Annotated in this window: 113 protein-coding genes, 17 tRNA genes, 3 rRNA genes and 1 pseudogene (2 of these 134 only partly in view); 32 read left to right on the top strand and 102 right to left on the bottom strand. The window is 41.7% G+C overall.

The features are described from left to right. The 10 genes from glpK to NST65_RS04565 all read right to left on the bottom strand — a co-directional run. On the bottom strand, positions 1-1,477 hold the 5' portion of the coding sequence (gene glpK / locus NST65_RS04610) for a glycerol kinase GlpK (protein WP_034282273.1). Its footprint begins 20 nt before the window's first position; the window shows 1,477 of its 1,497 coding nt (coding positions 1-1,477); its start codon is at positions 1,475-1,477; the stop codon falls past the left edge of the window. A gap of 15 nt (positions 1,478-1,492) precedes the next feature. Then, a complete protein-coding gene (locus tag NST65_RS04605; protein ID WP_024425303.1) occupies positions 1,493-2,308 on the bottom strand; it encodes an MIP/aquaporin family protein in 816 nt (271 codons plus the stop codon). 215 nt (positions 2,309-2,523) lie between these two features. Next, positions 2,524-3,081, bottom strand: a complete 558-nt coding sequence (locus NST65_RS04600; RefSeq protein ID WP_024425304.1) for a glycerol-3-phosphate responsive antiterminator — start codon at positions 3,079-3,081, stop codon at positions 2,524-2,526. 160 nt (positions 3,082-3,241) lie between these two features. Next, positions 3,242-4,582 carry an aspartate aminotransferase family protein gene (locus NST65_RS04595; RefSeq protein WP_342489328.1) on the bottom strand — a complete coding sequence of 447 codons (1,341 nt, stop codon included), beginning with the start codon at positions 4,580-4,582 and terminating at the stop codon, positions 3,242-3,244. Between the two features lie 259 nt (positions 4,583-4,841). Continuing rightward, the gene (locus NST65_RS04590; protein WP_342489327.1) at positions 4,842-6,434 is read right to left on the bottom strand and encodes a PucR family transcriptional regulator ligand-binding domain-containing protein; all 1,593 of its coding nucleotides are present in this window, start codon (positions 6,432-6,434) and stop codon (positions 4,842-4,844) included. 33 nt (positions 6,435-6,467) lie between these two features. Beyond that, positions 6,468-7,385 carry an AEC family transporter gene (locus NST65_RS04585; protein WP_046310359.1) on the bottom strand — a complete coding sequence of 306 codons (918 nt, stop codon included), beginning with the start codon at positions 7,383-7,385 and terminating at the stop codon, positions 6,468-6,470. An 80-nt stretch (positions 7,386-7,465) separates the two neighbouring features. After that, complete coding sequence (locus tag NST65_RS04580; protein ID WP_041116939.1) at positions 7,466-7,882, bottom strand: VOC family protein; 417 nt, start codon at positions 7,880-7,882, stop codon at positions 7,466-7,468. A gap of 128 nt (positions 7,883-8,010) precedes the next feature. After that, positions 8,011-9,549, bottom strand: coding sequence for a bifunctional GNAT family N-acetyltransferase/carbon-nitrogen hydrolase family protein (locus tag NST65_RS04575; RefSeq protein WP_012009394.1), 1,539 nt, complete (start codon positions 9,547-9,549; stop codon positions 8,011-8,013). Between the two features lie 15 nt (positions 9,550-9,564). Beyond that, complete coding sequence (locus NST65_RS04570) at positions 9,565-10,230, bottom strand: HAD family hydrolase (protein WP_034282284.1); 666 nt, start codon at positions 10,228-10,230, stop codon at positions 9,565-9,567. Positions 10,231-10,540: 310 nt separating this feature from the next. Then, on the bottom strand, positions 10,541-10,888 hold the full coding sequence (locus tag NST65_RS04565) for a DUF5365 family protein (protein WP_342489326.1): 348 nt from the start codon (positions 10,886-10,888) through the stop codon (positions 10,541-10,543). Between the two features lie 109 nt (positions 10,889-10,997). Between NST65_RS04565 and NST65_RS04560 the strand changes: the two genes are divergently transcribed. Continuing rightward, positions 10,998-11,906: an RluA family pseudouridine synthase gene (locus NST65_RS04560; RefSeq protein ID WP_342489325.1), complete on the top strand. Its 909-nt coding sequence runs from the start codon at positions 10,998-11,000 to the stop codon at positions 11,904-11,906. A 37-nt stretch (positions 11,907-11,943) separates the two neighbouring features. Here NST65_RS04560 and NST65_RS04555 read toward each other — a convergent pair whose 3' ends face one another. From NST65_RS04555 to NST65_RS04545, 3 genes are all read right to left on the bottom strand, one after another. After that, complete coding sequence (locus NST65_RS04555) at positions 11,944-12,510, bottom strand: class D sortase (protein ID WP_034282287.1); 567 nt, start codon at positions 12,508-12,510, stop codon at positions 11,944-11,946. 45 nt (positions 12,511-12,555) lie between these two features. Beyond that, on the bottom strand, positions 12,556-15,459 hold the full coding sequence (locus tag NST65_RS04550; protein ID WP_342489324.1) for a 5'-nucleotidase C-terminal domain-containing protein: 2,904 nt from the start codon (positions 15,457-15,459) through the stop codon (positions 12,556-12,558). Between the two features lie 86 nt (positions 15,460-15,545). Then, positions 15,546-18,926 (bottom strand): CheR family methyltransferase, encoded by a 3,381-nt coding sequence (locus tag NST65_RS04545; protein WP_065214166.1) that lies wholly within the window; start codon positions 18,924-18,926, stop codon positions 15,546-15,548. 144 nt (positions 18,927-19,070) lie between these two features. Here NST65_RS04545 and NST65_RS04540 point away from each other — a divergent pair, with 144 nt between their 5' ends. After that, complete coding sequence (locus NST65_RS04540; RefSeq protein WP_034282292.1) at positions 19,071-19,715, top strand: spore coat protein; 645 nt, start codon at positions 19,071-19,073, stop codon at positions 19,713-19,715. 24 nt (positions 19,716-19,739) lie between these two features. On the opposite strand, the gene NST65_RS04535 is transcribed toward NST65_RS04540, so the two are convergent. After that, complete coding sequence (locus NST65_RS04535; protein WP_034282333.1) at positions 19,740-20,612, bottom strand: hypothetical protein; 873 nt, start codon at positions 20,610-20,612, stop codon at positions 19,740-19,742. Positions 20,613-20,768: 156 nt separating this feature from the next. Next, positions 20,769-21,275 carry a YhcN/YlaJ family sporulation lipoprotein gene (locus NST65_RS04530; protein ID WP_034282294.1) on the bottom strand — a complete coding sequence of 169 codons (507 nt, stop codon included), beginning with the start codon at positions 21,273-21,275 and terminating at the stop codon, positions 20,769-20,771. Positions 21,276-21,426: 151 nt separating this feature from the next. Here NST65_RS04530 and NST65_RS04525 point away from each other — a divergent pair, with 151 nt between their 5' ends. Continuing rightward, positions 21,427-21,825, top strand: a complete 399-nt coding sequence (locus NST65_RS04525) for a hypothetical protein (RefSeq protein WP_024426613.1) — start codon at positions 21,427-21,429, stop codon at positions 21,823-21,825. A gap of 34 nt (positions 21,826-21,859) precedes the next feature. On the opposite strand, the gene NST65_RS04520 is transcribed toward NST65_RS04525, so the two are convergent. Beyond that, entirely contained in the window at positions 21,860-22,099 is a 240-nt protein-coding gene (locus NST65_RS04520; protein ID WP_227001710.1) for a hypothetical protein, read from the bottom strand. Between the two features lie 238 nt (positions 22,100-22,337). Here NST65_RS04520 and NST65_RS04515 point away from each other — a divergent pair, with 238 nt between their 5' ends. Both NST65_RS04515 and cspB read left to right on the top strand, forming a co-directional pair. Then, positions 22,338-23,429, top strand: a complete 1,092-nt coding sequence (locus NST65_RS04515) for a diguanylate cyclase (protein WP_065214165.1) — start codon at positions 22,338-22,340, stop codon at positions 23,427-23,429. A 211-nt stretch (positions 23,430-23,640) separates the two neighbouring features. Next, positions 23,641-23,841 carry a cold shock-like protein CspB gene (cspB, locus tag NST65_RS04510; RefSeq protein ID WP_008349061.1) on the top strand — a complete coding sequence of 67 codons (201 nt, stop codon included), beginning with the start codon at positions 23,641-23,643 and terminating at the stop codon, positions 23,839-23,841. 113 nt (positions 23,842-23,954) lie between these two features. On the opposite strand, the gene NST65_RS04505 is transcribed toward cspB, so the two are convergent. From NST65_RS04505 to queG, 10 genes are all read right to left on the bottom strand, one after another. Next, positions 23,955-24,314 (bottom strand): hypothetical protein, encoded by a 360-nt coding sequence (locus NST65_RS04505; protein ID WP_034282297.1) that lies wholly within the window; start codon positions 24,312-24,314, stop codon positions 23,955-23,957. A 13-nt stretch (positions 24,315-24,327) separates the two neighbouring features. Further along, positions 24,328-24,852 carry a flavodoxin family protein gene (locus NST65_RS04500; RefSeq protein WP_024425322.1) on the bottom strand — a complete coding sequence of 175 codons (525 nt, stop codon included), beginning with the start codon at positions 24,850-24,852 and terminating at the stop codon, positions 24,328-24,330. A gap of 17 nt (positions 24,853-24,869) precedes the next feature. Further along, positions 24,870-26,489, bottom strand: a complete 1,620-nt coding sequence (locus tag NST65_RS04495; protein ID WP_034282298.1) for a DHA2 family efflux MFS transporter permease subunit — start codon at positions 26,487-26,489, stop codon at positions 24,870-24,872. Positions 26,490-26,528: 39 nt separating this feature from the next. Beyond that, positions 26,529-27,161, bottom strand: a complete 633-nt coding sequence (locus NST65_RS04490; RefSeq protein ID WP_024425324.1) for an HlyD family efflux transporter periplasmic adaptor subunit — start codon at positions 27,159-27,161, stop codon at positions 26,529-26,531. Positions 27,162-27,525: 364 nt separating this feature from the next. Further along, complete coding sequence (gene yhbH / locus NST65_RS04485; RefSeq protein WP_034282299.1) at positions 27,526-28,689, bottom strand: sporulation protein YhbH; 1,164 nt, start codon at positions 28,687-28,689, stop codon at positions 27,526-27,528. A 139-nt stretch (positions 28,690-28,828) separates the two neighbouring features. Beyond that, positions 28,829-30,724 (bottom strand): PrkA family serine protein kinase, encoded by a 1,896-nt coding sequence (locus NST65_RS04480; RefSeq protein ID WP_024425326.1) that lies wholly within the window; start codon positions 30,722-30,724, stop codon positions 28,829-28,831. 375 nt (positions 30,725-31,099) lie between these two features. Next, positions 31,100-31,807: a YrpD family protein gene (locus tag NST65_RS04475; RefSeq protein ID WP_034282300.1), complete on the bottom strand. Its 708-nt coding sequence runs from the start codon at positions 31,805-31,807 to the stop codon at positions 31,100-31,102. A 173-nt stretch (positions 31,808-31,980) separates the two neighbouring features. Beyond that, positions 31,981-32,454: a tRNA (uridine(34)/cytosine(34)/5-carboxymethylaminomethyluridine(34)-2'-O)-methyltransferase TrmL gene (trmL, locus tag NST65_RS04470; protein ID WP_034282301.1), complete on the bottom strand. Its 474-nt coding sequence runs from the start codon at positions 32,452-32,454 to the stop codon at positions 31,981-31,983. Positions 32,455-32,497: 43 nt separating this feature from the next. Beyond that, positions 32,498-33,400: an amidase domain-containing protein gene (locus tag NST65_RS04465; RefSeq protein WP_111927042.1), complete on the bottom strand. Its 903-nt coding sequence runs from the start codon at positions 33,398-33,400 to the stop codon at positions 32,498-32,500. A gap of 61 nt (positions 33,401-33,461) precedes the next feature. After that, positions 33,462-34,610 (bottom strand): tRNA epoxyqueuosine(34) reductase QueG, encoded by a 1,149-nt coding sequence (gene queG, locus NST65_RS04460; RefSeq protein ID WP_024427417.1) that lies wholly within the window; start codon positions 34,608-34,610, stop codon positions 33,462-33,464. Between the two features lie 83 nt (positions 34,611-34,693). Here queG and NST65_RS04455 point away from each other — a divergent pair, with 83 nt between their 5' ends. After that, positions 34,694-35,290 carry a hypothetical protein gene (locus NST65_RS04455; protein ID WP_227001709.1) on the top strand — a complete coding sequence of 199 codons (597 nt, stop codon included), beginning with the start codon at positions 34,694-34,696 and terminating at the stop codon, positions 35,288-35,290. Between the two features lie 98 nt (positions 35,291-35,388). On the opposite strand, the gene NST65_RS04450 is transcribed toward NST65_RS04455, so the two are convergent. The 12 genes from NST65_RS04450 to NST65_RS04395 all read right to left on the bottom strand — a co-directional run bounded on the left by NST65_RS04450 (position 35,389) and on the right by NST65_RS04395 (position 44,612). After that, a tRNA-Gly gene (locus NST65_RS04450) sits at positions 35,389-35,462 on the bottom strand. A gap of 127 nt (positions 35,463-35,589) precedes the next feature. Next, positions 35,590-36,246, bottom strand: a complete 657-nt coding sequence (locus NST65_RS04445) for a hypothetical protein (protein ID WP_024427415.1) — start codon at positions 36,244-36,246, stop codon at positions 35,590-35,592. Between the two features lie 61 nt (positions 36,247-36,307). Then, positions 36,308-36,589, bottom strand: coding sequence for a hypothetical protein (locus NST65_RS04440; protein ID WP_024425332.1), 282 nt, complete (start codon positions 36,587-36,589; stop codon positions 36,308-36,310). Next, positions 36,586-37,491, bottom strand: a complete 906-nt coding sequence (locus NST65_RS04435; protein ID WP_025093297.1) for a PqqD family protein — start codon at positions 37,489-37,491, stop codon at positions 36,586-36,588. The genes NST65_RS04440 and NST65_RS04435 overlap by 4 nt, the downstream gene beginning before the upstream one ends. Then, complete coding sequence (locus NST65_RS04430; protein ID WP_065214161.1) at positions 37,475-38,941, bottom strand: hypothetical protein; 1,467 nt, start codon at positions 38,939-38,941, stop codon at positions 37,475-37,477. The genes NST65_RS04435 and NST65_RS04430 overlap by 17 nt, the downstream gene beginning before the upstream one ends. After that, entirely contained in the window at positions 38,919-39,665 is a 747-nt protein-coding gene (locus tag NST65_RS04425; protein ID WP_025093295.1) for an ABC transporter ATP-binding protein, read from the bottom strand. Before NST65_RS04425 ends, NST65_RS04430 begins: the two co-directional genes overlap by 23 nt. Positions 39,666-39,779: 114 nt before the next feature. Further along, positions 39,780-39,992 (bottom strand): hypothetical protein, encoded by a 213-nt coding sequence (locus tag NST65_RS04420; protein WP_024425336.1) that lies wholly within the window; start codon positions 39,990-39,992, stop codon positions 39,780-39,782. A 539-nt stretch (positions 39,993-40,531) separates the two neighbouring features. After that, complete coding sequence (gene ssuD, locus NST65_RS04415; RefSeq protein ID WP_046310322.1) at positions 40,532-41,674, bottom strand: FMNH2-dependent alkanesulfonate monooxygenase; 1,143 nt, start codon at positions 41,672-41,674, stop codon at positions 40,532-40,534. Positions 41,675-41,691: 17 nt separating this feature from the next. After that, positions 41,692-42,522: an ABC transporter permease gene (locus tag NST65_RS04410; RefSeq protein ID WP_034282306.1), complete on the bottom strand. Its 831-nt coding sequence runs from the start codon at positions 42,520-42,522 to the stop codon at positions 41,692-41,694. Beyond that, a complete protein-coding gene (locus NST65_RS04405; RefSeq protein ID WP_065214160.1) occupies positions 42,519-43,511 on the bottom strand; it encodes an aliphatic sulfonate ABC transporter substrate-binding protein in 993 nt (330 codons plus the stop codon). Before NST65_RS04405 ends, NST65_RS04410 begins: the two co-directional genes overlap by 4 nt. 14 nt (positions 43,512-43,525) lie before the next feature. Then, positions 43,526-44,293, bottom strand: coding sequence for an ABC transporter ATP-binding protein (locus NST65_RS04400; protein WP_024427408.1), 768 nt, complete (start codon positions 44,291-44,293; stop codon positions 43,526-43,528). 163 nt (positions 44,294-44,456) lie between these two features. After that, complete coding sequence (locus NST65_RS04395; protein WP_065214159.1) at positions 44,457-44,612, bottom strand: FbpB family small basic protein; 156 nt, start codon at positions 44,610-44,612, stop codon at positions 44,457-44,459. 265 nt (positions 44,613-44,877) lie between these two features. Between NST65_RS04395 and NST65_RS04390 the strand changes: the two genes are divergently transcribed. Then, the gene (locus tag NST65_RS04390) at positions 44,878-46,173 is read left to right on the top strand and encodes a homocysteine synthase (protein ID WP_041116902.1); all 1,296 of its coding nucleotides are present in this window, start codon (positions 44,878-44,880) and stop codon (positions 46,171-46,173) included. 41 nt (positions 46,174-46,214) lie between these two features. On the opposite strand, the gene lepB is transcribed toward NST65_RS04390, so the two are convergent. Next, on the bottom strand, positions 46,215-46,781 hold the full coding sequence (gene lepB / locus NST65_RS04385; protein ID WP_041116900.1) for a signal peptidase I: 567 nt from the start codon (positions 46,779-46,781) through the stop codon (positions 46,215-46,217). Between the two features lie 155 nt (positions 46,782-46,936). Continuing rightward, the gene (locus tag NST65_RS04380; RefSeq protein WP_024427404.1) at positions 46,937-48,880 is read right to left on the bottom strand and encodes an LTA synthase family protein; all 1,944 of its coding nucleotides are present in this window, start codon (positions 48,878-48,880) and stop codon (positions 46,937-46,939) included. A 541-nt stretch (positions 48,881-49,421) separates the two neighbouring features. On the opposite strand from NST65_RS04380, the gene NST65_RS04375 reads away from it, so the two are divergent. The 5 genes from NST65_RS04375 (at position 49,422) to NST65_RS04355 (ending at position 52,214) form a co-directional block, all read left to right on the top strand. Next, positions 49,422-50,225 carry a DUF2262 domain-containing protein gene (locus NST65_RS04375; protein WP_111927040.1) on the top strand — a complete coding sequence of 268 codons (804 nt, stop codon included), beginning with the start codon at positions 49,422-49,424 and terminating at the stop codon, positions 50,223-50,225. Between the two features lie 18 nt (positions 50,226-50,243). Next, positions 50,244-50,933: a DUF1963 domain-containing protein gene (locus NST65_RS04370; RefSeq protein WP_342489323.1), complete on the top strand. Its 690-nt coding sequence runs from the start codon at positions 50,244-50,246 to the stop codon at positions 50,931-50,933. A 65-nt stretch (positions 50,934-50,998) separates the two neighbouring features. Beyond that, complete coding sequence (locus NST65_RS04365; RefSeq protein WP_111927036.1) at positions 50,999-51,268, top strand: hypothetical protein; 270 nt, start codon at positions 50,999-51,001, stop codon at positions 51,266-51,268. A 140-nt stretch (positions 51,269-51,408) separates the two neighbouring features. Beyond that, the gene (locus tag NST65_RS04360) at positions 51,409-51,606 is read left to right on the top strand and encodes a hypothetical protein (protein WP_041109825.1); all 198 of its coding nucleotides are present in this window, start codon (positions 51,409-51,411) and stop codon (positions 51,604-51,606) included. Between the two features lie 62 nt (positions 51,607-51,668). After that, on the top strand, positions 51,669-52,214 hold the full coding sequence (locus NST65_RS04355) for a histidine phosphatase family protein (protein WP_111927034.1): 546 nt from the start codon (positions 51,669-51,671) through the stop codon (positions 52,212-52,214). A gap of 30 nt (positions 52,215-52,244) precedes the next feature. Here NST65_RS04355 and NST65_RS04350 read toward each other — a convergent pair whose 3' ends face one another. The 23 genes from NST65_RS04350 to NST65_RS04240 all read right to left on the bottom strand — a co-directional run bounded on the left by NST65_RS04350 (position 52,245) and on the right by NST65_RS04240 (position 62,647). Then, on the bottom strand, positions 52,245-52,949 hold the full coding sequence (locus NST65_RS04350; RefSeq protein ID WP_111927483.1) for a hypothetical protein: 705 nt from the start codon (positions 52,947-52,949) through the stop codon (positions 52,245-52,247). Positions 52,950-52,969: 20 nt separating this feature from the next. Then, the gene (locus NST65_RS04345) at positions 52,970-53,764 is read right to left on the bottom strand and encodes a phosphotransferase (RefSeq protein WP_111927032.1); all 795 of its coding nucleotides are present in this window, start codon (positions 53,762-53,764) and stop codon (positions 52,970-52,972) included. A 406-nt stretch (positions 53,765-54,170) separates the two neighbouring features. Beyond that, positions 54,171-54,596 (bottom strand): hypothetical protein, encoded by a 426-nt coding sequence (locus tag NST65_RS04340; protein ID WP_111927030.1) that lies wholly within the window; start codon positions 54,594-54,596, stop codon positions 54,171-54,173. A gap of 489 nt (positions 54,597-55,085) precedes the next feature. Beyond that, positions 55,086-55,167: transfer RNA gene (locus NST65_RS04335), tRNA-Leu, on the bottom strand. A 37-nt stretch (positions 55,168-55,204) separates the two neighbouring features. Then, positions 55,205-55,293 (bottom strand) — tRNA-Leu (locus tag NST65_RS04330). 14 nt (positions 55,294-55,307) lie between these two features. Further along, positions 55,308-55,378 (bottom strand) — tRNA-Cys (locus NST65_RS04325). A 5-nt stretch (positions 55,379-55,383) separates the two neighbouring features. After that, a tRNA-Gly gene (locus NST65_RS04320) sits at positions 55,384-55,458 on the bottom strand. Between the two features lie 7 nt (positions 55,459-55,465). Then, positions 55,466-55,537 (bottom strand) — tRNA-Gln (locus tag NST65_RS04315). 9 nt (positions 55,538-55,546) lie between these two features. After that, positions 55,547-55,622 (bottom strand) — tRNA-His (locus NST65_RS04310). Positions 55,623-55,651: 29 nt separating this feature from the next. After that, positions 55,652-55,725: transfer RNA gene (locus NST65_RS04305), tRNA-Trp, on the bottom strand. A 14-nt stretch (positions 55,726-55,739) separates the two neighbouring features. Further along, positions 55,740-55,824: transfer RNA gene (locus NST65_RS04300), tRNA-Tyr, on the bottom strand. Between the two features lie 15 nt (positions 55,825-55,839). Further along, positions 55,840-55,912: transfer RNA gene (locus tag NST65_RS04295), tRNA-Thr, on the bottom strand. A gap of 6 nt (positions 55,913-55,918) precedes the next feature. After that, positions 55,919-55,994: transfer RNA gene (locus tag NST65_RS04290), tRNA-Phe, on the bottom strand. 18 nt (positions 55,995-56,012) lie between these two features. After that, positions 56,013-56,089 (bottom strand) — tRNA-Asp (locus tag NST65_RS04285). A 4-nt stretch (positions 56,090-56,093) separates the two neighbouring features. Beyond that, positions 56,094-56,170 (bottom strand) — tRNA-Met (locus NST65_RS04280). Between the two features lie 15 nt (positions 56,171-56,185). Continuing rightward, positions 56,186-56,261, bottom strand: a tRNA-Val gene (locus NST65_RS04275). A 33-nt stretch (positions 56,262-56,294) separates the two neighbouring features. Further along, positions 56,295-56,369 (bottom strand) — tRNA-Glu (locus NST65_RS04270). Positions 56,370-56,386: 17 nt separating this feature from the next. Beyond that, positions 56,387-56,477: transfer RNA gene (locus NST65_RS04265), tRNA-Ser, on the bottom strand. A gap of 4 nt (positions 56,478-56,481) precedes the next feature. After that, positions 56,482-56,556, bottom strand: a tRNA-Asn gene (locus NST65_RS04260). A gap of 9 nt (positions 56,557-56,565) precedes the next feature. Then, positions 56,566-56,681: ribosomal RNA gene (gene rrf, locus NST65_RS04255) — 5S ribosomal RNA — on the bottom strand. A gap of 109 nt (positions 56,682-56,790) precedes the next feature. Continuing rightward, positions 56,791-59,721, bottom strand: a 23S ribosomal RNA gene (locus tag NST65_RS04250). A 182-nt stretch (positions 59,722-59,903) separates the two neighbouring features. Beyond that, positions 59,904-61,452, bottom strand: a 16S ribosomal RNA gene (locus NST65_RS04245). Together the 16S, 23S and 5S rRNA genes with 16 tRNA genes alongside form the textbook arrangement of a ribosomal RNA operon. 316 nt (positions 61,453-61,768) lie before the next feature. After that, the gene (locus NST65_RS04240) at positions 61,769-62,647 is read right to left on the bottom strand and encodes a nucleotidyltransferase-like protein (RefSeq protein WP_065215158.1); all 879 of its coding nucleotides are present in this window, start codon (positions 62,645-62,647) and stop codon (positions 61,769-61,771) included. A gap of 189 nt (positions 62,648-62,836) precedes the next feature. Here NST65_RS04240 and NST65_RS04235 point away from each other — a divergent pair, with 189 nt between their 5' ends. Continuing rightward, positions 62,837-63,184 carry a YgzB family protein gene (locus NST65_RS04235; protein WP_024425201.1) on the top strand — a complete coding sequence of 116 codons (348 nt, stop codon included), beginning with the start codon at positions 62,837-62,839 and terminating at the stop codon, positions 63,182-63,184. Positions 63,185-63,219: 35 nt separating this feature from the next. Here the strand turns inward: NST65_RS04235 and perR are convergent, their stop codons facing one another. Beyond that, positions 63,220-63,657 (bottom strand): peroxide-responsive transcriptional repressor PerR, encoded by a 438-nt coding sequence (perR, locus tag NST65_RS04230; protein ID WP_012009347.1) that lies wholly within the window; start codon positions 63,655-63,657, stop codon positions 63,220-63,222. Between the two features lie 157 nt (positions 63,658-63,814). Beyond that, the gene (gene bcp / locus NST65_RS04225; protein WP_024425791.1) at positions 63,815-64,282 is read right to left on the bottom strand and encodes a thioredoxin-dependent thiol peroxidase; all 468 of its coding nucleotides are present in this window, start codon (positions 64,280-64,282) and stop codon (positions 63,815-63,817) included. A gap of 129 nt (positions 64,283-64,411) precedes the next feature. Between bcp and NST65_RS04220 the strand changes: the two genes are divergently transcribed. Together NST65_RS04220 and NST65_RS04215 are read left to right on the top strand one after the other, a co-directional pair. Further along, a complete protein-coding gene (locus NST65_RS04220) occupies positions 64,412-65,707 on the top strand; it encodes a glutamate-1-semialdehyde 2,1-aminomutase (RefSeq protein WP_034284215.1) in 1,296 nt (431 codons plus the stop codon). Positions 65,708-65,954: 247 nt separating this feature from the next. Continuing rightward, on the top strand, positions 65,955-67,028 hold the full coding sequence (locus tag NST65_RS04215) for an aromatic acid exporter family protein (protein ID WP_034284217.1): 1,074 nt from the start codon (positions 65,955-65,957) through the stop codon (positions 67,026-67,028). A 228-nt stretch (positions 67,029-67,256) separates the two neighbouring features. Here NST65_RS04215 and NST65_RS04210 read toward each other — a convergent pair whose 3' ends face one another. From NST65_RS04210 to fabL, 10 genes and pseudogenes are all read right to left on the bottom strand, one after another. Next, complete coding sequence (locus NST65_RS04210; protein ID WP_025093464.1) at positions 67,257-68,153, bottom strand: ABC transporter permease; 897 nt, start codon at positions 68,151-68,153, stop codon at positions 67,257-67,259. A gap of 17 nt (positions 68,154-68,170) precedes the next feature. Further along, entirely contained in the window at positions 68,171-69,172 is a 1,002-nt protein-coding gene (locus NST65_RS04205; RefSeq protein WP_046314355.1) for an ABC transporter permease, read from the bottom strand. Positions 69,173-69,233: 61 nt separating this feature from the next. Further along, the gene (locus tag NST65_RS04200) at positions 69,234-70,820 is read right to left on the bottom strand and encodes an ABC transporter substrate-binding protein (RefSeq protein ID WP_065215157.1); all 1,587 of its coding nucleotides are present in this window, start codon (positions 70,818-70,820) and stop codon (positions 69,234-69,236) included. Next, positions 70,795-71,772, bottom strand: coding sequence for an ABC transporter ATP-binding protein (locus NST65_RS04195; RefSeq protein ID WP_080708071.1), 978 nt, complete (start codon positions 71,770-71,772; stop codon positions 70,795-70,797). The genes NST65_RS04200 and NST65_RS04195 overlap by 26 nt, the downstream gene beginning before the upstream one ends. Next, positions 71,741-72,763: an ABC transporter ATP-binding protein gene (locus tag NST65_RS04190; RefSeq protein ID WP_111927648.1), complete on the bottom strand. Its 1,023-nt coding sequence runs from the start codon at positions 72,761-72,763 to the stop codon at positions 71,741-71,743. Before NST65_RS04190 ends, NST65_RS04195 begins: the two co-directional genes overlap by 32 nt. A gap of 112 nt (positions 72,764-72,875) precedes the next feature. Continuing rightward, complete coding sequence (locus NST65_RS04185; RefSeq protein WP_065215156.1) at positions 72,876-74,618, bottom strand: ABC transporter ATP-binding protein; 1,743 nt, start codon at positions 74,616-74,618, stop codon at positions 72,876-72,878. Positions 74,619-74,713: 95 nt separating this feature from the next. Beyond that, positions 74,714-75,244 carry a DUF402 domain-containing protein gene (locus tag NST65_RS04180; RefSeq protein ID WP_024425209.1) on the bottom strand — a complete coding sequence of 177 codons (531 nt, stop codon included), beginning with the start codon at positions 75,242-75,244 and terminating at the stop codon, positions 74,714-74,716. Between the two features lie 165 nt (positions 75,245-75,409). Beyond that, a complete protein-coding gene (locus NST65_RS04175) occupies positions 75,410-75,652 on the bottom strand; it encodes a YgaB family protein (protein ID WP_065215155.1) in 243 nt (80 codons plus the stop codon). A gap of 175 nt (positions 75,653-75,827) precedes the next feature. Next, a pseudogene (locus NST65_RS04170) lies at positions 75,828-75,977 on the bottom strand (gamma-type small acid-soluble spore protein); the annotation flags it as partial. Positions 75,978-76,052: 75 nt separating this feature from the next. Further along, a complete protein-coding gene (fabL, locus tag NST65_RS04165) occupies positions 76,053-76,805 on the bottom strand; it encodes an enoyl-[acyl-carrier-protein] reductase FabL (protein ID WP_024425211.1) in 753 nt (250 codons plus the stop codon). An 81-nt stretch (positions 76,806-76,886) separates the two neighbouring features. Between fabL and NST65_RS04160 the strand changes: the two genes are divergently transcribed. Further along, positions 76,887-77,111 carry a hypothetical protein gene (locus tag NST65_RS04160; RefSeq protein WP_003217808.1) on the top strand — a complete coding sequence of 75 codons (225 nt, stop codon included), beginning with the start codon at positions 76,887-76,889 and terminating at the stop codon, positions 77,109-77,111. Here the strand turns inward: NST65_RS04160 and mutY are convergent. Beyond that, positions 77,098-78,198, bottom strand: coding sequence for an A/G-specific adenine glycosylase (gene mutY / locus NST65_RS04155; RefSeq protein ID WP_065215154.1), 1,101 nt, complete (start codon positions 78,196-78,198; stop codon positions 77,098-77,100). The two genes, NST65_RS04160 and mutY, sit on opposite strands and share 14 nt — an antisense overlap. A 191-nt stretch (positions 78,199-78,389) precedes the next feature. Between mutY and NST65_RS04150 the strand changes: the two genes are divergently transcribed. Next, positions 78,390-79,370 carry a metal-dependent hydrolase gene (locus tag NST65_RS04150; RefSeq protein WP_034623275.1) on the top strand — a complete coding sequence of 327 codons (981 nt, stop codon included), beginning with the start codon at positions 78,390-78,392 and terminating at the stop codon, positions 79,368-79,370. 25 nt (positions 79,371-79,395) lie between these two features. On the opposite strand, the gene rsoA is transcribed toward NST65_RS04150, so the two are convergent. Beyond that, positions 79,396-79,617, bottom strand: coding sequence for a sigma-O factor regulator RsoA (gene rsoA, locus NST65_RS04145; RefSeq protein ID WP_041087348.1), 222 nt, complete (start codon positions 79,615-79,617; stop codon positions 79,396-79,398). Further along, complete coding sequence (locus NST65_RS04140; protein WP_065215153.1) at positions 79,565-80,167, bottom strand: sigma-70 family RNA polymerase sigma factor; 603 nt, start codon at positions 80,165-80,167, stop codon at positions 79,565-79,567. Before NST65_RS04140 ends, rsoA begins: the two co-directional genes overlap by 53 nt. Before the next feature lie 166 nt (positions 80,168-80,333). Here NST65_RS04140 and NST65_RS04135 point away from each other — a divergent pair, with 166 nt between their 5' ends. The 3 genes from NST65_RS04135 (at position 80,334) to NST65_RS04125 (ending at position 82,245) form a co-directional block, all read left to right on the top strand. After that, a complete protein-coding gene (locus tag NST65_RS04135) occupies positions 80,334-80,498 on the top strand; it encodes a YvrJ family protein (protein ID WP_073204399.1) in 165 nt (54 codons plus the stop codon). 94 nt (positions 80,499-80,592) lie between these two features. After that, the gene (locus NST65_RS04130) at positions 80,593-81,756 is read left to right on the top strand and encodes an oxalate decarboxylase family bicupin (RefSeq protein WP_065215152.1); all 1,164 of its coding nucleotides are present in this window, start codon (positions 80,593-80,595) and stop codon (positions 81,754-81,756) included. A gap of 69 nt (positions 81,757-81,825) precedes the next feature. Next, positions 81,826-82,245, top strand: coding sequence for a regulatory YrvL family protein (locus NST65_RS04125; protein ID WP_081279494.1), 420 nt, complete (start codon positions 81,826-81,828; stop codon positions 82,243-82,245). On the opposite strand, the gene NST65_RS04120 is transcribed toward NST65_RS04125, so the two are convergent. The 4 genes from NST65_RS04120 to NST65_RS04105 all read right to left on the bottom strand — a co-directional run bounded on the left by NST65_RS04120 (position 82,154) and on the right by NST65_RS04105 (position 86,990). Then, positions 82,154-82,690 carry a DinB family protein gene (locus NST65_RS04120; RefSeq protein ID WP_081279493.1) on the bottom strand — a complete coding sequence of 179 codons (537 nt, stop codon included), beginning with the start codon at positions 82,688-82,690 and terminating at the stop codon, positions 82,154-82,156. The genes NST65_RS04125 and NST65_RS04120 overlap by 92 nt on opposite strands. 61 nt (positions 82,691-82,751) lie before the next feature. Then, complete coding sequence (locus tag NST65_RS04115) at positions 82,752-85,346, bottom strand: YfhO family protein (protein WP_111927647.1); 2,595 nt, start codon at positions 85,344-85,346, stop codon at positions 82,752-82,754. Between the two features lie 87 nt (positions 85,347-85,433). Further along, positions 85,434-86,417: a glycosyltransferase family 2 protein gene (locus NST65_RS04110; protein ID WP_024425218.1), complete on the bottom strand. Its 984-nt coding sequence runs from the start codon at positions 86,415-86,417 to the stop codon at positions 85,434-85,436. Positions 86,418-86,717: 300 nt separating this feature from the next. Next, positions 86,718-86,990: a YfhJ family protein gene (locus NST65_RS04105; RefSeq protein ID WP_024425219.1), complete on the bottom strand. Its 273-nt coding sequence runs from the start codon at positions 86,988-86,990 to the stop codon at positions 86,718-86,720. Between the two features lie 116 nt (positions 86,991-87,106). Here NST65_RS04105 and NST65_RS04100 point away from each other — a divergent pair, with 116 nt between their 5' ends. Both NST65_RS04100 and NST65_RS04095 read left to right on the top strand, forming a co-directional pair. Beyond that, positions 87,107-87,256, top strand: coding sequence for a small, acid-soluble spore protein K (locus NST65_RS04100; RefSeq protein ID WP_003217849.1), 150 nt, complete (start codon positions 87,107-87,109; stop codon positions 87,254-87,256). A 25-nt stretch (positions 87,257-87,281) separates the two neighbouring features. Continuing rightward, the gene (locus NST65_RS04095; protein WP_008360604.1) at positions 87,282-87,455 is read left to right on the top strand and encodes a YpzG family protein; all 174 of its coding nucleotides are present in this window, start codon (positions 87,282-87,284) and stop codon (positions 87,453-87,455) included. Positions 87,456-87,476: 21 nt separating this feature from the next. Here NST65_RS04095 and NST65_RS04090 read toward each other — a convergent pair whose 3' ends face one another. Beyond that, the gene (locus NST65_RS04090) at positions 87,477-87,791 is read right to left on the bottom strand and encodes a YfhH family protein (protein ID WP_047202061.1); all 315 of its coding nucleotides are present in this window, start codon (positions 87,789-87,791) and stop codon (positions 87,477-87,479) included. Between the two features lie 3 nt (positions 87,792-87,794). Then, the gene (gene recX / locus NST65_RS04085) at positions 87,795-88,586 is read right to left on the bottom strand and encodes a recombination regulator RecX (protein ID WP_065215150.1); all 792 of its coding nucleotides are present in this window, start codon (positions 88,584-88,586) and stop codon (positions 87,795-87,797) included. A 94-nt stretch (positions 88,587-88,680) separates the two neighbouring features. Here recX and NST65_RS04080 point away from each other — a divergent pair, with 94 nt between their 5' ends. From NST65_RS04080 to NST65_RS04070, 3 genes are all read left to right on the top strand, one after another. Next, a complete protein-coding gene (locus NST65_RS04080) occupies positions 88,681-89,577 on the top strand; it encodes a TIGR01777 family oxidoreductase (RefSeq protein WP_065215149.1) in 897 nt (298 codons plus the stop codon). Positions 89,578-89,629: 52 nt separating this feature from the next. After that, a complete protein-coding gene (locus NST65_RS04075; RefSeq protein WP_017358836.1) occupies positions 89,630-89,740 on the top strand; it encodes a YfhE family protein in 111 nt (36 codons plus the stop codon). A gap of 61 nt (positions 89,741-89,801) precedes the next feature. After that, positions 89,802-89,957, top strand: coding sequence for a YfhD family protein (locus NST65_RS04070; RefSeq protein ID WP_024425223.1), 156 nt, complete (start codon positions 89,802-89,804; stop codon positions 89,955-89,957). Positions 89,958-89,995: 38 nt separating this feature from the next. Here NST65_RS04070 and NST65_RS04065 read toward each other — a convergent pair whose 3' ends face one another. Further along, complete coding sequence (locus tag NST65_RS04065; protein WP_065215148.1) at positions 89,996-90,583, bottom strand: nitroreductase; 588 nt, start codon at positions 90,581-90,583, stop codon at positions 89,996-89,998. Positions 90,584-90,857: 274 nt separating this feature from the next. Between NST65_RS04065 and NST65_RS04060 the strand changes: the two genes are divergently transcribed. After that, complete coding sequence (locus NST65_RS04060; protein ID WP_034283753.1) at positions 90,858-92,114, top strand: transcriptional regulator; 1,257 nt, start codon at positions 90,858-90,860, stop codon at positions 92,112-92,114. Between the two features lie 36 nt (positions 92,115-92,150). Here the strand turns inward: NST65_RS04060 and NST65_RS04055 are convergent, their stop codons facing one another. From NST65_RS04055 to mprF, 3 genes are all read right to left on the bottom strand, one after another. Next, a complete protein-coding gene (locus tag NST65_RS04055; RefSeq protein WP_034283752.1) occupies positions 92,151-92,618 on the bottom strand; it encodes a DUF393 domain-containing protein in 468 nt (155 codons plus the stop codon). 333 nt (positions 92,619-92,951) lie between these two features. Beyond that, the gene (locus NST65_RS04050; protein WP_034283751.1) at positions 92,952-93,500 is read right to left on the bottom strand and encodes a thioredoxin family protein; all 549 of its coding nucleotides are present in this window, start codon (positions 93,498-93,500) and stop codon (positions 92,952-92,954) included. A gap of 92 nt (positions 93,501-93,592) precedes the next feature. Next, complete coding sequence (gene mprF / locus NST65_RS04045; protein WP_034283750.1) at positions 93,593-96,163, bottom strand: bifunctional lysylphosphatidylglycerol flippase/synthetase MprF; 2,571 nt, start codon at positions 96,161-96,163, stop codon at positions 93,593-93,595. A 168-nt stretch (positions 96,164-96,331) separates the two neighbouring features. Between mprF and NST65_RS04040 the strand changes: the two genes are divergently transcribed. Continuing rightward, positions 96,332-96,811 (top strand): MarR family transcriptional regulator, encoded by a 480-nt coding sequence (locus NST65_RS04040; protein ID WP_024425228.1) that lies wholly within the window; start codon positions 96,332-96,334, stop codon positions 96,809-96,811. A 22-nt stretch (positions 96,812-96,833) separates the two neighbouring features. Here the strand turns inward: NST65_RS04040 and NST65_RS04035 are convergent, their stop codons facing one another. The 6 genes from NST65_RS04035 to NST65_RS04010 form a co-directional block, all read right to left on the bottom strand. Beyond that, positions 96,834-97,115: a hypothetical protein gene (locus NST65_RS04035; protein ID WP_034283749.1), complete on the bottom strand. Its 282-nt coding sequence runs from the start codon at positions 97,113-97,115 to the stop codon at positions 96,834-96,836. A 12-nt stretch (positions 97,116-97,127) separates the two neighbouring features. Further along, positions 97,128-97,655: a YfiT family bacillithiol transferase gene (locus tag NST65_RS04030; protein ID WP_061110586.1), complete on the bottom strand. Its 528-nt coding sequence runs from the start codon at positions 97,653-97,655 to the stop codon at positions 97,128-97,130. Next, the gene (locus NST65_RS04025; protein WP_214755664.1) at positions 97,652-98,677 is read right to left on the bottom strand and encodes a zinc-binding alcohol dehydrogenase family protein; all 1,026 of its coding nucleotides are present in this window, start codon (positions 98,675-98,677) and stop codon (positions 97,652-97,654) included. The genes NST65_RS04030 and NST65_RS04025 overlap by 4 nt, the downstream gene beginning before the upstream one ends. A gap of 90 nt (positions 98,678-98,767) precedes the next feature. Beyond that, the gene (locus NST65_RS04020) at positions 98,768-99,271 is read right to left on the bottom strand and encodes a hypothetical protein (protein ID WP_034283746.1); all 504 of its coding nucleotides are present in this window, start codon (positions 99,269-99,271) and stop codon (positions 98,768-98,770) included. Between the two features lie 100 nt (positions 99,272-99,371). After that, entirely contained in the window at positions 99,372-100,118 is a 747-nt protein-coding gene (locus NST65_RS04015) for an anti-sigma factor (protein ID WP_034283745.1), read from the bottom strand. Continuing rightward, positions 100,115-100,681 (bottom strand): sigma-70 family RNA polymerase sigma factor, encoded by a 567-nt coding sequence (locus NST65_RS04010; protein ID WP_034283744.1) that lies wholly within the window; start codon positions 100,679-100,681, stop codon positions 100,115-100,117. Before NST65_RS04010 ends, NST65_RS04015 begins: the two co-directional genes overlap by 4 nt. Positions 100,682-101,037: 356 nt before the next feature. On the opposite strand from NST65_RS04010, the gene NST65_RS04005 reads away from it, so the two are divergent. Next, complete coding sequence (locus tag NST65_RS04005; RefSeq protein ID WP_034283743.1) at positions 101,038-101,364, top strand: YnfA family protein; 327 nt, start codon at positions 101,038-101,040, stop codon at positions 101,362-101,364. A 67-nt stretch (positions 101,365-101,431) separates the two neighbouring features. Here NST65_RS04005 and NST65_RS04000 read toward each other — a convergent pair whose 3' ends face one another. The 4 genes from NST65_RS04000 to NST65_RS03985 all read right to left on the bottom strand — a co-directional run bounded on the left by NST65_RS04000 (position 101,432) and on the right by NST65_RS03985 (position 104,418). Continuing rightward, positions 101,432-102,472, bottom strand: a complete 1,041-nt coding sequence (locus NST65_RS04000) for an NAD(P)/FAD-dependent oxidoreductase (RefSeq protein WP_034283741.1) — start codon at positions 102,470-102,472, stop codon at positions 101,432-101,434. Between the two features lie 153 nt (positions 102,473-102,625). Then, complete coding sequence (locus NST65_RS03995; RefSeq protein WP_251232608.1) at positions 102,626-103,255, bottom strand: rhamnogalacturonan acetylesterase; 630 nt, start codon at positions 103,253-103,255, stop codon at positions 102,626-102,628. 152 nt (positions 103,256-103,407) lie between these two features. Next, positions 103,408-103,872, bottom strand: coding sequence for a DUF6884 domain-containing protein (locus NST65_RS03990; protein WP_251232610.1), 465 nt, complete (start codon positions 103,870-103,872; stop codon positions 103,408-103,410). Next, positions 103,873-104,418: a VanZ family protein gene (locus tag NST65_RS03985; RefSeq protein WP_034283737.1), complete on the bottom strand. Its 546-nt coding sequence runs from the start codon at positions 104,416-104,418 to the stop codon at positions 103,873-103,875. It abuts the gene before it with no gap. Positions 104,419-104,594: 176 nt separating this feature from the next. Between NST65_RS03985 and NST65_RS03980 the strand changes: the two genes are divergently transcribed. The 3 genes from NST65_RS03980 to NST65_RS03970 all read left to right on the top strand — a co-directional run bounded on the left by NST65_RS03980 (position 104,595) and on the right by NST65_RS03970 (position 105,913). Further along, on the top strand, positions 104,595-105,173 hold the full coding sequence (locus tag NST65_RS03980) for a TetR family transcriptional regulator (protein WP_046314349.1): 579 nt from the start codon (positions 104,595-104,597) through the stop codon (positions 105,171-105,173). A gap of 80 nt (positions 105,174-105,253) precedes the next feature. Then, the gene (locus NST65_RS03975; protein ID WP_034283735.1) at positions 105,254-105,598 is read left to right on the top strand and encodes an SMR family transporter; all 345 of its coding nucleotides are present in this window, start codon (positions 105,254-105,256) and stop codon (positions 105,596-105,598) included. After that, positions 105,599-105,913: a multidrug efflux SMR transporter gene (locus NST65_RS03970; RefSeq protein WP_041116238.1), complete on the top strand. Its 315-nt coding sequence runs from the start codon at positions 105,599-105,601 to the stop codon at positions 105,911-105,913. Positions 105,914-106,006: 93 nt separating this feature from the next. Here the strand turns inward: NST65_RS03970 and NST65_RS03965 are convergent, their stop codons facing one another. From NST65_RS03965 to NST65_RS03950, 4 genes are all read right to left on the bottom strand, one after another. Continuing rightward, on the bottom strand, positions 106,007-106,819 hold the full coding sequence (locus NST65_RS03965; RefSeq protein WP_251232612.1) for a leucine-rich repeat domain-containing protein: 813 nt from the start codon (positions 106,817-106,819) through the stop codon (positions 106,007-106,009). A gap of 418 nt (positions 106,820-107,237) precedes the next feature. Next, positions 107,238-107,564 carry a hypothetical protein gene (locus tag NST65_RS03960; protein ID WP_034283728.1) on the bottom strand — a complete coding sequence of 109 codons (327 nt, stop codon included), beginning with the start codon at positions 107,562-107,564 and terminating at the stop codon, positions 107,238-107,240. After that, the gene (locus NST65_RS03955) at positions 107,557-108,159 is read right to left on the bottom strand and encodes a class D sortase (protein WP_326136686.1); all 603 of its coding nucleotides are present in this window, start codon (positions 108,157-108,159) and stop codon (positions 107,557-107,559) included. Before NST65_RS03955 ends, NST65_RS03960 begins: the two co-directional genes overlap by 8 nt. Positions 108,160-108,176: 17 nt before the next feature. Continuing rightward, positions 108,177-114,329 carry a SpaA isopeptide-forming pilin-related protein gene (locus tag NST65_RS03950; RefSeq protein WP_335363547.1) on the bottom strand — a complete coding sequence of 2,051 codons (6,153 nt, stop codon included), beginning with the start codon at positions 114,327-114,329 and terminating at the stop codon, positions 108,177-108,179. A 699-nt stretch (positions 114,330-115,028) separates the two neighbouring features. Between NST65_RS03950 and NST65_RS03945 the strand changes: the two genes are divergently transcribed. Continuing rightward, positions 115,029-115,343: the start of a helix-turn-helix domain-containing protein gene (locus NST65_RS03945; RefSeq protein ID WP_251232617.1), read on the top strand. The gene runs 1,194 nt beyond the window's last position; 315 of the gene's 1,509 nt are visible here — the first part of the coding sequence; the start codon lies at positions 115,029-115,031; the stop codon falls past the right edge of the window.

Genomic DNA, 115,343 nt, shown 5'->3' with positions numbered 1-115,343 from the left:
CTTTTACAGCCTTTTTCCACCCGCTGTATAACGAGTCGCGGCTGTCCTCTTCCATTTTAGGGTCAAAGCGCTTGTCAAGGTTCCATTGTTTTGCAATGTCTGAACGGTCGTTCCAGAAGCCAACTGCTATTCCCGCAAGATAGGCCGCACCGAGTGCCGTCGTTTCATTAATTTCTGGACGCTCTACTGGTACATCCAGCAAATCACTTTGGAAGCCCATTAAGAAATCATTCTTTACAGCTCCGCCATCCACACGCAACGTTTTTAATGAGATGTTTGAATCCTTTTCCATCGCATCTAAAACATCCTTCGTTTGATAAGCAAGTGATTCTAACGTTGCACGGACAAAGTGCTCTTTAGAAGTACCGCGTGTTAATCCGAATACAGCGCCTCTGACATCACTGTCCCAGTATGGTGTGCCTAGACCAACGAATGCTGGAACGACATATACGCCCTCTGTTGACTCAACGCGCTTTGCATAGGCTTCGCTGTCTTTTGAGTCTTTAAACATTCTCAGTCCGTCGCGCAGCCACTGAATCGCTGAACCAGCTACGAAAATACTTCCCTCTAAAGCATATTCAACTTTACCGTCAATGCCCCATGCAATTGTCGTTAGTAAACCATGATCCGACTTAATTGCTTTTTCCCCTGTATTCATCAACATGAAACATCCTGTACCATACGTGTTCTTCGCCATTCCTTCTTCAAAGCAAGCCTGACCGAATAGTGCAGACTGCTGGTCTCCCGCCGCTCCTGCAATCGGGATATTTCTGCCGAAGAAGTGATAGTCTGTTGTTTCACCATAGATGTGTGAGGATGGTTTCACCTCTGGAAGCATAGAAGCAGGTACGCCAAGAATATCAAGTAATTCTTCATCCCATTTCAGATCGTAAATGTTGAACATTAATGTTCTTGACGCGTTGGAGTAATCTGTGACGTGTGATTGACCGCCTGTCATCTTCCAAATGAGCCATGTATCAATTGTGCCAAACAGCAAGTCGCCATTTTCTGCTTTCTCACGAGCACCTTCTACATTATCTAAAATCCATTTTACTTTTGTCCCTGAGAAATAAGCATCAATGAGAAGACCCGTTTTATTTCTAAACGTTTCATTGTGTCCTTGCGCTTTTAACTCTTCACAAATGCCAGACGTTTGTCTAGACTGCCAAACAATTGCATTATAAACGGGTGCGCCTGTATGTTTATCCCAAACAACTGCTGTCTCACGCTGGTTCGTAATTCCGATACCGGCGATTTGATCTGCTTCAATGCCTGATTCAATTAAAGCAGTTGAAATGACGGATAGAACAGAGCTCCAAATTTCATTTGCATTATGTTCTACCCAGCCTGGGTTCGGAAAATATTGATTAAATTCCTTCTGAGCTGTATGGGCAATTTTGCCTTCTTGATCAAATAAGATCGCTCTTGAGCTTGTTGTCCCTTGATCTAAAGCGAGAATATATTTTTCTTTTGCCATGATGTTTTCCTCCCCTTACATACTTTCATTTACAGCATTTGTTTGATTTTTCGTAGAGACATAGAGTCCTAACAATACCACAACTAAAATAACGCTTACAATCCAAAAGGCTGGAGTGATGTTCGCTTTAAAGGCTGCATTGTAGAAAACACCGCCAAATGCGCCGCCTAAAATTGGACCAACGACTGGCACCCAAGCATACTTCCAATTCGATGGACCTTTACCTGGAATCGGCAGAATCGCATGTGCAATTCTCGGACCTAAATCACGTGCAGGATTGATTGCATAACCAGTTGTTCCACCTAATGAAAGACCAATTGCCACAATTAAGAATCCAACAATCAGCGGATTGATTCCGTCTGCGAATTTATTTGCACCAATCGCTAAGATTCCTAGAACCAATACAAATGTACCGATGACTTCACTAAGTACGTTTGCAAAAGTATGCGGAATCGCAGGACCAGTTGAGAATACACCCAGCTTTGCACCTGGATCGTCTGTTGCTTTCCAGTGCGGTAAGTAATGTAAAAAGACAATAATAGCTCCTATTAATGCGCCAAGCATTTGACCGGCAATATACATTGGTACGTCAGCCCAAGGAAAACTTCCTTCAAGCGCAAGCCCAATTGTTAGTGCTGGATTCAAATGCGCTCCGCTGATTCCACCTGTTGCATAAGCTGCTATGGCTACTGCAAATCCCCATCCGAAAGCGATTACAATCCAGCCGGACTGATATGCGAGCGATTTCTTTAAATTGACTGCCGCACATACACCGCCTCCAAAAATAATGAGAAGCATTGTACCTACGACTTCACCCCAAAATGGTGTCATGAAAATTCCTCCTCTGGTTCAGTTGCCATCCCCTATGAATGTGTAAAAAAAGATAAAGAAAAAAGATCCACAACAAACATACTTTACATCAGGGTCATTTGTCACCTAGTAAAGCGCTGTTGTGGATCTCCGTTTCTCCATCACATGATATTAACTTAGTGCTATAGTATCAGAGGATGAAAACGTTGTCAATCAATTTTCACATTTTATCTTTTTCACTTTTGGAACGCTTTCCAAAGGGCTGTATTCGATGTTGTCACAGCTGTAGCTCCTGCTTCAAGTGCTCTTTCTACATCTTCTTTTGTGCGGATAAACCCGCCTGCAAATATTGGAATACCAGCTCGCTCGCGCACTTCTGTAATTAAATCCGGCACAACCCCTGGCAATACTTCAATAAAATCTGGGCGATGTTTCCCTACGAACTCCATACTTTTTTCCATGGCACTTGTATCAAGTAAAAACATTCGCTGAATGGCATATACCTTCTTTTGCTTGGCTTTTACTATGACAGAAGACCTAGTAGAAATAATTCCTGCCGGCTTCATTTCCTGACAAATAAATTCCGTTCCATACTCATCATGTTTGATCCCATGAATGAGATCGACATGAACAAACATTTTTTTATGATGGGCATTTGCCTCATTCATGATGCCCTTTAGCCGGCCTAAATGGACATCAAGTAACACCCCGTATGTAAATGGACTTTTTAAAAATTCCTCAAATTGCTTCATATTGCGAACAGCAGGTAGAATGGGTTGATCATGAAAACTCATATGCCGTCTCCTTCTAAAGTGTATTGGTTCAGTCTTCTCCTAACAGTAATAGAATCTCTTCTATTTTTCAATACACCTAGTGTATCCAATGCTGATTTCACCTAGCAGATCTTAATGTATGTGCTCTTCCCATAGAAAAAAGCAGAGAAAAATCTCTCTGCTATAACTGTGCCATGCTTTCTTTTAGCGTGTTGATAATAAATGAAGCGTCTTCGGCTGTTATATTTAGCGGAGGTGCAAGCTGGGCAACGTTATTATAGCCGGCAACCGTATCACCATTTTTCCCGATGATCAGTCCGCGTTTTTTACATTCTGCAATTAATTGACCGACAACCTGTGGGTCAGCTGGTTTTTTGGACTGTTGATCCTGGACAAGCTCAATTCCAAACAGCAGGCCTTTCCCTCTGACATCACCGACAAATGGATGCTCTTTTAACTCTTGCAAACGTTCGAGCATGTCTTGCCCAAGCGTGTCAGACCGTTCTACTAATTTCTCGTTTTCCATGATCTCTAGGTTGGCAAGTGCAACCGCACAAGAAGCAGGGTGACCGCCAAATGTATTTACATGGCGCAGCCTGTCATACGTATCTTCCCCTGCGTACGCTTCATAAATTTCTCGTTTCACGCACGTTGCAGAAAGAGGTAAGTAGCCGCTTGTGATCCCTTTTGCCATTGTGATAATGTCCGGCTTTACTTCCTCATGCATAAAACCAAACCGCTTCCCTGTCCGGCCAAATCCGCAGATGACTTCATCCACAATGAGAAGCGCTCCATGAGCCTCACAGATGTCTTTGACCTTCTTCAAATACCCTTTCGGAGGCATTAAGATACCGCCGCCTGTAATAATCGGCTCCATAATGACCCCAGCAATGGTCTCACTTAGTTCCCACGTCATGGCTTGATCGATTGCCGCTGCACTTGCCAATGTATCTTGATCCTCAGGATGACGATACATATCAGGCGGTGCGACATGGATAAAGCCTTGACCTAATGGTTCATATTTATATTTACGCTGCGCCTGCCCCGTTGCGGCAAGGGCTGCTGCTGTATTGCCGTGATACGACCGATACCTGGAGATGAACTTTGTTCTTGTGCTCTCTTCTTTTTGCGCATGATATTGTTTGGCGATCTTAAATGCGGCTTCATTGGCTTCAGAACCGCTGTTAGAAAAGAAGATGACATAGTCCCCGCCAAGCCATTCATTTAGCTTTTCAGCCAGCTGAATCGCAGGCACATGGCTTTGCGTCAGCGGATAGTAAGGCATTGTATTTAGCTGCTTATATGCCGCTTCTGCCAGCTCTTTTCTGCCATAACCGGCATTTACACACCAAAGACCTGACATCCCGTCTAAATAGCGATTCCCATGAATATCAGTCACCCATGCGCCTTCTGCCTCGTGAATGACCATGCTTTCATTTTCCTTGTTTGTCCCTTTCATATGGTGCCAGATCAACTGATCATCTTTCGCCTGAAGATTTTGAGCCTGCTCATGTATTTTCATCTTCCCGCCCCCATGTATCCGTTTTCATCATTAAAGAAGCTTAGACCGGTTCAGCAGCACACTGCCTCTCCATTCATTATATGGATGAAAAGGGAGGCATATGAAACTGAAACTAGGCCGCCCGTAAGAGAGAACCAATCGTTACTTTCATTATAAAAAAGGGGACGGGCTGATTACATTAGACAGATCGTCAACTGATTGAAAAGAACCATAAGACACTCTACTCGGTTGCCTTAGCAAATCTAACATACCTACCTTGTTAACGGCGATTTCCTTGCAGGAATTCATATGCAAGAATCGCAAATTCAAGCGCCTGTCGTTTCGGTGCCTGCATCATATCCTCACCAAGCAATGCATGCAGTTTATCGAGTCTATGATAAAGGGTCTGCCTAACAATATAGAGCCGGCTTGCAGTTTCCTTTTTAGAACCGTTTGTCTGTAAAAAGATATTCAGCGTTTGATAGAGTCTTCCGCTATTTTGCTTATCATATAAAATCACAGGCTCCAAATACTCTTTCACCATACATTCAAGCAGTCCGCTTTCCTGCATGACAGGCATAAGACGGAGCATATGCAAATCTTGATAAAATGGGCTTTCCACCCGCTGGGGCATCACTTTCTTTATATGCAGCACTTCTTTGGCTGCCTGAAAGCTTTTTCTCATATGCTGAAACTGTTCACAATATGGACCGATGCCAAATTTGATCACAGTTCCGCGGGGCTGCTCCCGATCATACAATTGTTTGATGTCAGTTGCCGCCTTCTCTGCACGCTCTTTCCAGTCCTTCTTCTTTCTCGTGTTCAATAAAATAAACAAGGTTTGTCCTTGATGCTCATACGGAATCAAGTGGAAACCTGCTCGCTGAAAGATGGAGCGGCACGATACGAGAAAATAAAGATTTCCTGCAATTTCTTCGATTTGATGATGCTTTTGAAAGAGCATGACCACACAGCCGGTTGGTTTTTTCAATCCTTCTGTTTCTTCAAGATGCTCTAAAATATCTCTTTCTGAATGCTCTTCTTGGAACCATTTTTGCAGCCATTCGTTCTCTTTTGTCTTCTTCAATTCTTCTGTATAAAGCTCTCTTAGCGTTTGCTGGGCAAGAGCATTTGCTCCTTTATCCATAACGAGCAGTTCGAATTCTGAGAGTGTGTTTGTTTGATGAATGAGCACAAGGTCTGCAAATGTCTGCTTGAGTGCAAGCACTTCTTTTTTGGTCACTTCATATCCTTTTGGCAAGGAAGCAAACTGTAAATAATTCATGACCAGCTCTTCGGTTTGTTTAGAGGAATCACATAAAATAATCGGCTCCCCCTGAACAGGAATAAGTAAAAGAATGCCCCTTACGTGCTGATACACTTGATCCAAAATATCCATCTGCGGATGCGGAGTCAGCAAAAGCTCATTCAGCTTTGATGACAGTGCTTCTAAATCAGCCATCATTTGATACTGGCGTTCAATCATCCTCGTATGGAGATGCTGTGTAATGTTGACGAATTTCACTTCTTTTGTAAACAGAATCAGCGGAAAATCTCTTTCTTCTGCATACGCAATCAGTTCTTCCGGCACATCGAATCTGAGCGGAACAAATTCAATACACAAGCCTGCCGCACCAGAATCGATCAGCTGTTTTAAAAATGCTTGAAACACATCCAATTGATCATGAAAGCCTGCGGCTGTTGTTAGTATGAGCTCTCCCCCATTTAACAAATCTTCTACAGCAGGCACTTCTAGCACATGGACCCATTTGACCTGCCGAAACAATCCCTTTTCTCCTGCTAACACTTTTGCATGGGCAAAATACTTTGTTTTCAACACATCACTCACTTGAAAATGAACATCTGCATTCATTGATATGTCCCCCTTTGTTTTGCCGCCTATCCCCTATCCCAGAGGGTGCATAGATAAAATCCATAATAAAACTGGTAATGTCACGATGCTTAAAACGGTACTGAGAAATGTCGTGCTTGAGACAAACTCAGGCTTCGTTCGAAATTGTACAGCCATCAGCGTGGTATTTGCTGCTGTCGGCATGGCTGCAACTAAGATCATAATTTGTTTCACCAAATCATCTACCGGTAAAATGAGCGTAAAACCAAATGCGATGAGAGGTGAGATAAACAGCTTCAGCAATACAGCATAAGAAATATTTCGATAATCCACTTGCTTAAAAGAAATGACGGCGAGCTGCATGCCTAAAATAAGCATAATCGTCGGTATGGCGGCATCCCCCACAAGCTGGACACCCGTCATCACCTCTCTAGGTAATGAAAGATCAAGCAGCTGAAATAATAGACCGAGGAGTGCCCCATATGCAACCGGCATACGCAGCACTTTTTTCAGCACAACCTTTCCATCTCCTGCATCCTCTCCGCCCTTTGCTGCATAATACATACCGATTGTACTCATGACAAGCTGCTGCAGTACCATTAAAACGATGGCAATATCTAAACCAGCAGCTCCGAAGACAAGCAGGACAACGGGTGTGCCGTAATTCCCATTGTTCATAAAGGCTGACGACAGAATCATGGCACAATACATTTCATTCGAATAACCATAAATACGAGATAAAATAAAAACGCATAAAACAAGTGAAAGACAAAGTCCGACGACAAAAATAGATAGGTACACATAGTCCATCGATACTTTGTTTTGATAAAAGGTTTCAAACGCAAGAAATGGTGACATTAAATATAAAGACATTGATGAGAGCGTATGTATGTCAAAACCAATGGCCTTCTGCCCAATATATCCGATAAGAAAGATACCGAACACTGGCAGTAAGACAAGTAAAAACTCCATGCTGCACCTACTTTTCTCTAGATGAATTCCTATTCTTCCTCATTATCATACCACTGTTAAACAATAAAAAAGAAGCACCCTTATGAAAGGCCGCTTCTCTCTTCATCCATATAGAATACTTCCCACAAATGACCATCAAGATCTTGAAAGCTCCAGCCATACATGAACCCATGATCCTGCTTTTCCTTAAACGGTGAACCGCCTGCTGCCATCGCCTGCTCGACAAGCTCATCGACCTCTTTTCGTGAATCAACCCGCATAGAGACAATGACCTCTGATCCCTGCCTTGCATCCACCAATTGTTTCTCTGAGATGGTTTGAAAATGCTTATGGGATAACAGCATGACCGTAATAGTGTCACCAATGACCAAACAAGCTGCCTGATCATTCGTAAGCTGCTCTTGAAACTCAAAACCCAGCTGCTCAAAAAAAGCCTTTGATTCCTTGACATGCTTTACCGGCAAATTGATATACAAATGTTTAGCTTGTCGTCCCATGTTCCTCTCCTTTTTGAACACATGATCTCCTTTCAGTATATTCAGATTTTGCTCCGGCATCCCTTTGTCAATTGAAAAAATCTGATGTCATCAAAAAGAAGCGCCTCAACAATAGGCGCTTCCTTCCATTATTTCTTATATTCAATATGGTACACGTCTCTTCTTCGGTCTTTGAGCTGACGTACCGTTCCATCTTGCCGCTGTCTTCTTAAAATTTCTAAATCGACATCGCCAACGACAACCATTTCTATATTCGGATTACACTCACCTACAATCCCATCTCTTGCAAATTCAAAGTCAGATGGGGCAAAAATCGCTGACTGTGCATATTGGACATCCATATTTTCGGTTTGCGGAAGGTTTCCAACAGTTCCTGAGATCACGGTATAAATCTGGTTTTCAACCGCTCTAGCCTGTGCACAGTAACGCACTCTTAAATAGCCTTGGCGGTCTTCTGTACAGAACGGCGTAAAAATAATTTTCGCTCCTTTATCAGCTGCAATCCGAGCAAGCTCAGGAAATTCAATATCATAGCAAATTTGGATTGCAATTTTACCGCAGTCTGTATCAAATACCCGAACCTGATCACCTGCTGAAATCCCCCACCATTTTCTTTCATTCGGTGTGATATGGAGCTTATATTGCTTTTCAATTGTTCCATCACGTCTAAATAAATAAGCGATATTGTAGATTTTCCCTTCCTCTTCAACGAAATGTGATCCGCCGATGATGTTAATGTTGTACTTCACAGAAAGGTCTGTGAACAAATTAATGTAGTCCTCGGTATATTCCGTGATCCGCTGCACTGCAAGACTTGGGGAGCGTTCCTCCAAGTAAGACATGAGCTGCGTTGTAAAAATTTCTGGGAATACGGCAAAGTCAGCTGACGCATCTGATGCGACATCAACATAATACTCCACCTGATTCATGAATTCCTCGAAGGAATGAATTTGTTTCATCGCATATTGAATGACGCAAATACGAACTGGGAATGCCGATTTATAATATCTCTTCGATTGCGGACGATAATCGACGTTGTTCCATTCCATTAACGTCGCATATGTGCTGGATGCCTTATCATCCGGCAAGTAATTCGGATTGATCCGCATGAGGCTGAATTCATTTAACAGCTGAAAAGATAAAACAGGATCATAAATTTGGTGAAGCATGACCTGCTCCACATATTGACGAGGCGTCATTTCCTCTTGATATTTATGATAATTCGGGATGCGTCCGCCAATGATGATGCTTTTTAAATTTAATCTTCTCGCTAAGTCTTTTCTTGCTTCATATAAACGATGGCCAATTTTCATGCGGCGGTATTCAGGACTAACCATCACTTCAATTCCATACATATTCATCCCATCTGGATTATGGTTAGTGATGTACCCATCATCTGTGATGTCCTGCCAAGTATGACGGTCATCGTATTCATCAAAGTTAATTAATAAACTTGAACAAGAGCCAATGATTTCTCCCTCAAATTCAGCACAAAACTGACCTTCTGGGAAATGCTCAAGATGGCTTTCAAGGTGCTCTCGTTTCCAAGGGTCCATGCCCGGAAAGCATACCTCCTGCAAGGCGATGATTCGGTCAATATCTTCTTCCCGGATATTACGGATCACCATTCTTTTTTCAAACCGCGTTAAATCGAGTTTTTCTGCCATGATGTTTTTGCCCCCTTACTGATCCTCTTTTTCAAGCTGATGGAATAGCTGGAGCAATTCGATTTCAGCCATGGATTCTAATCTGACATCATATTCTTCAAACTGCAGCGTGCTCGTCACTTTGTTTGGGACGATGACGCATTTCATGCCTGCACGTTTGGCAGCAATTGATCCATTCACTGAATCCTCAAATGCCACACAATCCTTTGGCTCTACACCTAAGCAGCTTGCGGTTTGCAAATAAAGCTCTGGATGAGGTTTGACTTCTTCCACATCATCTGACGTACGGATACATTCAAAGTAATCGAAAAGACCAATTTGCTTCAGGTGATCAGACACCCATTTATAGTCTGAGCTGGAAGCAAGTCCAATCTTGATTCCAAGCTCCTTCGCTGCCTGTAAATAAGCTTCTACGCCAGGTCGTGCTGATTCATCCTTCATTCTCTTTTGAAAACGAGAACGCCGGTCCGCTGTGAGTGCCTCATGATCGAGCGTCTTTCCTAGCTGCTTTTCTAAGTATTCAAAAGGCTTAAAGCCCGCCTGCGTCCCGATGACGTTACCCCATACAGAAAGAGGCAGTTCCGACTCATGCTCTGCAAACATTTCTTGTAAAACTTCATATTCATGTGTTTCTGTATCTAAAATTAATCCGTCAAAATCAAATATAATCGCCTTTACCAACGAGGCCACTCCTTTTTTTTACGAAAGTCTTTAATATGATACTCAATGCTATCATATCGTGAATAAAATTGACTTTCAAAGATGAATGTCTGCTAAAATAATTATGTATAAAAGGAGCCTGTACCATTTTGTCAGGCTCCTACCCGTGTTCGGTTTATTCTGCAAGAGGTCCAAGCGCTCCGATTCGTGGAGAAATAGGCAATGTTGAAAAAGAGCGGGTTTGGTATTACAGATCTAAAGGTTTCTCCGTTCCCTTAAAAATAGTATGTGCGGCAGCCTTGTAAGTTAACAAGGAAGTTCACACCAACTTTTACGCATTTTGAAGGCGGCGGCTGGCAAAATCGTCTAAATCAAACGGAAAAGAAAAGCCGCATGCATTGACCTGCTCACGGTTTCGCTCGAATAGCTCACGATCACGCTTTGTAATATGGCGTTTAGGTTTTACAATAATGGTATGTAATAGCTGAAGTCCCGATAAAATACGAAAAGCATCGTCCATCGTTCCGTTATAAACCCCTTCAACAAAGGTCAGCGGGCGTTCTTGTTGACGCGCAACTGGGTTTTCACCGACAGCATGGGATAGAAGATCTTCAACATCCTTTGATATTTCTTCAATTGCCTGCTCTTGCAGGTCTGTAGCAGCTTTCATTATTCTCACGTGGCATCTACCTCTCTGTCGTTAGTTCTCCATTCAGAATAGCACAGAAAAAAAGGCGTTCGCCAAGGTAAGTGTTTCCTATATATACCCAAAGAGAGGAACGGATATTATGAATATTAACGGGCACACGCTCTCACTAAAAGCAGGTGAGCAGCATCATGACACTTCACTTAGTCAGTTTTTAAAAACTGCCGTATCGGCCTCAAAACCGATTATCCATTTTTGGATGGAGCATCAAAAAATACGTTTAAATCAAAAGCCTGCCCATCACGCGGCAAAAGTCAGTACAGGCGATCACATCCTGATCGATTTATTTGAAACGGAAGAAAGTGATGTGACGCCAGAATATGGTGAATTAGAGGTGCTCTTTGAGGACGAGCACTTATTGATTGTGCAAAAGCCCGCTGGACGGCCAACGCACCCGAATGAAAAGGGACAAACGGGCACACTGGCAAACCTTGTGGCCTTTCATTTTCAAGCAAATGGCGAGGAAAAGCGAGTGAGACATATTCACAGACTCGATCAAGACACAAGCGGCACGGTCATTTTTGCTAAACACAGATTAGCTCATGCTGTGCTTGATCAAATGCTTTCTAAAAAAACGATCACCCGAACTTACATCGCTATCGCAGAAGGACTTTTCAAGAAAAAGAAAGGCACGATCGATGCAGCGATCGGACGTGACAAGCATCATGCCGTCAGACGAAGAATCTCTCCTACTGGTCAAAGTGCTGTGACTCATTTTCAGGTTATGGACACCAATAAACGCCTGCAAATGACAGCCGTTAAGCTGCAATTAGAGACCGGAAGAACACATCAAATTCGTGTCCATCTTAGCAGTCTTGGGCATCCTTTAGCCGGGGATTCACTTTATGGCGGTGCTCGCGCTTATATCAACAGATGCGCTCTTCACGCCAAACAAGTAGACATGACACATCCTTTTACAGGTGAGCATCTGAGCATAGAAGCGCCGCTTCCACCAGATATGGCTCAGCTCATGGACGAGATCATTCATTAAAAAAGAGCCTGCTGATTAAATGCAGGCTCTTTCTTCATTAGACAGATGCTCTTTTTGCATAAATAATATATCGCTCTGGTGCATTGCCGACGAAATGAAATGGATAGCATGTCGTTAACACGAGCTCTTCTTTTTCATTCTGCAAAGTAATAATGGATGTATCATGCTGATCCACGATTTTCGTATGTGTGATTTCATAAAGAAACTCACCATACGGCACAGTGATTTTCAGCTGATCCCCAATATCCAGCTCACCTGTTCGGCGAAATACCGTGTCGCGATGGCCAGATAGGACGATTTGTCCCTTTTGATCAGGGTAATAACTGCCTTTGTAATGCCCGACTCCTTTGGCAAGATCATCCGCATCTGTCCCTTCGACAATGGGAAGGTCTGCTTTTAATTTCGGAATCGTCAGGATGCCAGAGGCTTTCCCCACTTCAGGAGAAAACTGCTTCTTTGACATCCTTTGATCGTCCGCTACCGCTTTCTTCGCGGCTTCTAATGATTGTGCTGTTTGAAGGTGTGTAGAGGCGATTTGCCAAATTCCCCAGCCGAGCAAGACAATTCCTGCTGTCATCACAGTAAGTGCAAGCCACTTTTTCATGCTTAAACTCCTTTACCTGTTACATTTCCTTAGATGAAACGCTCTTTAGCTTGCTGCTTTTTCTTCTTGTTTTGCTTTTTGAATGCGTCCCTCTTTTTGATACACAATGGAAGCTCCTTCAAAGCTCTTCACAAAAGCGACAGTGGCTTCTAAATCCTCTGGACCTGTTTCAGGATTTTTCCCCAGCCTTCCTATCGGTGCATACTTACTGCCAGTTGCAGTTGCCATAAAGTTATTCACCGTGAGTGTATACGTTTGATCGAGCGCAACGTCTGATCCATCTGGCAGCTTTAAGTCGACTACTTTATATGTTACCGGATCATAGGAATATGAAAAACCCGAAATGCTATAATCTGGTCCAAATTGAGGAGAAATTTGCGCTTCAATGATCTCAGCCAAGTCTTTCCCCTTAATCTCAAGTTTAACTAAGACGTTGCCAAAAGGCTGAATATTAAACAGATCTCCCCACGTAATCGGCCCTTTTTCAAGGTTTTGCCTGATGCCGCCGCCATTCATCATGGCAAAATCACTTTTCATAGAATACCTCATACCATCAGCAATCAAATTACCGAGCGGCGTGTCTCCATCATTTGAATAGCCGCCCTCCATTTTGACACCAGCTTCTCCAACGACCTCACTAATAATCGGCTCAACTTCTTTCCCGTAATGAGCCAAGATGCCGGCTGCTTCCTTGTCCTTTTCAATACCAGACTGATCTACATACTGGATATTTGCACTCTTTTTGACAATATCCTTCGTTTTGCGGTCAAGTGTTACATTGACTTCGCCAACGGCCTTCCCATATTCAAAGGCTTGAACAATTAATTTCCCATTGACCTCTCCGTTTACCACTTCGTGATTATGCCCTGCAAAGATGACATCAATTTCATCATCGCCTTCTTTGGCCAGCTTCGCACTTTCTCCAGTGATGGTATCTCCATTTTGAGAGGCTGTCATATGAGCTAAGACCGCAATGGCTTTGATCCCTTTTTGTTTTAATTCCTTCGCGGCTTCATTAACGGCCTTGACTTCATCTGTAAACTGAATGTCTTTAATCCCTTCTGGCATCACCATTCCTGCGGCTGACTTTGTCACAACACCGATAAATGCTACAGGAATTCCCTCGACATCTATGATTTCATAAGCAGGTAAAAGTGGTTTACCTGTATCCTTGTATTCACAGTTTGCACAAACGAGTGGAAAATTCTGTCCGTCATATCCCTTTGTGCCTTTAGGATGATCTCCGCCATTTATGATCCGTAATAGCTCGTCCACCCCTTCATCAAATTCATGGTTGCCGACCGTGCCAACATCAAAACCAATGTTCTCCATGAGTTCAACAGTTGGTTCATCCTGCAGAAGAGACGATATTGGAGAGCTGCCGCCAATCATATCTCCGGCGTGAACTGTGATCGTATTTTTGTGTGCTGCTTGTTTTTGTTTCATATAAGCCGCCACATAATCCATCCGTCCGTACGTTCCTTTATTGCCATCACCTTTTAGATCCAGCTCGTATTGTTGATCAATTTTTCCGTGTAAATCATTCATGCTTAAAATGGTTAACGGGACTTCCCCAGCTTCCTCTGCCGGCTGATAGCCAGCCTGTTCTGCTTCTTCTTTTGAAGCAAAAAAGATGCGTTTATCTACAGCGATTTCTTTCCAGCTGTCAGGCGATACGTACGTTTTCGCTGATGAATCACCGGCGTAGCGTGTCAGTCCTTTTTTCTGTTCACGTGCTCTAAATTCAAACGGCTGTTCCAGCAGCGGATCCGCTTCATTCCAAATGCCCAGCCCTTTTTCTTTCGCCTCTTTGACCGCTTTTTGGAACATCTGATAGTCCTTTTCATCTCCAACCGGCCAGATGAAATACGTAGGAGCATATCCTTTTTTCACAAGCTCTAAATTCGTATTGACCCCTTTTTTGGTTTTCACTTGAGCTAAAAGACGTCCATAGTCGTCCTTCGCTTCAGGACCAATCTTTAATGTGACTTTATCTCCGCTTGAGAGCAGCGTATTTAAATAGTCCGCCGCCTTCTGTCCAAAACGCAGCTGGTTTTGATCTAATTCATTTTTTGGCTTATGGTACTTTTCCGGCGTGTCCATATTCACAAAGCGCACCTTTGTTGTACCAAGCACAGGCTTCTTTAAATGAATCGTATCACCATCCACTACCCGGTCAACCGTTGCCTCGTATTCTTTCTTGATTTTTGGCGGCTTTGGCTGACGTTTCAGCAGACTGATATCACCCTTGTGTCTTGGAAGCACCTGCAGCGTATCATATCTGCTTAAAACTCCTGTAAACTCATACCATTTCCCTGTCTTTACTTTATCAATGGCACTTGTATCCACCATCACTCTAAGGATGGTGCTGTGATATTTTTTATCAATGATCACGACATTATATCCACCGCCAGCCGGCTGCTCTGGCTTTGATTCAACATAGCCTTTGACCTTCACAAGTTTTCCTTCATGTTTATGTGCCTGATCCGTTTCTAGTTGTTTCAGTGAGACTCGCTTTGGCTTTGGCAAGGTTTGATTGACAGCATCTACCTTCAGGGCATCTCGATCCGGCACAATTTCAATCAGTCCTTTATAAGACGTGATCTTCCCCGTTACTGTCACCTTCATGCCTGTTTTCAGTTCTGGGAAGTTGTTGGGCTGTGCTGAATAAATATTGATTCCAGCTGATTTGTCTTGAATGTACGTTGACAGTTTCCCATTGCCTATAGCCGATTGGTCTGCTGTCACAATTCCACTTACCGTCACCGTTTCTCCGATCAGCAGACGGGCTTTCTTGATTTTCATTGGCTTCTTTTGGTTCCAAACCGTTTCCTTCTTTTCAGACGCAATGGCTTGTTCTGCTGTAATCATGCCAGGCAGTAAGGATTGCAGACTAAAGATCAGTAAAACCAGACAGCAGATCATTCGAATGGATCGAACACGTTTCATTAGACCCTCCCCTTCCGAGCTTTATCTCTCATAGTGTACTAAGTAAATATTGATGGTAGATGGATTTCTTGTAAATCTTATGTCTGTCAGCTCATTGGAAACGTAATAATCACTCGTGTCCCCTCAAAGCTTTTGCTTTCAAAACGAATGCTGCCGCCATGGCTTTCAATGATTTTAATCGTCATCATTAAACCAAGACCAGTCCCTTTTTCTTTCGTTGTATAAAAAGGTTCACCCAGTTTCCCTAGTTCTTCTTCTGGTATGCCCTTTCCTTGGTCTTCAAAAATCAGCATCATCTGATTATGTTCCAATACGGATGTGACTTGAATGACACCTGTCACACCATCCATCGCTTCAATACCGTTTTTAAGAATGTTTAAGAAAACTTGTTTCAGCTCATTTGGTATACCTTGAATGTTTGGCAGCGACGGAGACAAATTCTTCTGAATAGATACGCCTTTTAAAACCGCCTGTGATTCAACGACCATGATCACTTCTTCGAGCAGAAGATTGACATGTACCGGCTCAAATTTCACCGATTTGCTTCTAGAGAGCACAAGGAATTCATTAATAATGGCTTCAAGCCGATTAAATTCAGACATCATCACATCTGCATAATCCTTCTGATATTTCTTACTTTGAATCATCAGCTGTAAAAATCCCTTTAACGACGTCAGCGGGTTCCGTATCTCATGGGCGATGCCGGCTGCAAGCTGACCAACTGCGGACAGCATCTCGGACTTCATCAGCATCTTCTCTGACTGCTTTTGATTGGTAATGTCCTCAGAAATCCGCATCACGGTTGACTGCATTTTGTCAGGATCATCAATTCGGTGTAAAGAGACTCTCTCCCATCGTTCACGGCCTGATAAATCCTGAAAGTACAGCTCACCAGTCCAGCTGCCTTCTTTTAAACAAACGTCCCATTGCTTTTCTAAATCATCACATTGACACAGCGAATGATAGACAGAAAAAATATCTTTGCCGATCAGGTCATATTCATGCTGCTGTACAAACTGGCAAAAGCGCTGATTCACGCATTGAATGACCCCTTCCTCAGTTGCAACAACAATATGGATATGGCTGTTATCCAGTGCTGTTACCGCTAGATGGAGTGACTGTTTGATTTTTGTCATTTCCGTCATTTTAATCCACGTCATCACCGCTCCCTCATGATCTTGATCAAAGATAGGTGTGATGTGAACAGTAAATTGTTCTCCTTCATTCGTTTCAATTTCTCGTTCGATGACGCGCCTGTCCGAGATAACCGATTGTATGTCATGATAGAGTGTTTCCTGTGTAAGCTTTTTAGCCATCGCCTGAAAGGATTGCTGTTGCCTTATTTGTGCTGAAGTAAATAAAGAGGCGGCTGTAGGAGTGTAATAGCGAATATTCATGTCCCGGTCCACAAACAACGTCGCAAGCTGAGGCTTAACAGAAGGTCTATACAGTTCTTCCCTTGTTACCCTTAAGTTGTTTATGATATTAATAAAATGTTCATGTTTTTTCTCAAGCTCCGCTATTTGCGTGTTTTTCACTTTTAATTGAGCCCTTGCCTCCTGCTCTTTTTGTTTAATTTCATTGAGTTCAATTTCTAAATCGACAATACGCTGCTGATAAACTGAATTCTGATCTGGCATCCCTTTTTCCCTGCTGTTCTTTTGAATTTTCCCTCTCTCATTCATTCGAATGAGAATGACGTATACCCCTTTAAAACGGTGATCAAAACTCTTTACAATAAAATCCGCATACTGCTTTTTTCCTTTTTCCGAAATGAGGACATGCTGAAACACAACCTCTGTCTCGTCCGTCCATACCTTTTGAAAGGTTTGACTCAACATCTCTTTCAAATAATCAGGTGTGACATATTCACATGATTGATCTGACACTTCTGTACGGTCTAAAAAGGAATAGGCCCCATTTGACATCGCCAGAATTTTGTCACAATCATTGATCACCATGCATGCGTCATATTCTCCGCTCACTTCTTCCATATATTGTGCAGCTCGCTTTTTTAACTCGGCATCACGAGCGTCATATACCCAAGGGACACTAGATGCAGGAACATTTGAATAGGTGTAAATGTTCCACTTCTCATTGAACAATTGAAACAATCGAGGAATATTGGGAACAGTTTCATTTGGCCCTAAGATTAACACCCCTTGATCTTTTAAAGCATATTGGAATCGGGATAATACTCGTTTTTGTACTTCTGGCTCAAAGTACATCAGAACATTTCGGCAACTGATAAAATCGAGGTGGATAAAAGGTGAATCAATCAATAAATTGTGAGGAGCAAAAACAATATGTTTTCTAAGCGACTGCTTCACAATAAAAGCGTCACCTTTTTTTTCGAAATATCGCGCCCGCCATTTTTCCGGTATGCTTGCCATAGACTCTATCGAGTAAAGACCTTTACTAGCTATTTGAATGGCTTTTCGGTTGATATCTGTCGCAAAGACTTGAAGTTCAATGGACACATCTCTTCGCTTCATTTCTTCTAAAAATAAAATCGTAAAAGAATAAGCTTCTTCCCCTGTCGAACATCCCGCAATCCAAATTCGGCACCGAGATTTCCCGTTGTTCATCGAATGGTCAATGATTGACGGGATCACCTTCTGTTCACATACTCGAAAAGCCTCCATATCTCTAAAGAAAGCAGTCGTGCCGCTTAGGAGCTGGGCATGCAGGCGGTCAAGCTCATCTGGTTCTCTTTCTAATAAACGATCGTACTCTGTTAATAATGACATTGGTTCGTTTGCAGTGCGCATGCGTTTTTGAATAACAGAAAGCAGCCTTTTCTTTTCATAGGTTGAAAAGGCAATCCCTTTATACATTTCGAGACGTTCAATGATTCTTAGTAAAGCTGGATCCGTCTCATCCGCATGCGGGACATTGATGATATTGGCCATATAAGCTGCAAGGGTGGATGGATTTTTGAATGTGTGATGATACATGCTGTCAAAACCACTCTCTACCTCACTGCACGATAACGCTGTACCGCCTTGCTCTACCAACCGAAGCAATCCACTCCCCACACAATGACCTTTTTGAAAAAAGATCGCAAACGCCTCTTCCTTTTGAACACTGGCAAGTGACTTAAAAAGCGAGTCGACAGAGCATCCCTTGTTTGTTGGCAGCTGCTCAGATACATGAAGCCGATGATCTTCTGTTAACGTCACAGCCGCATGCTGCGGACAAAAATAGATGGTCTTCTTCATGACTTTCTCACCATGTTTAATCGTTTTTGCCCGGTAGCCAATCGGTAAAACAAGTGCTTCCAAATCTGTTATACAATCGCCTGTCACGTGATTTTGCACAACAATAAAAGAGGCATTTAATTCATGTGGCAACGATTGAAAAAAAGCCTCAAGATGATGCTGTTCAAACGGCGAAACACCGATGCCGATCACTGGTGCCTGCACATGTTCGTCTTCTATCAAACGATTAATGATTTTGTCCTGCATCTGGTACCCCCATGTTCATTCGTCTGATACTTTTTTTCGACAAAAAGAAAGAAAACCCTCTAATTGTAAATAATGTTTTTTGCATGAAAACGAGAAAATATCCTCACATTAAAACAGATTGTATAAACAGAAGGAGGAATATCAATGCAAAACGATCAGCAGCCAATGTTTCAAGGAAGCGCTCAGCAGCCTGAGCTCAACCATGGCGGGCATGAGTTATTCGATTTACATGAAATTTTAGCCGGCACGATTAATATTTTGGATCAATATATGATCCTGCGGCAATTTATTCAAGATCCTGCATTATGCGACATCCTGGATCGACAATATCAGTTCGTTTTATCACAGTACAATGTCACTGTAGATTGTTTTTCTACAGGCCAAAAGCCTAGTGAAGAAACCGCTACTTATATGATGAAAGAACACACACAAGTGACATACGGAATCAAACCTTCTCAGCCGAAGAAGCCGAATCAGTCATTACAGGATGTAAAAGACTTAGGCATCACAGGACATATGCTCAGCCTAGTCAAATCACACGCTGGGCTACTTTCCATGTCCGCATTAGAAGTAACAAATCCTGTTGTCAGACGTGTGCTTGCTGCGCAGATTCCGAACTTTATCGAAATGGCATATGAAATTTTCTTGTATCAAAACAAGCATGGCTACTATCAAGTTCCTCAGCTTTCCAAACAAGATATGACAGCCATGACGTCAGCTTTTGCACCGCTTCAGGGGCAGGTTCAAATGCCTCCTAGCAAGGCAGATCAACAAAAACCGCTTCATTAAAAAAACGGCTGACCCCTTCTCTGGTCAGCCGTTTTTTCTTTGATACATCACTTTAAACTGTTCTTCAAAATCTGTGAGCCTCTCCCCCGTCGCCTGTTCAAAACCGCTAGCAAATTGGCCCGTTTTCGCAGTTTCCTCCATGATCTCATGTATGATGTCTCGTCCGTAAAGCTGCACCAGCTCATAGATCATATAATAGCTTTGTAAATAGACATCTGTCTCATACGTTACCCGGGAGTTCTGCCAGTCTTGATCAGAATGAAGAGATTGAAATGGAATTACATCGAAGCGTTCAGACGTAGCATTTAACACATCATAGGCCGTCCACTCTGCTGTTCCTTCGTGAAACCAAAGCGGAAAAATGCCTGGAGATACTTCATATGAATGGACCTTTTCATAGAAAACAAAATGAGCATACTCATGAATAAAAAGCGTATTGAAAAAGTATAAAGGCAGTGTCTCTTTCTTCAATAATGCTTCCCGTTTATCTGGATATAACCCAATCATTTGATCATGATCGGAGTAAAATCCCGTAATATGCTTGATACCAGCGATTTGTTCGATCGTCTCTTTATCATCAAAATAAATAACGTCTAAAGGTCTGTCAGCTTCAAATTGAAACACTGACGCTGTCCTCTTCTCTGCCTGCTTCATGGCCTCTATGGTCAGATCAACAAAAGCATCCTCTTCCTCTGCATAGTAGATTCGAATATGTTCATAGACTTGCTTATTGAGTCCCTCCGTGATAACCGTTTTAGGAGAAGACTGCTCCAAATATTGTCCTGTCAGCTGAAACGCAACATAAATCAAGTACGCGGTGAAAGCATAAAAAATCAGACCTGCTGCAATCATCCCGCTTACAAGTTTTTTATGAATCAATGACGGCCCTGCTTTCATTTGCTCCCCACCTGAATTCATCCTGAACCCTCTTTCTCTCTCTATGAAGAAACAAAGATCAACAAGAGGTGATATATTTTTTACTTTATGCAGTCAGGTGCGCGAGGTGCGGTTCCAAACAAAAAAGCCGCATATGACATACGGCTTTTGTCGTAGCTATTTTGATTCAGGGAAGACACGTCTAACCGTTTCAGTAAATTCATCGAAAAATCCTGAAATCGGCTCTCCGCTTTTAATACGTTTTCCATAACCTTGCATACGATCGACAAAGTCTGGATTAGCAGATACATACACGTTGTCGATTTGTTGATCCGTTGATTTGACTTTGTCTGAAATTTTCTTTTTCAGATCGTCCGTCACATCACCGCTTTTATTGCCTTCAAGTACAACGGCAACAAATGCATTTTTTCCTGTGACAAGCACGTTTGCTGTCTTCACTTCAGACATATTGGCTACAAGCTCTGACGCCTTATCTGCCACTTTGACCTTCTGAGGTGTTTGAACATCTGGCTGATCCTGTCTCATGTTGTCATTTTTATATGTGACATTTTCATACTGCCTTTTCATTGTTCCTCTACGCTCATCGCCTTGGTTGTTCATTCCACACCCAGCGGTGATTAATGTTGGCACGAGCAGTAAAGATAGCATCCATTTCTTATTCATCAATTATTCCCTCCTTTTGCTCATAGGTTTTTCATCCAGCCGGCTTTTTATGCACATATCCTCTCTTTCCGCAAAATGAATTCATAATTCAGCTGTGATTGGTCATCCTAAACTTGATGAAAGATCATCACGATCAAATGGAGGGATTCGTTTGTTTAAAAAAAGAAAAGGTATGAGCACTGGCGCAATGATCGCAGTATCAACAGCAATCATTGCATTATTCTCCCCGGTTTTACGAAGAAGACTGAAAAGCATGACACAAATGAATATGTCTTCAATGATGAAAGGCGCAAACCATCAGCACCAAGATTCATCTCGTCATGAGTCCCGCTCACATAAGGAATCAAAAGGAACAGGTGAAGTTGGCCAAATGATCAAGCAGGCATTCACAGCTGTCCAGCCAAATCAAACGAACCAGCACCAATCACCATCAAGAACTCATCAGCCAAGAGAATCTTATGCGCAATCTCTTCACATTGATGAAAGTGTGATGAATGTGATGGATGATGAATCGATCCAGCAAGTCATCAATGACATCGAGCACAAATAATAAAACAGGAGCCTTCATAAAAAGAGGCTCCTGTTTATTCTCCTGAAAAATGTTCTTTGACCATAAGACAAAAGGAAGGTAGAAATGTGATTTCGATTGTTGTGATGAAGTCGTCACGATGCTCTAATATCAGCAACAGCTCCTTTTCTTCCTTCCGATCTTTTTTAATCTCTACATGCTGGACTGTTTTAAAATCATATATTCCTAAAACGGATTCGGTCTTTTTTCGAACGACCTTTAAGGTAAACTCCTGCATAGCAAGCGACATGTTCACAACAAATCGCTCCTCCTGATTCTCGAACCGAAACGTCAAATCTTGATATTCAACCGGCATTTCTTTTTCAAATCAGGCATCTGGCATTTTTTCAAAAAAAGAAAGCCAGTCCGTTTGATCTGGAAAGCGTTTTCCCCGCATTTTCTTCAATTCCTCATCATTAAAATTTTTATTAATTATCCTTTTTCCCCTTTTCTTTTGCAACAAATTTTAGTAATTTTAAAAAGGTGATTCTATTTTGCTAAGAGACCTCTTTATTAATTTAACAATTCTTGTCACTTTCCATTATTTATTTATGCTTGTGTTTAAAGAGAATTTTCTGAAGAAAGAAGATACCTTGCTCAGGCAAATATGCAAAGGCATGCTTTCTGGGTTACTCGGTGTCCTTTTAATGTTCTTCTCTATTAAAACAGGACCAGCGATCATCGATTTAAGACATATTCCCCTTATTTTAACGGCCTTTTATGGAGGCATCGCCCAAACAATGATTGCAGCTTTTATTGTGATCATTGGCCGATTATTAATTGAAGCCAACATCGCTTCTTCCATCAATATTTTTTCCATGATGTTTATCGCAGCCTCTTCTTTTTTGATTGCAGAGCGTCATATGAATCATGTTGTGAAAATGCTGTTATCCATTACGATTGGTAATGTGGTTGCCACAAGCCTGTTCATCTTGATCGTGCATGAGACATCATTTCAGCTGCATTCTACATATTGGATTTTCTCATATATTGCTGGATTGTTTAACTTTTATGTCATTGAACATCAAACAAAAGCATATCAGCTGTTAAATTTATATAAATTCCAAGCTCATTATGACTTTTTAACAGGTGTTTTAAATAAACGGAAGTTCGATGAGGTATTAAGAGAAGCTTTTACTAAGAAGTTGAAGCAGCCTATCCATCAAATGTCCCTTATTTACCTAGACATCGATTACTTCAAAACCATCAATGATCAATATGGGCATCATGAGGGAGATATTGTTTTAAAAGAAATCGGTACAAGGCTGATTAAAAACACAAGAAGCTCTGATTATATTGGTCGGATTGGCGGTGAAGAATTCGCTGTCCTTCTACCAAATTGTACAATTGAAAAAACATGGCAGATTGCAGAACGCTTACGAAAAAAAATAGCCGATCAGCCGATTTATTTAAAAAATGGTATGTCCATTCACACTACGGTATCAATTGGATGTGCTTATTCTCATGGAACGAGTGCAGACATCAAGCAATTACCAATTATAGCTGACCAGGAGCTCTATAAAGCGAAGGAGTCTGGCCGAAATCAAGTGAGCTTTTCAGAGAGAAAAAAAGACCATTTAACATAGGCATTTTCCTCAATTTGTTAGCACTAATTATTTTTAAAAAAGTTTTCGTATAACAGTTGTTTTTTCCCGCAAACACTGGTAAAGTAAAGGTAATTATTTTTGTTCGTATCATCTTTAAGAAGAAAGTTTTGAAAGAGTTTTCGTCTTTGAAGTTTGTGTAAGAGCAAGAATAGTGAATTTAAGCGTTAAGATCGCTTTAGGAGGAAATTTCATGTTAGAAGGTAAAGTAAAATGGTTCAACTCTGAAAAAGGTTTCGGATTCATCGAAGTAGAAGGTCAAGACGATGTATTCGTTCACTTCTCTGCTATCCAAGGCGAAGGCTTCAAAACTTTAGAAGAAGGTCAATCAGTTTCTTTCGAAATCGTTGAAGGTAACCGTGGACCACAAGCTGCTAACGTTAACAAAGCGTAATTTAAGAGCATCTGCTCTTTTAGCACTTTATAGAGTGAAGGAAAACCGCCCGGCTTCTGCCGGCGGTTTTTTTGTGCCATAAAAAAAGAGAACCTGTTGAGAGGTTCTCTTTTTTATTTGTCCTTCTGCTTTAGCTTCTGCAAAGCAGAACGATACATATCATCATTCATTTTTGTCTCTGGTTCTTCTTCTTTGACAGGTGGTTCTGGCTGTTTAAACTTTTGAAGCGCCTGTCTATAGAAATCGTCGCCAGACGCAGCATCATCCGTTCGAGAAGGCTCTGACGCTTTTTTTTCAACTTCAGGCTCTACAGGTCTCGCCACAGCTTCTGGCTCGCTATGCGGCACGTCAGGCTGATTGGAGACATCTTCTTTGATCTCTTCCTTATCGGCTGATGCGTGTCTGACATTGAACGCTACTAATCCAATAATGACTAGAACAGCAGCTACTAATGCTACAATAATCGTCGCCAAAAGAACCCTCTCCTTATCGCTTAAATGATGCAGTGACTGATGCTACACGTCTTCCTAGTGCTTTTCCAAGTTCAATGCCTTCAGTCGAAATCAATTCATCTGAATCGATCGGACATGTCACACCAGCTCCATAGTAAGAGCCGTATAAAGCATTCTCTGGAACATTTCCAGGAAGGCCGACAACAAGCATTCCTTGGTGGAACATTGGTGTAATCAAATTATGCATTGTCATTTCTAAACCGCCGTGTGTTGTAGCAGTTGTACAGAAAACAGCACCGACTTTATCGATTAGTTTTCCTTCTGCCCATAAGTAGCCGAGACGGTCAATCCATGTCTTTAACCCAGAACTAATGGTACCAAAGTGACCAGGGCAGCCCCAAATGATCGCATCCATTTGATCGAGTTTGCGAATGTCTGCATCTTTCACGTGATCAATGAATACTTCAGCTTGCTCTGTTTCACCTGCGCCTGCTGCAATCGCTTCTGCAAGTGCTTTTGTATGGTCACCTTCACTATCGTATACAACATAAATTTTCATGTACGGTCCCTCCACACTTATCTTGCATCTTGGTTAGCTTCCTTAGGTGCCGGAAGCAGTGATATTTCTTGTTTCTTATGCTGCTGTTCTTTTCGCTTTTTATCCTTACGAACATCTCGCAGGAACAAGCTGAGAATGACACCAGCGGCACAGAATAATGTCACCCACATGTAAGCATCGTTGATGCCCATCACGTTTGAATCAACCTGTGCTTTTGTAAAGAGCTGGGTAGATACATATTTTTGAGCAGCTTCTGCTGTCATGCCCATATGATGCATCACATTCGATACAGCCGCCTGGAATGAATTCATAAAGAACGGGTCCGCAGTATTTGTTTGATCCGCCATATTGGAATAATGGAATGTCGTCCGATTCGTATAAATCGTTGTGATCAAACTCGTACCAATGGAACCACTAATTTGTCTTAATGTATTAGACATCGCTGTACCATGGCTGTTTAAGTGCTGCGGTAATTGGTTCATCCCTGCTGTCATAACCGGCATCATCAAGAGTGACATACCAAATGCGCGTACTGCATACATGAGCACAATGTGACTATAGGAAGTATCAATGGTCAGCCTCGTAAACTCATACGTCGTGACAACGGTAATGAGCATCCCCACAATGGCAAGCGGACGAGGTCCAAATTTATCAAACAAGATCCCTGAAATCGGGGACATAATGAGCATCGCGAGTGCCCCTGGAAGCATTAATAGCCCAGATTGCAATGCCGTAAACCCAACGAGGTTTTGCAGATAAATCGGAAGTAAGAACATCCCCGTATATAAAGCAACCGTAATAATGATGTTAATGACACTTGATAATGAGAAAATGCTGTATTTAAATACGCGGAAATCAAGCATCGGATTATCAACTTTCAACTGTTGGAAAATAAAGAGAATGATCGCAATCGCACCAATAATAATCGTAGATAAGACGATCGGATCTGTCCAACCATCACTTCCTGCTTCACTCACACCGTATAGAAGGGAAGCAAAACCGACGATTGAAAGAATCGCACCAAGACTGTCCAGCTTGATTTTTTTAGGCTCTACAATATTTTTAAACATAAAGAAAGCCGCGATAATGACAATCGCACCGATTGGCACAAGTCCATAAAACATAATACGCCAAGAATAATGTTCAATAATGTAACCAGATAATGTTGGTCCTACTGCAGGAGCAAACATCATCGCAAGACCAAAAATCCCCATTCCTTTCCCTCTGTTTTCCGGAGGGAAAATAAAAAGGATTGTTGTCATAACGAGCGGCTGTAAGATACCGCCGCCGACAGCCTGAATCAAACGGCCAATAAGCATCGTTGAAAAGTTTGGCGCAATGCCGCAAATAAATGTACCTAGTGTAAACGAGATCATAGCCACTAGGAATAAGCTGCGCTGTCCAAAACGTGTGATTAAAAACGCAGACAACGGAATCAGCACACCGTTGACAAGCATGTAGCCTGTTGTCAGCCACTGAATCGTCGTTGCACTCACATTAAATTCTGTCATTAAATGGGGCATAGCTACGTTCAAAAGCGTTTGGTTTAAAATCGCTACGAACAAACCGGCCATTAAAATGATCAGTAAAGACAAGGAGCCTGTTCCCTGTTTTGTCGTTGCAGGTTGATTTGCCATCTCAGACAACCTCCTTTCATATTTTGATATCAATCATCATTAAGATGAAATTTTGACAGAAGCATTCATACCTGGAAGCACTTTGTCTGATGGATTTTTAATTGAAATTTTCACTGCTACTTTTTGCGTTACTTTTGTATAGTTGCCACTTGAATTAGTTGCTGGCAGCATATTGAATGTTGAGTTTGTCGCATAACCAATTTGTTCAACAGTTCCTTCAAATGTTGTATCAGGATCTCCATCTACAACGATGTCGACTTTGTCGCCTTTTTCAATGTTTTTAATATCTGTTTCCTTAATATTTGCTGTGATGTAAAGCTTGCTTAAATCAATTGTTTCACCAAGAACTGTACCAGGCTGCACTTGTTGATTGTTTTGTACTTCTTTTTTGACTAATGTGCCATCAGCCACTGCTTTAATGTTTGTTTTTGTTTGTCCTTCAACTTTTGCAACTGTGCTGTCTTTTTCCACTTCGTCACCTTCGTTGATATCCCAGCCTTTGATTTGTCCAGCTGCTGGTGCTGTAATTTGATACATGTCACCTGTCACTTTTGCCTCATCTGTTTTGACAAAGTTTGTGCTTTCATAGTAGTAATAAGCACCTCCGGCAATAATGGCAAGAATCACAATAAGGCCAATAATGTTCGTTAGCAATAAACGCCCTCTGTTCATGTTTTGTTTCTCCTTTCATGTATAAAAATATAGTGTCATCTGCTTTAGCAAACTTAGAATGCCCATCATCTGACAGAATATGAAACAAGCTCAACACTCTGTCCTTTTCCCTTCTTCTACTCCCGCCCCTATCATGGTGTGCAGCCCATTTATACTTATTGTTCACTTATGAGCAAAGAGCAGAAAAAGAAGAAAAGACGATCGGCATCTTTTTTGAAAAACTTATATTTAACAAGATTAAATATTAATAAATGAAAATTGAAATGTCAAAGAGAAAGTTTTACTTTTTTTTTGGCGATCCTTTCCTTCTCCACACAAAAAACCTTTCAGCCCTTATGCTGAAAGGTTTTTTCAAATGTGCTCGTTATGAATGAACTTCTTCCTGCTGAAAAAATTTTTTTAGTGCGAGAAAAACGTCTGATTTTTGCTTCAAAATATAATGCTTAAATTTCTCATCCTGAATGTGTTTATATGCTGACATTAACGTAGAATGCCGGTTATATTGATTGACTTCACCATAGCAGAATAAATTGGCTTTTTTCATGATCTCAGAAACAAGTTTCACACACCGGGCGTTGTCTGAGGTCAAATTGTCACCATCAGAAAAATGAAAAGGATAAATATTATATCGCGACGGCGGGTATCGTTCGTCTATGAGCTCTAGTGCCTTTCGATAGACAGACGAGCAAATGGTCCCCCCGCTCTCACCCCGTGAGAAGAAATGTTCTTCGTCTACCACCTTCGCCTCTGTATGGTGGGCAATAAATTCAATATCGACCGTCTCATACTTTGTCCGTAAGAAACGTGTCATCCAAAAGAAAAAACTTCTCGCCATATATTTTTCCCAAAGCCCCATACTTCCGCTCGTATCCATCATCGCCAAAACGACAGCTTTCGACTCTGGTTTGGTCACTTCATTCCACGTTTTATACTTGATATCCTCTGGGTAAATCGGATAAAAGGAAGGACTGCCTGTCATCGCATTTCGTTTAAATGCCGACAGCATCGTTCGTTTTTTGTGGATATTTCCTGTTAACCCGGTTTTGCGAATATCGTTAAACTCAATTTGTTCAACAATGATGTCGTCAAGCTCTTTTTGCTTGAGGTTTGGCAGCTCCAGTTCACGAAACAGTGCTTCCTCGAGATCCATTAATGAGACTTCTGCTTCGTAATAATCCTCACCAGCTTGATCTCCAGCACCCTGCCCCTTTCCTTGACCCTGCTTGCTGTCTGAGCCGTCACGCGCAACAACATCGCCAACCTCGCTGTCTCCATCGCCTTGACCCACATGTTTATTTTTGTCGTAGTTATACCGAATTTTATATTCATCTAATGAACGGATCGGAATTTTCACAACATCTTTTCCATTCGACATGATGATGCTTTCTTCTGTAACAAGATCCGGCAAATTATTTTTAATCGCCTCTTTGACTTTTTTCTGATGACGCTGCTGGTCGTCATAGCCTTTTCGATGGAGGGACCAGTCTTCCTGAGACACAATAAACTGACTTTTTTCTTGCCGGGACATCCATCCCCCTCCTCACCTATTTGCACAATTCTTCTAGCCATCGATTCCTTTATCCTATGCTGCTCGTCATCCAAGTTGACGATCATTTCTAAAAAAGACATTACCGGTGCTGATGCGCCAATAATGCCTCCTTCATTTATTATCGATTCAGAAGACTGCCTACATATTTTAAAAGTTCATTTGCACTTGTTGAATTATAGCCATGCTCATCAATTAATCTAGCCACTACTTCATTGACCTTCTTCAGCTGCTGTTCATCCGGTGTCTTCGTCGATGTCGTGATTTTCACCACATCTTTTAGATCAGCAAACAGCTTCTTCTGAATGGCCTCCCGCAATCTCTCATGTGAATTATAATCAAAGCGTTTTCCCTTTCTCGCATAAGCCGAGATACGAATCAGAATTTCTTCTCTAAATGCCTTTTTGGCGTTTTCAGAAATACCAATCTGCTCCTCAATTGAACGCATGAGCTTTTCATCAGGATTCATTTCTTCACCCGTTAACGGATCACGCAGCTTGTTTTTATTGCAGTATGCCTCGACATTATCTAAGTAATTATCCATCAGCGTTTTCGCAGACTCCTCATAGGAATACACAAAGGCCTTTTGCACTTCCTTCTTCGCAATATCATCATACTCTTTTCGCGCGACTGAAATGAAATTCAAATAACGCTCCCGATCCTCGCTGGAGATAGACGGATGCTGATCGAGCCCTTCTTTTAAGGAGCGAAGGACATCCAGTGCATTGATCGATTCCATATTCTTTCGAATGATGGTAGATGAAATTCGGTTAATCACATACCGCGGATCAATTCCGCTCATCCCTTCGTCATGAAATTCCTTTTTCATCTCATCAATGTCGACTGATTGGAAGCCTTCGACACTTTCTCCGTCATACAGACGCATTTTTTTCACCAAATCAATATCAGAACGCTTCGGCTCTTTCAGTCTCGTCAAAATGGAGAACATTGCTGCTACCTTCAGCGTATGCGGGGCAATATGCACATCTGAGACATCACTTTCTGAAATCATTTTATGATAAATGCGTTCTTCTTCTGTGACCTTTAAGTTATAAGGAATTGGCATCACAATAATTCTTGAATGGAGCGCCTCGTTCTTTTTATTTGAAATAAACGACCGGTACTCGGTTTCATTCGTATGGGCGACGATCAATTCATCTGCACTAATTAAGGCGAATCTTCCTGCCTTAAAATTTCCTTCCTGCGTTAATGACAGAAGGTGCCAGAGAAATTTCTCATCACACTTTAACATCTCCTGAAACTCCATCATCCCTCGGTTTGCTTTATTGAGTTCTCCATCAAAGCGGTAGGCGCGGGGATCTGACTCTGATCCAAATTCAGCAATGGTTGAAAAATCGATGCTTCCTGTTAAATCGGCAATGTCCTGAGATTTCGGATCAGACGGACTAAAGGTACCAATGCCGGTCCGTTTATCTTCAGAGAAAAAGATCCGCTCGACCCTTACATCCTCAATTCTGCCGCCATATTCCTCTTCTAGTCTCATCATGTTCAGAGGCGACAAATTCCCCTGCACACGAATCCCATATTCTCTATAGAAATCCTCCCGCAGATTTTGCGGAATGAGATGAAGCGGATCTTCATGCATAGGGCAGCCTTTGATCGCATAGACTGCGCCATGATCTGTGAGTGAATATTCTTCAAGTCCTCTTTTCAATCTAGTGACAAGCGTCGATTTTCCCCCGCTTACTGGTCCCATCAGTAATAAAATACGCTTCCTGACATCCAGCCGCTTTGCAGCAGGGTGAAAATATTCCTCCACTAATCTTTCGAGTGATTCCTCTAACCCAAACAGCTCCTGATCAAAAAATTTGTAGGTTCTGACCCCATTCTCCTCTTCAATCCCGCTGTCTTTAATCATATGATAAACGCGAGAATGAGCAGATTGAGCGACAAGTGGATTTTCCTTAATAATGTCTAAATAATCGCTGAATGTGCCTTCCCATTTCAGACGCTGCTCTTCTTCTCTGTGCTGTTCGATTTTCTTTAAAATATCCATATGAACCTCCTCTTTCAAGATTGAAGCTAGAAATCAGATACTGTTTTACAATCTATGCGGAGGCGTCCTATTACATGCTTTCGTTCTTCAAAATGACGAATTGGCAAACTGAATTGACAACCATCCGCAAGACCCTTCATAATAAAGGAAAAATAGGAGAAAAATGATTTTCTTCTCCTGCTTTTCAAGGTGAACTTCACATCATATGAAACAGGCAGCGAACGGAACAAAGGGATAAGGGGGAGCTTATATGAGAACGGTCATTATGATGGGCGTCATCATTACGTTTTTAGTATCCATTTTCACTGCTGGCTACGAAGGCAAGCCTGGTAAATGAAAAAAAGGATGTTCCATTTGCGGAACATCCTTTTTCATTTAGTTCGTTGTTTTCAGCACTTGCATATTCACTGTATTCCCTGACACTTGCACCTTCGTAAAGTCTTGCGTATCGACCACAGGTGTAACGGCACGATTATCCAATGTGATGTCAGTAAAACGAGTAGAGAAATTCGCCCGAATGTCTTTTCGATAAATATCGTCAGTTACTGCTACCGTCGACAGTAGTTTCCACTTGGTCACAGAGCCAATGTTTGAGTTTTGAATTTCTGTAATAATGCGGCCGGTATAACCAACATTATTTGTGCCCCAGAACGTCGCTCTTGTATGCCCATTCAAATTTTTATAAATCGTCATTTGAACAGTACTTCCAGGTTTAAATCCCTTTGTATACGTGAAGTCATCTTTTCCTTCGATATATGTCTCTTGATTATTTGCTCCTACTTTCATCGTAGGTTTCCACACATTATAGGTTGAACTGTATTGAAGACCAATATCCGCTTCTTTTGAACCTGTGAATCCAGAATAAATATAAGCTGTACCATTTGACACACTCATTGTGGAAGGGAGTTGAATTTTTGTGACCAATATGGATCCGTTACTATTGATATAAGTACGCCCGCCAATCCCTTTTGATAACTGCGCTGCTTCTATCTCCTGCGTCTGAGAGAGTCCTGGAATACTGACTGGAAGCGTCCCCATTAAAATTGCTGAGCTAATGGCACTAGTGATCAGTAGCTTTTTCATCTCATTATTCCTCCTAATGGATTCATCATTTTTTGAAAACGTGATCACAATCTATCATACTACCTATTTTTTAACATGTCAAAAAAAGTATAATTAAGTCATATTTTTCATCTTTCTGTTTCTTAACTCATATAAAAAAGCCGAGATCAGTATCTCGGCTTTTAATCATGATCTTATATGAGATCGCGATATTGCTGCTGGCGAAGTGCCTCATATACAAGAATGGCTGCCGTATTCGACAGATTCAAAGAACGAACATGCTCTGTCATCGGTAAACGAAGACAACGGTCCATATTTTGTTCAATCAAATCTTTTGGCAATCCACTTGTCTCTCTTCCAAACACAAAGAAATAGTCTTCATCCAGCTGAGAGTAATCAAATGTTGTATGCGGCTTTTGGCCAAATTTTGTGATATAGAAAAATTGCCCCTTCGGATGTGCCTCAAATAATTCATCAAGTGAATCATGATAGACCACATTGGCATATTTCCAATAATCGAGTCCTGCACGCTTCAGCATTTTGTCATCTGTCGAAAAACCAAGCGGACGAATCAGATGAAGGGTTGTATTTGTTGCTGCACATGTACGCGCAATATTTCCAGTATTAGCTGGAATCTCTGGTTGATATAAAACGACATGAAGTCCCAAAAAAGTTCACCTCTAATTTTCATTTCCGCTCAACATTATACCACTAACTATCCTTCGCGGCATCGTCCAAAATGTGAAAAAACATATATCGAATAGCAGGTGTATAGGCAGTCGAATCCTCGTATGACCAATAGCGCATGCGGGAGTCATACGTCTGTGCATTCACAAGAGGCATTCCGCCTTTGTCATGATCAACGACAATGGTTGTATGATTATACCTTCCATCACCTTCAAAATCGTAGCAAATGACATCACCAATTTGAAGCTCGTGGGCTTCTTTGAGTTTCTTTGCTCTCAAACCCGCTTTCGAATTCGCTAAATAATTTTTCATCGAATGAGCCACCGTCCAGCTATAGCTCCACGTATGCGGACGCACCCACCAGCCAGACCCGCGGTTTGGATACCCTCTCGTTGGCGCGTTCCCTGCTTTCAAACATTGTGAAATAAAATTTGTACAGTTATCTTCAAAGTTTTTATAGGCTGGATTCCGTTTATTCCAATATGTCTCCGCATACTTCACGGCTGCCCGCCGGTCATAATGAAAGGCTCTCCCGAATTGTTCTTCGGTCTGAAAGCGCTCATCCATATGCTCTTCCCTTTGCCGCTCTTCTAACATCATCCGATCTTTAACAAGCATGTTGTTATAAAGAAACGCTTCTCTTTTTTCCACCTGTTCCTCTAAATAAAAAGAATCGTCTACATCCTTGCATACATATGTGAGATGAGCAAGGTACTGCACATGCTGAGCCCCATCATCTTGAATGGCTGAATCGAGAAGTTTTGTTTTTGCTTTCGCCTTCACAATCTCAACCTGTCTTCTAGCAAAAAGCTCTTTTTTCCGCTCTACTGCTTCCACATCAGACATAAGCTGCGGCTGTTTGATTGCACGGTCATTGATTAAATACGCCAGCCTGTCTTCTAAAGTTTTCTCTAATAATTGTTTCACACAGACACCACCAAACATTTTTTAAAATCTTTGTTTGGTTCATTCTATGTTCACAGGGATGTTATTTAGTATTTAAAGGTGTCTGTAAAAGCTCAATCCCTTTCACAATCTCCTCTTTCGCTTCTTCATCACTTTCCCGCTCAAGGGCCTTTTCCAGCTCTGGGAGCTGCTGATCATCGCCAATTTTGCCAATTGCCCAAGCAGCCGTTCCCCGAATGACCGGTCTTGGATCCTTGTGCATCAACTCAATTAACACTGGTAAGGCAGATGTATCTTTAAAATGAGCGAGTGCCAAAATTGCATTCCGCTGAATGGGCTTTTTCCCCCGCCATGAACCTGAAACATGACCGTATTTTTCCTTAAACTCACGATTGCTGATCGTCAGAAGCGGCTTTAACAGCGGCTTCGCAATTTCAGGGTCTGGCTCCATTTCAGGATGCAGATGAAAGTCTTTTCCTTTATTGATCGGGCAGACAGTTTGACATGTATCACACCCGTACAATCGATTCCCTATTTTCGAACGAAATTCGTCAGGTAAAAACCCTTTTGTCTGCGTTAAAAATGAAATGCACCGCTGAGAATTCAGCTGCCCTGGATTCACAAGCGCACCCGTTGGACACGAATCCACACATTTATTACAAGTTCCGCACTGGTCTTCAATTTTCTCATCCGGTTCAAACGGAACATTTGTGATCATTTCAGCCAAATACACATAAGATCCAAACTCTGGCGTGATAATCATACAGTTCTTTGCACTAAAACCAATGCCAGCACGTTCTGCTACAGCACGATCAGATAATTCTCCTGTATCCACCATTGATTTTGTCCGTATATCGACATGTTTGCTTCGCAGAAATTCTTCGAGCATATCAAGCTTTTTTTTCAGCACAACATGATAATCTGTTCCCCATGAAGCCCGGCAAAAAATCCCCCGTCTCGCATCCTTTGTACTTCGAGGAGCATCTTTCATTTTGGAAGGATACGCGAGCGCTATCGCAACAATTGATTTGGCCTTCGGAAGCAGCAAAGAAGGGTTTGTCCTTTTTTCAATATCAGGCTCTTCAAAACCTGACAAATACCCTAACGATTCATGTAAGATGAGGCGGTCCTTTAATGAATCAAATGTATCGGCACTTGCAAATCGAATTTTATCGACACCAATTTCTTTCGCATATTGAATCAATTCTTCTTTTAATTCTCCAACATGAATCACCTTGCAAACCTCCTTTCTTTGTTTCTTCTGTTGTTTTCAGTATAATACGAGTGTATCATGACCGATTGGAGTGAGTCACTGTGAAGATACATATGGAAATTTCTCATCCTCAAAACCCGTCTATCCATGTTGGGCAGATTGAATATTCACATATTGAAGTGGGTACATCACCTCAAATGTTAAAAGGCCGCTTACGCTTGTTTCAAGAATCTTTATTTTTTGAATACGAAGATAAAGTCTTAGAAGAAGTACCAGCCATCAAAGAATGGACGGATCTTTTAAAAGACGTTCCTTTCCTTCCACTTCTTTCTAACATCCAAAAGGAACAATTTATTGACTCGACCAATTCCGTACAGGATTTGTCGATATTTTTCTCACTAAAATATTTCTTACCTATCCTGACATTAGATGCCGATCGCATCAAAGGACCGCTTTCACTGGCAAAACATGAGGCTGGTGACATCGAATGGCAGGACAACGCAGGACTGAATGGATTATTTTCTCAAACAAGTAAAGCACAAATTTCTCAAGACACAAAGAACATTCTTCAAATCATCCTTTTCCCGCCATCTATTTCCCGGGAAAAGAGTGAAGCTCTTATTCAATCCTTGACGAAGATGTTTGTACAAATACATGGCGGAGAAAGCAAATATGAACTCATTGAAAAAGCACTGTAGCCTGACAGTGCTTTTTCACATTATACTGACATAATAAAAAACGCAACACTTCGTTTATCTAAGAAACGAAATACTGCGTTATAAACAAAATTATGTATTGGAGCGGGTGATGAGAATCGAACTCACGACATCAGCTTGGAAGGCTGAGGTTTTACCACTAAACTACACCCGCATCAATCTTTTAAAAGCGACGTCATCGCGTTGACTTTTATTATGTTACAACTTTCTTAACAATTCGTCAAGAGAATATGAAAATTTTTCGTCAAAAAACTTCATATTCTCCGTATATATTACGATAGTTATTTATCTAGCTGGATATAAAATAAGTATGCATGTGACTTATTCTTCAGTGCTTGCTTTGGATTCTCCTCAATCTCTTCAAATATTATTGAACCCCCGTCTTTCCCCATCGCCGCTGTATACGCAATCAGTGCCTTTCCTCCGGAAGCAACTTTGACAGTTTCAGATTGTGCAGAAAATACATAGTCACTTACTTTGAACGGGAAGCTTGATGTCGCTTTCGTCATCCCATCATTCTTTTTATTTGACCAAATACTAAATTGTGATTCATATGTATCTTTCTCATGATGTAATTGAAGAAGTACATTCACCGTTTGGTCGGTTCCATCCTGGTGTAAAGAAAAGGTAGCAGATGATGCTTCCTTATTCACTAATCGTCCATTTTTGTAATGACTCCCGATAAACGTAATACTCTTATTCTTCTTCGTTAATCCTTTCAGTGTCAGAGCCACCTTTTCATTAGCCGTTGCTGCTTCTAGTAAGTTTTTTTCTTTTTTTGAGAGTTTCATTTGTTCGATGGTTACTTGGTTTTTAGTGGCAGGCTCTGTTTTTATGGTCGAAACCGTCTTCTCGGTTGTCGTGGTTTCTTCGGCCTTCTCGCCGCATCCTGCTAATAGAAAAACTGTGAATAAAAGAATGCTCCATTTTTTAAACATTGTGATCCCCTTTGGTGTTTTTTATTTCCTATTATACTAAAAAAAGGTTAGGAGAATTCTCCTAACCTTTTGCTTTTTTCTGTTTCATGGCTGATAGGAATGCCACAATGAGAAAACTCACAGCAAAAATCACCATCATATAAATAAAAAAGTTTGGCTTGATCTGAAAAGTAAATGCGGACGAGCCTTCCATTTCAAAAGCGAGACTGTTAAATAATAAAGCATCATTCGTTTTTGATTGAAATAAATGATAGAACAGTACGCCGATTGTCAGCATCGGAAAGCCTAAGAATCCGAGAAAACTACCAACTATCGCGCCTTGTTTCATCGCCTGTACGTTCATGATCGTTGTCCTCCCATTCCCCCAAGCAATAGCTGCTTCATAATGGACTTACCATCCCCCATAAACGGAAGAAGATAGAGTAATTGAATAAAATACGTGATTGAAAAAATGAAAAAAGCTGTCGAAACCGGGTTTTCTTTTAGAAATAAAATGGTCACAATGATGCCTGCTGCGCCAATCACACCGGGAACAAGCGGACCAAGCAGCGTAATCCATACCTGCTTTTTCTGAAATGGATCTAATACGGGCCTTACAAACTTCACTGACATCATGTCACTCGCAAAAAAGCCTTGAGGCCCATCCCGCCCTGCAAATTTTCGATGCGCATAGCCATGTGCCGCCTCATGTAAGGCGGTTCCGGTAATTAACCCGAAATAAATAATCGTAAAATAAATCGCAATGGCTGCAATCGACGGATCAGGAATGAATAAAAAAGCGATCCCTGCCATGACCATGAAAAGCATCCAGAAAAAGATGATTTTACGTGTCACCATGAGCAAAGCCGTCCCAAAAATGTGAAGGAACGAGTGACCAGTACAATCAAATCGTTCCTTCATTTTGACTTGATACTGCTTGAAAAATTGACAGCAGGCTGTCACAATCCGATATGGTGAATGATAATGAATAGACAGCAAGTGATGCTGATTCAATCCCATCATCAGCTGATAAAAGTCACGAGCAATCACCGACTCATCGACCTGAAACAAATCGGCGAGCTCTGCGGTAATACTCGCTTCAGTTCTTTTACCGTCCACTTTCGTTAACATATGATAGGCACTTTCATTGATCGGGAGTGTGCTTCCATACTGCGTATCCGTGAGATGCCTCTTTTGTAAGGTCACATACGGCGCTAGTGCCGGTACCCGCTCAATCTTTAGCTTATTGTTAAGAAGTTGAATCATGTGAATACCTCCATGAAAAACCTTTGTATATGGCAAAGATGAGCAGACCCTCAAATGCAGCCATAAGCAGCCACTGAAGCGCTTGACTAGACGCCCCTATGACATAGTTCCCAATAAAAACAATCGGAATCATGAGTAAAATAAGCGCTCCAAATGAAAAAATGCCTGTGTAGGGATTGTTTCGATCTAGAGGAAGTAAGATACCTACCACATAAAAGAGCGCAGTCGCATTGCATAAGACAGCAGCACCAATCAATGCGTGCCAAATCTGATCAGGAAGCGTCAGCGTTGTCAGCATGAATAAAACAATTTGCAGTACACCTACGAGCAGAAGGCCGATAAATTTATATAAAGCCACTTCCCAAGATCTCAGACCAAATGTTTTATACATGCCCAGCATTCGTTTATCATTGCCAAACGAATTGAAGGCTGTTAAACCAGCAAGAGCGCATAGAACAAAAAATGCTTCTTCTTCAAAGCGGAATCCAAACTGATAACGGACGAATAAGATCACAATGAGGAGAATAAGAAAGTTTAAAATGTTTTCTTCATTTCGCACCTGTGACTTCATTTCCTTCACAATAAGCGACCACTTCTTTGAAGAAGAGAACGGCAGCTTGTGTAAAAAGGTTAGCGCTTTTTTCTCTGCCATAATCGGCATCATCGCAAGAGAAAGAAATGCCCCGCCTGCCGATAAGAGGATGAACAGAATCAAAATGGCATAATTTACCCCTTCAGGAGGCATTCCTTGTGCCGCTAGGAAAAACGGAGCTGTCAAATACATCAAATGATAATCAAACTGAATATATGATTGCTGAATTTGACTAATATCAAAATGCGTCAATCCATACGCCACGACCAGTGCCAATAAAACAAATATCGCTGCAAATTTTTGCAACGGTAATTTTAATTTCAAAACGAGTAAATAAGTGATATTGTAAATAAACTGGAGCAGCATTAAGACAAAAAGCGACTGCAAAAGCACCATCAAAAAGAAAGTGAAGATAAAAAAAATACCAATTCCCTGGGCAATAAAATTAGGTAAAAGCAGAATGCCGATAAAAAATAAAACAAGCCCTGCCACCACTGTCACCATCGGAATGAAGTATCCAAAACTTTTCTGAAAGGTAGAGAGCGGGAACCAGCTGAGCTGCATAGAAAACCGGTCTTGTTCAGGTGTTCTGACCTTGATCAAAACGAATAACAAGCTTGTAAAAATAGAGGCATTGATCGCCATTGACACGACAAGTAATCCAAGTGAACGTTCATCTCCATTTAAGAAAGCCTTCATAAAGACACCTGTAAAGCTGTATCCGATAATGGCTCCCATTGTAACGGCAAACAAAAAGAATAAGACCACAATGATTCGCTTCGTTTGAGTATCAAAGAGCTTATACATCTCCTGCTGCCACATTTTAAGCATCATTTTAGAAATGATTAATGATTTCATCAAAATGTGCACCCCTATCACTTAACATTGAAGCTTTCAGAAACACCTGTTCCAGTGTGCTTGATTGATACTTCTCCTTTAAGGCTGAGACCGTCCCTTCATCCATTTTATTTCCTTTAGAAATAATGGCGATTTTGTGGCACAGCTCTTCCGCTGAAAGCATATCATGCGTTGAAAGCAAGATCGCACCATGGTGCTCGGCATACCGCTTCATCAGTTTCTTTGTGTTTATAACCGCTTCAATATCAAGTCCTCTAAAGGGCTCATCCATGATCACCAATTGACTATCAAGCATAAATGCAGCAATTAGCTGTGTCTTTTTTTTCATCCCATGTGAATAGGTTTCGATCGGTCTTGATAAAGCCGAGTCCATATCAAACAGTTCAATTAGTTGATTTCTTCTGTGAATTGTTTTACATTCATACATAGAAGAAACAAAATCTAAATATTCAGCACCAGTCAATGCTTCAGGGAGCAGCAGGTCATCTGGAACATAGGCTACTTGTTTTTTAAAGGATGGTTCATCATTTGGGACGTCCTGCAAGTGAATCCTTCCTTCTGTATGCTTAATAATGCCGAGTATACAGTTAATCATCGTTGTTTTACCCGAACCATTCGGTCCAGCAACAGCAACGATTTGATGAGGGTCGATCTTTAAATGAAAATCATTGACAGCAGTCACGTTATTTTTATACGTCTTGGTTAAATTCTCGATCGTAAACATATAACCTCCAAGTGTCTGCATATTCTTTAAAACAGATCAGGCTAAACCGCCCGCCACAGACGGTTTAGCCCTGGTGTCTTATCTAAGAAGCAAAAAGATGAATCCTAAGTATAGCTACTTACATTCAATTTTGACTTTTAAGCCACTTTCCCACTGAACGGCTCCTGTAAAGCTACCCTTGCCGTTTGCGATACACCAAACTGCTGCTCCTAGAACGACTGTTGCTCCCAATCCAAGAAGGACAGCAACAAATACTAAGAACCAAGCTTGGTCCATAATAGCAGGTTCCATAGTGGAATAGTCAACTTGCGGCGCTGCATAAGTCATACTTTTCACCTCCCAGCTTATGATGATCGTATCATAGGCGTCACACGCCAAACATCTACAGAACATCCCATTTTTGACCGAACATACATTTGATTAAAATGTGACTTTTTATTCAATTATTCACTTTCATCTGTTTAAACCCTCTCTTATTTACTAGATTTTGACACCCCATAAGAACCACAAAACCCATTTAATGTCATTTTCGCCATCTTTTTTCTTCTTTTTTTCAAATAGTCCATATTTATCATCTATCATATTTATTCTTTCCTTTTTGTGAGATAGAAAGAATTCCCCCGAGATATCAGATATAAAAGTCCTGATTATATGTCGCAATAATGCCAATTATGAAATATTTACTGATCATTCCGATAAAAGAGTGAGCACATTTTCCTTCTTCTCTTGACTCTAAAAATATGTATATACAAGAAAATCGATTGGGAAAAAAGCCCTTACCTTGTTCAGCACTACACAACAAATGACTCGCCTATTCTATGAAAAAAAGCAAAGCAGCCATGTCAGACTGCTTTGCTTTTTCAAATTTATGAGGAACTAGCAGCAGAGGCTGCATCTGGAAAATGATTGTTCCCAATGATTTCACCGGCTGGCACAGAGAGTCCTGTATCCCCGGATCTCTTAAATGGAAGGAGCGGGAAAACAAGCTCTGCTAAATAATAAGCTTCTTCTAGGTGCGGGTATCCAGAAAATATAAATGTATCAATGCCTAGAGACTGGTATTCTATGATACGATCTGCTACTGTTTGCGGATCTCCGACGAGTGCTGTTCCTGCACCGCCGCGTACTAAACCAATGCCTGCCCAAAGATTTGGGCTGATTTCAAGTTTGTCTTTCCTCCCTTGGTGCAATTCCACCATTCGTCTTTGACCTACTGAGTCCATCCCCTGTAACACTTTTTGCGCTTCATCAATGGTTTTTTGATCTAAATGACGAATCAGATGTTCCGCTGCCTGCCATGCCTCCTCTTCGGTATCTCTCACAATCACATGAAGACGAATGCCAAACTTCACCGTTCTTCCTTCCTTTTCAGCCTGCTTCTTCACTTGTGTAATTTTCTCTTTCACTTGTGCAGGCGGTTCGCCCCAAGTTAAATAAACATCTGTATGCTTGGCGGCTGCTTGAATTCCTGCTGCTGATGATCCGCCAAAAAAGACTGGTGGATGGGGGGTTTGAGCTGGTGGGAATAACAGGCGGCCATTTTCTGCTTGTAGATGTTTGCCATGAAATTGTACATTTTCTCCTTTCAATAACCGCTTCCAAATCGTCAAAAACTCTTCTGTTGCCTCATAGCGTTCATCATGAGAAATGAACAGCCCATCTCCTTCAAGCTCCTCTTTACTTCCCCCTGCTACCACATTAATCAGCAGTCTCCCGCCTGAAAGACGATCTAATGTAGACGTCATTCTAGCAGCAACAGACGGCTGCATCAGCCCTGGTCTAAGAGCCACGAGAAACTTTAAATGAGTGGTTTCCGCAGCTAAAGCAGCTGCCGTCAGCCATGGATCTTCACAGGATCTCCCAGTAGGCAGCAAGACCCCTGTATAACCAAGCTGATCAGCTGCTTGAGCAATCTGTTTAAAATATGGATAGTCTGCCTGTCTTGCCCCTTTTGCTGATCCTAAATAACGGCCGTCTCCATGCGTTGGAATAAACCATAAAATATTCATAACATCGCCCCCTTTTATTATTCACCTTGATAACTAGTGCGCCACTTGAGCAGACGCTTTTCTAACAGACGTACAAATGAATCTGTCAGCTTACCTACTACTGCAAAGATGATAATTCCTACAAACACTTTATCCGTTTGAGAGAATTGCCTTGCATCCATAATCATATAGCCGACCCCGCTGCTTGAACCCATCAACTCAGCTACCACTAAACCAAGCCAAGCAATTCCTAATGACAGTCTCACGCCCAGAAGAATATGAGGAAGAGCAGCCGGTAAAATCAGCTTTGTGATGCTTTGATACACATTAAACTCTAAGGCGCGAGCCACATCAAACAGCTTATTATCTACACTGCGAATACCTAGAAACGTATTAATATAAATCGGAAAAAAAGCCCCAAGTGCAATCAATAAAATTTTCGCTGTTTCATCAAAACCAAACCAGAGGATGAATAAAGGAGTGACCGCTAAATGTGGAACGGTTCTCAGCATTTGCAAGGTCGGATCTACATAATGCTCTGTTTTTTTAGAAAACCCTACGCATACGCCCAGCAAAAGACCTAAGCCTCCCCCTAGCAAAAATCCACATATCGCTCGATAAAGGCTGATGTATAGATGGCCAAACAGTTCACCAGAACGAATCAACTCTCGAAAGGATTCTGCAATCAAGACAGGCGAAGGCAAGACAGTGGAAGAAACGATTTGAGAACCAGCTATGATCTGCCAAACCGCAATAAGTAGAACAGGTAATACCAGTCCCTTTAACTTATATAAAGAAGAAGCTTTTCTCCTTTTTTTCTTTGCCCGCTCGATTTTAGATGCTAAAGCCGGATTCGATACAGCTTTCATTCATCCATCTCCTCTTTCAGCATTTTTTCAATAAACGAATTATCTACAACCTGATTAACATCAATTTTCCGCTGGATCGCCTTTGTTTTGTATTGAAAATCAGCGGTATGCTGCTGAGCATTGATGATCTTCTTCGAAATGGGCTTATTGAGTGGTTCCGTATTGTTTAATACTTGTGTGACGACCTTCTTATCTAAATTTTTTAAACGCGCATATAGAGTAGCAGCCTCTTCTGGATGTGCTTTTTGCCACTTCACTGCATGGTCATATACCTTTAAGAATTTCACTACTAGTTCAGGATGCTGATCAGCAAACTGAGTTCGAACAAGGGTGAAACCTGGAGAATATAAATCGGTCGCTTCCCCATTCACCAGCAGCTTTGCTCCTTTCTTTATCGTTTCAAGTGATAAGAACGGCTCCCAGATCGACCAAGCATCAACGGACCCATTTTCAAATGCTGATATCGCTTCATCTGGCTGAAGCTGAATGATCTGAACATCCTTCGCAGATAAACCTGCCTGATCTAATACTTTGTATAAAAAGTCAAAGCCGCTGCTACCTTTAGCGACAGCAATTTTTTTCCCTTGTAAGTCTTCTACTTTTTGAATCTCACTGTTCTTATTCACTAAAATACCGTTCGCTTTCAGCCCATCCTGAGATAAACCAATTTCCTTAAAATCAATACCAGCTGCCTGACCTGCTATAACAGGTGAGTTTCCAACTTGCGTGAAATCTAATTGATTTGCAGCAAGTCCTTCAAATTGGGGAGGTCCACTTTGAAACTCCACCCACTTTACCTTCACTCCTTCTTTTTCAAATGATTGTTCAAACCACCCCTTTTTCTTTGCTAAAAGCAGCGGGCTCAAACTTTGCTGAATCCCAATCCTAATTTCTTTCACCTTGTTTTCCGTGCCGTCTGCTGCTTGATCACACCCTGCTAAAACAAGCAGAAGACTCAAAAAGATAACGATCATTTGTTTCTTTTTCATGCGATTTCCCCTCCCTAAATCCCTAAGCCATCGGTTAGTAACAATTCATCTGTTTTCTCAAATTCTGAAAGCACCTTTTGTCTTAAGCTTTGAAAAGCGGTTGACGTTCTATCACGCGGAAAAGGCAGGTTCACAGGGAGAATCTTATGGATTCGGCCAGGTCTCGCTTGCATTAGCACAATTTCATTTCCTAAATAAATCGATTCATCAATATCATGAGTTACGAGCATCATCGTTGTTTTTTTCTCCTGCCAAATGTCCAGCAGCACATCCTGCAAGTGTTTTCGTGTGAATGCATCCAGTGCACCAAATGGTTCATCCAGCAATAAGATCTCCGGATCACGAAGGAGTGCTCTCGCAATGGCAACCCGTTGTGACATTCCTCCTGAAAGCTCATGTGGATAAGCATGTTCAAATCCTTTTAATCGAACAATTTCAATCAATTCATCCACTTTGCGGCGTACATCCTGTTGTTTTAAATTGAAATTGGCCGCTATGTTTTCTTCAACCGTCAGCCATGGAAACAGGCGGTGTTCCTGAAAGATAAAGCCCTGTTTCATTCCTGGTTCTGTGATCCGTCTGCCTCCTATCAAAATTTGCCCATCATACGCTGTGTCGAGGCCGCTTATGATCTTTAGCAATGTACTTTTCCCACATCCGCTCGGACCTATCACTGTCACAAATTCACCGGGAATAATGCTCAATCTTAAGTCTTCAAGTACCCGAATGGTCTGTTTGTCTTTCCAAAAGGATTTATCCACAATATCAATTGAAATCGTCATTGAAACCTCCACTCCTCTTACGATCAGATAAATACACAGAAAGGCCCTTATCCCAAAAAAGAGATAAGAGCCTTCGCGTTGTCCGATCAGCTAATCATATTGATTTGTTAGCACCATCGTAAATCATATTAATCCCATAAATCAACTCAAATTTATAAGATGGTTATTTTGTCCTTGTATGCTTTTCATCAATCCGATCGTAAATCGCTTCTATTCGTTCCTTGTTACTGTAAATCTCATATTTGTTCCGCTCAATCAAGATATTGAGTGTCAGATCCATATGTTTTCTGTATTTTTTTCGTTTTTTCTTTTTTTCCATCTTCTTCATCCTTTCTCATTCAAATAAAAAAAGGCTCTTCACTCATATTTGAGTGATAGAGCCTTCGGTTGACCGATCAGCCATTCTTGTTCGTGTTTTCAGTATGCTTATGTTAATACACACTATTCCTACCTGTCAACTATATTTATTGTTTTTTCAGATTTATCTAAAAAATGATTGACCGAGCAGGGAACAAGATTTATAGTCTTATTAAATATTTCTTATCAAAACAGTTGGTTTTATCTAACAAAAGGAGGATACACACATGTCAGAAGAACGTCCATTTCGTTTAGAAACAAAAGCCATTCACGCAGGTCAGGAGCTTGATTCAGCGACCTATTCAAGAGCCGTGCCTATTTACCAAACGAGCTCATTTGGTTTTAGAGACAGTGAGCATGCAGCGAATTTATTTGGTCTTCAGGAACCGGGAAATATTTATTCACGTATTATGAACCCTACAAATGACGTATTTGAAAAGCGTATCGCTGAGCTTGAAGGTGGAATTGGTGCACTTGCTGTTTCTTCTGGACAAGCAGCGACGACTTATTCTATTTTAAACATCGCAGGAGCCGGAGATGAAATCGTTTCCTCAAGCAGTCTTTATGGCGGCACCTACAATTTATTTGCCCATACACTCAAAAAACTCGGAATTACTGTAAAATTTGTCGATTCATCCAACCTTGAAGAACTCGAAGCAGCGATCACTGACAAAACAAAGGCAGTTTATGCAGAGAGCATTGGGAATCCAAAAGGCGACATTTTACATATTGAAGCCATCTCAGCCATTGCACACAAGCATCATATCCCGCTTATTGTTGACAATACACTCGCCAGCCCTTATTTATTAAGACCTATTGAATTCGGTGCAGACATTGTCGTCCACTCAGCGACGAAATTTATTGGCGGCCATGGTACATCAATTGGCGGCGTCATCGTTGATAGCGGCCGATTCCCTTGGGCTGACAGCGATAAGTTTAAAGGGCTGACTGAACCAGATCCAAGCTATCACGGGCTGACCTATACAGAAGCAATTGGAGAAGCGGCTTATATCACAAAAGCACGAGTACAGCTATTACGTGATTTAGGGGCAGCTCTGTCGCCATTCAACTCATTTTTACTTCTACAGGGCTTAGAAACATTACACCTTCGTCTTGAGCGGCATAGTGAAAATGCATTGAAAACAGCACAATTCTTACAGGATCACCCTCTTGTCGATTGGGTAAGCTATCCAGGTCTTGAAAGTCACGAATCATATGAACTTGCTCAAACCTATTTACCAAAAGGACAAGGCGCGATCCTCACATTCGGTATTAAAGGTGGACGCGAAGCAGGTAAAAAGCTCATTGATTCTGTCCAGCTTTTCTCCCATCTCGCAAACGTGGGTGATTCTAAATCCCTCATCATTCACCCTGCCAGCACAACGCATCAGCAATTAAGCGAGGCAGAACAAAAAGCGACAGGTGTCACACCAGAGCTCATTCGTTTATCTGTTGGAACAGAAGCGATTGAAGATATTCTTGCAGATCTTGAACAGGCGATGACAAAAAGTCAGTCTGAATGACATAGAAAAAAGCACACGGCTGTGTGCTTTTTTATTGTTTATTAATGATTGAGTAAGCGAATGTCTTGGAAAGGATAAAATACAAATGAGGTAGTTCCTTGAATATCACGCTTTGTAAAAAGACCTAAGCCGTTGCGGCTGTCCATTGAATTTTGGCGATTATCCCCCATGACAAAGTACTTTCCTTTTGGAACAGTCAGAGGGCCAAAATCAGGTGTCAGCAAAGTGCCATCTGCAGCTGCTTTCTTTTTGTTTGACGCTAAGTAAGGCTCCGCCACTTTTTTTCCATTAACATATAGCTGATCATTTTTCATTTCAATTTTATCACCAGGTAAACCAATCAATCGTTTGACATAATGAGTGCTGCGGTCTTCCCCATCAAGAACAATGATCTGTCCCCGTTTATAATCACCGAAATAATCAACCGTTTTATTCACAAACACCCGCTCTGTGTTATGCAGTGTCGGGTCCATAGAAGTCCCTTTCACAATGTATGGCGCGAATAAAAAGTTCCGAATGATAAAAACAGCAATAAATGCGATTAAGATGGCTTTGATCCAGCCCCATAATTCTGATTTCTTTTTTTGTGTTTTTGTATTTGTTGTCATAAGCTCCTCCTGAATTCCCCAAGGACGAAATGTGTGTCACCAGCTGCCAGCCGGCGTCACGCTTGTTTCTCCCTAAATATAAACATATTTTGCCAACAAATCAAGCGAAGAGAGAGAAAAAGGCAAGCACCTTTCTGTGCTTGCCCAAAACTCAGTTAGTTAGCAGAAGAATCCGCTTCTTTTTCTTTGTTTGCTTTACCATAGAAATAATCCGATGGATTCACTGGTTTGAAATCAGATAACTTATGGAATCGAAGAAGATCCCTATAGAGCACTTTATCTGAAAGACTTAACTGATTATCAACACGGGCTTTAATCGCCTCTGTCTTTTTATTTTGTTTCACCACTTTACCCGTTTTCGTATCATAAACGGTATTATCGACAAGTGTGTATTTCGGTGTCACATAGTTTCCATTACGGAAGGCAACAGTCTCATCATGCTTTTTAGAGAATAAGTCTGTTCCAAAATTCACGAATTCATTTGAATCGATACCTTGTAAGTGAAGAAGTGTTGGCATAACGTCGACTTCACCACCATACGTATGGTTCACGCCGCCCTTCTTACCAGGAATACGAATCATGAGCGGAACACGCTGGTTTTGTGCATTTTGATAAGGAGTGATTTCTTTCCCTTGAATTTCACTCATTGCACGGTTATGGTTCTCAGAAATACCGTTATGGTCACCATATAATAAAATGACTGAGTCTTTATACATACCTGATTTTTTCAAGTCTTTGAAGAATTGCTCTAATGACTCATCTAAATATCTTGCTGTTTGGAAATAGTTATCGACTGTTTTATCGCCAGTTGTTGCCTTAGCGATTGTCGCATCTTTTTCATCTAAATTAAATGGATAGTGATTTGTCAGTGTCATTAAATGTGCATAAAATGGCTTTTTCATTGATTCTAGCATTGGAATTGATTCTTTGAAGAACGGTTTATCCTTCAGACCCATATTCACAAGGTTTTCTTCATCCATGTTGTAATAGGAAGCATCAAAGAATTGATCAATTCCCATATGTTTATAAATCGTGTCACGGTTCCAGAAAGATTTATAGTCCCCATGAAGTACTGCACTCGTATAGCCTGCTTTTTGATCTAGGATGGCAGGTAGTGATTGAAAGGTATTTTCACCCTTTGTAACAAATGCTGCTCCCTCTGGCAGGCCAAACATACTATTATCCATCATCAGCTCAGCATCTGATGTCTTCCCTTGACCTGTCTGATGGAAGAAGTTATCGAAATACGTAAAGTCGTCTTTCCCATGAGCCAGTTTGTTTAAGAATGGAGTCACTTCTTCTCCATTTAATTTGTAGTCAATTAAGAAAGACTGGAAGCTTTCTAAATGAATTTTAATAATGTTTTTGCCTTTTGCTTTACCAAAATACTCTGCATTTGGCTTCGCATAGTGAGATGACGTATAGTTCACAACATCCGTTAAATCTTCACTGCTTGCATTTGCTACCTGTGTTGCGTTTTGTGCTGCTTGTACCCCATCATAAATCGTATAGTTATAAACACCTAAGTATTTGACAACATACTTATGATCAAAGGTTCTCGTTAATAATTCTGGACGATCCTTTTCAGCCAAATGAAGGTTTACAAAGAACAGTCCAATACCTGCAGCTACAATTAGCAGTGCAAACGTCTTTTTCATTTGGAACTTCTTCACTTCTGGTCTCCAAATGACAATCGCAATCAAAATGATAATATCAAGGAAGTATAAAAGGTCATGCGGCTTAATGCTTGCTAGCACACCGCCAGTCATGCCTCCCCCAAGATTTCCTGCCTGCTTCATTGTTGAGAAAGTCAAAAAGTCATCAAAGAAACGGTAATACGCTACATTTGCATATAAAAGTGCGGTCATAATAAAATCAATAACAATTAAAACAATGGCAGATTTACGCCCCTTCAAAAAGAGAGCAAGTCCAAAAAACACGATGGCTGAACTAAATGGATTCAATAAGAGAAGCCCCTCTTGAAAAGAACCTTTTACTCCTAAATTAAAGTCCATTTTGTAGGCTGTGTACGATTTAGCCCAGAATAAAAGGACAGCCAAAACAAAAAAGCTATATTTGTTTGCAAATATTTTTTTCATAAAACCTCTTCTTTCTTATCATCGTTCTGATATAAATGAAATCATAAAAAATTTACATTCATTTTGCAAATGTAAATCTTCTTCGCCAAGCATGCCGATGCTCTGTCTCCGCCGGATACATGCGCTCCTTTAATATAACGAATGAGAAGCATCATAAGTTTCAAAAAAAATACGAGTAAATAAAAGGAAAAATATCCATTTACATTAAATTTACGCACACTTCATGTTTTAGTGGATGAAGAAGGTTTTGTAAATCACTCAGTATTACTTTACTTTTTTCATCTATTCGTGTCAAAGTAATTATAAAGAAAAGGAAGAATCACCTAGGCTTTTCGACTCATTTACCCAAATTTATACAAAATTCGATCCTTGCTTCTTTTATTGTGACTCAACCTCCATTAATCCATGTACCTCCCTAAAAAAACAGTTTTAAACAAAAAAAGCTTGATTTCCCCTACTGATGTGCGGTGTGATAAAGAGGTAGAACTTGATCACAACACTTATATGTTCATGACAAAAAAATCAGGCTGGAGGACATCACATGAAGATTAACAAACAAATCAACACTTTTGAAGAGAGATTTTCAGAAGATGTAGTCACTATCATTGCTGTTACAGGACCTTCTGGCGTAGGGGCAGGAAAAGCAGGCCAGGCACCTCTTTGGACCGCTTCTATTCCACTGATTGCTTGGAAAGAAAACGGTCATATCATAACCGAAAATGTAAGACTTTGCTGGCTAACAGATGACGAGGGATTAAGGGAAAAACAGGCACAATTACATAAAGAATCAATCGTTACACTTCAGGTTCGAAAAGGCGAAGGTGAATTCATGCTTGTATCTTTAATCAATACAGATACACAGGATCAAGCGCTTCAAGAAATTTTAGAAGAAGCCCAAAAGCCTGTGTATTATCATGATGATACACTTGGCACCTTTGAGTTAGTAAAAGGACTAGACTTATTTGAAAAGACAATCCAATGGAGCAATGAAGAGTGCCTTCTCTACTTCAACCTCGAGGAAGATGAAAAAATAAATGACTCTCTTCGAACAGCAAACCAACTTATGCAAGAGCAGGCCAAATGGGATTCTTCTATTAAATCATTTGCCGCAAATCAGCTGATAGATCTAGCAAAGGATTGGCAGGAACAGGACGAATCAGCTGAAAAGCAAGAAGAACTCACACTGAATCAATTTATAAACCGCATTTCACTTGAAAGCCTGCATGTTTACCCTGAGGGAGAGTTTGAAGTCTACTATCATGACGGTGATTTATTTTGGGGTCATGTCATTATTGTCACAGGAAATATAAATGGCACATTTCATGATGCACACATTGCAGGCTAAAGGCTGGAGGAATAACCCATGGAAATCAAAGCTTTTCAAGAATTAAATCTAATCGGGAAAAAGCCAACCATCGCCAAAATTGGCGGCTTCCGTCCTGATCCAGCTATACACAGCTGGTTTGCCGGCCATTTTTTCATCGATCCTAACCAAGGCTGGCCGACAGATCAAGATGGGGCCATGATTCCGATTTTACAAATTTATTTACCAGAAGTGCCAGGAGGAATGAACGGCTTCAATGAATGTAAGCTGATTCAAATTTTTCTTAATCAGAAAACACTTCCGATTGATATCACCAAAAACGGTGAAGGCTGGAAGCTCATTGAATATGCATCAATCGAAGGTTTAGAAGTAGCTGAAACTCCTGAAGAAGTGAGAGGGCTCAAAGCCTTTCAAATCCAATGGAACGAAAATGAGCAAAGGGACTTCCCTTGCTGGGAAGAAGCATGGTCATACGTCGATTTATCAGAAGTCAACGAAAGTGAAGAAGCCACAAACCACTTCTTTAATCAATACACAAATTATTCGTTCACAAAAATCGGTGGATATGGGGCGTATATTCAATCCCCGCCCCATCAACAACAAGGCGAATTCATGCTGCAAATCGCCTCAGAAGAAAAACCTCGTTTCATGATTGGTGATAACGGCACGATGTATTTCTATTATGACAAAGAATCAAAAGAATGGTTTATGCACTGGGATTGTTTTTAACGTTTATTGAATGAAACCTCGCCTTCTCCTAAGCGTAATGAATAACAATGAAAGGAGGAAGCAAAATGGGATTCATTTTAGACATCTTTTCACTTGCTGTGTATATCCCTTTTCTACAAGTGGATGAAGAGGATATCTCGAGGAACGCAGCACATCTCAAAAAATATTACTGGTTTCAAACACTATTACATGATCAAACTTGCAGAGAGCTCATCATTTATGATCCCGATGTTCGACGTGTCATAGGCAGGTTTAAAACGGAGAAACTCCATAAGAAGCGCTACAACTTAAGATGCAAACGTAAATTACTGCAAGCATTACAACGCGCAATGTAAACTGACAACAAGAGCCGCACTTTCCTGTGGCTCTTGTTATCAATTGAATCGTTCCTTTTGAAGAAAACATTTGACGCCTGGACAACTCTCCCCGTATATTATGTATAAATCCATCTTTTTCAAAGAAAAGGGGGCCTCACATGCGCTTGTTTAAGAACTGGAGAAAAAAGCAGCCTGCACAGCAAATCACTTCAGAAAAGCAAGAAGACAGCATCCCAATCAATTTCTCCACACTTCCCTTTGGCACAGACACCGTCGATGATTTTTTGTTCAACCTAGACCTGACCTCCAAGCTCACAGATCCCTATAAAGAAACAGATACGAACAAGCTTACCTAGATCTTCGTAAATCCTCATCCAATACTGGATGATTTTTTTATACTCAATGAAAGGTGTATCCAATGAAAACATTTTATATCGTCAGACACTGCCAAGCAGATGGACAATCTAAAGATGCAGCTTTAACACCACAAGGCATCACTCAATCTCATGAACTGGCACAGTTTTTTTCCAGCATTCATCTCAATCAAATTATCTCAAGTCCTTATAAACGAGCGATCCAAACTACTGAGCCTCTTGCTCATGCAAAACAGCTCGAGATAAAAATCGATCAGCGCCTCTCTGAACGTGTATTAAGCAGCAAACCAATAGACGATTGGTATGAGAAACTAAAGCTCAGTTTTACAGACTTACATATGACCTGTGAAGGCGGAGAATCGAGCCAAGAAGCCATGAATCGTATTGTAGAAGCACTCCACGAACAAATAAAATTAGAAACAGATCATACCCTATTCGTCACACATGGCAATATCATGAGCCTGCTTCTTAAACATGCCGATCCAACGCTTGGATTCGAGGAGTGGAAGAAACTAAGCAATCCAGATGTCTATACCCTGAGATATTTCAAACCAAATCATGTAGAAATAGAACGAATATGGCATAAATAAACGGCAGAATGAACTCTGCCGTTTTCTCATCTATTGCTGATAATAAAAGGACTCTACCCACTCATACGGTTTCTTACGCTCCGCACACCATTTCATAAAGCCCCTTGTCTCCGTCTGCTGAAACGTCATCCAGTCCGTTAAAAGCTGGTCATAATAGACAGCTTGTTTTTGAACATTCGTACGAGTTCTTTGATCTTGAATCAGCATCATAACACGTTCAATCCCTTGAATTCTCTCTTGATCCTTCTCATAGGTGCTTAAATAAAGATCTTCATGTATATGATGAAACGAATACCACAAGGCCGATAAATAGGTTTCGCAAATTTGAACAATCACACGCTGCTCACTTCTGCCTCCAAGCTCTAGCGCTTTCAATAAATAGGGCAGCCCTTCTCCCTGATGTACAAACAAACCTTGCCAGCGATACGGTCTCACATCCAATGGATCAACATTCTCCCACGTTTGAAAAACAGGCTGGATTACCCCATTTACCAGCGGATACACAAGCAGATGATGACCATCCTCAAACCGTTCAATCCACTCAAACAGCCAAGCAGCAAATTCCCGCTGTACTTCAAAATCGTTCTCTTTCATCTCTTCAATAAAGGCCTGAAGAACGTTTAGCGCATCTTTACGCAGGCCCTGTTCTTTTCTCACACAGTACTGTCTAAAAAGAGGATAATCATTTACTCCCTCGTCTTGAATGATAGCCTGTAATATCGTCTTCGTTTGCATAATCACAACGCCCCGCCTCTTTACATCCATTCTTTTCTATGTTCATGAATAAATTGAATGTCTTTTTGATAATGTTCAAGATGTCCTTCTTGAATCATGTTTTGAAAAGCGATATCCCCCTCACTCGCTTTTCGTTTCATATACTGACATAATCCTTCTAAACGCAGCAGCACCATATCCAAATAATCTTCTGCTATTTCCTTACCATAAGATTCAAAAAACAGTTTCACTTTATGCTTTATCTGGTCTGCATGGTCTGATGAATGATAGTTCACGATGTCTCCTGTTTTGGTGCGAAAAAACCTACTGATAGGTACACATGTATATAGAGTATATGCGATATCCCAAAGTCTTGGACCAGGAGCAGCTACATCAAAATCAATGATACCTACTGGTTTTTCATTATTGAAAATGATGTTGTACATTGCAAAATCATTATGGCACACAACCTCTATTTCGACAGGCGTATTGTCCATTCGTTCCCAATCGTCTGAAATGGGAAAATCACGAACAGCATCATGATACAGTCTAAGCATTCTCGCTATTTCTTTTAAGGCATGGTGAGAGCACATATATTCTTTTAAAGGATCATGACCGGCTACGCCTTCAATAAAGGACAATATCTCTCTACCTTGTTCATCAACACCTAAAAACTTTGGAGCATAGGAGAAATTCTTTTTTTCTAAATGCTTTAGCAGCTTTCGTATATTGATATTGTCTGACTTTACTTCTCGACGAACCGTATCTCCCGAACGATATACGTTTGAGACATTTCCACCTGTCAATAACTCCTCATGATCATTTTGTTTTTTCATAAAACTCCCCTCAAACTGGGTCACAATGATGATGTCAGCTAAAGATGTGTATGTACCCACAAATATTCATTTAGTTACTCAAAGGTAGTACAACTGTTTTATGTGAATATGCTGCTCCATTTTGTTTCCTTACATGGTTAAATGTATCTTATCAAATGTTGCAAATCATCTAAAGATTATTCTGCTAAAAGAAGTACATACTCATTATTTTCTAATAGGTTCCTATTTTTTATCTAAATAACTCATTTAAACCACAAAAAAACGTTTTACCACGAGGGTGAAACGTTAGGTTCATGGAAAAACCAATCATGAAACTTTTATGGCCGGGGTCAAACCAGATGATAAATTATTCCAAAAAGGCAAGGTATACCCTCTTATAGTAAAGCACCCGTTAATGAATGAAGAATTAAAGCTCTTCCTGATATATTTCTGATTTTATCGGCTTTAAACTCAAAGGTATTTTAAACTCATGAATACTTTCAATATGATTAAAAAAATGATCGATATCGTCATAATCCATTGACCATTCTTCTACCACCTTTAACTTTTTTAACTCGCTTGTTGGTTTAAATATAAATTCACAGTGTAGTTGTTCCATGTGAGAATAATCATCTTCTTCATAAACTGTAAACTGACGTACAAAGTCAAAATGAAATACTTCCTCTCCTGTAAAATCATAGACACCACACTGAAATAAAATTTCTTTATCTTCTTCGCCCTCAACTGTCTCCTTTGAAAAAGCCTTAAATGTTTCCCAAACCTTTTTTATATCATCGGTATCTTCACCAATGCTATCTTTAAGATAACGTTCAGCATTTTTAACCGTAATCATTACAACACCTCTTATGTACAATTTATATCCAATCCTTCTTCAATTATCCTGCCTCTTTAGTTTAATCATAAGGTAACCATCAATAAAGTAAAAGTAATCTCCTTAATATGTTCCTCTGTCATATCGTAAGGCTTTAATTCAGCAATACTTATTCCTTTTGCTGTTAGGGAATTAAGAAACGCCTTAAAAATTTATTACTCACAGTCCTAAACAAATAATTCAATAGCTTCCCGAAATGATTCAACATAAGACTTAGTTTCCTTTTCTAAAATTGCCAATTCACCTTGGTCTAAAATAATTTTTACGTCTTGCCATTTAGCTAGGTCCCCTTTCAGCAGTGAACACGATTTGAAGTAATTTTATCGTGTGAAAAATCAGCTAAAAAACAAATAAAAAACGCCCTCCTACAATTTGTAGAAAGACGTTTTAAACGTTGATATTCCTTAATTCTTCTGTGATTGACGATAATAAAGAATATCTAAAACTAGATACCGGTGGCCGGGGTCGAACCGGCACTCCGTGAGGAACACGATTTTGAGTCGTGCGCGTCTGCCAATTCCGCCACACCGGCATGATCATTAAAGAGCGCAACTTATATTTAAAAACAATGGTGCCGAGGGCCGGACTTGAACCGGCACGGTAGTCACCTACCGCAGGATTTTAAGTCCTGTGTGTCTGCCAATTCCACCACCCCGGCAGTCTTTTCAAAAAAGGCGACACCCGGATTTGAACCGGGGATAAAGGTTTTGCAGACCTCTGCCTTACCACTTGGCTATGCCGCCATTATTGGAGCGGAAGACGGGATTCGAACCCGCGACCCCCACCTTGGCAAGGTGGTGTTCTACCACTGAACTACTTCCGCACATCAACTGGGCTAGCTGGATTCGAACCAACGCATGACGGAGTCAAAGTCCGTTGCCTTACCGCTTGGCTATAGCCCAATAATAAAATGGGGCGATTGATGGGAATCGAACCCACGAGTGCCAGAGCCACAATCTGGTGCGTTAACCACTTCGCCACAACCGCCATAGATGTAATGAATTATAAAGTATAATTGGCAGGGGCAGTAGGAATCGAACCCACACCGGAGGTTTTGGAGACCTCTGTTCTACCGTTAAACTATGCCCCTATGAAAACAAAAAATGGTGGAGGGGGGCGGATTCGAACCGCCGAACCCGGAGGGAGCGGATTTACAGTCCGCCGCGTTTAGCCACTTCGCTACCCCTCCACTTTTGAAAAACAGTGCCGGCAAGAGGACTTGAACCCCCAACCTACTGATTACAAGTCAGTTGCTCTACCAATTGAGCTACACCGGCAAATAGTGGTGGCTCGGGACGGAATCGAACCGCCGACACACGGATTTTCAGTCCGTTGCTCTACCAACTGAGCTACCGAGCCAAGTATTCTTTTGAAAAATGGCGGTCCGGACGGGACTCGAACCCGCGACCTCCTGCGTGACAGGCAGGCATTCTAACCAACTGAACTACCGGACCATTTTGGTTGCGGGGGCAGGATTTGAACCTGCGACCTTCGGGTTATGAGCCCGACGAGCTACCGAACTGCTCCACCCCGCGACGATATAAAAGATATGGTGGAGGATGACGGGCTCGAACCGCCGACCCTCTGCTTGTAAGGCAGATGCTCTCCCAGCTGAGCTAATCCTCCGAATAAAAAATGCTGGTGTATATTCTATAAAAATGGTGACCCGTACGGGATTCGAACCCGTGTTACCGCCGTGAAAGGGCGGTGTCTTAACCGCTTGACCAACGGGCCCTTTATTATGTAAATTGTGGCGGAGAGCAAGGGATTCGAACCCTTGAGACGGGGTTACCGCCTACACGATTTCCAATCGTGCTCCTTCGGCCACTCGGACAGCTCTCCAAATTGGCTCCGCAGGTAGGATTCGAACCTACGACCGATCGGTTAACAGCCGATAGCTCTACCACTGAGCTACTGCGGAATGAAGAAAGCCTGGCGATGTCCTACTCTCACAGGGGGAAACCCCCAACTACCATCGGCGCTGAAGAGCTTAACTTCCGTGTTCGGTATGGGAACGGGTGTGACCTCTTCGCCATCATCACCAGACAATTTAGTGACAAAAGATATTATACTATGTATTGAAAATAAATCAAGAGATATTTTAAAAATATTCTCTCAAAACTAGATAACAATGTTCATGCTTCACAATAGAATATAGGTTAAGTCCTCGATCTATTAGTATCTGTCAGCTCCACGTGTCACCACGCTTCCACCTCAGACCTATCAACCTGATCATCTTTCAGGGATCTTACTTCCTTGCGGAATGGGAAATCTCATCTTGAGGGGGGCTTCATGCTTAGATGCTTTCAGCACTTATCCCGTCCGCACATAGCTACCCAGCGATGCCCTTGGCAGAACAACTGGTACACCAGCGGTGCGTCCATCCCGGTCCTCTCGTACTAAGGACAGCTCCTCTCAAATTTCCTGCGCCCGCGACGGATAGGGACCGAACTGTCTCACGACGTTCTGAACCCAGCTCGCGTACCGCTTTAATGGGCGAACAGCCCAACCCTTGGGACCGACTACAGCCCCAGGATGCGATGAGCCGACATCGAGGTGCCAAACCTCCCCGTCGATGTGGACTCTTGGGGGAGATAAGCCTGTTATCCCCGGGGTAGCTTTTATCCGTTGAGCGATGGCCCTTCCATGCGGAACCACCGGATCACTAAGCCCGACTTTCGTCCCTGCTCGACTTGTAGGTCTCGCAGTCAAGCTCCCTTGTGCCTTTACACTCTGCGAATGATTTCCAACCATTCTGAGGGAACCTTTGGGCGCCTCCGTTACATTTTAGGAGGCGACCGCCCCAGTCAAACTGCCCACCTGACACTGTCTCCCTGCCCGATAAGGGCAGCGGGTTAGAAGGTCAATACAGCCAGGGTAGTATCCCACCGATGCCTCCACCGAAGCTAGCGCTCCGGTTTCCAAGGCTCCTACCTATCCTGTACAAGCTGTACCAACATTCAATATCAGGCTGCAGTAAAGCTCCACGGGGTCTTTCCGTCCTGTCGCGGGTAACCTGCATCTTCACAGGTACTATAATTTCACCGAGTCTCTCGTTGAGACAGTGCCCAGATCGTTGCGCCTTTCGTGCGGGTCGGAACTTACCCGACAAGGAATTTCGCTACCTTAGGACCGTTATAGTTACGGCCGCCGTTTACTGGGGCTTCAATTCGCACCTTCGCTTACGCTAAGCGCTCCTCTTAACCTTCCAGCACCGGGCAGGCGTCAGCCCCTATACTTCGCCTTACGGCTTCGCAGAGACCTGTGTTTTTGCTAAACAGTCGCCTGGGCCTATTCACTGCGGCTTCTCGGGGCTTTAACACCCTAAGAAGCACCCCTTCTCCCGAAGTTACGGGGTCATTTTGCCGAGTTCCTTAACGAGAGTTCTCTCGATCACCTTAGGATTCTCTCCTCGCCTACCTGTGTCGGTTTGCGGTACGGGCACCTCTCACCTCGCTAGAGGCTTTTCTTGGCAGTGTGGAATCAGGAACTTCGCTACTAAATTTCGCTCGCCATCACAGCTCAGCCTTTACGGGAAACGGATTTGCCTATTTCCCAGCCTAACTGCTTGGACGCGGATATCCAATACCGCGCTTACCCTATCCTCCTGCGTCCCCCCATTGCTCAAATGGTGAGGAGGTGGTACAGGAATATCAACCTGTTGTCCATCGCCTACGCCTTTCGGCCTCGGCTTAGGTCCCGACTAACCCTGAGCGGACGAGCCTTCCTCAGGAAACCTTAGGCATTCGGTGGACGGGATTCTCACCCGTCTTTCGCTACTCATACCGGCATTCTCACTTCTAAGCGCTCCACCAGTCCTTCCGGTCTGGCTTCACAGCCCTTAGAACGCTCTCCTACCACTGTTCGTAAGAACAGTCCGCAGCTTCGGTGATACGTTTAGCCCCGGTACATTTTCGGCGCAGAGTCACTCGACCAGTGAGCTATTACGCACTCTTTAAATGGTGGCTGCTTCTAAGCCAACATCCTGGTTGTCTAAGCAACTCCACATCCTTTTCCACTTAACGTATACTTTGGGACCTTAGCTGGCGGTCTGGGCTGTTTCCCTTTCGACTACGGATCTTATCACTCGCAGTCTGACTCCCAAGGATAAGTCATCGGCATTCGGAGTTTGACTGAATTCGGTAACCCGGTAGGGGCCCCTAGTCCAATCAGTGCTCTACCTCCGAGACTCTTACCTTGAGGCTAGCCCTAAAGCTATTTCGGAGAGAACCAGCTATCTCCAGGTTCGATTGGCATTTCACCCCTACCCACACCTCATCCCCGCACTTTTCAACGTGCGTGGGTTCGGGCCTCCATTCAGTGTTACCTGAACTTCACCCTGGACATGGGTAGATCACCTGGTTTCGGGTCTACGACCACGTACTCATGCGCCCTATTCAGACTCGCTTTCGCTGCGGCTCCGCATCTTCTGCTTAACCTTGCACGGGATCGTAACTCGCCGGTTCATTCTACAAAAGGCACGCCATCACCCGTTAACGGGCTCTGACTACTTGTAGGCACACGGTTTCAGGATCTATTTCACTCCCCTTCCGGGGTGCTTTTCACCTTTCCCTCACGGTACTGGTTCACTATCGGTCACTAGGGAGTATTTAGCCTTGGGAGATGGTCCTCCCGGATTCCGACGGAATTTCACGTGTTCCGCCGTACTCAGGATCCACTCTGGAGAGAACGACATTTCAGTTACAGGGCTGTTACCTTCTTTGGCGGGCCTTTCCAGACCTCTTCGCTTATATCATTCCTTTGTAACTCCGTATAGAGTGTCCTACAACCCCAAGAGGCAAGCCTCTTGGTTTGGGCTGTTCCCGTTTCGCTCGCCGCTACTCAGGGAATCGCATTTGCTTTCTCTTCCTCCGGGTACTTAGATGTTTCAGTTCCCCGGGTATGCCTTCTCATACTCTATGTATTCAAGTATGGATACTACTCCATTACGAGCAGTGGGTTTCCCCATTCGGAAATCTCCGGATCAAAGCTTGCTTACAGCTCCCCGAAGCATATCGGTGTTCGTCCCGTCCTTCATCGGCTCCTAGTGCCAAGGCATCCACCGTGCGCCCTTTCTAACTTAACCATTTCTTACTTTAGAAAGAATCACTATGTGTGATGAACTTTGCATTGCATTCAATGTGAATGTATTACTTATTGTTATCTAGTTTTCAAAGAACAATCCTGTCTCGCTAGAGACATGTTTTGAAGGAATGATCCTTCAAAACTAAACAAGACGAAAACGTACGCTGCTCCATATATCCTTAGAAAGGAGGTGATCCAGCCGCACCTTCCGATACGGCTACCTTGTTACGACTTCACCCCAATCATCTGCCCCACCTTCGGCGGCTGGCTCCATAAAGGTTACCTCACCGACTTCGGGTGTTGCAAACTCTCGTGGTGTGACGGGCGGTGTGTACAAGGCCCGGGAACGTATTCACCGCGGCATGCTGATCCGCGATTACTAGCGATTCCAGCTTCACGCAGTCGAGTTGCAGACTGCGATCCGAACTGAGAACAGATTTATGGGATTGGCTAAACCTTGCGGTCTTGCAGCCCTTTGTTCTGTCCATTGTAGCACGTGTGTAGCCCAGGTCATAAGGGGCATGATGATTTGACGTCATCCCCACCTTCCTCCGGTTTGTCACCGGCAGTCACCTTAGAGTGCCCAACTGAATGCTGGCAACTAAGATCAAGGGTTGCGCTCGTTGCGGGACTTAACCCAACATCTCACGACACGAGCTGACGACAACCATGCACCACCTGTCACTCTGTCCCCGAAGGGAAAGCCCTATCTCTAGGGTTGTCAGAGGATGTCAAGACCTGGTAAGGTTCTTCGCGTTGCTTCGAATTAAACCACATGCTCCACCGCTTGTGCGGGCCCCCGTCAATTCCTTTGAGTTTCAGTCTTGCGACCGTACTCCCCAGGCGGAGTGCTTAATGCGTTAGCTGCAGCACTAAGGGGCGGAAACCCCCTAACACTTAGCACTCATCGTTTACGGCGTGGACTACCAGGGTATCTAATCCTGTTCGCTCCCCACGCTTTCGCTCCTCAGCGTCAGTTACAGACCAGAGAGTCGCCTTCGCCACTGGTGTTCCTCCACATCTCTACGCATTTCACCGCTACACGTGGAATTCCACTCTCCTCTTCTGCACTCAAGTTTCCCAGTTTCCAATGACCCTCCCCGGTTGAGCCGGGGGCTTTCACATCAGACTTAAGAAACCGCCTGCGAGCCCTTTACGCCCAATAATTCCGGACAACGCTTGCCACCTACGTATTACCGCGGCTGCTGGCACGTAGTTAGCCGTGGCTTTCTGGTTAGGTACCGTCAAGGTGCGAGCAGTTACTCTCGCACTTGTTCTTCCCTAACAACAGAGCTTTACGATCCGAAAACCTTCATCACTCACGCGGCGTTGCTCCGTCAGACTTTCGTCCATTGCGGAAGATTCCCTACTGCTGCCTCCCGTAGGAGTCTGGGCCGTGTCTCAGTCCCAGTGTGGCCGATCACCCTCTCAGGTCGGCTACGCATCGTCGCCTTGGTGAGCCATTACCCCACCAACTAGCTAATGCGCCGCGGGTCCATCTGTAAGTGACAGCCGAAACCGTCTTTCATCCTTGAACCATGCGGTTCAAGGAACTATCCGGTATTAGCTCCGGTTTCCCGGAGTTATCCCAGTCTTACAGGCAGGTTACCCACGTGTTACTCACCCGTCCGCCGCTAACATCCGGGAGCAAGCTCCCTTCTGTCCGCTCGACTTGCATGTATTAGGCACGCCGCCAGCGTTCGTCCTGAGCCAGGATCAAACTCTCCGAGGTATGCAGGATGCATATCACACATGCGTTGCTACACGATGTAGCGAACTTAGCATGTGATCATTTCCTGCCTCGCCAGTTTGACTGACTACCTATGAAGTTTCATAGGATTTTTTTATAAAAACTCGAATTAACAGGTACGTTTTGTCTTGTTTAGTTTTCAAAGATCATCTTCGTTATCGCTCAGAGGCGACTTTCTTAATATAACATTTGAGCACCGTGTGCGTCAAGCGTTTTTTAGAATTTCTTTTTGTCAGCTTTTCTTTCAAAGCAACTCAGTTGCTCGTTAGCGACGTTTAATAATATACCATCATAATATTCATGCGTCAATATCTTTTTTCACAAAATATCCTCGATGATAGATTTTTTGTCCCTTTGTCTCAATCGCCTCCACTTGAACAATTCCTTTTTCCACAAAGAAATCAATCATGACACTAAGGTCAGGCGTGAAATACTTTAGATCAGGGTGTGCAAGAAGCTCACCAAAAAGCCATATATCCTTCTGTTCCATGACATGACGCAAATGAGCGGCACCAATTTCTGCTTTTGAATGGATCAAAAAATCATTTGCTAAAAATAAAAGTTCCAAACGTTTATGCAGACTTTCATGGCTTTCAATCAGTTCTGAATAAAGTTTGTATACTTCAGGTTCCATATGACGCACTTGGTTCCAAACGGTCACTTCTGGGTGGAAGCCTTTATCAATTACTTCAATACGTGCTAGGTGATGCAGGGCATGCACAATGGAATTATATGCATCAAGGAATTGATTTGACTCAAAAAATGCTTTTCCTTCTATATATCTGCGAATGAGTTTGCCATATTCTAAACCGATTTTGAGCTTGCGGTTTGAAAACGGGAATGTACTTAGTTCATCAATTAAGTTGAAGATATATTCATTTCGATCAAACAGGACTTTTCCATTCAAAATCCAATCGATGATTCGGCGGTTAGTGCCGAGGGTAATCCATTCCTTCAGTTGATCATCTGTGACAACATTTAAAGAAGCTGTTTGGTGATCGGATTCATAGTGCTTGATAAATAACGGCTCTTCCGCTTCTTTTACGATGACCAAAAGTGCTGCATCAAAGTTATCCGTCTCAGAAGATACTTTATGTCTTCTTTCTACTATAATCACAGCTAATGTGTCTGGATGGCTTGCTCTCTCTTGATAAATAGGACGGAGAAGATTTTCCATAGTGATTCCTCCAATACTCGGGTGTAAGGTTCTTCTCTAATGCTATGTATTTCTCCTCATAGAATCAAAATTCCTTCAATACATGAAAAAAGATCATTGAATCATTATAAGCAATTTATTCACAAAACTCTATAACTAATTCAAACGGAAAGGTAAAATGTGCTATATTGGAGATAAGGGGGACTAGGGATGGCGAAATACTCCAGTAAGATTAATAAAATCAGAACATTTGCACTTAGTTTGGTTTTTGTTGGCTTTCTGATCATGTATATCGGTGTGTTCTTCAAGGAATCGATCTGGCTGTCGACTTTCTTTATGCTGCTCGGCGTCTTATCGATTGGATTAAGTACAGCCGTTTACTTTTGGATTGGTATGCTTTCTACGAAGGCAGTACGTGTCGTTTGTCCAGGCTGTGAGAAGGAAACAAAAGTGCTTGGACGGGTGGACATGTGCATGCATTGCAGGGAGCCGCTTACACTTGATCCAGCATTAGAAGGTAAAGAGTTTGATGAATCCTACAATCGAAAAAAGTCATAAAAATAAGCTGACCATTTAAACGGTCAGCTTTTTCATTAATGATTTTCTTTTTTCGCACATTCTTGACAAGTACCATAGATCTCCAAGCGATGATGACTGACTTTAAAGCCCGTCACATGGGATGCAAGCTGTTCAACTTCATCAAGGCCAGGATAGTGAAAGTCCACAATTTTTCCGCAGTTTTCACAAATCGCATGGTAGTGGTCAGATGTCGCAAAATCAAATCGGCTTGAGGAATCACCATACGTTAATTCCTTTACTAATCCAGATTCCCGGAAGACTCGTAAATTGTTGTAAACCGTTGCGACACTCATATTTGGAAATTTTCCTTCAAGTGCTTTATATATATCGTCCGCGGTTGGGTGTGTCATAGAATTTACGAGAAACTCCAAGATGGCATGGCGCTGCGGGGTAATTCGAACACCGGTTTCTTTTAGAGCATCTAAAGCGTCTTTTAGTTCGTGAGCAGCCATTTCATCATGCACCTCTCTTCAAAAATATTCTTATATTATAATCTTTATAAATAGTGTACCCCCAGAGCCGAAACTTTGTCAATTACAATCCTCTTTTTTACCTATTCTTCTTTACAAAAAAGACCGGCATGACTGCCGATCTCATCCTGTGAGGATATTAAGCGTGAGCTTTCAATTCCTCAAGCGCTTCCTCTACGTGGTCTTTTACCTTTACTTTTCGCCATTCTTTCACAAGCGTGCCTTCTTTATTAATCAGAAACGTTGAACGCTCGATTCCCATATATTCTTTGCCAAAATTCTTTTTCAGCTTCCATACCCCAAAGGCTTCAGACAATTTCTGTTCATCGTCTACAAGAAGAAGAAACGGCAAATCATGTTTTTCTTTAAACTTTTGGTGCTTGTCCTGACTGTCTGGGCTTACGCCGATAATGACAGCATCTAATTCTGCAAAGCTTTGATGGCGGTCGCGGAAATCACATGCTTCTGTTGTACAGCCTGGTGTCATATCTTTTGGATAGAAATAAAGAACAATATGTTTTCCTTTAAAATCAGAAAGCTTTACTTTCTCCCCATTGTCACCGGTTAATTCAATGTCAGGTACTTGCTGCCCTACTTCGATTGTCATGACACAATCCCTCCAACCTATTTTTTAATTAGCCTATCCAATTTTGAGAGGATATTCAACTAAGGACGCTTGCATCGGCATGTTAAAATAATGATAGACGACGTGATACGTTGAGATAGGAGGCTATTTATGAAATTCACAGAATCAGAAAAATTACATCAAGAGGCGCTGGAGCACATTGTTGGGGGTGTCAACAGCCCGTCTCGTTCATATAAGGCAGTAGGCGGCGGTTCACCCGTTGCGATGGAAAGAGGAGAAGGCGCTTATTTTTGGGATGTTGACGGAAACCGCTATATCGATTATCTGGCAGCATACGGTCCAATTATTACAGGACATGCCCACCCGCATATTACAAAAGCCATCACGAAAGCGGCTGAAACAGGTGTCCTTTACGGAACACCAACGAAGCATGAAGTCACTTTTGCTAAAATGCTGAAGGAAGCCATGCCTGCTTTAGACAAAGTTCGTTTTGTCAATTCAGGTACAGAAGCGGTGATGACAACAATTCGAGTGGCTCGCGCATATACAGGCAGAACAAAAATCATTAAGTTTGCCGGATGCTATCACGGCCACTCTGATCTTGTGCTAGTGGCTGCAGGCTCTGGTCCTTCCACTTTAGGAACACCCGATTCCGCGGGCGTACCAAAGAGTATCGCCAATGAAGTCATTACCGTTCCATTTAATGATATTGACAGCTATAAAGAAGCATTAGATCGCTGGGGAGATGAAATAGCAGCTGTCCTTGTCGAACCAATTGTCGGGAACTTTGGCATCGTAGAACCTAAGGACGGTTTCCTGCAGCAGGTCAATGACCTCACACATGAAAAAGGCGCACTGGTGATTTATGATGAAGTCATTACCGCTTTCCGCTTTATGTATGGCGGTGCACAGGATTTGCTTCAAGTAAAACCTGACCTCACTGCATTAGGAAAAATTATTGGCGGCGGACTTCCTATCGGCGCTTACGGCGGTAAAAAAGAAATTATGGAACAAGTTGCCCCGCTTGGACCAGCCTATCAAGCTGGCACAATGGCAGGAAACCCTGCATCCATTCTTTCAGGTATTGCCTGCTTGGAATTGTTAAAAGAAGACGGCGTTTACGAGCGTCTTGATCAGCTTGGCGCTATGTTAGAAGAAGGCATTTTAGCCCATGCCAAAAAGCATCAAGTAGATATTACAGTGAATCGCTTAAAAGGAGCGCTCACAATTTATTTCACAACAGAAACGATTGTGAACTACGAGCAGGCTGAAAATACGGATGGCGAAATGTTTGCCCGTTTCTTCAAATTAATGCTCGCGCAAGGCATTAACCTCGCTCCTTCTAAATATGAAGCTTGGTTCTTAACGATCGCACATACTGAAAAAGATATTTCTGAGACGCTGCAAGCAGTAGATCATGCATTTGCACAGCTGAAACAATCATAATGAAGTCCCAAACAGGCGTAAAAACATGCGCCTGTTTTTTTATTTACCAGCTCTTGTTTGTCAAAAGCGTGCGAATCTGTTACATTTCTTCTCAATACCTTCTTTTGATGTTTTCATGAACTTTCAAAAATCACTTGAATATTTCGGAAGACCGCTGTATATTACTTAGTTGTTTCATCAAAATATGAATGATAAATGACGAGTGATCATCTATTATCGAAAAGAAAGGAATGCAGGGACAAAACCAATGAAACTTGGAGCCCGTATTTTAAAAACTGGTATTGCCATTGTACTCGCGCTTTACCTGGCAACATGGCTTGGGTTGCCAACGCCCGTCTTCGCGGGAATTGCAGCTGTATTTGCTATCCAGCCATCTATTTATCGATCTTTTTTAACCATTGTTGATCAAGTGCAAGCCAATATTATTGGAGCAGCGCTTGCCATTACGTTCGGTCTGCTTTTTGGCACAGGACCAGTCATTATCGGTTTAACCGCCGTCATGGTCATCGCCATTAATTTAAAGCTGAAGATTGAACACACGATTCCGATTGCACTTGTAACCGTCATCGCGATTTTAGAAAGTGCAGGGGATCATTTCCTTTCCTTTGCCCTAATCCGAACAGCTACTGTGGTGTTAGGAGTTCTTTCTTCATTTTTAGTGAATTTAATCTTCCTGCCGCCAAAATATGAAACAAAGCTTGTTCATCACATTATGGAAAATACGGAGGAGATTTTAAAATGGATCCGTCTGAGCTCCAGACAGTCTACTGATCATTCCACATTAAAGGATGACATCGATCAAATAAAAGAACGCATGATCAAATTAGATCATATTTACTTGCTATACAAAGAAGAACGAAGCTATTTAAAGAAAACCACGTATGTCAAATCAAGAAAGCTTGTTTTGTTCAGGCAGGCCATTATGACATCGAATCGCGCTCTGTATTTGCTGAAAAAGCTTCATAAATTAGAAAATGAAATTCATTTAATGCCAGAGCATTTCAGGGAAAGCTTAACGGATGAAATTGATTATTTACTGTATTGGCATGAGCGCACATTGATGAAATTCGTCGGAAAAATGAAGCCGCAGGATGATGAATTTCAAAATGAATGCTCTCTTCGCCTTGAGACGTTAACGAAATCATTTATTCAGCATCAGCAAAACCAAGAAAACGACTTACTCGATTACAACATGCTGAATGTCATGTCCAGCATCATCGAATACCGTGATGAATTAGAGCATCTAGATACATTGATTACAAGCTTCCAGACGTATCACCCAAAAGATAGTGAAATTGAGACAGAAGAAAAAGAAGCATAAACAGAAAAGACCGATTCCTAGAATCGGTCTTAAATTGTTGACAAAGAGCTAAAATGATCTTGATTTTAGCTCTTTGTCTTCTTTTCAGCGTAACCTGAAAACCTTTGCAGTCTAGGAAGAACGAGTACCGGAGCGGAGCGAATTGAGTATTCGTGAGCACCGGCACGCAGGACTGACACCGAATGCGAGGGTTTGCCTGCGCGCTGAGACCGATTCTGAGAATCGGTCTTATTTTATTTTCTTCATTTTCGGATCCAGTGTGTCTCTTAATCCATCCCCCATCAGGTTAAAGCCTAGAACTGTCAGCATGATCGCTATTCCTGGGAAGAATAATGTCCAGGGGGCTTGAACGAGATAAGGTCTCGCATCGGCGAGCATTTTCCCCCATTCTGGACTTGGCGCCTGTGCACCCAATCCTAAAAAGCCTAAAGCCGCTGCCTCAATAATTGCGGTTCCGATTGCTAGCGTTGCCTGTACGATGACTGGCACCATACTATTTGGCAGAATGTGACGCAGTACGATGCGGCGGTGTGACATACCAACCGCCTTTGCTGCCAGAACGTATTCTTCTTGTTTAATACTCAGCACTTTTGAACGAACAAGCCGTCCAAAGGTTGGGACATTAATAATCGCAATGGCAATAAGGGCATTTTGTAAGGAGGGGCCTAGGATGGAGACAATAGCAATCGCTAATAGAATGCTAGGAAAAGCGAGTAAAATATCAAACAGTCTGGAGATCACAGCATCTAGCACTCTTCCGCCATAGCCTGCTATCAATCCAAGCAGTGTGCCTAAAATGACAGACCCGAGAACCGAGAAGAAACCGACCCATAAGGAAATCCGTGCTCCATGCACAACTCTTGAAAATATATCTCTGCCGAAATCATCCGTACCAAACCAGTGCGCAGCTGAAGGGGCACTAAATCGCTCACCAAGTGATTGTTCATTGATTCCATAAGGAGCAATGAGCGGTGCAAAGATCGCTAGGATAAGAAATAAAAAGACAATCACACTGCCAATGACCGCCAGCTTGTGCTGAAAGAACTGCTTCATTGATTCAAGAATCAATGATTGAGAGCGTTCATCTTTTGGCTGAGGTGGTTCAAGCTCTTTTTGTGCTTCCATATTGTCACTCTCCCTCCCTAATATTTAATCCTTGGATCAATGACCGCATACAAGATGTCCACAATGAAATTGATCAGGACAAATATAAGCGCAACGACAAGAATACCTGTTTGAATGACTGGGTAATCGCGATAACTGATGGCGTCATATATATACCGTCCGATTCCCGGCCAAGCAAAAATGGTTTCTGTTAAAATCGCTCCACCAAGCAAGAGGCCCGTCTGAAGACCAATAATCGTCAAGACCGGAATGAGCGCATTTTTCAGGCCATGCTGATAAATGATAAAAAATGAACGTACTCCTTTTGCTTTTGCTGTTCGAATAAAGTCGGAATGAAGCACTTCCAGCATACTTGCCCTTGTAATTCTCGCAATAATCGCAGCAGGAATTGTTGCGAGTGCTGTACTTGGTAAGATCAAATGCTTGATGCTGTCAGCGAATTGATCAAACCGGCCTTGCAAAAGCGTGTCCAGTGTATGAATATACGTGATCGACTCGACTGGATTCCTTACATCTTCTCGGCCTGTTGTCGGCAAAATACCTAATTCGATCGAGAACAGCCACTGCCCCATTAAACCTAACCAGAAAATCGGCATGGACACTCCGATGAGTGCAATAAACATCGCGGCATAATCAAAGAAAGAATGCTTAAACCAAGCACTAATGATTCCGGCATTCACTCCCACAACAATCGCCAGCACCATGGCAAAAAAGGTCAATTCTAACGTCGCAAATAAGTAAGGCTTCATTTCCTGGGCAATAGCCGCTCCTGTTCGAATGGAAGTTCCTAAATCCCCTTTTAAAAGGCCAAGCATATAATGACCGTATTGAACGTACCATGGCTGATCTAAACCGAGCTGGATCGTTAATTGTTCTACTGCCTCTTTCGTTGCCCGCTGTCCTAAGATGACCTGCGCTGGATTTCCAGGTATAAAACGAATAATTGAAAACACGACCAAGGTCATTCCGATGAGTACTGGGATGAGCATTCCTGCCCGCTTCATACAATAAGCAAACAAACAGCTTTCACCGCCTTTTTCTTTGTTTGAATAAGGGAGATACAAGATCTCCCTTATTTGCTTATTCGAAATACACGTCAGTTAAAGCTTCAGAACCAGTTGGATGCGGCTGGTAGCCTTTTAAATCATTAGATGCGGCAAGCATTGGAATTGAATGCACCAATGGAATCCAAGGCGCTTCGTCATGAATGATTTCCTGTGCTTTTTTATACAGCTCATTTCGTTTCTTTTGATCTGTGTCTGTTTGCGCTTCAATGAGGATGTCATGCATTTTATCGTTTTCGAAGAATGTATAGTTGTTACCGCCAATGCTGTCTTTGTCCAGCAGCGTGTAAATGAAATTATCAGGATCGCCATTGTCCCCTGTCCAGCCTAATAAGAACACATCTGCTTCCCCTTTACTTGCTTTATCTAAATAGGTGGCCCAGTCATATGTCACAATTTCTGCTTTGACGCCAACCTTTTCAAAATTTGACTGAATGACTTCTGCTACCTTCATTCCATCTGGCATATATGGACGCGGTACAGGCATTGCCCAAAGCTTGATGCGAAAGCCGTCAGGGAAGCCCGCTTCTTTTAATAGTTCTTTCGCTTTTTCTGGATCATACGGATATGGATCAATGTCGTCATTGTAGCCTTCTAAAGCAGGCGGCAATGGATTTTTTGCTGGCTCAGCAAGTCCGCCATAAAATGACTCAATAATCGATTCTTTATCGACCGCATAATTGAGTGCCTGACGAACGAGCTTGTTATCAAGCGGCTTTCTTGTGACAGTCAGTCCGATATAGCCTACGTTCATCGATGGTCTTTCAATGAGCTGGAGTGCTTTGTCGGTTTTAATGCCATCTAAATCTGACGGATTCACGCCATCCATTAAGTCGATCTCGCCTGTTTTAAGGGCATTTAAACGAGCAGAGTTTTCTGGAATGGAGCGGAAGATGATTTGATTCAGCTTTGGCTTATCCTTCTGCCAATAATCCTCGTTTTTTTCTAACACGATACGGTCGTTTTGCTTCCACTCTTTAAACTTGAATGGTCCTGTCCCCACTGGATTTTCTCTAAATGAATCGCCGCTTTTTTCAACAGCCGCTGGACTTGCGATGCCAAATGGTGACATAGCAATGTTTTTGAGAAATGTCGCCTGCGGGCGCTTCAGCTGAAATTCAATTTCATGCTCGCCTTTGACGATGATGTCTTTAATGACATGCCCTTTATCTTTTTTATAGCCGCCAAACATCCCATAGTAAGGAAACTTTTCTGCGTCTCCATTCATCCAGCGTTCAAAATTGAATTTCACTGCTTCTGCGTTAAAGTCTGTGCCATCGTGAAATTTCACACCTTCTCTTAAGTAGAACGTGTATGATTTTCCGTCCTTTGCAACATCCCATTCTGTTGCGAGGCCAGGATGGATGGTCGTGTCTTTCTCACCGTAATTCAAGAGCTTTTCAAATATATTCTCTGTGACCTTAAAGGTTTCGCCTTCTGTTGTTGTGATTGGATCTAGTGAAGTGGAATCTCCCCCTCTGCCAAATACGAGGGTATCTTTTGTTGCCTTTTCTTCTGATGTCGGTGAAGACGAGCATCCCCCTAAAAAGAGAGCCAGTGCCAGCACAAAAATGAAACTACTGAATAACCATGTCTTCTTCATTGTGTTCCTCCTTTTGATATAAATAACACGCGGCTGCGTGCCCCGGTGCCTCCTCATACAAAGCAGGAACTGCTTTCAGGCATTTCTCCCATCTTTTTGGACACCTTTTGTAGAAAGGACAGCCGCCGCGTTCCGTCATTGTGGTCTCTTCTGCTGCCACATCTTGCGCCTCTAGTACGTGATCCATATGTGGAATGGATTTCAGAAGCAGCGACGTATAGGGATGAAGCGGACTGTGAAACACATCTTCGGCAGGCCCCATCTCGACAATGCGCCCAGCATACATGACGGCGATCCGGTCACTCATATATCTGACAACCCCAAGGTCGTGAGAAATAAACAGATACGTCAGAGAAAGCGTCTTTTGCAATTCAAGCATCAAATTCAAAATTTGCGCTTGAACGGATACATCCAAAGCCGAAACTGGTTCATCGGCAATGACAAGACTTGGGTGCGTAATAAGTGCTCTAGCAATACCGATACGCTGCCTTTGCCCGCCGCTGAATTGATGCGCATAACGTTCTCCGTAGGAAGGATCAAATCCAACAATGTGCAGCATCTCTTTTACCCGTTTCCGTCTTTCTGCTTTCGTCCCATGCTGATGGACAATCAGTGGTTCCTCTAAAATATCTTTGATTTTCATTCTTGGATTTAAAGAAGCATATGGATCTTGAAAGATCATTTGAATGTCTTTTCTTAAGGAACGCATATCTCGTTCTTTTAGAAGGGTGATCTCCTGCCCTTTTAATTGAATAGAGCCTGACGTCGGTTCAGTCAATCTCATTAGGCTTTTGCCAAGTGTTGATTTCCCGCAGCCTGATTCACCAACAATGCCAAGCGTTTCTCCTTCCTTCACGTGAAAGGACACTTGATTTAAAGCCAAAGTCGATTGTTTATGTTTAGAAAAAAAAGCGGCTGTGTCATACCGTTTTGTCAGCTGATTCACTTGCAAAAGTGGGTGACTCAGTGTCTTCTCCTCCTTCCATTAGAAAACATGCCACGCGGTGATTCTGTTCAATGGATTGTAAGGCTGGATCTTTTTCAAGACATTGCGCCATTTGATATGGGCAGCGTGGTGCAAATTGACAGCCGGACCGGATGGCCCCTGGCTTAGGCACATGACCTGCAATAGAGATGAGCTTTTCTTTTTTCTCTTTAAACGATGGAACTGAGGCGAAAAGACCTTTCGTGTAGGGATGCAGAGGTTTTTGAAAAATACGGTCAACGGTTCCTTCTTCTACAATTCGACCGGCATACATAATCATGACTCGCTGGCATATTTGCCGCACGACACCTAAATCATGGGTAATAAATAAAATAGCAGTGTCCATTTCTTCGTTCAGCTTTTTGAGCAGACGAAGTATTTGCGCTTGGATGGTTACATCAAGTGCAGTTGTCGGTTCATCAGCGATCATGAGCTTTGGGTGACAAAGCATAGCCATCGCAATCATGACTCGCTGGCGCATACCGCCTGATAATTCGTGTGGATATTTTTTAAGTAACGATTCCGCTTGCTTCAACCCAACTGTTTCAAGAAGATCAACTGCCTTCGCTTTTGCTTCTTTCTGACCGATTGCTTGATGTGTGAAAAGGGCTTCCGTCATTTGTTTGCCGATGGGCATTAATGGGTTCAGAGAGGTCATGGGCTCTTGGAAAATCATCGAAATGTCATTTCCTCTTATCTCTCGCCACTCTTTCTCTGAAAGTGACAGCAGATTTTGCCCTTCGAAGTGAACCTCGCCCGTTGTATCGGTTTGCTGATTCAATCCCATTAATGACATGCTTGTGATACTTTTCCCGCAGCCAGATTCGCCCACAATCCCTAACGTTTCTCCTTTTTGAATCGAGAACGATATGTGATGGACGATGGGCACTTTTTGTTTTTTCTGCTGAAACGCAATGGACAGCTGTTTGACATCTAGCAGCACGTCTTGTTCTTTCACATATTCACCACCCCGTCATACTTTTTAAAATTGTATTGAGACAAGCTGGGAAATATGTCATGTTTTTGACAAGCATAAAAAAGCCTATCCGCTAGAATCGGATAGGCTTTTACTAATTTAAAGTTTGAATGGTAAATAAATGACGATAGTGGCTGTCTTGGTTCATTAATTCTTCGTGTGTTCCTTTTTCCACAATTTCGCCTTGTTCCATGACCACAATTAGGTCAGCATGTGTAATGGTTGATAATCTGTGTGCGACAATAAAGGTTGTGCGATCCTTCGCCAGCTTTTGCATCGCTTCTTGAATGTAATGCTCACTTTCTAAATCAAGTGCAGACGTCGCTTCGTCTAAAATCAAAAGCGGTGGATTTTTAAGAAATACCCTTGCAATGGAAATCCGCTGTTTTTGTCCGCCTGACAGCTTCACGCCCCGTTCTCCTACTTTCGTGTCATATCCTTCAGGAAGAGACATAATAAAATCATGCGCATTTGCCGCTTTTGCAGCCGACACGATATTTTCAAAAGGTGCTTCAGGGTCACCAACCGCAATATTTTCTTTAATCGTGTCACTGAATAGGAATGTATCCTGCAGCACCATTCCGACTTGATTTCGAAGACTTCTTGCTTTGTACTCTTTGATATCAATGCCGTCAATTTCAAGTGACCCGTTTGTGACATCATAAAACCTTGGAATTAAGCTGACGAGTGTCGACTTCCCTCCACCGCTCATTCCTACAAGCGCAACCGTTTGTCCTTTTTCTACTTTCAAGGAGATATTGTGCAGAATCTCTTCCTGCGTGTGTTCATAACGAAACGACACATTTTTAAACTCTACCTCTCCTTTTAAATGATTGGCTTCTTTTGCATTCGGCCGGTCTGTGACCTCATATGGCTCATCAATAAACTCAAAGATCCGATCCATTGATGCCACCGACTGGGTTAAAGTCGTGGATGAGTTAATGAGACGGCGAATTGGATTGTACATCCGGTCAATATAGCCGACAAAGGCGATCATGGTCCCAATCGAAAGCGACCCGTTAATCACGGTGTAGCCAGCAAATGCAATGATTAACAGCGGTGCAATGTCAGTGATCGTATTGACGACGGCAAATGTTTTGGCGTTCCAATTCGTATGGTTGATTGCTTTGTTTAAGAAATTTTTGTTTTCATCATGAAAATTCTCTTGTTCATATTCTTCAATCGCAAAGCTGCGAATGACCGGCATTCCTTGTACCCGCTCATGCAGGTGCCCTTGCACTTCAGCCAGCGCCTGTGACCGCTCTTTTGTCAGCTTGCGAAGCCGTCCGTAAAAATACTTTACTGCAAACGCGTAGAGCGGAAAAATAATGACAGACACGATGGTGAGCTTCAGATCCAGTGTACACATAATGGCGATCACGATCAGTACGGTCATCATATCCAGCCAAATGTTCATGAGACCTGTGATGACAAATTCTTTTGTCTGCTCCACATCGTTGATCACTCTTGAAATAATTTCTCCTGTTCTCGTGTTGGCATAATAACGAAGACTTAGCTTTTGAATATGCGAGAACAGCTTCTCCCGAATATCAAACAATACCTTACTGCCTGTCCACTGTGCGTAGTATTGTCTATAGTATTCAACAGGCGGCCGCAACACTAAAAATAATACAAGCATGATTCCCATTATGATCAGTAGAGTTGATGTCTTTTCTTCAGCTGACCCCGAGCCTTGAATGACATCATCAATGACATACTTTAAAAGCAGAGGCAAGGTTAAGGGAATCGAGAACTTAATCATTCCGATGACCATTGTCAATGCAATCTGTTTTTTATACGGTGTTACAAAAGCCATGTAGCGTTTAATGACCCCCATGTAAATCTCCTTCCCAATCTATCAGTGCCTCTTATCCGTACGCAGTCAAAAACCTGTTAGCCTAAAAAGCCAAACAGGTTTTTTGATGCTCTTGCTTATTTTGTATAATGTAAAAAACGTTCATACCACATATCCACAAATTCAGGCGCAAACGGACCTTTCCGCTGGTGAATCCAATGCAGTAATGTATTCAGATGCTCTCTTAAGATACTATCGATTTCTTTTGGATAATTCATCTGCCTCTTATGATCTGCATATTCGTCCTCATCCAAAATATTGTACGTCATGTCTGGAAAGACTTTGACGTCTAAATCGTAATCAATATACTTAATTGCCTCATCATCTGTCGCAAAAGGAGAGCTGATGTTGCAGTAATAATATACCCCATCATCTCTAAGCATCCCAATTACATTAAACCATTGTTTTGCATGGAAATAGCAAATAGCCGGTTCTCTCGTCATCCAAGTACGGCCGTCGGATTCAGTCACCATTGTACGGTCGTTTGCACCAATGATACACAATTCCGTTGCTTTCAGAATGGTGGTTTCATTCCAAATCCTGTGGATCAAGCCATTATGTTTATAGCTTTGAATTTGGATGGTTTCTCCTTCCTTGGGATAGCCCATATTTTCTCCCCTACTTTCTATAACAAACAAACCTAACAGTCCAAAGACCTAATTTCCCAACTAAACATGTCTCTATTATATTATACCGTTACATCATTAAAAAATGAAATGAAAAAGCCATTCAACCCAATTGAACGGCACACTGACTTACATCACGCTAGAACTCTATTCCATCTGTTTATATGAATTGATGACCTCTTCTGTTTGTTTTGTAAATAAGGTTTGCACTTTTTGCAGTTCCTCACGTTTCTGTTTGATCTGATCACAAAGCCTATGCCACTCTTCTTTTTTTTCATCCTGCTGCAATTGTTTTTCTGTTTCTAAGCATAGATCGAGTTCTCCCTGCACATCGAGCAGCTGATCCATGAGCTGCATTTGTTCTTTTACAAGCTGATCGAAATCAGACATCTAACTCCTCCCTTTTCATCGAATCCACTTTTTGTCTGTATACCATTTCTTGAAAGAAGGAAGAAATCCTTTGACTGTTTATGTAGAGGTTTTACAGGTTTTGTCGGATGGTGATGAGAGGCAAAAAAGAAAAGCACTTCATTCGTATATGAAGTGCTTTCCTTTGTTTCAGTGATTAGCTGTTTTGTTGTTTGTTTTGCTCAGCTTTTTGGTTGTATTTTTTTACTTGCTGTACGTCAGTCTCACTAGCAAATTCAGTACCAAATTGACCGCCTTGTGCAGAAGCTTGGTTTTGTTTCTTCACTTGTTGCGCGTTTGTTTTGTTTTGTTGTTGATCCATCATTATCACCTCCACGCACATTAATTTGTGCAGAAGGTGCAGATCCTATTCATGATTTTTTTAAACAAGCAAAGAACGTCCGCCATCCACAATAATCGTCTGGCCTCTAATCATGTCTGCTTTGCCTGATACAAGGAATTCCACGCTGTCGACCATGTCTTTAATTTCCACCATTCGGCCGGCAGGTGTGTTTTTCTTCGCATCTTCTAAAAGCTCTTCACGGTTCGGGAAGTGCTTGAGTGCATCGGTATCGATCGCGCCGCCTGATACGGCGTTGACGACGATATTTTTTTGTGACAGCTCAACAGAAAGGTAACGTGTCAAAGCTTCTAGTGCTGCTTTTGACACGCCGACTACTGTGTAATTTTCAAGATAGCGAATAGAGCCAAGAGAGCTAATGCTGACGATATGTCCGCCGCCGTTTTTCTCCATTAGTTTCGCGGCTTCTTGTCCGCAGAATAACAAGGCTTTCGCATTGATATTCATTGTCCAGTCCCAATGATTTTCTTCAAGGTCCATAATAGGACGCTGAACACCTGATGCCGCATTGTTCACAAATACATCTAAACGGCCAAAGGTTTCGTCGATTTGCTGAAACATGTCTTTGATTTTCTCAGGCTGGCCTACATTGGCTTTGACAACCAATGTTTTAACACCCATCGCTTCAATTTCTTCCGCTGTTTCAAGTGCGGCTTTTTTGCTTCTCGCATAGTTAATGACAATGTCATATCCTTTTTCAGCGAGGCGGAGAGCTACTTCTTTCCCTACTCCTCTGCTGCTTCCTGTAATTAATGCACATTTACGTTGACTCATTATGGTTCATCTCCTGATTTGAATAGTTTTCGTTCATTCGCTTCACACTAATAGGAAAGTTCCTATTAGGAGGTTACATTCATGTATGTCGGACGCGATTTAAGCCAGCTTGGCATGATGTCCAAGGATCAATGGAAAGATACTGAGCTTGCTTACTTTCATCATGCTTTCCAACAAATTTTACCTTATTTGAATGAAGAAGGGCAATCTAAGTATCGAGAAATCATTTCTGAAATCGAAGACCGCGGGGGTCTGCACCGAAATGAAGCTGATTATACCCACGGTACAACGGTTAAATACGACTAGGCTGCTCAAGTGCCAGCTTCCAAATTTTTTGGTGTGAGACTGGCAAAGCATATGCCTCAAATTCTTCTGTTGTGACTTTTTTCAGCTTCGTGTCATCGGATACAGAGGTAACTCGTCCAAAGAAAACAGAAATATTCCAGATGAGGTGGGTAAATACATGCTGAATGGTGCCTTCTAAATCACCAAGCTCAGCTTGTACACCTGCCTCCTCTTTTAAGAAATCAATGAGCTGCTCTTTTTCCGTTTTTCTTCCCTTCATGGTTTCCATGTTAGGGAATTCCCATAAATTCGCAAGGAGGCCTGTACTTGGCCGCTTATGAATATATAGGTTGCCTGCGTCATCAAATAACACCGCTGCTGCCATTGATTTTGCAGTCGGCTTTTTCTTTTTGCTTTTCACTGGGAGCTCATGCTGAACGCCTTCCTCGAATGCCGAGCAATGCATGTTCACAGGGCAAATGAGGCAGGCAGGGGATGTTGGAGTGCAAATGAGCGCACCAAGCTCCATCAGCCCTTGATTAAATTCTGACGGCTTTTCCCGGGAAATGAGCTGATCGACCGCAAATTCGAAAACATTTCTCGTTTTTGGTTTTGCAATATCATCCCATATGGACAAAATACGAGAAATGACCCTCATCACGTTGCCGTCTACCGCAGGATACGGCTTGTTATAGGCGATACTCAGCACTGCGCCGCTCGTATACGGGCCTACACCTTTGAGCTTTGAAAATTGCTCTTTCGTATTAGGGACAACACCGCCGTAGGATTCATATACTTCTTTCACAGCTGCCTGTAAATTACGCACTCTTGAGTAGTAGCCAAGACCTTCCCATGCTTTCATGACCTTTTCTTCATCAGCTAAAGCGAGATCCTTCACCGTCGGGAATTGCTCCATAAACCGGTTGAAATACGGAATGACCGTATCTACTCTCGTTTGCTGAAGCATCACTTCTGATACCCAGACGCGGTATGGATCTTGATTTTCACGCCATGGCAATGTTCGTTGTTCTTTTTCATACCAATCAATTAAATCATGCTGAAAGCCCGCAATATCTTTGCGGTCCAGCTTTTCTTGAATGTCTTTCATATCTATACTCCTTCTCATTGGACCGAGGGCTAACGTTCTGAATAGAACCTTATTTGTTGTATACTGTTTGTAGATACGTTAACATGTTACATTAAATCGGGATAAAGCAAAAGTGATTTTGCACATAGTCTTGATTGGAGACGTATACTTTGTATGATTGTTCCTAAGCATGACAACTAGGAGGTAATCAATTGGACACTGGTACTCATGTAGTAATGGGCATTTCTCTTGGGGGACTTGCACTTTTAGATCCAGCCGTCAGCGCAGATCCACACATGGCACACGCCGTGATGATCGCGACCATCGCCGGCTCCCAAGCACCAGACATTGATACTGTGCTAAAACTAAAAAATAATGCGGTTTATATAAGAAATCACCGAGGATTTACACATTCCATTCCGGCTGTACTGTTTTGGTCATTGTTGATTCCGGCTGTGATTTTCCCATTTGTGCCGGGGGCGAATTTACTTCACCTTTGGTTATGGACACTATTAGCCGTTGTGCTTCATGTGTTTGTCGATATTTTCAATGCATACGGCACGCAGGCCATTCGTCCATTTTCAAAGAAATGGGTAGCACTTGGGATCATTAATACGTTTGATCCGTTTATCTTTTTTACACACCTTGTCGCCATTGTCGTTTGGGCGATTGGCGGACATCCCGGCTATACGTTCATAACGCTGTACGCGGTGATTTTCTGTTACTATATCGTCAGGGTCATCATGCAGCTTCAGATTAAACGTCAGCTGCGTGCACGATTCGATGAAATTGAAGAGATTATCATTTCGCCTACAATGAAGTTCAGACAATGGCGCATTGCCGTGAAATGCAAATCCTCTTTCCATGTTGGGCGCAGTATGAATGGAGAGGTTGTCATTTTAGACACCTTTAACCGGGTGCCGGTCCCTGATACTGAAATTATGAAAATTGCCAAGCAAGATGAAAACATTTCAGCCTTTCTCTCCTTCTCCCCTGTCTACCGGTGGGAAGTAGATAAATACAAGGATCATTATGAGGTGCGGTTCATTGATTTGCGCTACCGCAGCAAAGGTCATTATCCTTTTGTCGCGATCTGCCATATCGACATGGACCACCAAATCAAAAATTCCTATACCGGCTGGATTTTCAGTGAAGAAAAACTGCAAAAAAAATTAAGACTCGGCTCTGTGTGAGCGAGTCTTTTTTTGTGCTTCACTCTTACAACTTCGTCATATATTCCACAATAAACTCCCAAAATCCAGGGCCTTCTTGGTAAATTAGCCGGTCTACTTTTTCGATGAGTTTGATATAGAGTTCTTGTTCGAGGTCTTCTCTTTCTTGATATGCCGTGTTTTGTAGTTTCTTTTTGATCATGGGTGTGAAGGTTTCAATGAGTTCTTCCATTTCTCCATTGGTCATTTTGTCTTCTTGCACGGACATCTCCCCCTGTTTCTTCTTTTAGTTTGTTGAGCGCTTTTTTGTGAATGTTTGAGATGTTTTGTCTTGTTTCGCCTAACTGATCGGCTATTTCCTTCATTGTTTGTCCTTCGACATAGATTTTGGTTAGGACCATTTTTTGTTTGTCTGTGAGCTGCTGGTAGGCCTTGTACAATGTTTGATTTTGCAGATGCTCCCCTAGGTCTTGCTGGTTGAAGAGCACGGCTTCATACGTATCTGTTTGAACAGGATCTTTCACTTCTTGCGTATCAGGATGATCGAGTATGAGCGGAAAACGCTGCTGTTTCTTTTTTACTCGTTTGTCAAAGTCGACTGAAAAGATGCGTATCATTGTGGAGATATACTTGATGATGCGGATTTTCTGATAGAACTGTTTGAACTCGGAATCTAGTTTTTTGGCATTTTCCTCGTTTGGCTCTTCCATGACTTGCCGGAGCAGCTGCTCGTTTTTCGGGTTGCTTAAAAACTGCTGAATGAGCGGGTGATCAATGATTTCTTTCCATTTTGCTTTCAATAACAGCCGATAATCCATGTGCATCCTCCCCTTTGTTCCCTCTACTAGCATTAAGTGGACAAAAGTTAAAAAAAGTAAACTTCGTGAAACGGGTCTAATGGTTCATTTTATCCCCCTCTACTTTCCTTTTTCTTCTTTCATACCACTTATATAGAAGACGAGCATCCGCTGGGAGGTGAGACAAATGGAGACCTTTTTTTCAGAGGAATGGCTGAAGCAACTCGGTCAGGCTGGCTTCCCTGCCATTTTGACGGTTTACTTGCTGACACGCTTTGAACGAAAGTTTGATGAATTAAGCAAGCTCATCCAACGATTAGTCGCTGCTCAAAAAAATGATGAATCAGATTGACATCTGCTTGATTCGTTTCACCTTATGAAAACGAGGGCGAAATGAAAGGCCTTTTGTCACCTCACACAATACGATGTTGAAAGGGGATTTTATCATGAGTGAAAAGCAAAATGGAATACCACAGCCGATTCGAGGAGAAAAAGGAGCAACGGTCAAAATTCCACGTAATCTCGAGCGGGACAGACAAAATCCAGATATGCTCACGCCGCCAGAAACCGATCATGGAACGGTCTCCAACCTGAAATATTCTTTTTCTGATACACACAATCGTTTAGAAAAAGGCGGCTATGCCCGAGAGGTAACAGTCCGCGAACTGCCGATCTCTAAAAGTCTTGCTTCTGTTAATATGCGGCTAAAGCCTGGTGCGATTCGAGAGCTTCATTGGCATAAGGAAGCGGAATGGGCGTACATGATTTATGGGGAAGCCCGGATTACATCGGTTGATGCAGAGGGGCGCAATTTTACAGAGGATGTGACTGAGGGTGATTTGTGGTACTTCCCTTCTGGCCTGCCGCACTCTATCCAAGCACTTGAACCGGGAGCTGAATTCTTGCTTGTGTTTGATGATGGGTCATTCTCAGAAAATAGTACGTTCCAAGTAACCGATTGGCTTGCCCATACGCCAGAGGAAGTCGTGCTTAAGAACTTCGGTATGACAAAAGAGCAGTTTGACAAGCTGCCAGAGAAAGAAAAGTATATTTTCCAAAAAGGAATTCCTGGTTCCCTTGAATGTGACAAGGTGAAAACAGAGCAAGGAGAAGTCCCGAATTCCTTTAAATATGAGCTGTTAAAACAGGAGCCGATTACGTCAAGCGGCGGACAAGTGTGGATTGCGGACTCTACCAATTTCAAAGCGTCTAAAACGATTGCATCCGCTCTTGTGAAAGTTGATCCAGGTGCCATTCGCGAGCTGCACTGGCATCCAAATACGGATGAATGGCAATATTTTATTTCTGGAAAGGCACGAATGACGGTATTTGCTTCTGATGGACATGCGAGAACCTTCAACTATCAGGCGGGAGACGTTGGCTATGTGCCATTTGCGATGGGGCATTATGTAGAAAATACAGGCGACGAACCGCTTTATTTCTTAGAAATCTTTAAGAGCGATCATTATGCAGACATTTCACTGAATCAGTGGCTTGCGGTCACACCGAAACAGCTTGTTCTTGATCATTTAGATCAAGGCGAAGATTTCTTAAAACTGCTTGATACTGAAAAACATCCTGTGATCGCTGCACTAAAAAAAGAGGATTAACATATAACTTCCTGCAAAAAGGCTGTCCTTTTTGCAGGTATCTTCATGTAAAGGAGTGTTTGTTCACCTATGCAGCAATCTGTTCACGCTTTATGGCAAGGGCTGAAATGGCTCATGGCGGCGTCGGCTGTCTGTTACATATTTTTGTTGTTTTGTGTGCTGTTCTTTCATTTAACGGGTGCTTTTTATCAATCGATTTTATCGATGCTTTTATTTATGGGCATCTATGTGATACTTGGGATATCCTTTGAGCATGTGGAGCATGTGCTCATGAGAGTTGTGAGAAAGTGCCGTTCCAAAAAATGCTCTATCGTTTTCTATGCCATTTCAATTCATCTTTTGTTTATTTGGGGTGCTGTCTATTTATCAGATGAATTGGTAGGCGGCATTTTACTGTCTACTTCTGAGGAAATTCTCTTTGCCCTAAGCATTTGGTTGTTTCATTTTTTGTTTGATTATGCGACGTTTTCGTTTGAGAAAGAAGCTTAGTGACTTGCTTCATATGATGGGTATCGTGCTCGATCAGCCCTTGGAAGTATCTTAATAACGTCAGCTTGGTTTGACCAATAAAAAAGAGTTCATTCCAGCGAGATGGTTCGATTTTCTTCATTTCTTGAAGTAATTCTGTTCTGACAGCAATAAATCGAACGATCGTCTCGCTTTTCTTTTCCTTTCTCGCTCTTTCAGCTGACTGCTGATTCATTTTGTGCACATCAGGAGCTTGAGGTAACGGCTGATCGTTCCCAAATTCCTTTAGTCGAGCCTTTAAAATAAATTCATCCCATGGAACGAAATGGGCGATGATTTCAGCGGTGCTCCATTTTCCATCAGCGATCGCTCTGCGCCATTCTTTGTCTGTTAATTCCGTTAGTGACTGTACCCATTCAATGGAGTGTTCAAAATGAGCAATAGTGGACTCTTTGTTTAACGTCAAATGGTTTCCCCCATTCACATGCTTTTAAGTAGATTGTATCAATGATGAGAAAAAACACCACTTATGATGTAAAGTGGTGTTTCTTGTGTTGTCTCCGCGCATATAAGATCGCACCAATCAAACTGACGAGTGAAATCAACGCGAGAATTCTGATATAAGGCGGATAGTAGGTTAACACAATCTCGTTTTTGCCTTTTTCTATTGGAAAACCGATAAAGGCGTAATTGGCTTGTTCAATATCGGTCTGCTTTCCGTTCACCGTGAGCTCCCAGCCTTTTTCATATGGTACTGGCAGAACCATATAATCATTGCCACGTTTGTTATCATATGAAATCGTAAAGCGGTTGTTTTCGAGCTTTACCTGCTGGCTGCCATGATCCTGTTTTTCTTTTTCATATGCCTTTTCTAGGATGCGGTAAGGCTCTTGATACAGCCTCAGTTGATTGAGTTCATACGTCCCTTTTGGTACTCGAATGGAAAGGATTTTTTCCGCAGGGACTCGAATCGTCACTTCATTGACACCTGTTTTGTAGATGGATGTATTGCTTTTTCGTGAGGTGACGTAGTGATCAACAGATAACTGAAATCCTTCGTTACGGTCTGTCCGCTTCACATAAAAGCTCACATACACATCCCCAGCGCGGGCCATATCATCTGGCAGCGTGATATTCAGGCCGCCTGTTTCTCCGTATACATCAAGCACGCCATGTTCGTATATGGCTTGTATCGTATGAATATTTGTATCCTTGACTCGATCTGGCGCGTGCTCAATTTCAGCGTTTCCTTTTTTGTCTAAAACCACACCTTGCAGCATCGCATGCTCCCTATCAAGTGCTGAGGCATCCTTTAAGGATTCTTCTGAATAAACGGTGCTTGTTGTTCTTGCAAATGGCAGCGGCCGTGTATTTTCATACACTTTATAATGTTCGCTTTCCAATATTGGCTTAAAATAAGCTGGCGGTGAGTAAGGCATCGCGCTCGTTCTCATATAATACTTTCCATAGGTCAGGCTGTATAAATTCGCTCTGTCCCCCATTGTTGCATAACGGCTGACACTTTCCCGTCCCATATCGATTTGCAGGTCATTCCAGTAGAAATTGAGTAAATGCTGATTCAATATACTTGAATACGCACTCATGCCTTGAAAGCCTTCAAATAACGGGGTGTTGTTGCGCACGCCGTTCATCCAGTCAATCCGGGCAAGCGGATCTTTTGAAGAGCGGCTTTGAATCTGCTGAATGAGCTTCATTTGCTCATGTCCAGCATAAGCCTCACTATTCAGATACGTATCTGATACGCTCTTAATATTGCTTCTTTCAGATAAGTAGCCCTGCTGATACACGCCTGCTGTCAGTAAGCTGACAACGATGAGCACAGCTGAAAAGAGACGAAGGTGCTGGCGTTTTTCCGCATGAATCAAAAGGAAAAACAAGCTGATCACAAGCAGTCCTATGCCTGTAAATACAACAACATCCATATTTCCCTTTGCTCGTTCTGATAAGATGACTGCGAGAAGAAACACGATCCAAGCGCCTAAGACCGCACGCTTTTTCCACTTCCACTCGATTTGCGAGAAATGCTTGATGGTGATGGCTGCGACCGCTCCAACTGTAAAGGCAAGAATGTACTCAAATCTGTACTGCGGTGCTGAGAAACCATTAAACACGCTCGCCATCTTTGGACTGTAGTGAAAAACAATGAGCAGAACGCTGATCGATGTAAACATGAAAAACCACCTGTTCCGGTAAAGCGGAACGAGGAACATACAAATGAGAAAGATGACAGGTAATAAATACACCCTGCTTGTAAACAGCAGATGATCATGCAGATCAAACCAAGGTATGGATTGATCATATGGCGGCCTTATATTATTCAGAAAGCCATAGACAGACGGGACAAAAAAGGCGGCACTGATTCCAAAGGATAACAGCGTAGAGACCGCCAGCGTCCAGAACACCTTCCACCCGTTCTCCTCACTTCGAAGCTTGATGATATATCTGAAGACAAGATAGATCGCTAAAAAGATAAAATGAATATAAGCAAAGTAAAAATTGTTGATAAGCATCAGGCTGCACGCCGCAATAAACCAAGCCGGCTTACCTGTTTTGAAAATCCGTTCAACCCCAAGTACAAGCAGCGGGAGCCACATCATACTGTCGGTGAAAAACTCCCAAAATGTTTGATGCCGAAAATACACAATAGACAATCCGTAAATTGCGGCTCCTGTTAATGCGCTCAGCCTATGCTGAACCATTGAAAGAAGCACACGGTAAGCGATGAAAAGAATAAGCGTCAGCTTGATCACACTCAGCCAAATGACGGCATTTGCCCAGAAATGAATGTCCGTTGACTGGATGAGATGAAGCGCATTCATCAGCCAGACGACAGCGACTGTGACCATAAAGACAGTCGACGTTGTGAAATAATAACCTAATTGCGTATATGTACCGCCGCCTAGACCGAATTGATAGGAATAAAAGAAGTTCCCTTTGACGTATTCATCGTAAAGCAGCTTTTTAAATGGGAGCATTTGTGAGATTCCGTCTCCATCTCCTGTCATATACCGGCCTTGCGTATATTCATATAAGAAAAAGGAGTGTCCTAATAAAGCGAGAATGAGGCACATTCCTATCATTATCCATCTACGTTTCATCATCTAAATCCTTTCCACAAAAGATCCACTTTTCTTTGAAACAAAACAACCCAGCAAGCGATTCGTGCTTGCCGGTTATTTGACTCCACGTTATTTAAATAACTGTGTTAACACTCGGTCTTGTTCCTTTGAGCTTGTCTCTTGTTCCATCACATTTGATTCCTGGATTAAATAATGCGGCCTCTTTTTCGTTTCATAATAGATACGGCCAATATATTCTCCAATCACACCTAGACTCAAAAGCTGGACACCTCCGAGGAACAGCACAGCCGATATTAAAGTAAAATAACCCGGCACCATAATGCCCGTTCTGACGATTTGAATAAAGGTGGCCACGATGTAAATCAATGAGAGAAATAAGATCAGTATGCCAGTATAAAAACAAATTCGCAGCGGGCGATTGTTAAAGGAAATGACGCCATCTATGCCATAGTTAAATAATTTCTTCAGTGACCATTTTGTATCACCATGCTGTCTTTCTACATTTTCATAATAGATGACCTTTTCTTCAAACCCAATCCAGCAAAAAAGCCCTTTCGAAAAACGATTCCCCTCTTTCAGCTGAAGCAATGCATCGATGGCTTGGCGTGAAATTAAACGGAAATCTCCGACACCATCACGCAAGTCCACTTCTACTACCTTGTTCATCACCTTATAGTACATGGATGACAGGTAAGAGCGCAGCTTGCTGTCACCTTTACGATTCCGTTTGGCAATGACTTGATGATAGCCTTCTTCATATCCCCTGACAAAGTCCTGAATTAAATACGTCGGGTGCTGCAGATCGGCGTCCATAATAATCGCAGCTGCTCCTTTTGCATGTTCAAGACCTGCCAAAATAGCGGCTTCCTTTCCAAAGTTACGCGAAAAGGAAATATATTTAACTTTTGCACTTTTTCGAGAGAGCTCTCTCATGTATTGAAGCGTGTTGTCTTTGCTTCCATCATTCACAAAGATGATTTCAAAGTCATAATGAAAATCGCGAAACTCTTCCTCGAGTGCCTCAAAGATTCGTCTGATGTTTTCACCTTCATTGTAAGAAGGAATTATAACAGAGAGCAGTTCCCGTTCCATATCGCACCTTCTCTTCACTTTTTTCACATAGTCTGATATGTTCATTATTCCTTTTTTGTCAGAAAACGAAACCCTTTTTTATTATCCATAAATTACATGTCTCTTTAATCGTTTCATTATATCAGAGTTTTATTTCCATTGATTTTCAGCAGGATGAATTTAATGTAATTTTAAGTTTAATCATTGTAAAAAGCCTGTAATTTTGATCACAGACTGGGTATTGTTTCATAAAATTGTTTGTTCATTTATATATTTTCCTATTTATTGAAAAAGATGAATGGAAGTGAAAGGGCAGCCTTTTTAGTGAAGCAGCCCTCGATTGTTTTGTTGCAGATGCTCATTTGCCTTTGATTGTTTATTTTGAAATAAATGCAGCTGCGCTCCGTAGCTCTCGATCCACTCTTGGACAATTCGTTCTGTTGTTTCCTGTCCTTTATACTTACGGCCAGCCTTTGCATAGGTCGTTTCAAAATCACTCCAAAGCAGCTCTACCCATGTACGTGCTTCGTCATATGTCAGCATATTGTTTTTTTCCATAAGTTGTTCTGTTAGTCGCTCAAAGTATTGTTCCATGCCTGTTCCTCCTTCATCTAGCAGAAAGTGCCTTTTTAAAAAAACTTCTTTTTTCATATACTACCCTTACGTCTTCAAAAGACGCAAATGATTTGTATTGTTTGGAGGGAATCGATATGCGTAATAAAGCAAAAGGCTTTCCAAATCAGGTAAATCACAAGTTTGAAGGCGAACCAGGCGCTACAGATGCTTATGCATCTAAACGGCCGAATGGTGAAACGAATACACGTCCACAGGAACGTATGAGGGCATCAGGGAAACGCTAATTTTTCCAAAGGGAGTGCTTGAGATATGAGTTCAAATGGGAAATCGTATATGGCAGACTTTGTTCAATTAAGGACAACCGCTTACCCTCAACCATGGGCAAATGCAAAGCATTCTGCCTCTCAGGTCAACGGAGAAACGCAGCAAACGCAGCACGACATCGTACTTCAGAACAACGTCCGTAAACAGCGTTCGAAGTAAAGAAAAGGACTGATCCTAAGATCAGTCCTTTTGCGTCAGCATTGAAATCGGCAGGGCATCTTCTTTATTTGGAGCCGATACTCTGTATCCCCACGCAAAAACGCCATTTAGATATTCTACATAAAACTCTTCTTCTGTGTCTTTGATTTGATAAGTCGTTTTGGTTTGAATCAAGGCTGGATCTAATAAATAGGCTTTCGCCATATCAATTTTCCGTTCTAAAACTGCGTATTCATTCACAATGCCAAGCTGCTCAGCCTTTCGTGCTTTTTCAGAAAGGGCGGCAATCTCCTGCTTCAATTCGTATTCTGTCATCTCACTATAGCGTTTTTCCATCTGTCATTCCCCTTTGTCTAAAACGTGATCAATTGTATCGAGATCAAAGCCTTTTCTAAATAAAAATTGCTTCACTTTCATCTTCTTTTCAAATGATCCGTCATATCCTACCTTGCGTTTTGCCTTCTCCAGCATATAAAGGAGGGCCTCTTCTTCCTTTTCCTCTTCTTGTCCATCATAGGCTTCTTGAAGGGCTTTATCAATGATCTCAAACGAAAATCCCTTTCGCTGCAGCTGCAGCTTGATGCGCTGCTCAATCTCTTTTGCAGAACGATTTTTTTCTTTTTTGACAAGCTTGAGAATCTGCTTTACGGCTTCCTCCAGCTGTAAATCATCAGGGTATTGCGACAGCGCTTGTTCAATCGTGTCGTCGTCTATCCCCTTGAGCTTCAATTCTTTTTTTAGGACGGACGGTCCTTTACTGTTCGTTTTCCGGTGGGTGCTGACATAGGCTTCTGCAAATTCAAGATCATTTACATACTTATAATGCTTTAATTTGTGTATAATTTCACTAATAGCAGGTGCAGGGATTTCTTTTTTCGTTAAATAATCGGTGACTTCTTTCACTGATCTCATGCGGTAGGATAAATAATCAACGGCCTGCTGAAATCCTTTTTTCACTGAATCACCGAATTGAATCTCAATGATATCTGCTTCGTCCAGCTCTTTTCCTTTTTTCAAATCGTGCTGGACGAGCACATCTAAATCAACGCTAAAGGCGTACTTTTCATCAAGAAAGATGTTGACCCGCTCGGTATTGTTTTTCTGAGCAGAAATTTTTGTAATATAAGGCATCCTGTAATCACTCCTTTTCCAAAACAGTCAGGATGTTTCTTCTGATTCAAAATCGTGAAAGATATAGGTATGTATATGAGAGGAGAGATGTCAATTGAATATCGCCATTACCGGAGGAACCGGTTTTATCGGCCAGCATGTCACAAAAGTGCTCGCTGCTGAGGGACATCATCTATATATTTTAACAAGAAATCCAAAGGAATCCGAACAAAATCATTTACATTATGTGCAGTGGCTGACCGAAGGTGCTGCGCCTGAGCATGAATTGCCTGCCATCGATGTATGGATTAACCTTGCTGGAAAATCCATTTTTACACGCTGGACAGACAAGGCAAAAGAAGGCATCCTCTCCAGCCGTCTCAAATCAACACAAGAGGTAAAACGCATTATAGAAGCGCAGGAAACAAAACCATCTGTACTGATTCAAGCAAGTGCTGTTGGGATTTATGGCACTTCTCAAACAGGAGATTTTACGGAGGAATCACCTCCTGCGGATTCTGATTTCTTAAGTCATACATCAAGGCTTTGGGAGGCTGAGGGACAAAAGATTGAAGCCCTCGGCATTCGTACGGTCTACACACGCTTTGGCGTCGTGTTGGGCGAAAAAGGTACATTGCCGCTGATGACACTTCCTTACAAGCTGTTTGCCGGCGGGACAATTGGGTCTGGCTCGCAATGGGTTTCATGGGTTCATGTTGAGGATGTGGCACATCTCATTGCTTATGCGATTCATCATGACGACCTGTCAGGTCCGCTCAATGCGACATCACCGAATCCTGTTCAAATGAAACAGCTTGGACAAACCATTGCTTCTGCCCTTCACCGCCCCCATTGGCTGAAGGTGCCATCTTTTGTGATCAAAACGGCGCTTGGTGAAATGTCATTACTTGTTTTAGAAGGCCAGCGTGCTCTGCCAAAAAAAGCACTGCTCTCTTCTTATGACTTTTTGCACCCTGAACTAAAAGAAGCGATTTTGCAATCTGGGGAATAAATGTTGTCAAAAACACCCATCCTATTAGAAATGAGATGAGGGAGCGATTTTGATGAAGAAAAAAGAACACCAGCCAACTTCGAAGCTGAAGAAAACCCAGGAAGTCCTGTATCAGCAGGAATTCAAAAAAGCGGAAAGAGCAGCAGAAAAAAGAAACAAATAAGGCGGATATTCCCCTCCAACAAGCACATAACTAAAGTGATCTTGTAAAGGAGGGAAAGGCTTTGAAAAAAGACCAACACAAAAAATCCAACCACGAGCTCGCGGCACAAGAGACGGATGGCGAATATGTTGAATTTTCCAAAGAACTTGCAGATCCGAATGACGTAAAAGCAATGGCACGTATGAAAGCAGCCGATCAGCGCGCCAAAAAACAATAAGTAAAAAAGCAGACCTTATTCAGCGGTCTGCTTTTCTTTTATTTGATTTCAGTAAGAAGACTTGATGCTTTCTGGCGTAATTTTTCCTCAGGCACCTCTTCTGGATAACCTATATGAAGGATCGCAGCAAACCGTTCATTTTCCTTTAATCCCATGTCTTGTTGAAAGCCTTTGTCGTATAAAATACGTCCGCTCTTCCATACCATACCGATCCCTTGATCCCACGCAAGCAGCTGAAGATTTTGAATGAGCGCGCTGACAGCGGCAAAATCATCATTTCTCACTACAGGGTTCTCGTCTTCTTTTAGCACGACAAGTAAAAGCGCCGGAACCTTAGAAAAGTATTCTCTGTATTGATTGATTTTTTCTTCTTTTGCATCTGGGTTGTTGCGCTGAAAGAAAGCAATGAAGCGCTCTACAAAAGTCGCTTTGGCTTCATCCGTCACCGCATATAAAAAGCGCCACGGCTCCGTGATTTTATGATTAGGTGCATAGACTGCATCCTCTAATAGCGGCTGAAGCTGCTCAATCGTCACCGGTGTGTCTTTGAATTTTCGAATCGATCGTCTATATCTGACAGCGTCTCGAACCGTTAACGCTTCTGTTTGTTGTTTCATTTCTGGCATAAATGTCATCCTTTCAATCAACTTAATTGAAATTGATTCTCATTCACATTATAAACGTCATCGTGTGCAGTTGCAAATCAAGTATCTCTTCTCCCCGTCTGCTAAATAGTTGTTTGACTTTTTCAAGTAATGTTACAATCATATTACGTTTTAAACAAATTTTGAGAAAAAAGCCAAGATGATGAAATGATTTTCAAGTATTCCCATTTTGTCTGATCTTGTTTTTTTGTCAAAAGGCTTTCAACCATGATTGGAAGGGAGGCTTCTGGATGGAATGAAAATCAATATTGGACAAATCATTAAACTCTACCGTTATAAACAAAATATGACCCAATCTGAATTGGCAGAAGGAATTTGTTCTGTCTCTCATTTAAGTAAAATTGAAAATGGCTCAAAGGAGGCCAATCAAGATACGATCAATCTGCTGCTTGAACGGCTTGGCATCAGCCAAGAAAAGCTGTCACAAAAGGCGCGTCATCTGCTGTCACTTTTGGATGAGTTTCAAATGAATATGTATTTCTATGCTCTCGATCAGGCTGAACAAAATGCAGAAATGATCATTCAGCACGAGGAGCAGTTCTTTTCGCTCGATTTAGGCATTCAGTATCATTTGTCCTTATTTCAATTTTATTTACTAACGGATAAACAGCCGCTTGCCTTAAAAACACACCGCGTGCTCAAAAAATTCGAAAAAACCTTTATTGAAACGGAAAAAGAAATTTTTGAATATCTTGACGGCATTCATCAAATTAAAATTGGTCAGCTTGAAGATGGACTGAAAAAGCTTGAAAGCTGCTTTTCCTACGCTTCAGTTGAACAAAGTGATTTGTATTATCACTATGCAAAAGCACTTGGAAACTTGGGACAGCTGGGTGATGCGCTTGAAGCGACACATCAAGCGATGGATTTATATAGACAAAAGAACAATTTCAAGCGGATTATTCACTGTACACTTATTCACGGCGTGATCTCACTTGAACTAAAAGCCTATCAAACTGCGAAGAAATATATAAAGGAAGTGATTTTGCACACGTCCCTTCACCCTGATGCCTTTATTAAAATGTCCGCTTATTTTTATTACGGGGTGCTCTTAAAACGTGAAGGTGATTTCTCTTCAGCTGTGCCTTATTTACTAGATTCACTCAATTACTTTAATCAAGAACAGATAGAAGATCGTTACTGTGAAACGCTATATGAAATTGCGACACTATATGCTGAATATGACCGCAAAAAAGCACTTCCCTACATACACGAGCTGTTAAAACAGCCTCGTATTCAGCCAAACTGTTTATATATGATCAAAATCTATAAATTGATGATTGAGGAAAACCCTCTTGATTTGAAAACCTATTTGGTCGAAGCAGCCCTTCCTTACTTTGAACACAATGAGCTGCACAGTGAATATTTGTTTGCTCTTAGAACCTTACTTACCTATGCAGGTGCTGAGCTTGATGAGCAGACGTATCAGTCCTATACAAAAAAGCTTCTTGATCATTTAGCGGGATATCTTCCCTATTACAAAAAAGCATGACCTTCTGCCGATCGAAGGTCATGCTTTTTCTATTTATTAAATGGTCTCTTGTTGATCTGTGTCATGATGGTTCACCGGTTTGACAGAATGAATATACCGTCTTTTTGCAAAGAAATCGTACGCATGCTGTCCAAAGCCAAGCCAAATACTGAGCAAGATGAATGGGACCGTTCCCCATAAAGCAGGGATATGGCAGGCCATACGCAGCCAAGTATAAATCCCTGAATTCTTTTGATTTTTGGCTAGGGAAATAGACACGATTCGTTTTTCCGCCTTCTCTTCACTGATTTTATTCAGCCTGAGCAGCTGCGAGTGTCTAAAGGATTCAAAGTGAATCCGATTTTTCCAATCGAGTGATCTTAATAAATCAATCATTTTTGCACATGCAGGACTTTGTCCGTCATAAAACACAAGCAGCCTCAGTGATTTAATGGAACGCTGTTCTCTTTTTTTCGATTCAGCGAGCTTCTTTTTTTCTTGATCGAGATAAATGATTTTTTTCATAAATTGATCGCCTGTCCTTTTCCGTCATTTTTTTAGTTCGTTCAAAGGAGATTACAACTAGATTACTATAGTTGCTGGGCCTCTTGTATTGGGAAAAAGCCAACCGTTGTGCGTTATATGAGCCTTTGGATAAGGGCAAAATCATTGATTTCATGGCATATATGAGGTTTTTCAACTAAAAGTGGTTGGGAAAATCGTGGTGCTTTGCGGTTTTCTGCGGTATTTGATAGAATTCTGCGGTTTTCTACATCTTTATGCGGTGGTTTTGTAGGTAAAACGCAAAAACAAGATAAAAAAAGACTACTTCCCATTGCGGCGAAGTAGTCTTTTGGTTTATATTTTTGCCAAAACTTCTACTATTTCTTTCTCAATATCTTTCCATAAGTAACGGTCGGTCGTATAGTGATGTGCGGCTTCTTTCGCAAATACTTGAAAAGCTTCTTCAAAATCAGGTGCATCTTTGTCCGGTTTTTTCTCATCGACAAAGCGCTGTGCTTCTGCTGAGCGAGGTCCCCATTTGCCCACTTCATTCCCGTCCTGATCAATGATGACGATAATCGGAATCGATCTTGCGGTCCCGTTCGTTAAATACTGATCCATCAGGTCTAGATTCTCATCCCGAATGAAATAGCGCACATCAATGAGTGCTTCATTTGCAATACGCATGAAAATCGGAACATTGACCATCGCATCTCCGCACCAATCCGCTGTGATGACAAGCGCTCGGAGCTTTTTCTTTTGCAGCTTTTGAAGCAGCTCTTTTTCTTTTTGATGAATTGCATACTGGTTGTACACCGTGAGCAGATTTTCCCGGTTTTTCTCCATGTTGTGTACATATGTACGTTCAGCTAATCCCTTTGTAAACCATTCATTTAATGTCATATGAACATCCCCCTTACCCTTCAACTTTACCACTTTTGCTATTCTTTTGTCTAAAAAAACCTTCACCTAGTGAAAGGTAAAGGTCTTTTGGTTTATGGACGCCGCTTTCGATTTGGGTCCATCCCGATCAGCTTGGTGACTAGCACCATTGTGACAGGCAGTGACGTATTCTTTTTATATGCTAAATATTTCCCGCGCCATTCAGGCTTATATTTCTGTTTAAATGACCGTAAACCGCTGAAGCTGTACATGTATCTGACATTGTTGAAAATAACACTCGCCAAACGCTCCGTGAGAAAGGACTGATGGAACGTCCCCACATTCGATAAAGGTGCCATTCCCATGTTAAACGATTTGTAGCCTCTTTCTTTCGCCCATTGAAACAGGTGGATAAACAGCGCATCCATCATCCCGTTCGGTGCATCATGCATATGACGCATTAAATCGATGGAAATCTCCCCTTCTTGATACATCGGCATCAATGATACAAAGGAAATGATCTGCCCTTGCTCATCCTTTAGAATCGCAATCGGTGCTTTTTGAAGATAGTCTTCTTGAAAATAACCGAGCGAAAATCCTTTTTCTTTTTTCTTTCCGAGCCAGCTGTCAGAGATCTGTTTTAAGGTGGAGATCAACTCATTTGAAAAGGGAGGTTCCAGCATTTCAAAGGTGTAGCCTTCTCGTTCAAATTTATTCGCCACAGCTCGTAAATTTGATTTTTTCTTACCTGACAGAGTAAACGTTTCTAAATCGACCATGGCTTCTTCCCCAAGCTTAAAGAAGTGAAAGCCTAAGTCATGATAAAGAGCCATCCCTTCTCGTTCTACTTGATAAAAAGCGACGCGGTAGCCGGCTTTTTCTGTCTCCTGTAAAAACTCTTCAAGTACAAGCGGATAAGACGCCTCACGTCCAGATGGATCTCCGAGCACAATGACGCAGCGGCCAATTCGCCCAAACTGAAGCATTGCTTCTCCATCACTTGAGAAAAATAGTTTTTTGTCGCCTAAAAAGCCAAGATGACTGAGGGCATTTCCGCCCTTTTCTTCTAAAAACGTTTTTAATTTTTCATCATCTGCTTTTTCTCCAATCGGAAAGGCTTTCTTATTAAAAATCAATTTACTAATGAAGAAGAAAAGCGGTACACCGATGAGAGCGATCATGCTTGTCATCGTGATATGCCGTTCATTATGCACCAAGTAATCCTTACTCAAGAAATGCCCGATTTTTGTCCAAATAAAGTTGCCAATCACATTATAGTTAAAGAGCACGAATAAATAACCAGCGGCAGCCGTCACAAACTGATTTAAGGAGTAAGGTGCCTGCTGCTTCACAAATTGATTTCGAAGAGAGAAAAACACAGCCATGATGACTGGCAAAATAAAGATCAGACTGAGGTTAAACCCCTTTAACAAAGTAAACACAAAACCGCCTGCTAAGGAGATCATTGTCAGCACGTACGATCTTTTCGTTCTTTTATACACTTCAATGGACAAAATCATCAGAATGATTCCGAACATTAAAGAAAGACCATTAAATCCTGATAACAGAAAGCGCGGAATGCTGGTAATCACACCTAATCGATCAACTGGAAGCACAACAGATGCCATGATAAGCAAGCCGCTTCCAAAGGTTAAAATCGATAAAGATCCGTACAATAAACGGATTAATAAAGCACGGTGCAAAACAATTAAAACGTTCGTTGTTTCAATGGCAGGTGCCATTTTCGGATTGCCTTCAAGACGTCTAAGCGTCGTTCCCGTTAAATCGTAAGCAGCTAGACAAAGCCCTAAAATAAACGGGAAAATCGAGTACACGAAACGGTACAAGACGAGCGCCGTCAGCACCATCTCTTTATCAAAACCAATGTATTGCATGCTCAGTAAAAAGATAAGGTCAAACGAACCAAAGCCGCCCGGAACCATACTGATTAAACCGCCGATTGACGCAATCGCAAATACACCTAATACAATTCGGACATCGACATTCATCCCCATAGAGACAACAGCCATGTACATGACAAGTCCAGCTGCCAGCCATTCTAAAAACGATGCCCCGATATAAGCGTAAATTGGATGCTTCAGTCCATTTTCACCGCTCTCAATCGAGCTTTTTCGAATGGATGCCATGACGATATATATCGGTACAATACAGGCAAAGATAATGACAAATGCCCATAGCCACGGCTCCTGGCTGATAATACTTTCAACTGGAAGCACCCTGACCAAGATCAAATCACTGAAAATAGATAAGCCCAAAAGGACAGAGGAAGTCAAAAGGGCAATGCCTTTCAGCAATTTTTTCGTATCTGTTATGTACTCCTTATAGAGAAGCGTTCTAAGCCCTGCTCCTGATAGACCGCCAAATCCAAGAACACTGTTAAAGGAGTTCGCAATCCATGAAATGCGTATCGTTTTCCAGCCGCTGATCGGCATATTCAGGCTTTTTCGTAAAATAAAATCATATAAGGACATCGATAAAACCGCGACAAGTCCAAGAAAGACAAGAATAAACAAGTCCATTCGGTTCAAGCTGTCAATAATATAAAACGTCTTTTTAATGGAAAGTCCGCTCAGCTCCTGCTTCGCAACGAAGATTAAGACAAGGATAATGACGATCGGAAAAAGCATTTTTAAGATCGTCATACCCGTTTTTTTGTTCCACATGTTTTTCCCAACTTTCTAGGTTGCTTCATTATTTCAACTGAACATTATTATACAACAAATACCACTTGATTCATGCAGTTTAACATTTAAAAGCTTGACGAACCTTTCAATTAGAAGTAAAAATCAGTAATATAAAGAAAAAGAGCCGCTTAAAGGAAGTGAACAAGCGTGGAATATAATATTCATGACACCACCGTATTAAAAGAAGAGATTCTATCTCCAGAAGAAAAAAAGACATGGGTTCTTTATATGAAAGTGCTCACAGCTGCAGGTCTTGGAGATGTTTCTGAATGGATGAAGCTTGATATGAGTATGCCTCAAATGAAGGTGCTCATGCTGCTCAATAACCATGGCTCTCTCAAAGTATCCGAAATCGCTGAAAAAATGGGCGCTTCTTTGTCCAATATGACAGGCCTGCTTGACAGGTTAGAACAATCTAACTTTGTCGTGCGAAAGCACTCTGAGCGTGACCGGAGAATCATTGTCGTAGAGCTGACAGAGGAAGCGAAAAATATTTTCAGAAGTATTTATCAAAAAGGACACGAAAAAATCAAAAATTCCCTGCAGCGGCTCAATGACGAGGAAAAAGAAAAAGTCAATGAAGGCCTTGCTATCTTAGAAAAAGCACTGCGTCCTGAACGCGGCTAAATATGAAAAGGAAAAAAGACGGTCACTTGAGGTCCGTCTTTTTTATTTCTTCTACTTGTTTATCTGAGAGGACGAAATTTTTTTGAAGAACTTCCCTGTCATCCCATAAAAGATAGGCTAAGCCAATGATGAGAAAAAAGATGCTGATCCACGTACCGCCAGGAAGCAGCTGTTCAAGTTCCTCAATCGTTCTTTCTGAGCCTAAGCTGTTACTATAACGTATCTCAAAAAGAACATATTTCGCTATATAAAACAATCCCGCCATACAGATAAACATGGCGCCGACAATTCTTCTACCAGACATGCGTTTACTCCTTTAATTCCACTGATTTCTTTTGATTAATTCCGTGATATGGGCAAGGTGATGTTTTGAATGCCAAACGTACATTCCTGCTGCATTATATAAGGACACCGTTTGTTGATCGGCAGGGTGATAATAAGAAGCGTTGAAGTCATCCTCTGACATTCCCCGCAGTAAAGTGACCCACCTGCGATGCAGACTGCTGATCAAAGGCAGGGATAAACTAATGGGCGCCTTGCTGTCAGGAAGTGAGGCAAATCCCTCCTGATCATATGGACGTATGTCCGGTGTATCTTCTGTCAAAGCAAGTTTGAATCGTAAGTATGCATTCAGATGGCTGTCTGCTACGTGGTGAATGAGCTGACGAACAGTCCATCCTCCCGGCCGATAAGGTGTATCAAGCTGCGCATCTGTAAGCGGTGCGGTCACCGCTTCATACTCTTCGGGGATTGCAGCCAGCTGATCAATCCATGCTTCAAGCTGTGCTTTCGTTTTTGTTTCAACCGGTTCATATAAGCCAATCGGATATTGTAATGACGTCATACGTTCTCCCCTTTCTCAAATCCTTCAAGTACAAATTTGCCAATCATCTTTCCTTGCTCAAGTGTTTGATGTGCCTGCTTCAAGTTAGCAGCATTGATCGGACTGAGAACCTTTGTTAAAGTATGCGTTATTTTTCCCTGCTCAAATAACTCACCCGCCTCTGTCAAAAGCTCATGCTGTTTGATCATGTCCGCTGTTTCAAACATAGGGCGTGTGAACATGAATTCCCAAACAAATGCCGCACTTTTATTTTTGAGTAATTGAATGTCTAGGTTGTGCTGGTTTTCGACAATGGTACAGATCGTTCCTTGCGGTTTGATGGCTTCTGCCATGCCTTTGAAATGTCCATCTGTATCATTTAAGCATAAAATAAAATCCACTTCGCCGATTCCTTTTTCCTCTAGCTGCGCTAAAAGCGGCTGATGATGATCAATGATATGATCGGCACCTAATGACAGACACCACTCTTTTGTTTCTGGTCTTGATGCGGTAGCGATCACAGTTGCCTTCGCTAATTTAGCTAGTTGAATGGCGATAGAACCAACACCGCCTGCACCACCAATGATCAGCAAGGTTGAGCCTTCAGCATTCCGCTTCATATGCATCCGGTCAAATAAAGCCTCATAAGCCGTAATTGTTGTAAGAGGCATTGCGGCTGCTTCTGCAAAGGATAGATTGGCAGGCTTTTTCGCCACAATACGTTCATCCACAAGCTGGTATTCACTATTCGAGCCTTGACGCGTAATATCTCCCGCATAGTATACGTGATCACCTGGCTGAAACAATGTACACGATTCACCCACTTCAACAACCGTACCGCTTGCATCATAGCCTAGTATTTTCAGTTTTTCTTCCTTCTGATCCTTCGGTGATCTCACCTTTGTATCAACTGGATTCACGGACACAGCTTCTACCTTCACCAGTACATCTCTGCCAGACGCTTTAGGCTTTTCGACCTCCTGATCCATCAGGCTTTGCTCATGCTCAATCGGCAAATACTCCAATAGTCCAACTGCTTTCACTCGTTCGCACTCCCCTTCTCCATTCTTTCTTTCCACATTTTATCATAATTTTCTGATGTTTATGGCTGGATCAAACGAATGACGGCACATTTATGACCTTTTCAGGGCGTTTCGCTCCCTCGCCATGTATGAAGGACGTGCCTTTTGCAAAGAAGGGACATAAGTGAACCAGCTGCTCGTTTTAAAAAATAGCTGAACGTAATAAAACTGGACGTGCTGGAGAAAAACAACGGTCAATAGAAAAAGAGTGAATGAGAGTGTAGATAGATCCGCCCTTCCTTGTATCCATTCATTGATCAAAAGAATCACAAAACCGAGGATGATGAGCTGTTCAACTCTTTGCACGAGCTGGCTAAGAAGCTGCCCGCGTTTTAATAAATCACCAGATTGGTGCTTTCTAATTTTTCTCGATTTGTAGAACCAAATGATACTTTCTGCTAAGTTATGAGTTATAAATAGTGCAATAAGCGCTATCGATAAAGGAGATGGGTGATAAAAAATGGGGACTGCAAATGGGATCACAAGAAAATAAATGGCAATCAATGCGTGTCTGACTGATAAGAGAAATAGGTCTTTTTCTATAGATGTTTTCATGTGTTTCACCTCCGTATGTACTACGTTTCAATTGCCAAAATGTTCCCCTTCGCTATCAAAAAAGGATGCCCCAAGAAGGCATCCTTTTCATGAATCAAACTTAAAAAGCAGCGCTTAGTACGACAGGGCCTTGCGGGAGCTTGTTATCCTTTTTCGGTTCAAGTGTAACAGCCACGGTATCCCATGATTCGCCTGCTTCTTTTTCAGATAACGCATAGGTGACGGTTCCTTCCCCCTTGTTATCTGTTTTAAAGGCACCGGCTGGCACCGGCTGATCTCCTTTAATAAGCCACACTTGATAAACAGCAGATGAATCAAGCTGACCCTTTAAGCCGTCTGCACTCACCACAAGTTCTTTTTTACCGTTATGCTCTATTACTGAAAAAGCACCTGTCGTTTTTGGTGATGCGGCCGATGCCAATGATTTTGTGGCAACAACCCTGACAGGTTCTTCCGCCTGTTCTTTTCCATTCGATAAGAAATACACATTTCCAGCTGCTGATATGAGAAGCAGTGCCGCAACGAGCGGTAAGAGCCACTGGTTTCGTTTCTTTTGCAGCGGTTTGATTTCGTTTGGCTCAGGTGCAGCCTTGAGCTCTTTTTTATGGCTGTTCTTTTCTTCGACTGTCTCTTCTTCAAACACCTGGGATAAAATACGGTCTTTCATCCCTGCCGGAGGTGTTTGGTCACCTGCTAGAAATGGAATGTCAGACATGAGCGATGTTAATTCTTCAAGCTCTTCTTTGCAAGCTGAGCAGTGCTTGATGTGCTCTTCAAATTGCGTTTTTTCTTCTCCTTGTAAATGCCCGTTGAAATAATCAATTACTTGATGTTTACACTGAGTCATGCCTCTTCCTCCTTTCCTCCGCGAGACAGTTTCGATCGCAAATGCTTCAATGACAATCGAACCCTTCCTTTTACCGTACCAATAGGGATGCCCAGCTTGTCCGCGATGCTCTTTTGTGTCATCCCTTTAAAATAGACATCTTCTATGATGGTTTGCTGTTCTTTTGACAATGTAGATACTGCTTCACGTATGATTTGTTTTTCCTCGTTCCATTCTACTTCTTTTGATATATCTTCTTGATGATCAGCTAAATATTCAATCTGCTCATCTTCCAAAGCCGTTTCATTCCGGTTCTTTCTTATAAGATCAATGGCCGTGTTGCGTGACATCATAAATAACCACGAGGAGAATTTCCCTTTATCCGTATGATATTCTCCTATGCCGCGCCAGAGCTTGATGAAGACCTCTTGAAGCACTTCCTCCGCGAGCTCACGGTTGCCAGTCATTTTATAAATAAACGAATATAACACACGTTCATAGCGATCGTACAGCACTTCAAGCGAGGGCTTGTGACGATCATATTTGATCTTTTGATACAGCTCAAAATCTTGCAATGTGTCCATGGTCATCTCCTTCCTTTTTCATGAGAAAGAGCATGCGTATTCATCATGAAATCCTTCACGTATTGCTTATCACTCGATTTACTGAAATAAGCCTACCTTGTACTTTACTCTTTTTTCAAGGAGAAAAAAAGAGCGCTGAAAAGGGAAGTGTGCTCCTCATGAGAATGTACTTACTTTACGACATAACAGACCATTTGGATCACTCGTGGTACAAAAGTCAAGAATCCATGTGTGACCACTCTCTGATCAGCTGATTTTAGCAAACTCTCGTCTCCCTCTCAATTCAATTGAGGTAGAACGCATTCTTTCCTCATGTCATAATAGGTTTTAAATTGGAGAAATTGGAGTGTCCGTATATGATGGTGACGATTGTTCTTTTTTTATTAGCAGGTTTAGCAGAAATTGGCGGCGGCTATTTGGTATGGCTTTGGCTGCGTGAAGCAAAGCCTGTCAGCTTCGGGATCGCCGGCAGCCTCATCTTGGTAGCATATGGCATCATTCCGACCTTCCAGCAGTTCCCGACTTTCGGACGGGTTTATGCTGCCTATGGCGGTGTTTTTGTCATTCTTGCTGTATTCTGGGGCTGGTGGGTCGATCGAAAAACACCTGATCTATATGACTGGATGGGTGCTTTGATTTGTTTGGCTGGAGTCAGTGTGATGTTATTTGCGCCTCGCAGTTAATGGACCCATATAAAAAGTGCTGCCACATGCGATGCGGGCAGCACTTTTGCTATGTTATTTGAATGATTTAACGAGCTCCAGCCGTTTGTAATTCTTTGTTTTTCTCTTTAAAGCGTTCGTTATGAGAGGAAACGTACGCCACTTTTTCAGCTTCTGGTTCGATGTAAAGCTTCGCGCTATTCAGTGCATTGACTCCATCAACAAACGTGCCGGCAATTAAGCGGACCTTGCTTTTATGTGTACACAAGTCGCCTACCGCATAGACGCCCGGTAAATTGGTTTCCATTTTTTCATTAACCTCGATCAGTCCCCATTCACCTTGCTTGAGGCCCCATTCTGATAACACGCTTAAATCGCCTTTCATCCCGTGATTGACAATCACAGCATCTGTTTCGATTCGTTCTTTTTCACCTGTCTCTATGTTTTGAATGGTGACCGCAGCAATTTTGTCGCCTTGACCATGCAGCTCTGTTAGTTCATGCGGGGTTAAAATTCGTTTGCAAGTTGCCTTCATGTTGGCGACGTTTTTCTCATGTCCGCCAAACATGTCTCGGCGATGCACGACGGTGACACTTTCAGCAATCGGTGCAAGAGCATTGGCCCAGTCAACCGCTGAGTCGCCGCCTCCAGAAATCACAACCCGCTTCCCTGCAAATGTCTTGAGCTCCTGGACAGTGTAATAAAGGTTTGTCACTTCATAGCGGTCTGCATCCTCGATTTCAAGTTTCCGCTGAACTGGAATGCCGTGACCCATCGCTAATATGAGGGTCTTTGTCAAATGACGATCACCATTTTCAGCCGTCAGCAGGATATGATTATGTTCATCTCGCTCGAATGACGTGATTTTTTGATTCAGTGCAATCTCTGGTTCAAATGTTTTCGCCTGTGTTTCCAGCTGCTGTATCAGCTGTTCTCCTCTTGTTGGCGGCAAACCGCCGACATCCCAAATGACCTTTTCAGGATAAAGAAGGATTTTACCGCCAAGGCTTTCGTTGTACTCAAGTACTTTCGTCTTTAAGTCCCGCATCCCACTATAAAAGGCGGTGTACATACCTGCTGGACCGCCGCCAATAATGGTGACGTCAAACAATTCAAGCTGATCTGTCATTTGAGTCCCTCCAGTTTTCCATCGAATGATCTATTTTTCAGTGATATTGATTCTCATTATCATATGTGTCTATTGTAGTCTACTCTAGTGAAGGGAATCAATAGCTTTCTGCAAAAAAAGAACAGGACGAGCGCTCACTCGTCCTGTCATCCATCATACAATGGTTAAACCAAGGTCTTTTAATTCAAGAGAAACAAGTCTTGCAATCGCATCTGCGCCTTCTTTTGTAAAGTGCGTGCGGTCCACAATTCCTGTTGACAGCATAAAGTAAGAGGTTGTTTTCTCTATACCGGAAATTTGATAAAACTGAAGGCTTACCGTATTTAAATCAACAAGAAGGACTTCTTCTTCATCAGCTAGTTCTTTCATAGCGGCACAGTAATCAGGAAAATCATTGATAAATTCTCCGTCTTTTTCATGAAAACGGCCGACTGGCGTGAGTAAAAGTGGTGTTGCCCCTTTTGCTCTTGCTCCATGAATATATTGAGACAGGTAGCTTTTATACGTCGTGAAAGGATCTGTATGCCGCTCAGGCTTTTCCTTGGAAGCATCATTGTGCCCCATTTGTGTGAAAAGCCAGTCTCCTGGCTGAATGTCAGCCAATATGTCATCAAGGCGTCCTTCTTCAATGAATGTTTTTGAGCTTCTTCCCCCAATGGCACGGTTCTCGACGTTCACCCCTTGCGCTGTATAGCGGTGTAAAAACTCTCCCCATCCTCCTTGAACAGGACGATCTGGATATGATGAAACGGTCGAATCACCAGCTAAATAGATGGTTGTCATGTTCATACGCCTCCCTTTTTCATTGAGCCACTTCACCCGAGCGATACGGGCATCCTAGTGGCTGCTGAAAAGATATGAAACAATCAGCATCGCTATTTCAATTATTCTCTTTTTAAAGATCAAAACCCTGCTTACCGGTAGATGTGAATGTGTTAAATATGCGGCGGAAGTTCTACTTTTGATTCCACTGCTTGATGTAATGCCTGAAGCATGTAGCCAATTCCTTTATATGGAGCCAGCGGATAATTTGCTTTTTGATGAGGCTGTAATAAAGGGTCGATCACTTTTCGATATTTCTTCCCACCTAGTACTACCAGTTCATCATATGCGAAAAGATTTTTTTGATGAAATTGCTGGCTCAGTTCTTCTCGTGTGATCTGCTTAGCATGCGGTGTACCAAAAGCAACATCATAATTTTCATGTATGATATCATCTGCCTTTAAGAACCCGTGCTTCGCTGATAAGATCATCCAGTCTGAAAAAAACGTTTGGGCATAGCTTTTCGTACGCTGATGCAGCGGACTTAAATAAACGAGGTTCGCCGGCTGGCTCCCTGCTTCTGGATCGACGTCCCAAATTTTCTTCGCGCCACATGGAATGATACAAACTCGCTTCACTCAGGTTTTCTCCTTCCTTTTTCGATAGATCTGATACACGATACAGCCTAGCGCTGTGCCAAGTGTATTTAAAAGAATATCATCAATATCGCTGCTTCTTGTAATGATACCAGATTGTGAGAACATCCATTGGAGCAATTCGATCATGGTTGACAGGAGAAAGCCACCAAGAACCGCCTTTTGCCAGCGCATGGTTCGAAAGGCTTGATATAGAAAAAAACCGAGTGGTACAAATAACAATATGTTGCCTGCTAAATTTAAAAAGACAAGATTTGGATAGCCGTGATGGTAGGCGTGAAGATTTTGATAAATGGACTGCAAAGGCAAGAGATTAACACTCACCTGATCTCTTGGGGCGGAAAAACGATTTGGAAAGACCGTCAAATATAATAAAACATTCGTATAAATAAACAGACTGGCAAGAACCAATTCTGTCCGCAAATAAATAAAACGATTGTGCTTTTTTGCCTGTCTGTATCTCATATGTAAATAGAGCGGGACGAGCAGGAGAAAATAAGCAATGGAAAACATAGCACTGGATGTCATACAGAAAGCTGCCCCTTTCTCACATGATGATGCTTGACCATATTTACAGCTTATTCAGGCTTGCCCGCATCTATTCATCACTTATTCTCACATTCAATGAAGAGAAAACCATATTGACAAATCGTCATTTTCTCGCTAAACTGAATGACATTCAGTCAGTTAAGGCCGGTGATGATATGTCGAAACGAGAAAAGATTATGCTTGCTGCGATTGATGCGTTTAAAGAAAAAGGAATCGAAAAGACGACCATTTCGGATATTGTGAAAGCAGCAGGAGTAGCGCAAGGAACGTTTTATTTATATTTTCCTTCAAAGCTTTCCGTCATGCCTGCTATCGCTGAACATTTGATCGCACAGATGGTGCCTGCGATCGAAAAGGAATTAACTCAGCATGCAGATGTCCTCGATCAAGCAGATGCGCTTGTTGAATTCATTTTCGCTTTTACAAGGCAATACCGTGATGTCCTTGCCCTGACCTACTCAGGCTTAGCCGCCACCGAGCATTTAAAGGAATGGGAAGATATTTATGAGCCAATTTACAAATGGGTCGCTGCTTTTTTAGAAAAAGCAAAGCAGGACAAAAGGGTCCGTGCGAATTTGAACTGTCAATATGCAGCCAAATTCATTATCGGTTTACTCGAATCTTCTGCTGAGCAAATGTACTTATTTACGGAAACAGATACAGAAGAGGTTCTGATTCAAAAGCGAGAGGTGAAGCAATTTCTTCTTTACGCACTTGGCTTAGAGACACCTTAACTTAGTACAGCACTTGCTGTACGCTCTTTTTTGGTTTCAAAATGACGAATCGTCATTTTTAAGTTTTAGGAGGAAATACGATGAAAAAAAGCTGGATGTATGTTGCACTCACTTGTTTATTCGAATTACTTTGGGTGTTTGGTTTAAATAGAGCTGATGCTGTGTGGGAATGGGCGGTCATTATCTGCCTGATCCCGGTTGATTTTTATTTTTTAATGAAGGCCTGCGAGAAGCTGCCGACAGGGACTGTGTACGCCGTGTTTGCCGGAGTTGGAACGATTGGTACGTCATTGATGGATTATGCGCTGTTCGGCGGTTCGTTTTCATTAGAAAAGCTCTTATTTATGGGCATTTTAATTCTCGGAATTATCGGACTGAAAGTGTCTGATGGAGATGCACATGAGCAGAAAGGAGAAGCGGTATAAATGGGCTGGTTTTTTGTACTGTTGGCCTCTGCCTGCGAAATCGGCGGCACCATTGGCCTCAATATGTTTAGTAAGAAAAAGCAATTCACGACAGGCATTTTATTTGTCGGCGGGTTTGCCTTATCCTTTTTGTTTTTATACGCCTCGTTCTCTTCCGTTCAAGTCTCCGTTGCCTATACGGTTTGGATTGGACTTGGAACAGCGGGCTCTGTCTTGTTTAATATGATTCTATTTAAAGAGCCGAAAAACATGGTTCGTATACTAAGTTTGCTGCTGATTGTGATTGGTGTGGTTGGGCTCAAGCTGTTTGCGTAATTGAATCACAAGAAAGAAAAAATTTATGATGGTATTAGCCATTACAGTAGCAATAGAAAAAGCAATGGAATTGATGTTCCATTGCTTTTTAAGTTAATTTATATACTTTTCTTGGTACGCTTTAAATTGTTCTTCGTATTTTTGCAGCTTTGCCCCATCAACTTTTGAATTTAATTTCGGTTTTCGCTTTCCAATCACCATCACATCTTTATCTACAATAGGACTTGATAAAAAGATGTATGGCGCAAAACGATCACAATTCGTATTTGGGAGGGTTACGGATAACCTGGCATATTCTTCTGTCGGGAATTGGTTCGAAATTTCAAGTTCCTTGAGTCCCACTAATTCCGATATCGGCTCTAAAGATTCGTTCTTCACTTTTATATTTGATAAACACAGATATGTTAAATTCTTGAGGTATCTTAAAGGTTGAAGAGTATTTAAGTTTAATGAATTAAAAAGACCGCCTGACAATTCTAACCATTCTAAATCAGTTTTTTTCTGCAAAGGGGCTATGTCATTCAACTTTGAAAAATCTGTTATGGATAAAGATTTTAAAAAAGTGTTTTTTGATAAATCCCATAAACTTTGTGCCTTTGTATTCCATTCAAGTGCCAATACCTCAACATCTTTAAGAGAACTGATGATTGATAAATCTTCTACTCTCAGTTCACGCATATAGAGCATTTTGGGATTAACTAAGCTCAAGATCGTATTGAATTCCTTTTGGTTCACTTTGTAAATCCACAATTTCGTCAGATTAGAAAAAGATTTCAACCTTTCAATATTTTTTGTTTTTCCTGTGATTAACAACTCAGTGGAATTTTCATCTACATTGGCTAAATCATGAGCAACTTCTGGTCGTTTATCATGATGAAAAATATATTGGGGGTCTTCTTTTAGCATTCTTCTACCTCCACACCTATAATTAGGGAATATCTAAATAAATTTTATCAGTATTTTGGAGTCAACACATTATTATCCTTAGCACTTTCTGATATTTCTTCTGAAGAAACAGGGGAAGGGATAAAAACTAGATGATCTTCTTTGGTCGTCAATCGTGATTATGACCTCTGTTTTCAATCCATTTTATAAAATCTTTATCATCTAAAATATGGAGCAGTCATTGGAGACTATCTGCTAGGCAGCGGACTTCTACCAATTGATATGCTAATTTTAGTAGATAATAAAGTTAGTAAAATGCCTATATATAAATAAAAGAACTCTAATTCTTATCCGAATTAGAGTCCTCATGATATGACTGATTTTATTTTTCTACCTTAAAATCGAACCCGTTCATCAAAGCCTCTTTTTTATTTCTCGTTTAATGGGTATCTTGCTGCTCAAGCAAGAAATCCATTGCGTAAATCGATTCGCCTTTCTCATCCAATAAAAAGTACACAATCAATGGCTCTCCAAAAGCTGCTGTCTGCTGCGCGAACAAAACACAGGTGAATTTTTCAATACCAACTGGCAGCTTTCTTTTTAATAAAGGGTGAAGAATAGGCGAAGCCCGAATTGTATCTACATCAACATCCCAACGTTCGTTTTTTAAAGTTGGATAATGCTCTGATAACAATTGGTGTAACATGCTGGTCGTGAGCGCTGCTTTTCCATCGTATCCATCATTTATTATGTTGGTGTTATACATCCGATGGCTGCTCACCCTTTGAAGCGTTGATTCGTATTCCTTTTAAGACAAATCGTTTCTGACCATCAAGTGTACAAGTGATCAATGTCAGTTCATTTTTCCCGCGATCCTTTAGTACATCCACATCCGTCGGTTCAATCGTAGCTGAGCTGACAATTTTATATTCGTATGTTTCCGCTTGATGATGTAAGACGACCTTTTCTCCTTTCGGCACCTCTGGCAGCTGCCTGAAAAGCCGGTCGCCTCTATACCCTCTATGCCCTGCAATCGTGAAATTCCCTTCACCTGGCATTTGATGAGATTTAATTTGAGTCAGTGCAATACCTAAATTTTCTTTTGTTGTAACAGGAAGCACTTTTTCGTTTAAATCAATTGACGGGATCTCTAGCTCCATCACATCTCGCAGGTCTTCTTCTGACACAGTTAGATGTGGAATAGTAGAAAGAGCATCACTGTCATTTTCTTCAATCATCTTTAATGCCTGTTCCATTGCCGCTGTCTCTTGAGAAGTTCGCCACTCATATAGAAAAGGAACGGAGATGAGCATTAGCCCCGCGACCACCAAAAAGCTGCCTAATAAGGTTCTTTTTTTCATCAATACACTCCTTCCTTTTACTGAATGGTTCTTCTTCTAAGAACAAGGAGAATAGTTCCAGACACTACTAGTAAAATCCCTGCATACATCATATAACGCAGCCATTCTTCTCCAGTCTTTGGCAGCTCACCGTTTGAGTCATGAGGCGGATGCTGATCCCCTTTATCTGAAGCTGGAGGATTCGTGTGATCCTCTTCATTCTTCACTGGTGCATTTTTCACAATCATTGTCTTGATCTTCACTTCGCCCATTTGAATTGTAAAAGCGAGCGGCTTCTTTAAAGCTACATAACCATCTGGTGCTTTCGTCTCTGTGAGTATATATTCTCCAGGTGTAAGCCCTTTGACAATCGCTTCTCCGTCTTTTCCTGTTGTCACAGATTTTATGGTTTTCCCGGCTTTTGTACGAATGTCAAAGGCTGCCCCTTTTAAGGTTCTATCTGTCTGCTGGTCTACCTTTATGATACGCAGACTTCCTAAGATCAAGTGATTCTTCGCTGTTAATTGAAGCGGCTTCTGCTGATTTTTCTCAATTGTGAATAGGATCGGCTGATGATCCAATTGATAGCCATGAGGTGCTTTCGTTTCAACGAATTGATATTGTCCCGGTTTTAAATCGTTGATGTGAAGCTTGCCTTTTTGGTCCGTTACAAGTGATTTCTTCAACGTTTTTCCTTCTTTACTCAGAAGAGCAAACTCTGCATTTTCCAGCGTATGTCCCTCATCATCCACTTTGGTCAGTTCCACTGCTCCCGGCGTCAGCTTGTTAATCATTTCTACTTTTGATGGTTTGTCTTGACCTAATCGAATCGTAAAGGTGACAGGTGTCTGATCCAATTCATAGCCGGCAATGCTTGCTGTTTCGACAAATCGATAGGTGCCTGGCTTCAGTTGATCGACTGTTAGTTGACCGTTTTTATCTGTCTTTAAGTCTTTCTTTATACGTTGATCGTGCTCATCAAGCAGATCGAAGGTCACTCCATTGAGCAACTGACCATCTTCTCCTTTTTTCTGAAGCTGCACAGCACTTGTCGTCCGAATATTTTCTTTTGTCACTTTCACCAGTTGTTTAGGATTGAAATCAATCTTAAAGTCTACTGGTTCTGCATCAAGTTTATGTCCAAAAGGAGCCTTCGTTTCAACCAATTGGTAAGCGCCTGGTTTCAAATCGTTGACACTGATAATGCCTTTCTCATTGGTTGTTAAACCTGACATCAATTCTTTACCATCGTCATTGAAAAGGGCAAATTCTGCGCCTTTCAATCTCTCTTTTTCTTCCCCTATTTTGGTGAGTTCTACAGAACCTTTCTTGAGCTGATTGATGGCCTCCACTTGAATCAATTCTTTTTGACCTAATTCAACTTGAAAGGCAAGTGGTTTCGTACTCAATTCATAGCCTTCAAGACTCTTTCTTTCAACAAATTGATAGGTTCCAGGTTTTAAACCTGTGAAGGTGATCTTTCCATCCTGATTGGTTGTAATCCCTTCTCCTCCTGCCACTATCTTTCCTTTGGCATCAGATAGGTCAAAGACAACTCCTTCTAATGATTTCCCATCTTCTCCTTTTTTGTGTAACAGCACTCCGCCTGTAGTGCGGCTATTTTCTTTTGTCACACTGACCAGCTTCTCAGGGTTAAATGGAATAGCAAAAGTGACAGGTGTTTCGTCAAGCTCATGACCGAATGGAGCCTTCGTTTCAACAAACTGATAGGTTCCAGGTTTCAGATCGTTGACGATGATCTTCCCGTTCTGATCAGTGACGAGACCTGTTTTTATCTCTTTTCCATTTGCATCTACAAGCTTAAATTCGGCTCCTTCAAGCACATCATCCTTTTCACCGAGCTTTGTGAGCTGGACAGCTCCAGTTTTAAGATCATTGATCACTTTGATCTCTGCTGGTGTTTTTTGTGCGACTTCGATGGTAAACGGATAAGGTTTATTTTTCTTTTCGTAACCATCAATACTCTCTGTCTCTACGAGCTGATATTTGCCCGGTTTGAGGTTATCGACAAAAAGCTTCCCATCTTCATCTGTTGTCAAATCTTTACGCACAACTTCGTCATTTTGATCCCTGACTTCAAAGCGAACACCTTGAAGTTTCTCGCCATCTTCCCCTTCTTTCATCACTTCTAATGCACTTGTTTCATATAGGTTCTTTTGCGAAATAACGACTGGTTCCTTTGGATCAAGTGGTACTTCAAATTTGATTGGTGTTTCATCTAACACATAACCATCTGGTGCTTTTGTTTCAATGAGCTGATACGTACCCGGTCTTAGTTCGTTTATCGTGATCTTGCCATTTTCTCCTGTGACAAGCGAACCTTTTAACTCATGCCCGTCTTGATCTAATAGCTTGAACTGTGCACCTTCTAGTCTCTCTCCGCCTTCACCTATTTTGCTCAATTCTGCAGAGCCTTTGATGATGTCATTTACGGCGGTTACAGTTGTTGTTTCTGTTTGATTTTCTTTAATGGTGAACGGCCATTTTTGCTGATTTAATTGATAGCCTTTCGGTGCGTTTGTCTCCACAAAATAATAGGAACCTGGCTCAAGATGTTTGAAAAGAATTTCTCCTTTTTCGTCCGTTTTCAAATGGGTTTGGACGGTCTCTCCAGATTCATTTTTCAGTTCAAATTCTGCATTCTCTAATGCAGCACCTGTCTCTTTGTCTTTTTTCATTAATTTGACATGCTGGCGTATTTCTTGGTTCTGCACCGTCATGCTATTTCCTGTTTTCGCTTGATCTCCTGATTCGTAAGGCTGATCAATCGTTACATGGATCGGTTCCTTCGTCTTAATATAACCATCAGGTGCTTTCTCTTCTGTCACGATATAGTCACCATACAGAAGACGATCAAATCGAAGAGCTCCTTCTTCATCTGTTGCCTTTGTTCCAATGACGATACCACTCGCAGCATCTGTCAGAGAAAAGCTTGCTCCTTTTAGCGCTTTTCCAGTACTTGCATCTACCTTTTTAATGGTTAAAGCACCAATCGCTCCTGTGCCATCTCCCATGCCAGCTGTGCGTTTGACCACAATTGAGGCTTCGGATTCCTTTTTGATTTCTTTTACATTTTCACCTCTAAACGTTACTTCGTTTTGAAGTGTACTTCCCACTTTATCTAAAATGAGAGATTGGTATTCTAAAATATATGGTCTCGTGATTTCTTCTTTAAATTTAATTTGAAAAGAATCTGGATCGAATTCAAGGTCTAGCTCATAATCCTTCCCTTTTTCCAGCTCTTCTCCTTTTGCCACTTGCCCCTTTTCATCTATTGTCGTCGAATAGAGATGAAAGGAGTTTTCTATTATGGCTTGGTTACTGCTTGGATGATCTATAATCGTCGCATCTTGGACGGTTGATTGACCAAAGTTGATATTCAGTTTCCAATCAATGACTTTCCCTTGTTGATTTCCTGATTTGCTCGTGTATTTCCCTCCATTTGGAATGGACACTACAGCATTCACGTCTGATTCTTTTGTCTGTCCATCATAAAGGGTCGCCTTATTATCGTAGGTTTTCTGTACTAAATCCATTCCTTCAACACTTGTTTGATACGTGATTTTGTATGGGGAATCAATGGCTTTTTTGAAAATGACTTCGAAGCCTGTTTCTCCCTTTTCATTTTCAAGGAATTTGATGTCATAATGTTCTTTCGCTAATACCTCTTTTTCTTCTGCTCCATTTTCCCCGCCTTGTAAATCAAGCGAGTAAACGGTGATTGAATCTTTAAGCAAACGCTGATTTCCTTGAATGAAATCCTCGATTTTCGCCTCTTCTAAATGTTTCAAGTTATAGTTCACACCGATATTCCATGTGATCTCTTTTTTCTTTGCATCATAAGTTCCGTTCTTGAATCCATTTGACTGCGTGTATGTGTCAGGCGTGAAGACAGATTGATTTTCCTTCGTCAAATCCTTGCCATCTTCATTTACCCATTCAAGCTTTACATGATTACGCAGGTTCTTTTGATCCTTATCTGCTCTTTTTTCATAATCAAAAGCCGTTGTATATGTGACGGTATGTTCTGTGTTTATTTCTTTCATAAATTGAATATCAAATCCATTTGCATGTTCAACGATTAGATAGTCTGTGCCTTCTTCAAGCACTGAATTGCCTGTCGTTACTTTTAAACTATCTTTTTGCAGCGTCAATCCTTCGTTTGTAAACGTATCTTTTAATATTAGATTGTTCATCGTTTGTTGATCTTTGTTGAAGGTGATACGCCATGGAATGGTCTTGTTCTTGTAATTCGGTGTTCCATGACTTTTCGTTAGGATTTGCTGGTCAATTCTTTGCTTCCCTTGTTTGCTCTCTTTGCCAGCTGTTACCGTATTGATAATCTCTTCAGCTTCAAAAATCCGCTCGGCTGCTTTCGTTTGATAGGTGATGAGATAAGCTGATTGAATATCTTGATTGAATTGCAAGGTAAACCCGTTTTGTTCATCCTTTTTTTGAGGTTGAACTACATAATTTTCAAACGCTTTAGTCCCTGCTTCGTTGCCATTTTGATCAATTGTGACTTCTTTGACTTGAAATGAATCAGAAATCAGCGCCTGTGTGCCGTTAAAGTAGTCTTCTAACAAAGCGTCCTTTTGAGCCAGCTTTTTTTCGTTATAGTTATATCGAATTTCCCATGTAATTGTTTGTGTGACTGGATCGTAGTGAGCGGCTTTTTTATTTAAAGGACTGCCTCTTGTCACATTCACTGTTCCTTCTGCTGAACTGATCACTTTATCACCAGAAACAAGGGACGCTTTATTACGAAATGCAGATTGATCCTGATTCGTAATATCCGTTTCATACATTAAACGGTAAGCTAGATGAACGTCATCTTTAAATTCAATCGTGAAATCTTGACCATCTGCTGTTTGGCCGATTGTGTAGTGGTTTTCGTCAAGCAGCTGACCAATCGATGTTTCGCCATTTAGCTTTGTATCAATACGATAAAGCTTAATTGAATCTTTTTTCAACGCCTGACCTTCTTGAATCGGATCTAACAGTTTCGCTTGTTTCACATCTTCTAAATCCATATTAAAATCTACTGTCCATTGAATGGTTTCAGCATTGTAAGTTCGATTTGGTTCTCCCTTTTTAGAGACATTCGGGCCATTTGGAATGTATTTAATCGGGATGGATATTTTATCCTTTCCTTCAATCGGGGTAATGACCACTTCTTTTTCTTCAGTAATGACAGTTTTTTTATCTAATTGCGTCCACACTTGAAGTGTTCCATGAATATTTGAATATTGTTTAATAAAATCAGTGAACTCGATGGAGGCATTTCCGCTTTCATCTACAGAAAAATAACCAATGGTTGCCTGATTAAATTTCATCTCAAGACGATCGATTTTTTCATAAATCACTAATTCCTCTGGAACCTTGAAATGGAATTCATCCCCGCCATTATAGCTATGACCGTTCGGGATGGCCCACTCATAGTTAATGGAAATCAGTGAGTTGATATCAGGCTTTTCAACTGAATTTCCTTCCTGATCTTCAAATATTAATTTCGCATCAGTGAGGAGATTTTCTTGTATCAGCATTTGTTTTGAAACACTTTGCAGCCCTGCACGCTTGGACACGCTCACTTTGTTTTTTAGTAATTCATCTTCATCGTTTTGTTTCGTTTGAGCGGCTTCTTGATTGTTAGAAGCTTTATCTTTCTCAGATGAGATTGAGTCATCTTTTGGAAGACTTTCTTCACCCTTATTTTGCTTTGTTTTCTCTTCTTGCTGAGTTATACTGGTGACATCGATGTCAATTGATCCTTCTAAATTTGGATCGATCTCAACATCTTCTTTAAATGTCACCGTCACTTCATTTTCTTTTGAAACGGTATACTCGCCAACAGTTATGTCACCCACAGTAATGGGTTCCTTCTGCTCCTTCTCTACCTGGATGGCTGAAGGAAGAGTGAGAACATACGGATATTGTTTTTTTAGATCAATTCCTTTTATAGACCAATGTACAGTGGCCTTTCTTACTTGCTGATCTTCCATGCTTGATAACTTATTGCCTTCGCTATCAGCAAACTCAATATCCCCATAAATGTTTTCTTGAATTTCTTTTGCTTGTGCCCCTGCTAAAGGCAAGATTCCTAATATACTAGACTGTATGACTAGCACTGTAATGAGTGCCAGCGACAATATTCTTTTCAATACATCCACCCTTTTCTAAAATTAATTTTCAACAACGATAAAAAATCATTCGTATACTGTCAGATCAATCACTCCGCTTCTGATCAATATTTTCTAAAAATTGCACCTTAAGACCCTATGAATAAAATGAGTTGATCAATCATGAGCTTGAAAGGTCATCATGAGTAGTGGTTAGAGTAACTGGATTGGGGTCTATAGAAATGGGGAATAGTGAGAGGATCGTGAAAAGATTAAATGTGAATTTTATATTTATACTGGAATGAACAATAAACGATGTGTACATGCATATATAAGCATGTATTCACATATGGTTCGTTCATATGAAGAAACAAGCATGTATCATATCGTATGTAAGGTGAGTCAGTTCAGCATTATATAAATCGCATTCCTTTCTACTCCCTTTCATATGGTAATCAAAAAGCTGCTGCGTTTTATTCTTACATTTACCGTTTCAATAGCAAAAAAATAAACAAAATGATCCATTTTTATAGGATTCATGGATCACTTATAACCTTTTAAAAGAAAAATATGGAGAATCAACGAATAACATTTGTTTTTGTCTAATTTTTTTCTCTTTTATCATTAAAAGTGAAGACAAAACACTTTAGCCTAAACATTACAATCATTTCATGCTATATTGAGAACAAAACGTTCTTTATGATGACTTCATCATATAGAGGCAAGCCAAGGGAAGGAGTTAGTTGTTTAATGGAGCTTATTGATAATAAATCAAAGAGATGGATAAACATTTTAAAACTGCTTGTATCAAAAGATAAGTGGTGGAGCCTACAAGAGATATCGAATGAACAAATCGGTTCGGTTCGTGCCATTCAAAGCGATTTAGAACAAATGAAGTCGTTCCAAACAGAGAATGGAGAGCCGTTAATCCACATAAAGCCAAGACAAGGCATATCCATTTGTTATACACAGACGATACGAGTCGACTACTATATCAAAGAAATTCTAAAAGATACGATTGAAATTCGATTGATTGACGGCGTTTTCTTTGAACAAAACAGGTCT

This window comes from Bacillus sp. FSL P4-0248, assembly GCF_038593305.1.
Taxonomy (GTDB): Bacteria; Bacillota; Bacilli; order Bacillales; family Bacillaceae; genus Bacillus; species Bacillus safensis.
The sequence above is the reverse complement of the archived record's forward strand: the minus strand, read 5'-3'. Positions and strand labels throughout refer to the sequence as shown.

Excerpts from the sequence above, each read along its gene's own strand:
- NST65_RS04605 (WP_024425303.1), bottom strand. The coding sequence starts at position 2,308 with ATGACACCATTTTGGGGTGAAGTCGTAGGTACAATGCTTCTCATTATT.
- NST65_RS04600 (WP_024425304.1), bottom strand. The coding sequence starts at position 3,081 with ATGAGTTTTCATGATCAACCCATTCTACCTGCTGTTCGCAATATGAAG.
- NST65_RS04595 (WP_342489328.1), bottom strand. The coding sequence starts at position 4,582 with ATGAAAATACATGAGCAGGCTCAAAATCTTCAGGCGAAAGATGATCAG.
- NST65_RS04590 (WP_342489327.1), bottom strand. The coding sequence starts at position 6,434 with ATGAATGCAGATGTTCATTTTCAAGTGAGTGATGTGTTGAAAACAAAG.
- NST65_RS04585 (WP_046310359.1), bottom strand. The coding sequence starts at position 7,385 with ATGGAGTTTTTACTTGTCTTACTGCCAGTGTTCGGTATCTTTCTTATC.
- NST65_RS04580 (WP_041116939.1), bottom strand. The coding sequence starts at position 7,882 with ATGGGACGACAAGCTAAACATTTGTATATCAATTTGCCGGTAAAGCAT.
- NST65_RS04575 (WP_012009394.1), bottom strand. The coding sequence starts at position 9,549 with ATGGCAGAAAAACTCGATTTAACGCGGTTTGAAAAAAGAATGGTGATC.
- NST65_RS04560 (WP_342489325.1), top strand. The coding sequence starts at position 10,998 with ATGAATATTAACGGGCACACGCTCTCACTAAAAGCAGGTGAGCAGCAT.
- NST65_RS04555 (WP_034282287.1), bottom strand. The coding sequence starts at position 12,510 with ATGAAAAAGTGGCTTGCACTTACTGTGATGACAGCAGGAATTGTCTTG.
- NST65_RS04550 (WP_342489324.1), bottom strand. The coding sequence starts at position 15,459 with ATGAAACGTGTTCGATCCATTCGAATGATCTGCTGTCTGGTTTTACTG.
- NST65_RS04545 (WP_065214166.1), bottom strand. The coding sequence starts at position 18,926 with ATGCAGGACAAAATCATTAATCGTTTGATAGAAGACGAACATGTGCAG.
- NST65_RS04540 (WP_034282292.1), top strand. The coding sequence starts at position 19,071 with ATGCAAAACGATCAGCAGCCAATGTTTCAAGGAAGCGCTCAGCAGCCT.
- NST65_RS04535 (WP_034282333.1), bottom strand. The coding sequence starts at position 20,612 with ATGAAAGCAGGGCCGTCATTGATTCATAAAAAACTTGTAAGCGGGATG.
- NST65_RS04530 (WP_034282294.1), bottom strand. The coding sequence starts at position 21,275 with ATGAATAAGAAATGGATGCTATCTTTACTGCTCGTGCCAACATTAATC.
- cspB (WP_008349061.1), top strand. The coding sequence starts at position 23,641 with ATGTTAGAAGGTAAAGTAAAATGGTTCAACTCTGAAAAAGGTTTCGGA.
- NST65_RS04500 (WP_024425322.1), bottom strand. The coding sequence starts at position 24,852 with ATGAAAATTTATGTTGTATACGATAGTGAAGGTGACCATACAAAAGCA.
- NST65_RS04495 (WP_034282298.1), bottom strand. The coding sequence starts at position 26,489 with ATGGCAAATCAACCTGCAACGACAAAACAGGGAACAGGCTCCTTGTCT.
- NST65_RS04490 (WP_024425324.1), bottom strand. The coding sequence starts at position 27,161 with ATGAACAGAGGGCGTTTATTGCTAACGAACATTATTGGCCTTATTGTG.
- yhbH (WP_034282299.1), bottom strand. The coding sequence starts at position 28,689 with ATGTCCCGGCAAGAAAAAAGTCAGTTTATTGTGTCTCAGGAAGACTGG.
- NST65_RS04480 (WP_024425326.1), bottom strand. The coding sequence starts at position 30,724 with ATGGATATTTTAAAGAAAATCGAACAGCACAGAGAAGAAGAGCAGCGT.
- NST65_RS04475 (WP_034282300.1), bottom strand. The coding sequence starts at position 31,807 with ATGAAAAAGCTACTGATCACTAGTGCCATTAGCTCAGCAATTTTAATG.
- NST65_RS04445 (WP_024427415.1), bottom strand. The coding sequence starts at position 36,246 with ATGTTTAAAAAATGGAGCATTCTTTTATTCACAGTTTTTCTATTAGCA.
- NST65_RS04440 (WP_024425332.1), bottom strand. The coding sequence starts at position 36,589 with ATGAACGTACAGGCGATGAAACAAGGCGCGATAGTTGGTAGTTTTCTC.
- NST65_RS04435 (WP_025093297.1), bottom strand. The coding sequence starts at position 37,491 with ATGATTCAACTTCTTAACAATAAGCTAAAGATTGAGCGGGTACCGGCA.
- NST65_RS04430 (WP_065214161.1), bottom strand. The coding sequence starts at position 38,941 with ATGAAATCATTAATCATTTCTAAAATGATGCTTAAAATGTGGCAGCAG.
- NST65_RS04425 (WP_025093295.1), bottom strand. The coding sequence starts at position 39,665 with ATGTTTACGATCGAGAATTTAACCAAGACGTATAAAAATAACGTGACT.
- NST65_RS04420 (WP_024425336.1), bottom strand. The coding sequence starts at position 39,992 with ATGACTTATGCAGCGCCGCAAGTTGACTATTCCACTATGGAACCTGCT.
- ssuD (WP_046310322.1), bottom strand. The coding sequence starts at position 41,674 with ATGAATATTTTATGGTTTATTCCAACGCATGGAGACGGCCGTTATTTA.
- NST65_RS04410 (WP_034282306.1), bottom strand. The coding sequence starts at position 42,522 with ATGAAAGCTGTATCGAATCCGGCTTTAGCATCTAAAATCGAGCGGGCA.
- NST65_RS04405 (WP_065214160.1), bottom strand. The coding sequence starts at position 43,511 with ATGAAAAAGAAACAAATGATCGTTATCTTTTTGAGTCTTCTGCTTGTT.
- NST65_RS04400 (WP_024427408.1), bottom strand. The coding sequence starts at position 44,293 with ATGACGATTTCAATTGATATTGTGGATAAATCCTTTTGGAAAGACAAA.
- NST65_RS04395 (WP_065214159.1), bottom strand. The coding sequence starts at position 44,612 with ATGGAAAAAAAGAAAAAACGAAAAAAATACAGAAAACATATGGATCTG.
- NST65_RS04390 (WP_041116902.1), top strand. The coding sequence starts at position 44,878 with ATGTCAGAAGAACGTCCATTTCGTTTAGAAACAAAAGCCATTCACGCA.
- lepB (WP_041116900.1), bottom strand. The coding sequence starts at position 46,781 with ATGACAACAAATACAAAAACACAAAAAAAGAAATCAGAATTATGGGGC.
- NST65_RS04380 (WP_024427404.1), bottom strand. The coding sequence starts at position 48,880 with ATGAAAAAAATATTTGCAAACAAATATAGCTTTTTTGTTTTGGCTGTC.
- NST65_RS04375 (WP_111927040.1), top strand. The coding sequence starts at position 49,422 with ATGAAGATTAACAAACAAATCAACACTTTTGAAGAGAGATTTTCAGAA.
- NST65_RS04370 (WP_342489323.1), top strand. The coding sequence starts at position 50,244 with ATGGAAATCAAAGCTTTTCAAGAATTAAATCTAATCGGGAAAAAGCCA.
- NST65_RS04365 (WP_111927036.1), top strand. The coding sequence starts at position 50,999 with ATGGGATTCATTTTAGACATCTTTTCACTTGCTGTGTATATCCCTTTT.
- NST65_RS04360 (WP_041109825.1), top strand. The coding sequence starts at position 51,409 with ATGCGCTTGTTTAAGAACTGGAGAAAAAAGCAGCCTGCACAGCAAATC.
- NST65_RS04355 (WP_111927034.1), top strand. The coding sequence starts at position 51,669 with ATGAAAACATTTTATATCGTCAGACACTGCCAAGCAGATGGACAATCT.
- NST65_RS04350 (WP_111927483.1), bottom strand. The coding sequence starts at position 52,949 with ATGCAAACGAAGACGATATTACAGGCTATCATTCAAGACGAGGGAGTA.
- NST65_RS04345 (WP_111927032.1), bottom strand. The coding sequence starts at position 53,764 with ATGAAAAAACAAAATGATCATGAGGAGTTATTGACAGGTGGAAATGTC.
- NST65_RS04340 (WP_111927030.1), bottom strand. The coding sequence starts at position 54,596 with ATGATTACGGTTAAAAATGCTGAACGTTATCTTAAAGATAGCATTGGT.
- NST65_RS04240 (WP_065215158.1), bottom strand. The coding sequence starts at position 62,647 with ATGGAAAATCTTCTCCGTCCTATTTATCAAGAGAGAGCAAGCCATCCA.
- NST65_RS04235 (WP_024425201.1), top strand. The coding sequence starts at position 62,837 with ATGGCGAAATACTCCAGTAAGATTAATAAAATCAGAACATTTGCACTT.
- perR (WP_012009347.1), bottom strand. The coding sequence starts at position 63,657 with ATGGCTGCTCACGAACTAAAAGACGCTTTAGATGCTCTAAAAGAAACC.
- bcp (WP_024425791.1), bottom strand. The coding sequence starts at position 64,282 with ATGACAATCGAAGTAGGGCAGCAAGTACCTGACATTGAATTAACCGGT.
- NST65_RS04220 (WP_034284215.1), top strand. The coding sequence starts at position 64,412 with ATGAAATTCACAGAATCAGAAAAATTACATCAAGAGGCGCTGGAGCAC.
- NST65_RS04215 (WP_034284217.1), top strand. The coding sequence starts at position 65,955 with ATGAAACTTGGAGCCCGTATTTTAAAAACTGGTATTGCCATTGTACTC.
- NST65_RS04210 (WP_025093464.1), bottom strand. The coding sequence starts at position 68,153 with ATGGAAGCACAAAAAGAGCTTGAACCACCTCAGCCAAAAGATGAACGC.
- NST65_RS04200 (WP_065215157.1), bottom strand. The coding sequence starts at position 70,820 with ATGAAGAAGACATGGTTATTCAGTAGTTTCATTTTTGTGCTGGCACTG.
- NST65_RS04185 (WP_065215156.1), bottom strand. The coding sequence starts at position 74,618 with ATGGGGGTCATTAAACGCTACATGGCTTTTGTAACACCGTATAAAAAA.
- NST65_RS04180 (WP_024425209.1), bottom strand. The coding sequence starts at position 75,244 with ATGGGCTATCCCAAGGAAGGAGAAACCATCCAAATTCAAAGCTATAAA.
- NST65_RS04175 (WP_065215155.1), bottom strand. The coding sequence starts at position 75,652 with ATGTCTGATTTCGATCAGCTTGTAAAAGAACAAATGCAGCTCATGGAT.
- fabL (WP_024425211.1), bottom strand. The coding sequence starts at position 76,805 with ATGAGTCAACGTAAATGTGCATTAATTACAGGAAGCAGCAGAGGAGTA.
- NST65_RS04160 (WP_003217808.1), top strand. The coding sequence starts at position 76,887 with ATGTATGTCGGACGCGATTTAAGCCAGCTTGGCATGATGTCCAAGGAT.
- mutY (WP_065215154.1), bottom strand. The coding sequence starts at position 78,198 with ATGAAAGACATTCAAGAAAAGCTGGACCGCAAAGATATTGCGGGCTTT.
- rsoA (WP_041087348.1), bottom strand. The coding sequence starts at position 79,617 with ATGTCCGTGCAAGAAGACAAAATGACCAATGGAGAAATGGAAGAACTC.
- NST65_RS04140 (WP_065215153.1), bottom strand. The coding sequence starts at position 80,167 with ATGGATTATCGGCTGTTATTGAAAGCAAAATGGAAAGAAATCATTGAT.
- NST65_RS04135 (WP_073204399.1), top strand. The coding sequence starts at position 80,334 with ATGGAGACCTTTTTTTCAGAGGAATGGCTGAAGCAACTCGGTCAGGCT.
- NST65_RS04130 (WP_065215152.1), top strand. The coding sequence starts at position 80,593 with ATGAGTGAAAAGCAAAATGGAATACCACAGCCGATTCGAGGAGAAAAA.
- NST65_RS04125 (WP_081279494.1), top strand. The coding sequence starts at position 81,826 with ATGCAGCAATCTGTTCACGCTTTATGGCAAGGGCTGAAATGGCTCATG.
- NST65_RS04115 (WP_111927647.1), bottom strand. The coding sequence starts at position 85,346 with ATGATGAAACGTAGATGGATAATGATAGGAATGTGCCTCATTCTCGCT.
- NST65_RS04110 (WP_024425218.1), bottom strand. The coding sequence starts at position 86,417 with ATGGAACGGGAACTGCTCTCTGTTATAATTCCTTCTTACAATGAAGGT.
- NST65_RS04105 (WP_024425219.1), bottom strand. The coding sequence starts at position 86,990 with ATGGAACAATACTTTGAGCGACTAACAGAACAACTTATGGAAAAAAAC.
- NST65_RS04100 (WP_003217849.1), top strand. The coding sequence starts at position 87,107 with ATGCGTAATAAAGCAAAAGGCTTTCCAAATCAGGTAAATCACAAGTTT.
- NST65_RS04095 (WP_008360604.1), top strand. The coding sequence starts at position 87,282 with ATGAGTTCAAATGGGAAATCGTATATGGCAGACTTTGTTCAATTAAGG.
- NST65_RS04090 (WP_047202061.1), bottom strand. The coding sequence starts at position 87,791 with ATGGAAAAACGCTATAGTGAGATGACAGAATACGAATTGAAGCAGGAG.
- recX (WP_065215150.1), bottom strand. The coding sequence starts at position 88,586 with ATGCCTTATATTACAAAAATTTCTGCTCAGAAAAACAATACCGAGCGG.
- NST65_RS04075 (WP_017358836.1), top strand. The coding sequence starts at position 89,630 with ATGAAGAAAAAAGAACACCAGCCAACTTCGAAGCTGAAGAAAACCCAG.
- NST65_RS04065 (WP_065215148.1), bottom strand. The coding sequence starts at position 90,583 with ATGCCAGAAATGAAACAACAAACAGAAGCGTTAACGGTTCGAGACGCT.
- NST65_RS04060 (WP_034283753.1), top strand. The coding sequence starts at position 90,858 with ATGAAAATCAATATTGGACAAATCATTAAACTCTACCGTTATAAACAA.
- NST65_RS04055 (WP_034283752.1), bottom strand. The coding sequence starts at position 92,618 with ATGAAAAAAATCATTTATCTCGATCAAGAAAAAAAGAAGCTCGCTGAA.
- NST65_RS04050 (WP_034283751.1), bottom strand. The coding sequence starts at position 93,500 with ATGACATTAAATGAATGGTTTACAAAGGGATTAGCTGAACGTACATAT.
- mprF (WP_034283750.1), bottom strand. The coding sequence starts at position 96,163 with ATGTGGAACAAAAAAACGGGTATGACGATCTTAAAAATGCTTTTTCCG.
- NST65_RS04035 (WP_034283749.1), bottom strand. The coding sequence starts at position 97,115 with ATGTCTGGTAGAAGAATTGTCGGCGCCATGTTTATCTGTATGGCGGGA.
- NST65_RS04030 (WP_061110586.1), bottom strand. The coding sequence starts at position 97,655 with ATGACGTCATTACAATATCCGATTGGCTTATATGAACCGGTTGAAACA.
- NST65_RS04020 (WP_034283746.1), bottom strand. The coding sequence starts at position 99,271 with ATGAAAACATCTATAGAAAAAGACCTATTTCTCTTATCAGTCAGACAC.
- NST65_RS04015 (WP_034283745.1), bottom strand. The coding sequence starts at position 100,118 with ATGACTCAGTGTAAACATCAAGTAATTGATTATTTCAACGGGCATTTA.
- NST65_RS04010 (WP_034283744.1), bottom strand. The coding sequence starts at position 100,681 with ATGGACACATTGCAAGATTTTGAGCTGTATCAAAAGATCAAATATGAT.
- NST65_RS04005 (WP_034283743.1), top strand. The coding sequence starts at position 101,038 with ATGATGGTGACGATTGTTCTTTTTTTATTAGCAGGTTTAGCAGAAATT.
- NST65_RS04000 (WP_034283741.1), bottom strand. The coding sequence starts at position 102,472 with ATGACAGATCAGCTTGAATTGTTTGACGTCACCATTATTGGCGGCGGT.
- NST65_RS03995 (WP_251232608.1), bottom strand. The coding sequence starts at position 103,255 with ATGACAACCATCTATTTAGCTGGTGATTCGACCGTTTCATCATATCCA.
- NST65_RS03985 (WP_034283737.1), bottom strand. The coding sequence starts at position 104,418 with ATGACATCCAGTGCTATGTTTTCCATTGCTTATTTTCTCCTGCTCGTC.
- NST65_RS03980 (WP_046314349.1), top strand. The coding sequence starts at position 104,595 with ATGTCGAAACGAGAAAAGATTATGCTTGCTGCGATTGATGCGTTTAAA.
- NST65_RS03975 (WP_034283735.1), top strand. The coding sequence starts at position 105,254 with ATGAAAAAAAGCTGGATGTATGTTGCACTCACTTGTTTATTCGAATTA.
- NST65_RS03970 (WP_041116238.1), top strand. The coding sequence starts at position 105,599 with ATGGGCTGGTTTTTTGTACTGTTGGCCTCTGCCTGCGAAATCGGCGGC.
- NST65_RS03965 (WP_251232612.1), bottom strand. The coding sequence starts at position 106,819 with ATGCTAAAAGAAGACCCCCAATATATTTTTCATCATGATAAACGACCA.
- NST65_RS03960 (WP_034283728.1), bottom strand. The coding sequence starts at position 107,564 with ATGTATAACACCAACATAATAAATGATGGATACGATGGAAAAGCAGCG.
- NST65_RS03955 (WP_326136686.1), bottom strand. The coding sequence starts at position 108,159 with ATGAAAAAAAGAACCTTATTAGGCAGCTTTTTGGTGGTCGCGGGGCTA.